103 protein-coding genes and 1 pseudogene (2 of these 104 only partly in view) are annotated in these 113,480 nt (G+C 73.4%); 47 read left to right on the plus strand and 57 right to left on the minus strand.

What is annotated here, in order from left to right; genetic code table 11:
* Together ACN20G_RS07965 and ACN20G_RS07970 are read right to left on the minus strand one after the other, a co-directional pair.
* Positions 1-215: the 5' portion of a hypothetical protein gene (locus ACN20G_RS07965; RefSeq protein ID WP_424212031.1), read on the minus strand. The gene continues 595 nt to the left of window position 1, outside the view; only the first 215 of its 810 coding nucleotides appear in the window; the start codon lies at positions 213-215; its stop codon lies off the left edge, out of view.
* 86 nt (positions 216-301) lie between these two features.
* Positions 302-1,729 (minus strand): AI-2E family transporter, encoded by a 1,428-nt coding sequence (locus ACN20G_RS07970; RefSeq protein ID WP_424212032.1) that lies wholly within the window; start codon positions 1,727-1,729, stop codon positions 302-304.
* Between the two features lie 366 nt (positions 1,730-2,095).
* Here ACN20G_RS07970 and ACN20G_RS07975 point away from each other — a divergent pair, with 366 nt between their 5' ends.
* On the plus strand, positions 2,096-2,932 hold the full coding sequence (locus ACN20G_RS07975) for a hypothetical protein (RefSeq protein ID WP_424212033.1): 837 nt from the start codon (positions 2,096-2,098) through the stop codon (positions 2,930-2,932).
* A gap of 93 nt (positions 2,933-3,025) precedes the next feature.
* Here ACN20G_RS07975 and ACN20G_RS07980 read toward each other — a convergent pair whose 3' ends face one another.
* The 3 genes from ACN20G_RS07980 to ACN20G_RS07990 form a co-directional block, all read right to left on the minus strand.
* Positions 3,026-3,754 (minus strand): transglycosylase SLT domain-containing protein, encoded by a 729-nt coding sequence (locus tag ACN20G_RS07980; RefSeq protein WP_424212034.1) that lies wholly within the window; start codon positions 3,752-3,754, stop codon positions 3,026-3,028.
* Between the two features lie 521 nt (positions 3,755-4,275).
* Positions 4,276-5,592: a PhoH family protein gene (locus ACN20G_RS07985; RefSeq protein WP_424212035.1), complete on the minus strand. Its 1,317-nt coding sequence runs from the start codon at positions 5,590-5,592 to the stop codon at positions 4,276-4,278.
* Positions 5,593-5,910: 318 nt separating this feature from the next.
* The gene (locus tag ACN20G_RS07990) at positions 5,911-6,672 is read right to left on the minus strand and encodes an isoprenyl transferase (protein WP_424212036.1); all 762 of its coding nucleotides are present in this window, start codon (positions 6,670-6,672) and stop codon (positions 5,911-5,913) included.
* A gap of 124 nt (positions 6,673-6,796) precedes the next feature.
* Here ACN20G_RS07990 and mgrA point away from each other — a divergent pair, with 124 nt between their 5' ends.
* Positions 6,797-7,834 carry an L-glyceraldehyde 3-phosphate reductase gene (gene mgrA / locus ACN20G_RS07995; RefSeq protein ID WP_424212037.1) on the plus strand — a complete coding sequence of 346 codons (1,038 nt, stop codon included), beginning with the start codon at positions 6,797-6,799 and terminating at the stop codon, positions 7,832-7,834.
* A 404-nt stretch (positions 7,835-8,238) separates the two neighbouring features.
* Here mgrA and ACN20G_RS08000 read toward each other — a convergent pair whose 3' ends face one another.
* A complete protein-coding gene (locus ACN20G_RS08000) occupies positions 8,239-9,024 on the minus strand; it encodes a prepilin peptidase (RefSeq protein ID WP_424212038.1) in 786 nt (261 codons plus the stop codon).
* Positions 9,025-9,161: 137 nt separating this feature from the next.
* On the opposite strand from ACN20G_RS08000, the gene ACN20G_RS08005 reads away from it, so the two are divergent.
* The 3 genes from ACN20G_RS08005 to ACN20G_RS08015 all read left to right on the plus strand — a co-directional run bounded on the left by ACN20G_RS08005 (position 9,162) and on the right by ACN20G_RS08015 (position 11,910).
* Entirely contained in the window at positions 9,162-9,539 is a 378-nt protein-coding gene (locus ACN20G_RS08005) for a DUF192 domain-containing protein (RefSeq protein ID WP_424215421.1), read from the plus strand.
* A 138-nt stretch (positions 9,540-9,677) separates the two neighbouring features.
* The gene (locus tag ACN20G_RS08010; RefSeq protein WP_424212039.1) at positions 9,678-10,295 is read left to right on the plus strand and encodes an SMI1/KNR4 family protein; all 618 of its coding nucleotides are present in this window, start codon (positions 9,678-9,680) and stop codon (positions 10,293-10,295) included.
* Between the two features lie 331 nt (positions 10,296-10,626).
* On the plus strand, positions 10,627-11,910 hold the full coding sequence (locus ACN20G_RS08015; protein ID WP_424212040.1) for an extracellular solute-binding protein: 1,284 nt from the start codon (positions 10,627-10,629) through the stop codon (positions 11,908-11,910).
* 148 nt (positions 11,911-12,058) lie between these two features.
* Here ACN20G_RS08015 and ACN20G_RS08020 read toward each other — a convergent pair whose 3' ends face one another.
* The 4 genes from ACN20G_RS08020 to ACN20G_RS08035 all read right to left on the minus strand — a co-directional run bounded on the left by ACN20G_RS08020 (position 12,059) and on the right by ACN20G_RS08035 (position 17,536).
* Positions 12,059-12,694: a hypothetical protein gene (locus ACN20G_RS08020; RefSeq protein ID WP_424212041.1), complete on the minus strand. Its 636-nt coding sequence runs from the start codon at positions 12,692-12,694 to the stop codon at positions 12,059-12,061.
* A 103-nt stretch (positions 12,695-12,797) separates the two neighbouring features.
* On the minus strand, positions 12,798-13,124 hold the full coding sequence (locus ACN20G_RS08025; RefSeq protein WP_424212042.1) for a nuclear transport factor 2 family protein: 327 nt from the start codon (positions 13,122-13,124) through the stop codon (positions 12,798-12,800).
* Positions 13,125-13,324: 200 nt separating this feature from the next.
* Positions 13,325-14,218 carry a polysaccharide deacetylase family protein gene (locus ACN20G_RS08030; RefSeq protein WP_424212043.1) on the minus strand — a complete coding sequence of 298 codons (894 nt, stop codon included), beginning with the start codon at positions 14,216-14,218 and terminating at the stop codon, positions 13,325-13,327.
* A gap of 1,701 nt (positions 14,219-15,919) precedes the next feature.
* Positions 15,920-17,536, minus strand: a complete 1,617-nt coding sequence (locus ACN20G_RS08035) for an MDR family MFS transporter (RefSeq protein ID WP_424212044.1) — start codon at positions 17,534-17,536, stop codon at positions 15,920-15,922.
* Between the two features lie 137 nt (positions 17,537-17,673).
* Here ACN20G_RS08035 and ACN20G_RS08040 point away from each other — a divergent pair, with 137 nt between their 5' ends.
* From ACN20G_RS08040 to ACN20G_RS08050, 3 genes are all read left to right on the plus strand, one after another.
* Positions 17,674-18,285, plus strand: a complete 612-nt coding sequence (locus ACN20G_RS08040; protein ID WP_424212045.1) for a TetR/AcrR family transcriptional regulator — start codon at positions 17,674-17,676, stop codon at positions 18,283-18,285.
* 386 nt (positions 18,286-18,671) lie between these two features.
* Positions 18,672-19,850 carry an SGNH/GDSL hydrolase family protein gene (locus ACN20G_RS08045; protein ID WP_424212046.1) on the plus strand — a complete coding sequence of 393 codons (1,179 nt, stop codon included), beginning with the start codon at positions 18,672-18,674 and terminating at the stop codon, positions 19,848-19,850.
* A gap of 1 nt (position 19,851) precedes the next feature.
* Positions 19,852-20,106 (plus strand): hypothetical protein, encoded by a 255-nt coding sequence (locus ACN20G_RS08050; RefSeq protein ID WP_424212047.1) that lies wholly within the window; start codon positions 19,852-19,854, stop codon positions 20,104-20,106.
* 71 nt (positions 20,107-20,177) lie between these two features.
* On the opposite strand, the gene ACN20G_RS08055 is transcribed toward ACN20G_RS08050, so the two are convergent.
* The 14 genes and pseudogenes from ACN20G_RS08055 to ACN20G_RS08120 form a co-directional block, all read right to left on the minus strand.
* Complete coding sequence (locus tag ACN20G_RS08055) at positions 20,178-20,822, minus strand: OmpA family protein (RefSeq protein ID WP_424212048.1); 645 nt, start codon at positions 20,820-20,822, stop codon at positions 20,178-20,180.
* A gap of 4 nt (positions 20,823-20,826) precedes the next feature.
* On the minus strand, positions 20,827-21,126 hold the full coding sequence (locus tag ACN20G_RS08060) for a hypothetical protein (RefSeq protein ID WP_424212049.1): 300 nt from the start codon (positions 21,124-21,126) through the stop codon (positions 20,827-20,829).
* A 305-nt stretch (positions 21,127-21,431) separates the two neighbouring features.
* Positions 21,432-22,094, minus strand: coding sequence for a pilus assembly protein TadG-related protein (locus tag ACN20G_RS08065; RefSeq protein ID WP_424212050.1), 663 nt, complete (start codon positions 22,092-22,094; stop codon positions 21,432-21,434).
* Complete coding sequence (locus ACN20G_RS08070; protein WP_424212051.1) at positions 22,091-22,321, minus strand: hypothetical protein; 231 nt, start codon at positions 22,319-22,321, stop codon at positions 22,091-22,093. The genes ACN20G_RS08065 and ACN20G_RS08070 overlap by 4 nt, the downstream gene beginning before the upstream one ends.
* A gap of 101 nt (positions 22,322-22,422) precedes the next feature.
* Positions 22,423-23,088, minus strand: coding sequence for a response regulator (locus ACN20G_RS08075; protein WP_424212052.1), 666 nt, complete (start codon positions 23,086-23,088; stop codon positions 22,423-22,425).
* Positions 23,085-24,305 (minus strand): sensor histidine kinase, encoded by a 1,221-nt coding sequence (locus ACN20G_RS08080; RefSeq protein ID WP_424212053.1) that lies wholly within the window; start codon positions 24,303-24,305, stop codon positions 23,085-23,087. Before ACN20G_RS08080 ends, ACN20G_RS08075 begins: the two co-directional genes overlap by 4 nt.
* A gap of 1,061 nt (positions 24,306-25,366) precedes the next feature.
* Positions 25,367-26,257, minus strand: a complete 891-nt coding sequence (locus ACN20G_RS08085; protein ID WP_424215422.1) for a DUF5936 domain-containing protein — start codon at positions 26,255-26,257, stop codon at positions 25,367-25,369.
* 148 nt (positions 26,258-26,405) lie between these two features.
* Positions 26,406-27,341, minus strand: a complete 936-nt coding sequence (locus ACN20G_RS08090) for a type II secretion system F family protein (RefSeq protein WP_424212054.1) — start codon at positions 27,339-27,341, stop codon at positions 26,406-26,408.
* Between the two features lie 338 nt (positions 27,342-27,679).
* Positions 27,680-28,978 (minus strand): annotated as a pseudogene (locus tag ACN20G_RS08095) (CpaF family protein); the annotation flags it as partial.
* A gap of 11 nt (positions 28,979-28,989) precedes the next feature.
* Entirely contained in the window at positions 28,990-29,352 is a 363-nt protein-coding gene (locus ACN20G_RS08100) for a TadE/TadG family type IV pilus assembly protein (RefSeq protein WP_424212055.1), read from the minus strand.
* On the minus strand, positions 29,349-29,759 hold the full coding sequence (locus tag ACN20G_RS08105; protein ID WP_424212056.1) for a TadE/TadG family type IV pilus assembly protein: 411 nt from the start codon (positions 29,757-29,759) through the stop codon (positions 29,349-29,351). Before ACN20G_RS08105 ends, ACN20G_RS08100 begins: the two co-directional genes overlap by 4 nt.
* Positions 29,760-29,836: 77 nt before the next feature.
* On the minus strand, positions 29,837-31,189 hold the full coding sequence (locus ACN20G_RS08110; protein ID WP_424212057.1) for an AAA family ATPase: 1,353 nt from the start codon (positions 31,187-31,189) through the stop codon (positions 29,837-29,839).
* 7 nt (positions 31,190-31,196) lie between these two features.
* Positions 31,197-31,895, minus strand: a complete 699-nt coding sequence (gene cpaB, locus ACN20G_RS08115) for a Flp pilus assembly protein CpaB (RefSeq protein WP_424212058.1) — start codon at positions 31,893-31,895, stop codon at positions 31,197-31,199.
* A gap of 42 nt (positions 31,896-31,937) precedes the next feature.
* Positions 31,938-33,053, minus strand: a complete 1,116-nt coding sequence (locus tag ACN20G_RS08120; RefSeq protein ID WP_424215423.1) for a hypothetical protein — start codon at positions 33,051-33,053, stop codon at positions 31,938-31,940.
* Between the two features lie 451 nt (positions 33,054-33,504).
* Here ACN20G_RS08120 and ACN20G_RS08125 point away from each other — a divergent pair, with 451 nt between their 5' ends.
* Together ACN20G_RS08125 and ACN20G_RS08130 are read left to right on the plus strand one after the other, a co-directional pair.
* Positions 33,505-35,202, plus strand: a complete 1,698-nt coding sequence (locus ACN20G_RS08125) for a chitinase (protein WP_424212059.1) — start codon at positions 33,505-33,507, stop codon at positions 35,200-35,202.
* Between the two features lie 106 nt (positions 35,203-35,308).
* Complete coding sequence (locus tag ACN20G_RS08130; RefSeq protein WP_424212060.1) at positions 35,309-36,643, plus strand: M14 family metallopeptidase; 1,335 nt, start codon at positions 35,309-35,311, stop codon at positions 36,641-36,643.
* An 88-nt stretch (positions 36,644-36,731) separates the two neighbouring features.
* On the opposite strand, the gene ACN20G_RS08135 is transcribed toward ACN20G_RS08130, so the two are convergent.
* The 3 genes from ACN20G_RS08135 to ACN20G_RS08145 form a co-directional block, all read right to left on the minus strand.
* Positions 36,732-37,061 carry a putative quinol monooxygenase gene (locus ACN20G_RS08135; RefSeq protein ID WP_424212061.1) on the minus strand — a complete coding sequence of 110 codons (330 nt, stop codon included), beginning with the start codon at positions 37,059-37,061 and terminating at the stop codon, positions 36,732-36,734.
* A gap of 69 nt (positions 37,062-37,130) precedes the next feature.
* The gene (locus ACN20G_RS08140) at positions 37,131-37,544 is read right to left on the minus strand and encodes a RidA family protein (protein ID WP_424212062.1); all 414 of its coding nucleotides are present in this window, start codon (positions 37,542-37,544) and stop codon (positions 37,131-37,133) included.
* Complete coding sequence (locus ACN20G_RS08145; RefSeq protein WP_424212063.1) at positions 37,541-38,320, minus strand: IclR family transcriptional regulator; 780 nt, start codon at positions 38,318-38,320, stop codon at positions 37,541-37,543. Before ACN20G_RS08145 ends, ACN20G_RS08140 begins: the two co-directional genes overlap by 4 nt.
* 118 nt (positions 38,321-38,438) lie before the next feature.
* Here ACN20G_RS08145 and ACN20G_RS08150 point away from each other — a divergent pair, with 118 nt between their 5' ends.
* From ACN20G_RS08150 to ACN20G_RS08160, 3 genes are all read left to right on the plus strand, one after another.
* Entirely contained in the window at positions 38,439-39,806 is a 1,368-nt protein-coding gene (locus tag ACN20G_RS08150) for an alanine racemase (protein ID WP_424212064.1), read from the plus strand.
* 34 nt (positions 39,807-39,840) lie between these two features.
* A complete protein-coding gene (locus ACN20G_RS08155) occupies positions 39,841-41,418 on the plus strand; it encodes an N-acyl-D-amino-acid deacylase family protein (protein WP_424212065.1) in 1,578 nt (525 codons plus the stop codon).
* A gap of 97 nt (positions 41,419-41,515) precedes the next feature.
* The gene (locus ACN20G_RS08160; protein WP_424212066.1) at positions 41,516-42,538 is read left to right on the plus strand and encodes a YdcF family protein; all 1,023 of its coding nucleotides are present in this window, start codon (positions 41,516-41,518) and stop codon (positions 42,536-42,538) included.
* A 79-nt stretch (positions 42,539-42,617) separates the two neighbouring features.
* On the opposite strand, the gene ACN20G_RS08165 is transcribed toward ACN20G_RS08160, so the two are convergent.
* Positions 42,618-44,000, minus strand: a complete 1,383-nt coding sequence (locus ACN20G_RS08165; protein WP_424212067.1) for a carbohydrate-binding protein — start codon at positions 43,998-44,000, stop codon at positions 42,618-42,620.
* 236 nt (positions 44,001-44,236) lie between these two features.
* Between ACN20G_RS08165 and ACN20G_RS08170 the strand changes: the two genes are divergently transcribed.
* Both ACN20G_RS08170 and ACN20G_RS08175 read left to right on the plus strand, forming a co-directional pair.
* On the plus strand, positions 44,237-44,431 hold the full coding sequence (locus ACN20G_RS08170; protein ID WP_424212068.1) for a hypothetical protein: 195 nt from the start codon (positions 44,237-44,239) through the stop codon (positions 44,429-44,431).
* 178 nt (positions 44,432-44,609) lie between these two features.
* The gene (locus ACN20G_RS08175) at positions 44,610-45,107 is read left to right on the plus strand and encodes a peptidylprolyl isomerase (protein WP_424212069.1); all 498 of its coding nucleotides are present in this window, start codon (positions 44,610-44,612) and stop codon (positions 45,105-45,107) included.
* An 11-nt stretch (positions 45,108-45,118) separates the two neighbouring features.
* On the opposite strand, the gene ACN20G_RS08180 is transcribed toward ACN20G_RS08175, so the two are convergent.
* Both ACN20G_RS08180 and ACN20G_RS08185 read right to left on the minus strand, forming a co-directional pair.
* The gene (locus ACN20G_RS08180; RefSeq protein ID WP_424212070.1) at positions 45,119-46,096 is read right to left on the minus strand and encodes a LysR family transcriptional regulator; all 978 of its coding nucleotides are present in this window, start codon (positions 46,094-46,096) and stop codon (positions 45,119-45,121) included.
* A gap of 102 nt (positions 46,097-46,198) precedes the next feature.
* Positions 46,199-47,131 carry an AraC family transcriptional regulator gene (locus ACN20G_RS08185; protein WP_424212071.1) on the minus strand — a complete coding sequence of 311 codons (933 nt, stop codon included), beginning with the start codon at positions 47,129-47,131 and terminating at the stop codon, positions 46,199-46,201.
* Positions 47,132-47,483: 352 nt separating this feature from the next.
* Between ACN20G_RS08185 and ACN20G_RS08190 the strand changes: the two genes are divergently transcribed.
* Both ACN20G_RS08190 and ACN20G_RS08195 read left to right on the plus strand, forming a co-directional pair.
* On the plus strand, positions 47,484-48,695 hold the full coding sequence (locus ACN20G_RS08190; RefSeq protein WP_424212072.1) for a pyridoxal phosphate-dependent aminotransferase: 1,212 nt from the start codon (positions 47,484-47,486) through the stop codon (positions 48,693-48,695).
* Between the two features lie 211 nt (positions 48,696-48,906).
* A complete protein-coding gene (locus tag ACN20G_RS08195) occupies positions 48,907-49,314 on the plus strand; it encodes a hypothetical protein (RefSeq protein ID WP_424212073.1) in 408 nt (135 codons plus the stop codon).
* A gap of 76 nt (positions 49,315-49,390) precedes the next feature.
* Here ACN20G_RS08195 and ACN20G_RS08200 read toward each other — a convergent pair whose 3' ends face one another.
* Positions 49,391-49,900, minus strand: a complete 510-nt coding sequence (locus tag ACN20G_RS08200; RefSeq protein WP_424212074.1) for a hypothetical protein — start codon at positions 49,898-49,900, stop codon at positions 49,391-49,393.
* Positions 49,901-50,025: 125 nt separating this feature from the next.
* Here ACN20G_RS08200 and ACN20G_RS08205 point away from each other — a divergent pair, with 125 nt between their 5' ends.
* The 5 genes from ACN20G_RS08205 to ACN20G_RS08225 are packed head-to-tail and all read left to right on the plus strand — an operon-like array spanning position 50,026 to position 55,588.
* Positions 50,026-51,135, plus strand: a complete 1,110-nt coding sequence (locus ACN20G_RS08205; protein ID WP_424212075.1) for a hypothetical protein — start codon at positions 50,026-50,028, stop codon at positions 51,133-51,135.
* A complete protein-coding gene (locus tag ACN20G_RS08210; protein WP_424212076.1) occupies positions 51,132-52,361 on the plus strand; it encodes a toxic anion resistance protein in 1,230 nt (409 codons plus the stop codon). The genes ACN20G_RS08205 and ACN20G_RS08210 overlap by 4 nt, the downstream gene beginning before the upstream one ends.
* Entirely contained in the window at positions 52,358-54,055 is a 1,698-nt protein-coding gene (locus ACN20G_RS08215) for a substrate-binding and vWA domain-containing protein (protein ID WP_424212077.1), read from the plus strand. Before ACN20G_RS08210 ends, ACN20G_RS08215 begins: the two co-directional genes overlap by 4 nt.
* Complete coding sequence (locus ACN20G_RS08220) at positions 54,042-54,665, plus strand: hypothetical protein (RefSeq protein WP_424212078.1); 624 nt, start codon at positions 54,042-54,044, stop codon at positions 54,663-54,665. Before ACN20G_RS08215 ends, ACN20G_RS08220 begins: the two co-directional genes overlap by 14 nt.
* A gap of 11 nt (positions 54,666-54,676) precedes the next feature.
* Positions 54,677-55,588, plus strand: a complete 912-nt coding sequence (locus ACN20G_RS08225) for a poly-gamma-glutamate hydrolase family protein (protein ID WP_424212079.1) — start codon at positions 54,677-54,679, stop codon at positions 55,586-55,588.
* 125 nt (positions 55,589-55,713) lie between these two features.
* Here ACN20G_RS08225 and ACN20G_RS08230 read toward each other — a convergent pair whose 3' ends face one another.
* Positions 55,714-57,552 carry a phosphoenolpyruvate carboxykinase (GTP) gene (locus ACN20G_RS08230; protein ID WP_424212080.1) on the minus strand — a complete coding sequence of 613 codons (1,839 nt, stop codon included), beginning with the start codon at positions 57,550-57,552 and terminating at the stop codon, positions 55,714-55,716.
* 469 nt (positions 57,553-58,021) lie between these two features.
* Here ACN20G_RS08230 and ACN20G_RS08235 point away from each other — a divergent pair, with 469 nt between their 5' ends.
* The 3 genes from ACN20G_RS08235 to trhA are packed head-to-tail and all read left to right on the plus strand — an operon-like array spanning position 58,022 to position 59,455.
* On the plus strand, positions 58,022-58,504 hold the full coding sequence (locus ACN20G_RS08235) for a DUF2975 domain-containing protein (protein ID WP_424212081.1): 483 nt from the start codon (positions 58,022-58,024) through the stop codon (positions 58,502-58,504).
* The gene (locus ACN20G_RS08240) at positions 58,504-58,749 is read left to right on the plus strand and encodes a helix-turn-helix domain-containing protein (protein ID WP_424212082.1); all 246 of its coding nucleotides are present in this window, start codon (positions 58,504-58,506) and stop codon (positions 58,747-58,749) included. Before ACN20G_RS08235 ends, ACN20G_RS08240 begins: the two co-directional genes overlap by 1 nt.
* A gap of 13 nt (positions 58,750-58,762) precedes the next feature.
* Entirely contained in the window at positions 58,763-59,455 is a 693-nt protein-coding gene (gene trhA, locus ACN20G_RS08245; protein ID WP_424212083.1) for a PAQR family membrane homeostasis protein TrhA, read from the plus strand.
* A 95-nt stretch (positions 59,456-59,550) separates the two neighbouring features.
* Here the strand turns inward: trhA and ACN20G_RS08250 are convergent, their stop codons facing one another.
* Both ACN20G_RS08250 and ACN20G_RS08255 read right to left on the minus strand, forming a co-directional pair.
* Complete coding sequence (locus tag ACN20G_RS08250) at positions 59,551-61,593, minus strand: thioredoxin domain-containing protein (protein ID WP_424212084.1); 2,043 nt, start codon at positions 61,591-61,593, stop codon at positions 59,551-59,553.
* A 160-nt stretch (positions 61,594-61,753) separates the two neighbouring features.
* On the minus strand, positions 61,754-63,892 hold the full coding sequence (locus ACN20G_RS08255; protein WP_424212085.1) for a GmrSD restriction endonuclease domain-containing protein: 2,139 nt from the start codon (positions 63,890-63,892) through the stop codon (positions 61,754-61,756).
* Positions 63,893-64,254: 362 nt separating this feature from the next.
* On the opposite strand from ACN20G_RS08255, the gene ACN20G_RS08260 reads away from it, so the two are divergent.
* Positions 64,255-67,770: a tetratricopeptide repeat protein gene (locus ACN20G_RS08260; RefSeq protein WP_424212086.1), complete on the plus strand. Its 3,516-nt coding sequence runs from the start codon at positions 64,255-64,257 to the stop codon at positions 67,768-67,770.
* Between the two features lie 490 nt (positions 67,771-68,260).
* Here ACN20G_RS08260 and ACN20G_RS08265 read toward each other — a convergent pair whose 3' ends face one another.
* A complete protein-coding gene (locus ACN20G_RS08265; RefSeq protein WP_424212087.1) occupies positions 68,261-68,503 on the minus strand; it encodes a hypothetical protein in 243 nt (80 codons plus the stop codon).
* Complete coding sequence (gene mca, locus ACN20G_RS08270; protein ID WP_424212088.1) at positions 68,500-69,387, minus strand: mycothiol conjugate amidase Mca; 888 nt, start codon at positions 69,385-69,387, stop codon at positions 68,500-68,502. The genes ACN20G_RS08265 and mca overlap by 4 nt, the downstream gene beginning before the upstream one ends.
* 178 nt (positions 69,388-69,565) lie before the next feature.
* On the opposite strand from mca, the gene ACN20G_RS08275 reads away from it, so the two are divergent.
* Positions 69,566-69,967 (plus strand): DUF4307 domain-containing protein, encoded by a 402-nt coding sequence (locus tag ACN20G_RS08275; RefSeq protein WP_424212089.1) that lies wholly within the window; start codon positions 69,566-69,568, stop codon positions 69,965-69,967.
* A gap of 281 nt (positions 69,968-70,248) precedes the next feature.
* Positions 70,249-70,746: a transcription elongation factor GreA gene (gene greA, locus ACN20G_RS08280; RefSeq protein WP_424212090.1), complete on the plus strand. Its 498-nt coding sequence runs from the start codon at positions 70,249-70,251 to the stop codon at positions 70,744-70,746.
* Positions 70,747-70,861: 115 nt separating this feature from the next.
* Here greA and ACN20G_RS08285 read toward each other — a convergent pair whose 3' ends face one another.
* From ACN20G_RS08285 to ilvA, 3 genes are all read right to left on the minus strand, one after another.
* Positions 70,862-71,722 carry an ABC transporter permease gene (locus ACN20G_RS08285; protein ID WP_424212091.1) on the minus strand — a complete coding sequence of 287 codons (861 nt, stop codon included), beginning with the start codon at positions 71,720-71,722 and terminating at the stop codon, positions 70,862-70,864.
* Complete coding sequence (locus ACN20G_RS08290) at positions 71,719-72,759, minus strand: ATP-binding cassette domain-containing protein (protein WP_424212092.1); 1,041 nt, start codon at positions 72,757-72,759, stop codon at positions 71,719-71,721. The genes ACN20G_RS08285 and ACN20G_RS08290 overlap by 4 nt, the downstream gene beginning before the upstream one ends.
* Positions 72,760-73,055: 296 nt before the next feature.
* Positions 73,056-74,288 carry a threonine ammonia-lyase gene (gene ilvA, locus ACN20G_RS08295; RefSeq protein WP_424212093.1) on the minus strand — a complete coding sequence of 411 codons (1,233 nt, stop codon included), beginning with the start codon at positions 74,286-74,288 and terminating at the stop codon, positions 73,056-73,058.
* A gap of 227 nt (positions 74,289-74,515) precedes the next feature.
* Here ilvA and ACN20G_RS08300 point away from each other — a divergent pair, with 227 nt between their 5' ends.
* From ACN20G_RS08300 to ACN20G_RS08310, 3 genes are read left to right on the plus strand one after another with little or no spacing between them, the layout of a single operon-like run.
* Entirely contained in the window at positions 74,516-75,043 is a 528-nt protein-coding gene (locus ACN20G_RS08300; protein WP_424212094.1) for a MarR family winged helix-turn-helix transcriptional regulator, read from the plus strand.
* Between the two features lie 34 nt (positions 75,044-75,077).
* Positions 75,078-75,539, plus strand: a complete 462-nt coding sequence (locus tag ACN20G_RS08305; RefSeq protein WP_424212095.1) for a sigma factor-like helix-turn-helix DNA-binding protein — start codon at positions 75,078-75,080, stop codon at positions 75,537-75,539.
* Positions 75,536-75,787 (plus strand): hypothetical protein, encoded by a 252-nt coding sequence (locus ACN20G_RS08310; RefSeq protein ID WP_424212096.1) that lies wholly within the window; start codon positions 75,536-75,538, stop codon positions 75,785-75,787. Before ACN20G_RS08305 ends, ACN20G_RS08310 begins: the two co-directional genes overlap by 4 nt.
* Positions 75,788-75,821: 34 nt before the next feature.
* On the opposite strand, the gene ACN20G_RS08315 is transcribed toward ACN20G_RS08310, so the two are convergent.
* Positions 75,822-76,979, minus strand: coding sequence for a cystathionine gamma-synthase (locus tag ACN20G_RS08315; protein WP_424212097.1), 1,158 nt, complete (start codon positions 76,977-76,979; stop codon positions 75,822-75,824).
* Between the two features lie 169 nt (positions 76,980-77,148).
* Here ACN20G_RS08315 and ACN20G_RS08320 point away from each other — a divergent pair, with 169 nt between their 5' ends.
* Both ACN20G_RS08320 and msrA read left to right on the plus strand, forming a co-directional pair.
* Positions 77,149-78,258 carry a hypothetical protein gene (locus ACN20G_RS08320; RefSeq protein WP_424212098.1) on the plus strand — a complete coding sequence of 370 codons (1,110 nt, stop codon included), beginning with the start codon at positions 77,149-77,151 and terminating at the stop codon, positions 78,256-78,258.
* A gap of 147 nt (positions 78,259-78,405) precedes the next feature.
* The gene (msrA, locus tag ACN20G_RS08325; RefSeq protein WP_424212099.1) at positions 78,406-79,077 is read left to right on the plus strand and encodes a peptide-methionine (S)-S-oxide reductase MsrA; all 672 of its coding nucleotides are present in this window, start codon (positions 78,406-78,408) and stop codon (positions 79,075-79,077) included.
* An 81-nt stretch (positions 79,078-79,158) separates the two neighbouring features.
* Here the strand turns inward: msrA and ACN20G_RS08330 are convergent, their stop codons facing one another.
* Together ACN20G_RS08330 and ACN20G_RS08335 are read right to left on the minus strand one after the other, a co-directional pair.
* Entirely contained in the window at positions 79,159-80,421 is a 1,263-nt protein-coding gene (locus tag ACN20G_RS08330; protein WP_424212100.1) for a L,D-transpeptidase, read from the minus strand.
* Positions 80,422-80,604: 183 nt separating this feature from the next.
* The gene (locus ACN20G_RS08335; RefSeq protein ID WP_424212101.1) at positions 80,605-81,024 is read right to left on the minus strand and encodes a hypothetical protein; all 420 of its coding nucleotides are present in this window, start codon (positions 81,022-81,024) and stop codon (positions 80,605-80,607) included.
* A 113-nt stretch (positions 81,025-81,137) separates the two neighbouring features.
* Between ACN20G_RS08335 and ACN20G_RS08340 the strand changes: the two genes are divergently transcribed.
* Positions 81,138-81,455, plus strand: a complete 318-nt coding sequence (locus ACN20G_RS08340) for an LAETG motif-containing sortase-dependent surface protein (RefSeq protein WP_424212102.1) — start codon at positions 81,138-81,140, stop codon at positions 81,453-81,455.
* A 76-nt stretch (positions 81,456-81,531) separates the two neighbouring features.
* On the opposite strand, the gene hutH is transcribed toward ACN20G_RS08340, so the two are convergent.
* The 5 genes from hutH to ACN20G_RS08365 form a co-directional block, all read right to left on the minus strand.
* Positions 81,532-83,082: a histidine ammonia-lyase gene (hutH, locus tag ACN20G_RS08345; protein ID WP_424215424.1), complete on the minus strand. Its 1,551-nt coding sequence runs from the start codon at positions 83,080-83,082 to the stop codon at positions 81,532-81,534.
* 1,288 nt (positions 83,083-84,370) lie between these two features.
* Positions 84,371-85,483 (minus strand): diguanylate cyclase domain-containing protein, encoded by a 1,113-nt coding sequence (locus ACN20G_RS08350; protein WP_424212103.1) that lies wholly within the window; start codon positions 85,481-85,483, stop codon positions 84,371-84,373.
* A gap of 915 nt (positions 85,484-86,398) precedes the next feature.
* Positions 86,399-87,283 (minus strand): enoyl-CoA hydratase/isomerase family protein, encoded by an 885-nt coding sequence (locus ACN20G_RS08355; RefSeq protein ID WP_424212104.1) that lies wholly within the window; start codon positions 87,281-87,283, stop codon positions 86,399-86,401.
* Positions 87,284-87,347: 64 nt separating this feature from the next.
* Positions 87,348-88,514 (minus strand): adenylate/guanylate cyclase domain-containing protein, encoded by a 1,167-nt coding sequence (locus tag ACN20G_RS08360; RefSeq protein ID WP_424212105.1) that lies wholly within the window; start codon positions 88,512-88,514, stop codon positions 87,348-87,350.
* Positions 88,515-88,789: 275 nt separating this feature from the next.
* Entirely contained in the window at positions 88,790-89,653 is an 864-nt protein-coding gene (locus ACN20G_RS08365; protein WP_424212106.1) for a biotin--[acetyl-CoA-carboxylase] ligase, read from the minus strand.
* Between the two features lie 107 nt (positions 89,654-89,760).
* On the opposite strand from ACN20G_RS08365, the gene ACN20G_RS08370 reads away from it, so the two are divergent.
* The 5 genes from ACN20G_RS08370 to ACN20G_RS08390 all read left to right on the plus strand — a co-directional run bounded on the left by ACN20G_RS08370 (position 89,761) and on the right by ACN20G_RS08390 (position 94,204).
* The gene (locus ACN20G_RS08370) at positions 89,761-90,972 is read left to right on the plus strand and encodes an RNA-guided endonuclease InsQ/TnpB family protein (protein WP_424212107.1); all 1,212 of its coding nucleotides are present in this window, start codon (positions 89,761-89,763) and stop codon (positions 90,970-90,972) included.
* 175 nt (positions 90,973-91,147) lie between these two features.
* Positions 91,148-92,743 (plus strand): acyl-CoA carboxylase subunit beta, encoded by a 1,596-nt coding sequence (locus ACN20G_RS08375; protein WP_424212108.1) that lies wholly within the window; start codon positions 91,148-91,150, stop codon positions 92,741-92,743.
* 58 nt (positions 92,744-92,801) lie between these two features.
* Entirely contained in the window at positions 92,802-93,020 is a 219-nt protein-coding gene (locus ACN20G_RS08380; RefSeq protein ID WP_424212109.1) for an acyl-CoA carboxylase epsilon subunit, read from the plus strand.
* A gap of 338 nt (positions 93,021-93,358) precedes the next feature.
* Positions 93,359-93,487: a morphogenic membrane protein MmpB gene (mmpB, locus tag ACN20G_RS08385; RefSeq protein WP_424212110.1), complete on the plus strand. Its 129-nt coding sequence runs from the start codon at positions 93,359-93,361 to the stop codon at positions 93,485-93,487.
* Positions 93,488-93,598: 111 nt separating this feature from the next.
* A complete protein-coding gene (locus ACN20G_RS08390; protein ID WP_424212111.1) occupies positions 93,599-94,204 on the plus strand; it encodes a nucleoside triphosphate pyrophosphatase in 606 nt (201 codons plus the stop codon).
* On the opposite strand, the gene ACN20G_RS08395 is transcribed toward ACN20G_RS08390, so the two are convergent.
* Entirely contained in the window at positions 94,185-94,601 is a 417-nt protein-coding gene (locus ACN20G_RS08395) for a hypothetical protein (protein ID WP_424212112.1), read from the minus strand. The two genes, ACN20G_RS08390 and ACN20G_RS08395, sit on opposite strands and share 20 nt — an antisense overlap.
* A 369-nt stretch (positions 94,602-94,970) precedes the next feature.
* Between ACN20G_RS08395 and ACN20G_RS08400 the strand changes: the two genes are divergently transcribed.
* Positions 94,971-96,743 (plus strand): acetyl/propionyl/methylcrotonyl-CoA carboxylase subunit alpha, encoded by a 1,773-nt coding sequence (locus ACN20G_RS08400; RefSeq protein ID WP_424212113.1) that lies wholly within the window; start codon positions 94,971-94,973, stop codon positions 96,741-96,743.
* 162 nt (positions 96,744-96,905) lie between these two features.
* Here the strand turns inward: ACN20G_RS08400 and ACN20G_RS08405 are convergent, their stop codons facing one another.
* Both ACN20G_RS08405 and ACN20G_RS08410 read right to left on the minus strand, forming a co-directional pair.
* Positions 96,906-97,880, minus strand: a complete 975-nt coding sequence (locus ACN20G_RS08405; protein ID WP_424212114.1) for a DeoR/GlpR family DNA-binding transcription regulator — start codon at positions 97,878-97,880, stop codon at positions 96,906-96,908.
* Positions 97,881-98,057: 177 nt separating this feature from the next.
* The gene (locus tag ACN20G_RS08410; RefSeq protein WP_424212115.1) at positions 98,058-99,497 is read right to left on the minus strand and encodes an NAD(P)H-quinone dehydrogenase; all 1,440 of its coding nucleotides are present in this window, start codon (positions 99,495-99,497) and stop codon (positions 98,058-98,060) included.
* 260 nt (positions 99,498-99,757) lie between these two features.
* On the opposite strand from ACN20G_RS08410, the gene ACN20G_RS08415 reads away from it, so the two are divergent.
* The 3 genes from ACN20G_RS08415 to ACN20G_RS08425 all read left to right on the plus strand — a co-directional run bounded on the left by ACN20G_RS08415 (position 99,758) and on the right by ACN20G_RS08425 (position 102,870).
* Complete coding sequence (locus tag ACN20G_RS08415; RefSeq protein ID WP_424212116.1) at positions 99,758-100,195, plus strand: gamma-glutamylcyclotransferase; 438 nt, start codon at positions 99,758-99,760, stop codon at positions 100,193-100,195.
* A gap of 102 nt (positions 100,196-100,297) precedes the next feature.
* Positions 100,298-101,104: a purine-nucleoside phosphorylase gene (locus tag ACN20G_RS08420; RefSeq protein ID WP_424212117.1), complete on the plus strand. Its 807-nt coding sequence runs from the start codon at positions 100,298-100,300 to the stop codon at positions 101,102-101,104.
* A gap of 107 nt (positions 101,105-101,211) precedes the next feature.
* Complete coding sequence (locus ACN20G_RS08425) at positions 101,212-102,870, plus strand: phospho-sugar mutase (RefSeq protein ID WP_424215425.1); 1,659 nt, start codon at positions 101,212-101,214, stop codon at positions 102,868-102,870.
* 73 nt (positions 102,871-102,943) lie between these two features.
* On the opposite strand, the gene ACN20G_RS08430 is transcribed toward ACN20G_RS08425, so the two are convergent.
* The 3 genes from ACN20G_RS08430 to ACN20G_RS08440 are packed head-to-tail and all read right to left on the minus strand — an operon-like array spanning position 102,944 to position 106,063.
* Positions 102,944-103,753 carry a hypothetical protein gene (locus ACN20G_RS08430; protein ID WP_424212118.1) on the minus strand — a complete coding sequence of 270 codons (810 nt, stop codon included), beginning with the start codon at positions 103,751-103,753 and terminating at the stop codon, positions 102,944-102,946.
* Entirely contained in the window at positions 103,740-105,389 is a 1,650-nt protein-coding gene (locus ACN20G_RS08435) for a sensor histidine kinase (RefSeq protein ID WP_424212119.1), read from the minus strand. The genes ACN20G_RS08430 and ACN20G_RS08435 overlap by 14 nt, the downstream gene beginning before the upstream one ends.
* Positions 105,386-106,063: a response regulator gene (locus ACN20G_RS08440; protein WP_424212120.1), complete on the minus strand. Its 678-nt coding sequence runs from the start codon at positions 106,061-106,063 to the stop codon at positions 105,386-105,388. Before ACN20G_RS08440 ends, ACN20G_RS08435 begins: the two co-directional genes overlap by 4 nt.
* Before the next feature lie 195 nt (positions 106,064-106,258).
* On the opposite strand from ACN20G_RS08440, the gene ACN20G_RS08445 reads away from it, so the two are divergent.
* Entirely contained in the window at positions 106,259-106,981 is a 723-nt protein-coding gene (locus ACN20G_RS08445) for a SigE family RNA polymerase sigma factor (protein WP_424212121.1), read from the plus strand.
* A 166-nt stretch (positions 106,982-107,147) separates the two neighbouring features.
* Here ACN20G_RS08445 and ACN20G_RS08450 read toward each other — a convergent pair whose 3' ends face one another.
* On the minus strand, positions 107,148-107,861 hold the full coding sequence (locus ACN20G_RS08450) for a uridine kinase family protein (RefSeq protein WP_424212122.1): 714 nt from the start codon (positions 107,859-107,861) through the stop codon (positions 107,148-107,150).
* A gap of 141 nt (positions 107,862-108,002) precedes the next feature.
* Between ACN20G_RS08450 and ACN20G_RS08455 the strand changes: the two genes are divergently transcribed.
* Complete coding sequence (locus tag ACN20G_RS08455; protein ID WP_424212123.1) at positions 108,003-108,401, plus strand: hypothetical protein; 399 nt, start codon at positions 108,003-108,005, stop codon at positions 108,399-108,401.
* Positions 108,402-108,475: 74 nt separating this feature from the next.
* Here the strand turns inward: ACN20G_RS08455 and ACN20G_RS08460 are convergent, their stop codons facing one another.
* From ACN20G_RS08460 to deoC, 3 genes are read right to left on the minus strand one after another with little or no spacing between them, the layout of a single operon-like run.
* Positions 108,476-109,369 carry an aldehyde dehydrogenase family protein gene (locus ACN20G_RS08460; protein WP_424212124.1) on the minus strand — a complete coding sequence of 298 codons (894 nt, stop codon included), beginning with the start codon at positions 109,367-109,369 and terminating at the stop codon, positions 108,476-108,478.
* Positions 109,362-110,798 (minus strand): aldehyde dehydrogenase family protein, encoded by a 1,437-nt coding sequence (locus ACN20G_RS08465; RefSeq protein WP_424212125.1) that lies wholly within the window; start codon positions 110,796-110,798, stop codon positions 109,362-109,364. Before ACN20G_RS08465 ends, ACN20G_RS08460 begins: the two co-directional genes overlap by 8 nt.
* Before the next feature lie 5 nt (positions 110,799-110,803).
* Positions 110,804-111,766 (minus strand): deoxyribose-phosphate aldolase, encoded by a 963-nt coding sequence (gene deoC / locus ACN20G_RS08470; RefSeq protein ID WP_424215426.1) that lies wholly within the window; start codon positions 111,764-111,766, stop codon positions 110,804-110,806.
* A gap of 201 nt (positions 111,767-111,967) precedes the next feature.
* Here deoC and ACN20G_RS08475 point away from each other — a divergent pair, with 201 nt between their 5' ends.
* Together ACN20G_RS08475 and ACN20G_RS08480 are read left to right on the plus strand one after the other, a co-directional pair.
* Entirely contained in the window at positions 111,968-112,639 is a 672-nt protein-coding gene (locus ACN20G_RS08475; protein ID WP_424212126.1) for a PH domain-containing protein, read from the plus strand.
* A gap of 158 nt (positions 112,640-112,797) precedes the next feature.
* On the plus strand, positions 112,798-113,480 hold the 5' portion of the coding sequence (locus tag ACN20G_RS08480; RefSeq protein ID WP_424212127.1) for a VanZ family protein. The gene runs 46 nt beyond the window's last position; only the first 683 of its 729 coding nucleotides appear in the window; the start codon lies at positions 112,798-112,800; its stop codon lies beyond the right edge, outside the window.

Genomic DNA, 113,480 nt, shown 5'->3' on the forward strand with positions numbered 1-113,480 from the left:
CGCTCCTGCGAGCGCGAGACCAGGAACACGGCGAGCACGACGGCCGCCGCGACCCCGAGCGCCCCGAGCGCGATCAACGCCCCCCGGAGCCGCTCCCGCCGGGTGCCGCGCTCCCGCCGCGGGTCCTCGTTCTCGACCATCGGGTTCCCCCAACCCGTGCCCGGCCCGTGCCCGCCGCCGTCACCGCCGCCGTCGTCCTGGAGATCGTCGATCATCCCCGTGCCCCTCCCCCCGAAACGCGCGGGACCCCGCGCCACTGCCGGTGATCATGACAGTGGGGCGGGGTCCGCCACCAGGGTTCTCAGCGCTCGGACGCCGGCGGTGGGGGTGTCGGGGAGGGCGTCGGGGACGGCACGGGGTCCTCGCCCAGGGCCGTGGCCCCGTGCGGTCCCGGCCCGGCCGCGCCCTCCGGTTGCTCGCCCGCCAGCCGACGTTCCGTCGAATACGCCTTCAGGTAGCCGACCACGGTGTTCGTCACGGCGACCAGCGGCACCGCCACCACCGCCCCGCCGATGCCCGCGATCATGCCGCCGGCCGCGACCGCGAGGACCACCGCCAAGGGGTGCACGCGCACCGCCCGGCCCAGGATGAACGGCTGGAGCACGTGCCCCTCGATCTGCTGCACCGCCAGCACGACCACCAGCACCATCAGCGCCGTGAACACGCCCTGCGTGACCAGCGCGACCACCACCGCCAACGCTCCCGAGACCACCGCGCCCACGAGCGGGATGAACGCGAAGAGGAAGATGAACACGGCCAGCGGGACCGCCATCGGCACGTCGAGGAAGTAGATCCCCAACCCGATGAAGATCGCGTCGATGAGGGCCACGATGACCGTGCCGCGCACGTACGCCGTCAACGTGCGCCACGCGCGCGGACCCGCGCCCGCCACGCCCTCGCGCGCCGCCGCCGGCACCAGGCCCAGCACCCAGCCCCAGATCTTCCGGCCGTCGTAGAGCAGGAAGAGGGTGGAGAACATCGCGAGCAGGATTCCGGTCAGCAGCTCCACCATGACCGTGACGCCCTGCAACCCGGCCGAGGTGATCTCGTCGGTGTTGGAGCCGATGGTCTCGGTGAGGTTCTTGGCGATGTCGTTGATCTGCTTCTCGGTGACGTGGAACGGGCTGTCCAGCGCCCACACCTTCAGCTCGTTGATGCCGTCCTTCACGCGGTCGGACAGATCGTCGAGGTTGTCCATCACCTGCCAGACCACGAACCAGCCGACCAGGCCGATCGCCACGAAGCCGAGGATCGCGGTCAACGCGGTCGCCAGGCCGCGGGGCAGCCCGGCCCTTCGCAGGCGCACCACCAGGGGCTGGAGCAGGGCCGTGACGAGCAGGGCCGCCGCGAACGCCAGCACCACCAGCCGCACCTCGCTGATCACCCGCATCAGCACCCACAGCATCCCCGCGAGCAGCAACAGCCGCCAGCTCACCTCGGCCGCGACCCGCATGCCCCACGGCACCACGGTCACCGGCTCGGGCCGGCCCGGCGGCACGGTCACGGCGGGGGTGACGACGACGGGGACCGGCGCGGGAGGCTGCGCCGCCCCGACCGGTCCCTGCCCCGGGGGGCCGACGGTGTTCGGGGGAGCGTCCTCGGGCGGACCGTCACCGAGCACGGTCTCCGCCGTCCCGGCCTCCACCTCCGCCCGACGGTGCGCCAGCCGCTCCTCCACCCGGTTCAATCGGGCGGCCAAGCGCCCCGCCCAGCCCGTCGTCCTCGCCATGTCCTCTGTTCCCTCTCCCCCACCCTGCTCCGTGCGGCGCCCTTCGGTCCCTCGGGCGCCCCGTCGACCGTACACGCGTGCCGGCCACGCCCCGTAGGACGAGCCGGCGACCGCGAGGGTTGAGCACGGGTCGCCCCAGGCGTCTGCCCCGCCCGGCCCCCGCCATTCCCGCGCGGAGCCCCCGGACCACACGTGCGAGCGTCCGCCGACCGGACGCCGAACGCACGCCGAGCACGCGCCGGTCGCGTGCCGACCCCGGGGCCGGACCCCGCCCGAGGCCCGGCCCGCGCGGTCGCCGATGATGGGGCACCGCCACCGCGTCACCGGCCCCGCACGGCCCGTGACCCCGCCCGCAGGGAGTCCCCCGTGCCGCCGTCCGCACCACCCCCGCCGCCCGAACCGGCGGACGAACGCCCGCCCGGACCCCTGTCCACCGGCTGGACCGTCCTCCTCGTGCTCGACGTGCTCGCCACCATCCCCGCGTTCGGCATCGGCGTGTGGGTGGCGGCGGCCCTGGCCGCCTGGCTGTGGCCGGGCGGCCCGGAGGACGTCCCCTGGGACGGGCCGCTGCCCGGGGTGCCCGCGTGGCTCGTCTTCGGGGCCCTCCTGATCGGCGGCGTGTTCGCCACCCACCTCACGGCCGCCCGCGCCCGCACCGCGCGGGTGCGTCGGATCGCCCTGGGCTTCGTGGTGGCCCGGTTGTCCCTGTACGGGGTCGCGGCGGTGGTCCTCGCGTTCGGCATGGTGCGCGCCATGTCGGATCCGTACGGGTCGGCGGCGCCCCCGCCGGCCGGGGTCCGGGTGGACGGGGACCGGATCACCGTCCGCAGCCCGGTCTGCGCGCAGTACCCGCCGCTGCGGATCGAGGTGTGGGACCGCGACGGCTCCGCCGAGGACGCCCTCTGGCAGGCCGACGATCCCGTCACGGCCGGGGCCAGGACCGGCGCCCTCCCGCTGTGGACCCCGACCGCGTACGGCACCGCCCCGTCCGGCGCCGCGCCGGACCCGCTGCCCGAGCACCTGCGGGCCGAGGTGGTCACGTACTTCCGGGAGAAGCGCGAGCCGCTCGGCGCCGTCGAGTTCTCCGTCGACGAGGTGCGCGCCATGAAGCTCGGCCCGGACCGCTGGTGGACCGAGGCCGGACCCGTGACGGGCGCGCAGATCGACGCCGGCCGCGTCTGCCCCGAGCCGAACGCCCCGTAGCCCGCCGACGCCCGGCCCCCGAAACGCGCGACGGCGCCCGCGGCCCCCGAGGGGGTGCGGACGCCGTTCACGAGCCGGGTACGACCGGTACGGCTAGTACCAGTTGTTGGCCTGCCAGAAGCTCCACGCGTCGCACGGGCTGCCGTAGCGCTCGTTCATGTAGTTCAGGCCCCACTTGATCTGGGTGGCCGGGTTGGTGCGCCAGTCGGCACCGGCCGAGGCCATCTTCGTGCCCGGCAGCGCCTGCACCAGGCCGTAGGCGCCGGAGGAGGCGTTGACGGCCTTGTAGTTCCACGTGGACTCGTGGTCCACGATGTTGGAGAAGCACTGGAACTGGCCCGAGGGCACGATCTGCCGCGCTATGGCCTGCACCTCGGCGACGCTGTACGAGGACTGCTCCGGGAAGGAGCCGGCGTCGCGGGATGCCGACCGGCTGGCGACCTCCTCGTCCTTCTCCTTCTCGCGTTCCTCCTCGGCCTTCTTCTTGGCCTCGGCGTCCGCCTTCTCCTTCTCCTCGACCGCCGCGGCCTTCTTGTCCTTGGCGTCCTGGGCCGCCTGGACGCGCGCGGCCTCGGCGACGGAACGGCGCTGGTCTGCGTCCGCGCGGGAGGCGATGGAGTCGGCCTGCTGCGTCAGCGAGGAGTTCTGCACGCCGACCTGGCCGCCGACCGGGAGATCCGCCAGCAGCGTGGCACCGGATGCCGTCGCCTGGAGGTCGTCCGCGTTCTGGGGGTCGCCCGTGGCGACACCGACGACGGCTCCGACAGTGGTGACCGCGGTGGCAGATGCCACGGCGAGCCCCCGGACCGAGATCCGGCTCACACGGTGTCCTTCCAGCAGCGTCAGCGGCGGTGACCTCGCCGGCGCGAGAGTGCCCCTGTCAACGCTGGCCTCCCCCACGCGTCGCGCGGGTCACGGAAGGCACGGGCCCGTGGGCGACCCCCGACGAACGGGAGTGCCGCGTGGTGCTGAACGGGCGGCATACGGCGAACGACTGTGCAGTTGTGGGTACGACTGTGCCGTATGCGGGGCCTGACGGAGAACAGACTCTAGCCGGACCTCGACGCCGCACGGCAATTCCCCGTTGCGTGGGAAAGCTCACAGCAGCGCGGAAGCCGTTGTTCCACGCGAAACCCTGTGCAAGGGAACGCCGCCCGGCTAGGCTTGCCCGCCTTGCCCGGACGGCGTCCAACTTCCTCCCCTTACGCCCCTCTTGGGGACCAAGGGCCGGGACCGACGGCACGGCCCCCGGGACCGAGGGCCGTGCCCGGCGCGGGGACGGGACCGCCGCCCCCGCACCGCGACACGCGCCCGCGCGCGCCGACCGGCCCGCGCTCAATGCCTCACAGCGTCTCCAGCATCTCCGTCACCAGCGCCGCGATCGGCGAGCGCTCCGAGCGGGTCAGCGTGACGTGCGCGAACAGCGGATGGCCCTTCAGCTTCTCGACCACGGCCACCACCCCGTCGTACCGACCGACCCGCAGGTTGTCCCGCTGCGCCACGTCGTGGGTGAGCACGACCCGGCTGTTGGACCCGATCCGGGACAGCACGGTCAGCAGCACGTTCCGCTCCAGCGACTGCGCCTCGTCCACGATGACGAACGCGTCGTGCAGGGACCGGCCCCGGATGTGCGTCAGCGGCAGCACCTCCAACATGCCCCGCCCCAGCACCTCCTCGATGACCTCCCGACCGGCCACCGACGAGAGGGTGTCGAACACGGCCTGCGCCCACGGGCCCATCTTCTCGGCCTCGGTGCCCGGCAGGTAGCCGAGCTCCTGCCCGCCGACCGCGTACAGGGGACGGAACACCATCACCTTCTGGTGCTGACGGCGCTCCAGCACCGCCTCCAGGCCCGCGCACAGGGCCAGCGCCGACTTGCCGGTGCCCGCCCGGCCGCCCATGGACACGATCCCGACCTCCTGGTCGAGGAGGATGTCCAGGGCGATCCGCTGCTCGGCGCTGCGCCCGTGCAGGCCGAACGCCTCGCGGTCGCCGCGCACCAGCCGGACGTTGCCGTCGGCGGTGACCCGGCCCAGCGCCTTGCCGCGCTCGGACTGGATGACGAGCCCGGTGTGCACGGGCAGTTCCGCCGCCTCCGGCACGTACAGCCGCTCCTGCGAGTACAGCAGGTCGACCTGTTCCCCGGAGAGGGCCAACTCGCTCATGCCGGTCCAGCCGGCCTCGGTGATGGCGAGTTCCGCGCGGTACTCCTCGGCCAACAGGCCCACCGAGGACGCCTTGATGCGCAGGGGAAGGTCCTTCGAGACCACCGTGACGTCGTAGCCCTCGGCCTGCAGGTTCCGGGCGACCGCGAGGATCCGCGAGTCGTTGTCCCCGAGCCGGAAGCCGGCGGGCAGGATGCCCGGGTCCGAGTGGTTGAGTTCGACCCGCAGGGTCCCGCCGAGATCGCCGATGGGGATCGGGGCGTCGAGGCGACCGAACCGGACCCGGAAGTCGTCCAGCTGCCGCAGGGCCTGCCGGGCGAAGTAGCCGAGTTCGGGATGGTGCCGCTTGGCCTCCAGCTCGGTGATCACCACGATCGGGAGCACGACCTCGTGCTCGTCGAACCGCGAGATCGCCGAAGGATCGGCCAGCAGGACACTGGTGTCGAGGACGTAGGTCCGCCTGTCGGGCAGGCGGCGCTTTGTGCTGGTCACCACGGAAGGACGTACCCCCTCGGAAGAGGTCGGGCCATGAAGACCGGACCGGTCATCGACCCCATGCCAGGGCCGTGTACCGGCCCTCCACTGAACTCCGCCTGTACCGCACGAGCGTCCTGGTGGTGCAAAGGGCCTCCCGGGCGGACGACCCTGTGTCGTCCGCTGAGATGCGACACCCGTGGTTCGGGCATCGACCTGCTTGGGGTATGCCCTCGAACATCCAAAGCCATGCCGGGGCATCGGACGCACGCCGGGTGAATCCCGGATGGCCGGTCGCCGGCCGAGGGGGAACCGCCGAGGGGAGCGGGTCCGAGGGGCTCAGCTGCCGTAGCGGCGGTGCCGGGCGGCGTAGTCGCGCAACGCCCGCAGGAAGTCGACCTTGCGGAAGGCCGGCCAGAACACCTCGCAGAAGTAGAACTCCGTGTGCGCGGTCTGCCAGAGCATGAACCCGGACAGCCGCTGCTCGCCGCTGGTGCGGATCACGAGGTCGGGGTCGGGCTGGCCGCGCGTGTACAGGTGCTCGGCGATGTGCTCGATGTCGAGGGTGTCGGCCAGTTCCTCGAAGGAGGTGCCCTTCTCGGCGTGTTCCAGGAGCAGCGAGCGGACGGCGTCCGCGATCTCCTGCCGGCCGCCGTAGCCGACCGCGACGTTCACGAGTATCCCGGTGCGGTCCAAGGTGGCCTCCTCGGCCTCCTTGAGCACCGTCTGGGTGTGCGAGGGCAGGATGTCGAGGTTGCCCACGTGGTGCACGCGCCACCGGCCGTCGGCGGCGAGGCCGCGCACGGTGTCCTCGATGATCGCCAGCAGCGGGGTCAGTTCCTTCTCGGGCCGGTCGAGGTTGTCCGTGGAGAGCATCCACAGGGTGACGACGCGGACGTCGGTCTCGTCGCACCAGCCGAGCATCTCGTGGATCTTGGCGGCACCCGCCTGGTGCCCCTGCACCGTGGTCCCGCCCGACGCCTTGGCCCACCGTCGGTTTCCGTCGAGGATGACGCCGATGTGGCGGGGAACCGCGGCGTGGTCCAGGCGACCCTCCACCCGGCGTGCGTACAGCCTGTACACCAGGTCACGCAGCTTCACGATCTTCCAGCCCCTCCGGCAATGGCCCTGTACGTTCTGCGATCCCCCGAGTCCGTCACATTACTGCGCCTTGCGCGGCGGTACCCAACTCGGTCTGTCACAAGTCCGTGATAGGGAGGACAACGTGACTGATAACAATCCCTATCGGGCGGCCGACACCCGATACGACGCGATGGAGTACCGGCGCACCGGGCGCAGCGGGCTGAAGCTGCCGGCGATCTCGCTGGGCCTGTGGCACAACTTCGGCGACGACCGGGCGTTGGACTCGCAGCGCGCGATCCTGCGCCGGGCCTTCGACCTGGGCGTGACCCACTTCGACCTGGCGAACAACTACGGGCCGCCGCCCGGTTCGGCCGAGACGAACTTCGGGAAACTGCTCGCGAGCGACTTCGCGCCCTACCGCGAGGAACTGGTCATCTCCACGAAGGCCGGTTACCTGATGCACCCGGGCCCTTACGGGGAGTGGGGAAGCCGGAAATACCTGCTCGGTTCCCTCGACAATTCCCTGAAGCGGATGGGGCTCGACTACGTCGACGTCTTCTATTCGCACCGCTTCGACCCGGAGACTCCGCTGGAGGAGACGATGGGCGCCCTGGCGTCCGCCGTACAACAGGGCAAGGCGCTGTACGTGGGGGTGTCCTCGTACACGGCGGAGCAGACCGCCGAGGCCGTGCGGATCCTCACCGACATGGGCGTGCGCCCGCTGATCCACCAGCCCTCCTACTCCATGATCAACCGCTGGACGGAGGAGGACGGGCTGCTCGACACCCTGGAGGCGGCGGGCATGGGCTGCATCGCCTTCGTGCCGCTGGCGCAGGGGCTGCTGACCGGCAAGTACCTCCAGGGCATCCCGGAGGGCTCGCGGGCCACGCAGGGCAAGTCCCTCGACCCGGACCTGCTGTCGGAGGAGGTGCTGCGCCGGCTGCGCGGCCTGAACGAGATCGCGGCGCGGCGCGGGCAGTCGCTGGCGCAGCTCGCGCTCAGCTGGGTGCTGCGCGACCCGCGGATGACCTCGGCGCTGATCGGCGCGTCCAGCGTGCGACAGGTCGAGGAGAACGTGGCCGCGCTGGGCGCGGAGCCGCTGACGGAGGCGGAGCTGAAGGAGATCGACTCCTTCGCCGTGTCCACGCCCGGCACCAACATCTGGGCCCAGCGGGGCTGATTCCGAGCGGTCCCGGCCGGGGCTCGACGTCGAGCCCCGGTCACGTCCCGGTCCGGATCGGGCAAAAAGATCGCGGCGCGGGGCGGGCGCGTCCCGGATCGGGTCCGTTCGTGACGGGTGCGGTCCGGGACGTGACGGCCCGTGACGGGCGGGCGGGGTGCGTGCGGGGGCTCGCAGGGAGTGGCGCGGGGGCTCGTGCGCGGCCCCGGACCGCGCTCGGGACGGCGTCCTCACGAGGGGCCCGTCCCTGACCTGCGCGTTCGTCCGCTGAGTGGGACGGGGGGCCGGGCCGGCGCGGGGAAAGGAAAAACGGGCCGGTCCGTGGGGGGGATACGGACCGGCCCGAGGGGGGGGTTCCACCATAACCCTTCGTAAAGCGTGCCGCGCGCACCCGCGCGGCGTGTTCAGCTCGCGAGTGCGCCGAGGAGCACCCCGGTGAGGGCGCCGGCGACCATGAAGGGGCCGAAGGCGAAGGCGGTCCGCCGGCCCGCGCGACCCCGTGTGACCAGGGAAAGCCCGTATCCGGCCCCGTAGAGGAAGCCCAGGAAGCCCCCCAGGGCCCATACCCCCCACCCGTACCACCCAAGAGCGACCCCGAGGGGGAGCGCCAATTTGACGTCGCCGAAGCCCAGTCCCGCCGGGTTGACGACGTGCAACAGCAGGTAGCCGGCGGCGAGCGCGAGACCGCCCAGCAGGGCCCCGCTCCAGGCCCCGGCGGCGGCCGGGAGGGGGGCGGCGAGGCCGAGCAGGAGCAGCAGCGCGGCGGCGAGGGGGAGGGTGAGCAGATCGGGCAGCCGGCGCACGGCCCGGTCCACGAGGGTGAGCAGGACGAGCACGGGGGCGAGCGTGACGTAGGCGAGGAGTTCGGGGCGGGGGCCGATCGCGGCGGCCAGGAGGGCGCAGAGCAGGGCGGTGCCGAGGGCGGTGCGGACCGGGGCGGGGCCGTAGCGGGCGCGGTCCCGGGGGCAGGCGGGGCAGCGGGCGCGGCCGAACCAGCCGGCGGCGGGGCCGGTGAGGGGGTGGCCGGCGGGGCAGTCGGCGCGCCAGGGGGTCTCGGGTTCCACGGCGAGCCGGTGGGCCGCGCGGGGCACGAGGAGCAGACCGGCGAGCGCCCCGTAGGCGCCGGCCGCGAGGACCGCCCCGAGGCCGGGCAGGGGATCGGGGACGGCGAGGGGGATGAACGGCGGCATGGGCAGACCGTAGGCTGCGCCGATCGACGCGGTCATGGGCCCGGGGGCCCAAGGGCGGGTCGACCGGGCCGGCGGGACCGGTTCGGGCCGGCCGCCGGCCCGGGGGTCGTGGACGCGTGGGGATCGGGGTGGTCGCGGTGGGACGGGCGTGGCGGGACGGGCGGGGCGTGTTGTGGGTGCCGGGGGCGGACGGCGGGCCGGGGGTCCGGGTGCCGCTGGAGATCGCGGCCTCGTACCGGGCGCGGACCCGGGGACTGTTGGGGCGCACGGGGATCGAGGGGGCGATGGTGTTGACCCCGGCCGGCAGCGTGCACACCTTCGGGATGGGCTTCGCGCTGGACGTGGCCTATCTGGACCGCGGGCTGCGGGTGCTGGCGGTGCGGACGATGGTGCCGGGGCGGCTGGGGCTGCCGAGGCCCCGGTCGCGGCACGTGCTGGAGGCGGCGGCGGGGGCGATGGCGGGCTGGGGGTTGCGGTCGGGGGTCACGGTGGCCCTGGAGCCGGACCCGGGGTGAGTCGGGCGCGCGTCGGGTGCGTCGGGGTGCGTCGGGCGGCCTCGGCTCTTCGGGGCCCGCCGGAGAGGGAGTAGGTTGGTGCGGTTGGGCGCCCGGACGGTCGGCGGGCGCGGGTCGAGTGAGCGGCGGGGGTGCGGGATGTCGCAGGACGTGCGGGTCACGGCGTTGGAGCGGCTCGTGCCGGCGGTGCACGGGGCCGACGAGGCCGTGGACTGGGAGCGGGTGGCGAGGGTCTGGGGGACCCGGCTGCCGGCGGACTACGTGGCCTTCATGGGCCGCTGGGGCGGGGGCACGATCAACGGGGAGGCGACGGTGCTGGTGCCGTTGCCCACGCAGGGCCTCCAGTGGGACCCGGCGGACATGGTGGAGGAGACGGCGAACGCGCGGGCCCGCTGGGAGGGGCTGGGCGGCCGGGCGGCCCTGGACGTGGACCCGGAGTCGATCCTGGCCTGGGGGGTGACGAGCGCGGCGGACGTGCTGTGCTGGCTGACCACCGACCCCGACCCGGACCGGTGGCCGGTTCTGGTCTGTGGGCGGGAGGCCGCGGACGGGTTCGCGGTGTACCCCTACGGGATGGTGGAGTTCCTGCGGCGACTGTGCGCGGACGAGTTCGACGTGAGCCCGGTGGGGCTGACCTTCTGGGACGAGGGGCCGTCGGTGTTCGTGCACTGGCGGACCGCCCAGCGGCGGTGGCGGGAGGGGCTGAACCCGGAGACCGGCGAGCCGGACCCGTACGCGGGCGAGTTCACGGGCTGAGGCCGCCGAGGGGGTGATTTCGGCCCCCGGGGCGGTCGGGGCCGCGCGGGCCGGCCGGCACGACGTCCGACGGGTGGACGATCTTGAACCTCCGACATGTGCCCAACAATCGGGCATTCCTCGCTTCTACGCGCGTCCACTGTGGAACGCTCATATCGGAAGACACCACTGCGAATAACCGCGCTTGGATCATTGCCCACAAGTGTGCCGGCACCGGAATCAATCACCCCTTTTTCGGGAGAGAATTTCGGCCGGCGGCTCGAACCCGGGACAGTACGAGCCCCCCGAGGAACCACCCGACATCGGGTTTCGACGAAACACTGGGGAAGCTGTGCGACACAAATTCTTCGGACCGACCGCCGGCGCGGTCGTCCTCGGCCTGCTGATTCCGCTCGCCGGCTGTTCCGGCGAGAGCGAGCAGACCGGGGACGCGACGCTGCGACTCGTGGCCGCCGAATACGGGGACACGCCGGCCACCAGTTCCAAGGCTTTCTGGGACAAGGTCACGGGCGAGTTCACCAAGGCCAATCCGGGGATCAAGGTCGAGGTGAAACTCGTGCCGTGGGCGGATGTGGACCGCACCGTGACCGCCATGGTGAAGAAGGGGGAATCCCCGGACATGGCCCTCATGGGCAGTTACTCGGACTTCGCCGGCGACGGCCTGCTCTACTCGTCCGAGGAACTCCTGTCGGTGACCGCGGAGGCGAACTTCCTCGCCCCGCTCGCCGAGGCCGGCACCATCGACAACCATCTGTACGGGCTGCCTTTCGTGGCGAGCAGCCGACTGCTTTTCTACAACGAGGACCTGTTCACGAAGGCCGGTATCGCCGCGCCGAAGACCTGGTCGGCGTTGAAGGCGGCGGCCGCGGCGCTGAAGGAGAAGGGCGTCACCTACCCGTACGCGCTGCCGCTGGGGCCCGAGGAGGCGCACGCGGAGGCGATGATCTGGGAGCTCAGCAACGGCGGCGGGTACGTGGACGGGGCGGGCAACTACAGCCTGGCCTCCGAGCAGAACGTGGACACGTTCACGTGGATCCGCGACAACCTCGTCAAGCCGGGCCTGGTCGGCCCGACCCCGCCCGCGGAACTCAACCGCAAGGACGCGTTCGCGGCGTTCCTGCGGGGCGAGGTCGGCATGGTCAACGGCTACCCGTCACTGGCCTACGCGGCCCAGCAGAAGGGCATCAAGGTCGGCACGGTCGAGATGCCGGTCTCCGACGCGATGGCGGGCCAGAAGGCGCCGACCGTGGGCGTGGCCGACTGGATGATGGCCTTCAAGGCCAACGGGCACCGCGAGCAAATCGGCGGGTTCCTCGACTTCCTGTACCAGGACAAGAACCTCTCGGACTTCGCGGGCCGCTACCACCTGCTGCCGTCCACGACCTCCGCGTCCCGCTCGGGGCCGGGGGGCAACACGACGCAGACCGCCACCGACGAGCAGTTCCTGACCGCGCTGCGGGGCGCGCAGCTGTACCCCGTGAACGACCCGTCGTGGGTGACCGTCAGCGACACCCTCAAGCGGAACATCGGGCGGGCGGTGGCCCCGACGGGCAACCCGAAGGCGGTGCTGGAGGAGATCGCCGCGAAGGCGCGCGGCGAGGCCGCGGCGAACTGAGCGGACGGGGGCGGACGGGGGCCGGGCCCGAGGGGGCGCGGCCGGGGCGCGGCCGGGGCCGGGAGGGGCGTGCGTCGCCCGTCCCGGCCCCGTGCGCGTGAACGGGCCGTGCGCGTGAACGGGCCCGCGGGGCCCGGCCGGCCCCGGTTCAGCCGACCTTGACCTTGCCGGTGTCGGGGGAGAACGCGATCCGGTGGTTCTCGCAGCTCGCGTTCCACCGCAGGGAGCCGCCCACCGAGGTGTAGCCGGTGCGGGTCACCTTCCATTCCACGGTGTACTCGCCGGAGTCGCAGGCCACCTTCTTGCCGCCGGGCAGCCGCAGCTTGCCGGTCGCGGCCCGGTTCTCGGCCCGGTCGGTGACGGTGGCGGCGGTCTTGCCGTCGGGGCCGCGCAGGGCCGCCCACAGCACGATGGGGTGCCCGTCGGTCTTGGTGGTGACGGCCTTCTTCAGCACGGCGGAGTCGGACACGGCCCAGCCGAACTCGAACTCGGGCATCCAGGCGAGGGTCTTGGGGTCGGCCTTGCGGGTCTCGAACTCGGGGGCGCCGGCAGGGCCCTTGGCGGGCACCGTCTTGTACGTGATGGCGGGGTGGAAGCGGAGCCGGCCCTCGACCTTGTGGGCGTCGTCCTCGGTCCAGACGCTCCGCATCTGCTTCTCGTCACCGGCCGGGTCCTGGAGGAAGTGGGCGCCCTCGGCCGCCCCGGCCGTGCCGAGCGTGGCCGGGCACAGCAGGGCCGAGGCCGTCAGAAGGGCGAGGGCGGCGATGCGCGGGGTGCGGTTCATGCCGGGACCAACGGGACCCCGCACCCCGCCGGAACGAGCCGGCCGGCGCGTTCACTCGTACGGGGCGCGCCGCTCCCGGCCGGTGGGCGGGGCCGGGCGGCCCTCATGCCTGGCCGGTCTCGAACCGTTCGACGAGGCCCTGCGGGGTGACGTGGAACCGCCAGGCGGTACGCATCGAACCCCAGGTGTCGTTGCGGTAGTCGACGACGAGGGTGCGGCCGGCGTCGCCCTCGGAGACCACGTCCATGTGCCCGCCGACCCCGAACACCTCCCGGTCCACCCACTGGAGCAGATCGCGCTCGGAGCCGTCGTCGGACATGGTCGCGTCGGGGGTCAGCAGGCCCAGGAACCCGGGCTTGTCCTGGGCGTTGACGGCCGCGACGAAGGCGCGGACGGCGGGGTCGGAGAGCTGGTCGGCGGGGATGGGCACGGGGGCCTCCGGGGCGGGGCGGGGGTGGGCCCGGCGCGCGGAGGGGCCGACGCCGGGGCCACGGCCGAGGGCCACGACGGGCCGCGGCGCGTGACGTCGTGCCCAGCGAACACCGTGCCGGGGCCGCCCGCCCCGACCCTCACCCGGACGGGTGAGGGCGGGCGTGTCGGACGGCGCCGGGAGGCGGTGGCGGCGCGGGCTCAGGGGGCCGGTTCGGGGGCGGTGACGATCGGAAGGCCGGTGGGGCGGCCGGTCTCCTTCAACCAGTCCAGGATCTGCGCGAGGGCGGCGACGGTCTGGGTGCGGTCGCCGCCGCCGTCGTGGAACAGGATCGTGGGCCCGTTGCCGATCTCGCCCTTGACGGTGGAGACGATCTTGGCGGTGCCGGGCTTGGTGAAGTCCTTGCTGTCGACGTTCCAGCCCAGCGGGCGCATCCCGGCGATCGCGGCGATCCGCCGGCTGTCGGGCGTGAACGCGCCGCCCGGGGCCCGGTAGTACAGCACCTTGGTGCCGCCGGCGGCCTCCTCGATCAACTTCTGCGCGTCGAGTATCTGGCTGCGCTGGTAGTCCACGGGCTTCTTGTCCATGCCGGTGTCGTGGGACATGGAGTGGTCGCAGAGCCGGTGCCCCTCGGCCACGATCCGCTTCACGATCTGCGGGTGCGCCTTGGCGGCCGGACCCACCATGCAGAACACGGCCTTGACGCCGCGCGCCTTGAGGATGTCGAGCATGGGCGGGGTGTAGCGGGGGTCGGGGCCGTCGTCGATGGTGATGGCCACGCTGTTGCCGCCCTCCTCGGTGAGGTGGGCGATGGTCACGGGGACCTTCGGTTCGGCGGACGCCTCGGGGGACTTCGCGGCGCCGGACCGGTTGGGGCGGGCCTCGGCGGCGGGGTCGGCGCGGCCGGTGCCGTCCGTGTCCGATATCCCGGTCACGGCCCACGCGACGAGGGCCAGGGCGAGCGCGGCCGCCACGACGGCGATCCGCCCCCGGGCCCCCGAGAACGGCCCGGGCCGCGGGGCCGGCTCCACCGCGCCGAACGGCCTGCCGGCCGGCGCCGGCGGCACGGGCGGCCCGGCGGGCGGCACGGCCACGACGGCGCCCCCTTCGGGCGCGGGACGAGCAGGGGGCACGACGGGCCTGCCGGGAGCGGCTGCGGGGCGAGCGGCACCCTCGGCGCCGGAACGCGCGGGGGGCACCACGGGCTCACCGTGCACACCGGGCGACGCGGCGGACCCGCCCGGCTTGCCCGGGGCGGCGGTGGGACGCGCGACGGGCTCGGACGCCGAGGCGACCGCGGGCGTGCCGTCGTCCGACGCCCCGGGGCCGGCGGATGGGGACACCGACGGCCGGTTCGCGCGGGGCGCGGTCGGCGAGGCGGAACGGACCACGGGCCCGGCCGGCCCCGCATCCGGCCCGATCTCGGACCCGGCGGAGCGGGGTGCGGGTACGACCGGTGCGCCGGGCTCGGAGCCGACCGACCGAGGTGCCGGCACGACCGGTTCGCCGGTCTCGGACCCGGCGGAGCGGGGTGCGGGTACGACCGGTTCGCCGGGCTCGGAGCCAGCGGAGCGAGGCGCCGGCACGACCGGTGCGCCGGGGTGGGCGCCGGCCGATCGCGGCACGGGCATCACCGGGTCGCCGGGCTCGGAGTTGGCCGACCGGGGTGCCGGTACGGCCGGTTTGCCGGTCTCGGAGTCGGCGGAGCGGGGTGCGGGTACGACCGGGTGGCTGGTCCCGGAGTCGGCCGATCGCGGCGCGGGCACTGCCGGTTCGCCGGAGTCGGAGCCGGCCGGCCGGGGTGCGGGTACGGCCGGTCGTGAGGGGTCGCGGCGGGCGGTGGGGGGCTCGGGCGCGGCCTCGGGTCGGGGCTCGGGTATGACGGGCGGCGCCTGAGGCTCATCCGGCCGGCCCGGCAGTGATTCGGCGGGAACGTCGCGCGGGCCGGTGGCGCCCGCAGCCGGTCGTATACCGCCGTCACCGTCGGCGGCGCCCTTGCCGAGCCGGACGTGGCTCTCGGTGGCACGCGCGGGCGCGTCGCCGGTTCCGGGGCGCGGGGAGGCGGTGGGTTTCGCTTCCGGGTCGGGGCGGCGGTCGGCGAGGGCGGCGCGGAAGACCCGTGTGACCTCGTCCAGGGATCCGGCGTCACCGCCGGCCCGGGGGGTCCGGTCGGCCGGAAGCGGGCCCTCCCGCTCCTCCGCGTCCTGCCGTCGTCGCGCGGCGGCCTCGCGGACGGCCGGGTCGACGCGGAACACCCGCGTCGCCTCGTCCTCGCCCACGCCCTCACCCTCGCGCGCCGTCCCGTCCGACTCGGGGTCGGTCCCGGCGCCGGCCCGCGGCGCCTCTCCCCCACCGGACGGCCGCCGCGGCTCCCGTGCCGGTTCCGTGTCCGCGGCCGGTCCGAAGACCCCGGCCGGCGTCCCGGCCGCCTCGTCCGGCGCCGGTCCGTCCGGTCGCCACGACTCGGGCACCGACCCGTCGTTGCGTTCCGTCCCCGCGTCCCGCCCCATGACCTCTCCCCTCATCCCCCGGCCGTCGTCCCGTTACCAGGACGCCTCGACCGTGCGAGGAGGTTCCCGGCGCGCCGCCCCGGCACGCGCCGGGGAGGAATCGGACGTGTGACCCCATATGACTGGCACATATTGCCGGCTGACAGGGCGTTCGGAAACCGACTTCCGCAGGTCGCGACCGGTCCGTGACCCGACGCGGAAACGCGTCGCCCCCCGTCGGTCGGAGGAGGACCGGCGGGGGGCGACGCGGGGAAGGGGGGCGCGACCTCGGGGGCGCGGGCCGTCTCAGACCTCGACGGGCGGCTTCGGGCCGCCGGCGCCACGCAGCGGCACCTCCTTGACGAACCACGCCGCCAGGAAGCCGAGGACCGCGACGCACGCGCCGAGCAGGAACGCGGAGTGGGTGCCGGAGGCCACCGCGTGCTGGTACGCCTCGCGCACCGCGTCGGGGAGCTTGGCCAGGCTCGCGGCGTCGAGCTGCGCGCCGGCGCCGGTGGCCTTGCCGCCCGCGTCGCCGAGCCGCTCCGTCATCGCGTCCTGCACCCGGGAGGTGAACAGGGAGCCCATCAGCGCGACGCCGAAGGAGCCGCCGAGGGTGCGGAACAGGGTGGCGGAGGAGGAGGCGACGCCCATGTCCTTCATCTCCACGCTGTTCTGGGCGACCAGCATGGTGATCTGCATCAGGAAGCCCAGGCCGGCGCCGAGGATCGCCATGTAGACGCCGGAGGTGAGGCGGCTGGTGCCGGTGTCCATCTGCGCGAGGAGGAACAGGCCGACCACCATCAGCGCGCCGCCGACGATCGGGAAGACCTTGTACTTGCCGCTGCTGGTGGTGATCCGGCCCGCGATCAGCGAGACGACCATCATCGAGAGCAGCATCGGCAGGAGCAGCAGGCCGGAGTTGGTGGCGGAGGCGCCCTGCACGGACTGCTGGAACAGCGGGAGGTAGAGCACCCCGCCGAACATCGCGAAGCCGACCAGGAAGCCGATCACGGACATGAGCGTGAAGTTCCGGCTGCGGAAGATGTGCAGCGGCATGATCGGCTCGGCGGCGCGGGTCTGGGACCAGATGAACGCGACGGTGGAGACGACGCCGACGGCGATCAGGCCGAGGATCTCGGCGGAGCCCCAGGCGTACTCGGTGCCGCCCCAGGTGGTGAGGAGGACGGTCGAGGTGATCGCGACGGTGAGGAGGCCGGCGCCGAGGTAGTCGATGGAGCCGCGGGCCCGCTTCTTGGGCAGGTGCAGCACGGCGGTGACCATGGCGAGGGCCACGGCGCCGAGCGGCAGGTTGATGTAGAAGGACCAGCGCCAGCCGAGGTGGTCGGTGATGGTGCCGCCGACGAGGGGGCCGCCGATCATGGCGAGGGCCATCACGCCGGCCATCATGCCCTGGTACTTGCCGCGCTCACGGGGCGGGATGAGGTCGCCGATGATCGCCATCACGCCGACCATGAGGCCGCCGGCGCCGAGGCCCTGGAGGGCGCGGAAGCCGATGAGCTGGCCCATGTCCTGGGCCATGCCGCTGGTCGCGGAGCCGATCAGGAAGATGACGATGGAGGTGAGGAAGGCGCCCTTGCGCCCGTACATGTCGCCGATCTTGCCCCAGATGGGGGTGGAGGCGGCGGTGGCGAGGGTGTAGGCGGTGACGACCCAGGAGAGGTGCTCCAGGCCGCCCAGCTCGCCGACGATCGTGGGCATCGCGGTGCCGATGATCATGTTGTCGAGCATCGCGAGCAACATCGCGATCATGAGCGCGAGGAGTACCACGCGCACGTTTCGGGGCGCCGGGGCGATCTCCGCCGCGGGCCCTCCGGTCTCGGGGGTCCCGGTCGGCGCGGTGCGCGCGCCGGGCCGGGACCCGCCCTTCACGTCGTCGACCTGCTCTGATGTGCCTGCCATGATCGCCCTGCCCCTGCCTCGCCCTGTACCGTGTGCCACCGGCGCGGAACTTACTTGCCGCCCGGCTAGTTCATTACACTGGGGAAGGTAGACCCCTTACTAGCCGGCCGTCAAGCAAGCAACCTTCCGGGAGAGACATGTCCAGCTCCAGCAGCAGCCCACACCCCACCCCCGCGGGCACCACGGGCCGCCGGGGCGACACGCGGCAACGGATCCAGGACGTGGCCCTCGACCTCTTCGCGGAACAGGGCTACGAGAAGACCTCCCTGCGCGAGATCTCGGAACGGCTCGGCGTCACGAAGGCCGCGCTGTACTACCACTTCAAGACGAAGGAAGAGATCCTGATCGGCGTCTTCGACGACCAGACGCGCCCGATCGACGACCTCATCCGCTGGGCCGAACAGCAGCCCCGGACCCTGGAGACCAAGCAGGAGATCCTGCGCCGCTACAGCGAGGCGATGGGCTCGGGACGCCGCCTGTACCGCTTCATGCAGGAGAACCAGGCCACGGTCCGCGACCTCAGCATCGGCGACACCATCAAGAAGCGGCTGTTCACGATGGTGGAACTGCTGCGGGTCGACGACGCGCCGGCAGTGGACCAAGTGCGCTGCGTGAGCGCCCTGTTCACCCTGCACGCGGGGATGATGTTCCTCCAGCACATCGAGGGCTCCGACCCCGAGGAGGCCCGCCAGGCCGCGCTGGAGGTCGCCACCGACCTGATCACGCGCGCCCACCACGGCGCCGCCTGACCCAGGCACCCCGGCACCCCGGCACCCCGGCACCCCGGCACCCGGACGAACGGGGCCCACCCACGGGCCCCTGCCGCAGAGGCACCGGAACGCACGCCCACCCGAACACCCCACCACGCCACGCCACACCACCACCCGACCACCCGACCGCGCCACCGCGCCACCGCGCCACCGCGCCACCGCGCCACCGCGCCACCGCGCCACCGCGCCACCGCGCCACCGCGCCACCGCGCCGAAAAGGATCACCGGGGTCACCCCCACTCCCCCCACATCACCCGTTCCGGCGGTTTCCGCCCCCGAATCATCACTCTCCGTAATCGGCTCGGCTAGTTTTGGGACACCGCGCCGGGCAGGACAGGTCCGGCGCCCTCCCGAGAGGCCCCGCCGTGCACGCGACCCCCCACCCCGCCCGTCCCACCACCACCTCCAACACGTCCAGCACCTCCACCACCCCCGGCACCCACGAGGCCCCCGACTCTCGCGGCACCCGTTCGAGCTCGACCCCCCGCATCCGCCTCCCCGCCAGGCTCCGCGCGGGCCTGCGCCGCGCGGCACTCGTCACCCTCGGCACGCTGACGGCCCTCACCGGCCTCACCGCCCCCGCCTCCTCCTCTCCGCCCACCGCCCGACCCGCCGACCCACCACCGCTCTACGTCGCCCTCGGCGACTCCTACAGCGCGGGATCCTTCATCAGGCCCTGGGAAATCGACGGTTGTGGTCGCTCTTTTCACAACTACCCGAGCCAGGCGGCCCGTCGACTCCACCTCCGACTGACGGATGTCACGTGCTCGGGAGCGGAGGCACGCGCGGGAATCCTGGCCCCCCTCCCCTCCCCGGCGGGCCCCCCGTCCGCCCCTCCGGCCTCGGGCTGGGCCCCCAGACCTGCGCAGATCGACTCGGTGGCCGCGGACGCGGCATGGGTGAGCGTGGGCATCGGCGGCAACTCCATCGGCTTCGCGGACATCGTCCGTCGCTGTGTCGAGAGCGGGCTGCGCTCCCTCGGCTCCGGCAGCCCGTGCACGATGTACTACGACCGCGGCGCGCCCCGGACCGACCTCGACGCCCGCTTCACGACCCTCGGCACCGACCTCGGCACGATCATCGACCGTGTCCGCGCTCGGGCACCCCGCGCGAAGGTGCTCGTGGTGGGCTACCCGGCGATCGTCCCCGACGCCAAGGGCTGCGCCTGGGGCGACTGGAGCCGCATGGGCACGATCACCACCGGTGACCTGCCCTGGCTCGACCGCCAGGAACGCCGCCTCAACACCCTGCTGCGCGACACGGCCGCCGCCGGTGGCGCCACATACGTCGACACGTACACGGGCAGCACCGCCCACGGGGTGTGCGCACCCGACACGGACCGCTGGATGTACGGCATCAAGGACCGCCTCACGGGCACCGGAGACCAGACCGACCCACCCACCGACCAGTGCTCGCTCGTCTCCCACCCCGACGAGACCTGCACGTTCATCCACCCGAACCTGCGCGGCGCGACCCACCAGGCCGACACCGTGACGACGGCATTGACGGGGCTCGGCGCGCGACCGAACCCGGGAGGGGCATGACATGACCGACATCGTCTGGGAGTACGACTTCCGGGGCGAGGGCGCGGGCCGGTACCGGATGTCCTTCGACGAACACGGCAACACCTACCTCGACGTACAACCCGAGGACCCCCCGGGCACCGAACCCCGCACCGCCCCCGACGGGCCGGACGCCGACCCGGCCCCGGAACCGCCCGGCCCGCGCCCCCGCCTCCGCGTCATCGGAGGCACCGACACCACCACCCGCCCCCATCCCCACCGCCGACGCCACCCCTGACCCGCCGACGACACGGCGACGCCCCCGTCACCCTGCCGGGACGGGGGCGGCACGCCCGAGAACCCACCCGCTCAGCCGGACCCGCGCGGGAAGGTGATCTCCACCCGCCGGTTCTTCTTCCGGCCCTCCTCGGTCCGGTTGTCGGCGATCGGATAGTCCTCGCTGTACCCGCGCACGTCGAACACGACCCCGCCGTCGGTCACGGTCTTCGCCAACTCCACCTGCACGGAGTCCGCGCGCTTCTTCGACAGCTCCTTGCCGTGCTCGTAACTCCCCTGGTCGTCGGTGAACCCGAACACCCGCACCCGGGTCGCCTTCGACTTGTTGATCTCCTGCCCGATGGCCTGAATACGGGCGGACGCCTGCGCGTTCAACACCGAACTGTCCTCGGGGAACAACACCTCGGCCTGGAGTGCCATCATCACGGTCTGATTGGTCTCCTGCCGCCGCTGCTCACCCCCGAGATCCTCGACGACCTCGGCGATGTCCAACACCTTGGGCGGCGCGAGCGTCCCGCCCTGCGGGATCTTCAACCCGGGCGCGTTGGAGTCGATGGCCACGGGCGGCGCCGCGGACGCCTCGGTCCCGGGCGGCACCGACACCCCGGGCACAGGCTCATCCGCAGCGGCCACCCCCACCCCCACAACCTGCACCCCGAACACCACAAGCCCCCCCACAACCACCCCGACCAACCCCCGCGTCACCTTCACACTCATGACATCACCCGGAGATCTTCACGGTGGCAGTGGCAAAAGTAGGCAACGAAAACTCCACCTCACCGGTAGTGGCCGGCGGCGCAGGAAACTGAGCAAAGAACGGCAGGGTTTGCCCTGCATCAACGCTCACAAGCCCTGAGGTGCACAGACACCGCTGCTCGGTGTCACGCAACACGTAATACCGCTTCTTCCCGACCTTGTCCACGAGAGTCGCCCCTGCTACGGAGCTTCCGCCTGCCATCTTTTCGTCACCTCGCCACGCGGCCACCTTGTAATATTTACCCGCGCCGGAATTCTTGATCACCCCGGCGATCGTAATGAAACCCGAGGAGTCCCGCTTCGCGGAATTCACAGACAAGGTCAGCCCTGACTCGCCTTGGGCAACCGCCAGCGTCACCGCCGGTTCAGGCTCTGGCGCAACCTGCTCCGTCTTGCCAGGCTTCCCTCCCTGCGAGACGCCCCCTTTGCCTTCAGGTTCCGGCTTGGGGTCACTCCCGTTACCGCACCCAGAAGCCAAAAGAATCACCGCGCAGGCGACGGCAAACCCTGCCGTGGATCGCCGAATCATCCCAGACTTTTGACGCACCTAAGGCACCTCCGAAACGAACGTCACCGAGTCAACCGAACTTCAAAAAGCAGCCCTGCAAGTCGATCCCACGGCATAGGGTTCAATGGGTCGAAATCGACTTCTGGAACATCACCCCGACATGAGAACTTAACGAGCCCGCCCTCTGGTTCTCCTTTCGGCGCCTCTGTGGTACTTGGCGATGGCGCCGGTGTCGGTTCCGGGTTTTGAGTCGGCGGCGGCCCTTGAACCAAAGAGCACCTCGGATCGATCTCGGCTGTCGCATGACCAACCGAATATTTTCCGGACGTCCCAGGGACCACTGAAGCCCCTACCGGTGAACTTGTCCTAACTTCGACACTGAAGGTCATTCGGGAGGTGGTGCACGAGAGGAGTTCCGCCGAATTATCGCCGGCCAGTTCGCGCGCCCCCGCACACGCACTCATCGCGTCGATCAAATTTCCTGAAGCCAAATCTCGCCATTGATCCGACGTGAGTGTGGAGAAATCCAACCCCAGGGGGGTTTCTCTCGCACGAGTGGCGGCGCCCAGAGCAGCGGCGTCGGCAGCCCCTTGCGCGTCACTGCGGAGCAATGCTGCACGACCCACCACGAAGACCGCGATGGCCGCGAACAGGACAAGGGCAAGCATCCCGATATAGAGCGGAAATGCTTGCCCATCCTCACTCGAGGGCCTCCGAGAAATCACCCGGCGGAGATGTTGTCCACCGCTTCCGTGATCTTCGCGGTGATCGCTGTTCCAATACCCGAGCCGACGATCGCTCCGATGATTACCACTACCACCAGGATGATGCCCAGGTACTCGAACGCGGTTTGGCCGCGGTCCGAGGTTCGGGGGGTGAGGGCGGTTTTGGTCCAGTGGCTCGCTCGGAGTTGGGCCTTGGCGGCGAACTGCAACACCTTGCTCTGGGACATGGGGTCCTCCCCGGTCGGTGGCGGTGGTGGTGTGCGGAACGTTAGGGGCGGGGCGGGGCGGGGCCCAGGGTCCGGGGGCCCAAACGGAGGCCCAGGGTCGGTCAGGCATGGGTCCGTCCCGGGTGGGTGGTGCCGAGCCAGCGGGCTATCGCCTCGCTCCGGGTGCTGCTGTGGAGTTTCGCGAAGATGCGGTTGATGTGGTTCTTGACCGTTTTCTCGCTGATGAAGCAGGTCGCGGCGATCTGTTGGTTGCTCATGCCGGACGCGATCAGATCCATGACCTCCACCTCCCGCGAGCTGAGCCCGAAGTCCTCTCCCGAGGGTGTCACAACTCGTTGGGGCGGTGGAGGGGTTGAGTGGAATTGGGCGAGCAGGGTGGTGGCGGGGGTGGAGGTGAAGTGGGCGCGGCCGGCGTGGACGTCGCGGACGGCCGTGAGGAGTTGTTCGGCGCCGAACTCGCCGTGCACCAGGTAGCCGGCGGCGCCGAGGCGGAGGGTTTCGCGGACGACCTCCGCCTCGCTGCCGTACGTGAGCATCAGGACGGGGGCGAGGCCGGCGAGGTGGGGCAGGGCGGAGATGCCGTCGACGCCGGGCATCCGGACGTCCAGGAGGATGACGTCGGGGCGGTGCCGGCGGGCGAGGCTGAGGGCTTCGCGGCCGTCGGCGGCCTCGGCGGCGACCCGGATGTCGTCGGTGGTGGTCAGGAGCGCGGTCAGGCCGGCCCGGACCACCGGGTTGTCGTCCACGATCAGCAGCCGCAGGGTCATGGGGCGGTCTCCTCTCGGAGCGGGAGGGTGAGGCGGACCTCGGTGCCCGGTGCGGCGGGGCGGGGGCCGACGTGCAGGTGGGCGCCGATGTGCGCGGCGCGTTCGGCCATGCCCAACAGGCCGTGGCGCGCGGCGCCGGCCGCGGACGCGGGTGGGGGCGGGGGCAGGCCGCGACCGGTGTCCGTGACGGTGAGGGTCAGGGTCGGGGCCGGGGCGGCGGGGGGTCCGGTGAGGGTGACGGTGAGGGTGGCGGTGGGGGCGTGCGCGTGGCGGTGCACGTTCTCCAGGGCCTCCGCCACGATCGCCGTGAGTTCGGTGACGGTGGCCGCGGGCAGGGTCAGCCGGGCGAGGTCGGGGGCCGGGGGGAGGTGGGTGGTGACGGGGAGGCCGGTGCGGGTGCCGAACGTGGCGGTGAGGGCGTGGAGTTCGGCGTGCAGGGGCCCGGGGGTGGGCGGGGTCCGCAGGTCGGTGAGGAGGGTGCGGGATTCGCCGGCGGCCTGGCGGGCGGCGGCGGCGAGTTGGTCGGCACGGGCGCGGACCCCGGCGGGGTCGAGGCGGTCGACGCCGGCGGCGAGGGCGTCGGCGCCGAGGGCGAGGCCGTGGAGGGTCTTGGCGACGGAGTCGTGCATCTCGCGGGCGAGGCGGGCGCGTTCCTCGGCGGCGGCGAGGCGGGCACGGGTGTCGAGGAGTGCGCGGTTGGCGGCGTCGACGCGGAAGAGGAGCGCGCGCAGGCAGACGCCGACGGCGCCGGCGAGGACGCACATGCCGGGCAGCACGATGAGACCGAGACCGGTTCCGAGGCCGGTGTCGGGGGTGTGCGGGAGGGCGGTGACCACGACGACCTGGAGGCCGGCGTGGACGGCGGCGGGGCGCAGGCCGTGCAGGAGGCCGGAGAGGAGGGGGACGGTGGCGGCGACGAGGCCGAGGGGGGATTCGGGGCCGGTCGCGGCGAGGAGGGGGACGGCGAGCAGCAGGTCGAGGGTGGGGATCCAGGGGCGGGTGGGGAGGAGGGGACCGATGCGTTCCCAGTCGCGGAAGCAGGCGTAGGCGGTGACGAAGGTGACGAGGACGACGCCGGCGACGAGCCAGGTGTGGGCGGGGGTGCCGGCGCGGCCGAGGGCGACGGGGGCGCAAAGGGCGATCATCGCCATGCGGAAGGCGAACACGTGCCGGGCGAGGGCGTGCACGGCCCGGGCCGCCTGCCCGCTGTCCCCCACGGGGCCCACACCGGGCCGCGCGCTGCCGTCCGCACACGGGTGAGCAGGCGCGAGCGCCGGTGCGGGCGCCCGCACCGGCCCCGAGGCAGAGGTGGGCACGAGGTCGGGGCCGGGGGCGGGTCCGGGCGCGGGCATGAGTCCCAAACCAGGAGCGTGCGCGGGTGCGGGACCCGGAGCGGGCGCGGGGGCGGCCGTGAGCCGCGGGGCGGGCGCGGGTGCGAGCGCCGTGGACGGGGCACAGGCGGGGGCCGGGGCCATGGACGAGGGCAAGGCGGATGCCTGAACCGAGTCCTGCACCGGGTCCGGGTCCGGGTCCGGGGCGGGGGCGGACCGGGGGACGGCGGACGGGGCCGGCGCCGACGTCGGGGTGGGAGTGGGTGCGAGCGCCGAGGCCGGAGCGGGCCCGGGGGGTGAGACCGAAGCGAGGGCGAGAGCACGCGGCGAAACATGGATCGGGGAAGGCGCGGGCGCCGAGGCCGGGGCGATCCCTGGGACGGGCACCGGGGCCAAGGCGAGGGCAGGCGCCGGCGCCGGCGCCGAGGAGGGGGCCGGGACAGGGGTCGGGGTGAGCGTTGGGGCCGGGGCGAGCCGTGGGACAGAGGTCTCGGCCGGAGCGGGCACGGGTCCCTCGGCCGGGGCCGGGGCGGAAGCGCACGCCGAGGCCAGGGCTGGGGCAGGCGTGGGCGCCGAGGCCGGGCTGAGGGCCGAGATGGGGGCAGGGGTGGGTGTCGGGGCCAGGGTTTGAGACGGCGTTGGGGCCGGAGCCGGCGTGGAAGCGCGAGGCGCGCTCGGCGTGGGTGCGGGTGCGGGTGCGGGTGCGAGCTCCGGGGCCTGGGCGGGTGTGAGCGCGGGGGCTGCTGCCGAGGCGGACGTGGGCGCCGGGGCCTGGGCGGACGTGGGTACGGGCGCCGAGACCGGGGCGGGTGCGGGTGCCGACTTCCGGGCCGGGGCCGGGGCCGGGGTCGACGCCGGAGACGACGGCCGGGTGGCTGCCGAGGAGGGGGTTCGGGCCATGAGGGCCGGTGGGTCGGCCGGGGGTGGGGGGGTGGTGGGGGGCATGGTCAGTTGCCGCCCAGGAGGGCGCCGAAGTCCACGTCCGCGCCGAAGACGAAGCCCGTGACCAGGAGGATCATCGTGCCGGGCAGCATGAAGAGGGTGACCGCGAAGGTGGCCTTCGGGACGGCGCGGGCGGCGCGGCGGCGGGCGTTCTGCGCGTCGGTGCGGCGCATGTCCTCGGCGATCGCGATGAGGGTGTCGACGATCGGCGAGCCGAGTTCCTCGCCCTGTTGGAGCGCGGCGACGAACTGGGCGACCTGTTCGCTGTCGTTGCGCCGGCGCAGTTCGTCGAATGCCTGGCGGCGGGTGACGCCCATGTCCATTTGTTGGAGGGTCACGCGGATCTCGTCGGACCAGGGCCCCGGGTACTTGGCGGCGACGCGTTCGAGGGCGGGCCGGAAGGAGAGGCCGGCGCTGACGACGACGGCGAGCACGTCGAGGAAGTCGGGCAGGATGCGTTCGATGTGGTCGCGGCGGACGCGGATCGCCGACCACAGGCCGACCTCGATCCAGAACAGTCCGAAGGCCACCATCACCAGGGCGAGGACGAGTTGGCCGTTCAGGAGCATCGCGAACGCGCCGAGGGCGCCGAGGATGCCGTAGACGGCGCGCCGGGCGGCGTAGCGGTCGATGGTGAGGCCGGCGGGGTTGCCGGCCGAGTCGATCTGGCGGCGTTTGCGCGAGACGCGGGTCGGGCCCATCCAGCGCAGGACGAGGGGGGCCCAGCGCATCCCGAGACGGTCGACGGCGGAGCCGACGGCGGTGGTGCGGGTGGCACCGATCTCCAGGGCGAGGGCGAGGTCGTCGGGGAGTTTGGTGTCGGCGCGGTAGGTCCGCAGGCCCAGGAACGCGCCGCAGACGCCGGCCCCGAACAGGAGGGCGAGGATCAGCGGCAGGTAGGGGTGGAGGGTGCTCGCCAGGTCCGCGGCGAGCAGTTCCCCGGCGGCCCGAGTCGATGCGGATGCCGGTACGGGCGCGGGCACGGGTACCGGTACGGGTGCGGCCAGGGGGGTGGGTGTCGTCGTCACGGGTGCCGGGTCTCCCTCACACGTCGATCTTCGAGAGGCGGCGGATCAGCAGGAACCCGAGGGTGAACAGTCCGATCGCGATGAGCACGGCGGCCTGCCCGTAGAAGGCCCCCGTCATGCGGTCGAGCGCGCCGGGCATCATCGCGTCCACGAGGAGCAGGGAGCCGAGGCCGATCACGGGCACCAGGTAGGCGGTGACGGTGACCTGGGAGAGCTGGGTGCGGACCTCCCGCCGGGTCTCCTTGCGCTGTTCGAGGGTGACGGTGAGGTTGCGCAGGCTGCCGACGATCGCGCCGCCGGCCCGCGCGGACAGCACGAGGGTGGAGACGAGCACGGCGAGTTCCCGGGAGGGGAGCCGGTCGGCGAGTTCGCCGAGGGCCTCGTCCATGGAGTGGCCGAGGGCGAGGCGGTCGGCGACCCGGGAGAGTTCCTCGCCGGCGGGGGCCTCCAGCTCTTCGGCGGCCATGGAGATCGCCGTGCGCAGGGCGAGGCCCGCCTGGGTGGCGTTGGCGAGGATGCGGGTGAGTTCGGGCAGTTGGTTGATGAAGCGTTCGGTGCGGCGGGCGCGCTGCCAGCCGAGGAAGGCGTGGCCGGTCCACAGGCCGATGAGTCCGGCGACGGGGCCGAAGAACGGGGCGAGCAGGGCGGCGGCCAGGGCCCAGACGGCGGCGACGGCGGCGAGGGCGTAGGCGGCGAACTCGCCGGGGGTGAGGTCGACGCCGCCGGCCGCGAGCCGGTGTTCGAGGCGGCGGCCGTAGTCGGTGCGGCGCAGTCTGCGGTCGAGGCCGACGAAGCGGCGCCGGCGGCCGGAGCCGGAGGTCGGTTCGGCGCTGAGGCGGGCCACGAGTTCGGCCTGTTGGGCGCGGCCGTCGGCCCAGACCCGCAGGCCGACGACGACGAGCACGCAGGCGAGGGCGCTCGCGCCGAGGGTGATGAGGACGAGGTTGTTCACGGCGCGGTCCGGGGGGTCGGCGGATGCTGCGGGGTACGGGTTCCGGTGGGGTCGGCGGCGGTACCGGCGTCACCGGCCGTGGGCTGCGCGGGCACGGCGGGGTGCTGCGCGCCGCCGTACGCCCCGCCGTACCCGGCCGGGGGCGTGGTGTACGGGCCCGGCGGGGGCGGGGCGTACGGCGCGTGCGGCACGTACGGGGCGTCGTGGCCCGGTGGGAGGGGCACGGGGCCGGTGGGCCGGGCGCCGAACGGCCCGGTGAGGGGGGCCGTGAGCGGGTCGGCCTCGACCCCGGGTCCGTAACCCGTCCCGTGGGCGGCGGGCGGGGGCTGGGTGGGCATCGCGACGCCGAATGCCTGGGGGACGGGCTGGTTGTGCATGTGCAGGCGTTCGGCGACGGCGCGGGGCAGCGGGTGGTGGGTGAAGTGTCCGTGGACGAGTCCGTCGGCGCTCATCGGCCGGGCCACGAACCGGGCGACGGGCACGATCCGGAACGGTTCGCGGCCGTGCGATTCGAGGATGGCGACCTCGGTGATGCGGCGTGCGCCGTCGCCGAAACGGGTGAGCTGCACGATGACGTTGACCGCGCTGTTGATCTGGTCCTGGAGCGCCTCGAACGGCACCTCGACCTCGGACATGGAGGCGAGGGTCTGGAGGCGCATGAGGGCGTCCTCGGCGTTGTTGGCGTGGACGGTGGCGAGGGAACCGTCGTGGCCGGTGGACATGGCCTGGAGCATGTCGAGGGTCTCGCCGCCGCGGACCTCGCCGACGATGATGCGGTCGGGACGCATGCGGAGGGAGTTGCGGACGAGGTCGCGGATGGTGATGCGGCCGTTGCCCTCGACGTTGGGCGGACGGGACTCCAGCCGGATCACGTGGTGTTGCTGGAGTTGCAGTTCGGCCGAGTCCTCGATGGTGATGATGCGTTCGCCCTCGGGGATGAGGCCGGAGAGGGCGTTGAGGAGGGTGGTCTTGCCGGTGCCGGTGGCGCCGGAGACGATCACGTTGAACTTGGCCTGCACGAGCCCGGCGAGCAGGAGCAGCATCTGCTCGTCGAGGGAGCCGAGGCCGATCATCTCGTGCAGGGTGAAGGCGCGGGGGAAGCGCCGGATGGTGAGGGTGGCGCCGGTCAGGGCGAGCGGCGGGATGATCACGTTGACGCGTTCGCCGCTGGGCAGGCGGGCGTCGACCATGGGGTTGGCCTCGTCCACGCGCCGGTTGACGGTGGAGACGATGCGCTCGATGGTCTGCATGAGCTGCTCGTGCGAGGCGAAGCGCAGGGGGAGGCGTTCGACGCGGCCGCCGCGCTCCACGAAGATCTGGTCGGGCCCGTTGACCATGATCTCGGAGATGGAGGCGTCCTCCAGCAGGGGTTCGAGGACGCCGAGGCCGAGGGCCTCGTCCACGACGCGCCGGATGAGCTGGGTGCGCTCGGCGGTGGACAGGACGGGACCCTCGCGGCTGATGATGTGCCCGAGGACCCGTTCGAGACGGGCGCGCCGCTCGGCGGGGGCGAGGGCGGACATCTCGGCGAGGTCGATCTCCTCCAGCAGCTTGGCGCGGTAGCCGGAGACGAGCCGACCGTCCTCGCGGGGGCTGTGTCGGTCGTCGGGGGTGTTGACCCGGGAACGCAGGCTCATGGTCGGTCGGGTCACCTTTCCCCGTCGGCGGGCATGCTGGCGGTACGGCGGGCTTCGAGCCCGTCGAGACCCGGGATGACACTCTTGATGCGGATCGTCGCGGTCGCGGTGACGACGTCTCCGCCGCCCACGACGATCCGGGCATCGAGGTTCGAGCGGATCGCCGCTTGGCCGGCCGGCTCACCCCTGCCCTGTCCCGGGTACTGCGCCTCCACGCGGGCCGCCGTGCGGGCGGCGGTGTCGGCCTGTTCGTAGACGTAGGCCACCCAGCCGAGTTGGATCGCGGCGAGGGCCACGAGCAACAGGATCGGCGTCCAGACGATGAACTCGATCGCGACCTGACCCCGGTCACGACGGGCGCGTATGCCGGTCACGGGGCCTCCCCCTCCCAGGCCGCGCCGCCGGTGCCCCGGATTTCAAGAATGTTGAAACCGGGCACGAGCAGGGGCACTTTCAGGGTGACGGTCGACTTCACGATGTCCCCTTCGCGGGGGCAGGCGGCGGTCACCGGCCACGACACGTTGCGCCGCGCCGCCGCCTCGCAGTCCCCCTCCACCGCCGCCGCGCGGGCCGCGCGGTCGGCGGCGTTGCCGGCCAAAGAGAAGCCGTAGCCGATGAGGACGGCCTGCCAGACGGCCAGGATCAGCAGCATGATCAGCGGCATCATGCCCGCGAACTCCAGCGCGACCTGGCCCGTGTCGCGCCGCGCGCCGAAGCGCCGGGCCGCGCCGGCGCGTCCGGCCACGGCGGCCCGTCGGGCCGTGTCGGCCACGCGGGTCACGCGGCCCGCACCGCCCGCGCGGGCCGCGTCGGCACGCCCGCCCGCGCCGCCCGTTCGGGTTTGTCTCGGGGCGGGGGTCATGGCCGGGCCTCCCCACCTCGTCGTCGCCAGGGCGCCGCCGCGCCGCGGTCGCCGCCGGAGCGCATGCGGGCGAGGCGGCCGGGTGGGCGGACGGCGACGGTGCCGCCCGGCCCGGGTCCCGTCGTGCCGCCGCCGGCGAGGGCGGCGGGTTCGCCGGGGCGGGGGGCGGGGGCGGGTTTGGCGAGGAGGCCGAGTTCGCCGGCGAGGGTCCACAGGGCCTGGCGGACGGTGGACTTGGCGTCTAGGTCCTGGAGTCGGCCGGCGTCGACGACGCCTTGGAGTTCCTTGAACGCGGCGGGCACGGGGGTGCGGGTGGGGCGGGTCTTGGTGATGCGTTCCATGAGCGCGGGCTGGATCTCGGAGGCCCGGGCGAGGCGGTTGACGACGAGGGTGGTCTCGGTGGCCTTGCGGACCTGGAGGCGTTCCCAGAGTCGGACGAGGCGTTTGGCGGCGCGGACGCACACCACGTCGGGGGTGGCGACGAGGACGGCGGTGTCGGCGAGTTCGACGGCCGCGGCGTTCGCCGAGGTGAGGTGGGTGCCGCAGTCGACGACGACGACCTCGTAGCGGCTGCGGAGGGCGCCGAGGACCTGGCGGGCGGTGCGTTCGTCGACTTCCTCGCCGCGTTCGCCGTCGGCGGGGGCGGGGAGGAGGGCGAGGCCGCTGTCGTGGTCGAAGACGGCGTCGGCGAGGACGCGGGGGGTGATGTCGGTGATGCCGACGAGGTCGACGACGGAGCGGCGGAACTGCACGTCGAGGTAGTTGCCCACGTCCCCGGCCTGGAGGTCGAGGTCGAGGAGGACGGTGCGGCGGCCGGCGGCCGCGGCGGCGAGGGCGAGGTGGACGGCGGTGAGGGTGGTGCCGACGCCGCCCTTGGCGCCGGCGACGGTGACGATGGTGCCGCCGGGGCCGTGGAGGAGTTCGGCGGGCCCGGCCCCGAGGTGGCGGCGGACGCCGACGGCCCAGCCGGCGGCGGCCTGTACGCGGGCGGAGACCTCGTCGTAGGAGAGCGGCAGGGGGATGACGCCGCGGGCGCCGGAGTCCATGGCGGCGGCGAACGCGGCCGGGCCGGAGTCGGCGCTGACGAGGACGACGCCGACGGCGGGGAAGCGGAGGGCGACCTCGCGGATCAGGTCGAGGGCGGGGACGGGGCCGATGCGTTCGTGGACGAGGACGACCTCGGGGAGTTCGTCGAGGGCTTCGGCGGCCTGTCGGGCGAGGGTGTCGAGGAGGGCGGTGGAGTCGGTGACGGGCGGCGCGGGTTCGGCGTCGGGGAGTTGGCCGAGGAGGGCTCCGACGGCGCGGGCGGCGTCCGGGTCTCCGACGGCGGGAAGGATTCGGGTGATCATCCGGGCCTCACTTGTCGCCGTCGAGGGTGTACGTGCGGTCGCTCGGGGAGACGGTGGAGTCGGTGCCGGGGGCCACGAGCGCGAGGCGGACGTGTTCGGCGAAGGACTCGGAGTAGGCGACGCGCTGGGCGTCCTTGACGGTGAGGGCGAAGGTGATCGGGACGGCCTCGGTGGGGCCGATCCGGTCGCTCTTCTTCTCGATGGGGGTGAGCTTGCCGACGTTGACGACGCGGGCGTTGGCGACGATGACCACGGAGGTGTCGGGGGCCTTGTCCTTGCCCTTGAAGGTGGCGAGCACGTTGACCTTCGCCCCGGGGGTGATCTTGCCGGCGACGCCGGTGGCCGCGTCGATCATGATCGCGACCTCCTGTTCCCCGGCGCGGAGTTGGGGTTTGTCCACGAACATGTCGCGTTGGAGGAGGGAGCCGGCGCGCAGGGTGGTGACGGCGATGCTGTCGCCGAGCACGTCGAGGTCGGTGACGGCGGTGCCGGGCAGCCAGCGCTTGGGCATCTTCACCCGTTCGAACTGGCCCGGGGTGAGGGCGGTGTACGGCGGGATGTCCTTCTTCACCTCGTAGGCGACGACCTCGGGGCCCACCTTGGAGTTGACGTTGCCGATCAGCAGCAGCACGCCGGCGAAGGCGCCGAGGGCGCACAGGACCGACAGGACCAGCAGGATGACGCCGCGGCGCTGGCGTGAGTTCATGAGCCGTACTACCTCGTCGTTCGTCGGTCGGCGGAGCGGCGGTCAGGGTCTGGGGGTCCGGGGGTCGGGCACGTCCGGGGCCGGGGCCGGCGGCGCGGCGGGCACGGTGACCCGGGGGTCCGGTGCGGCGGGCGCGGAGGGGCCGACGGGCGGGTAGCGGCCCTCGGGGCGGTCGGCGGCGCCCGTCGGGCCGGGGCCGCGGCCGCCGTGCGTGCCGTACCCGCCGCCCTGGCCCTCGCGCTCGGGCGGGCCGGCGGCGCAGAACCCGCAGCGGTCGCCGATGAGTTCCAGTCCGCACCAGTGGCAGCGGTCGCGGCGGACCGAGGCGACGAGTTGGTAGAGGACGGGCAGGTCGGGGATGGCGGCGGCGAACTCGACGAGTTTGCCCGTGCCCCACCAGCGGGCCGAGTCGGCGGGCAGCGGGTTCTCCATGACCCCGCGCACGTCCCAGGCGGGGGCGAGGTCGGCGGCCACCCAGTCGCCGGCGAGGTTGCCGCGGGCGAAGGTGAGGTGGGTGGGGAACTCTGGTCCGGGCGGCAGGGTGTTGGGGGGCGAGGCCGTTCCGCGCGCGCCGCGTCCGCCCTGCGCGTGCCGCCGCGTGCCCTTTCGGCCGGGGCCGCCGGCCGGGGCCTTGGCGGGGGCCTGGCCGGGGAGCAGGCGGGCGAGGTGGGGGACGGGGTGGGCGAGGACGACGAAGCGGGCGTTCGGGGACCAGGAGCGGGCGTGGGTGCGCAGGCTCACGGGGACCCGGTCGAGCCGGGCGACGGAGCCGAGGAGGGCGCCGGCGTGGATGTAGTGGGTGAGGAGGCGCGCGGCGGAGGCGAGGACGCCGGGGCTGAGGTCGCTGACGGTGAGCTGTCTCAACTGGCGGGCCAGGAGGGCCGTGCCGAGCGGCGGGAGGTCGGTGGGGACCAGCGCGATCCGGTCGGATTCGAGGATGGCGCGTACGGCGTGCAGTCGGCGGGTGGTTTCGGCCGGCAGCCAGGTGGGGGCGAGGACGACGAGGTGGCCGTGGGCGTCGAGGTGCGCGGCGGTCTCGGTGAGGGCGCGGTCCAGGTCCCAGGTGCCGGGGGGTTCGAGGACGAGTCCGGCGGGGGTGTGCCGGTCGGGCGCGGGCAGCAGCAGATCGGCGCTGGTGACAGCGATGGCGGTCGGCATCCGCATCCCCCCGTTCCCCGGTGCGCCGGGGCCGCCGTTTCTCCCCCGGCTCCCCGCGCGCGGTTCTGCGCGACCGCAAACGGTCGACGCGTGTCCCTCCTGCCTCAGCACCATATCCACGGAAGGTGACGCGGGGCAGGGCCTTGCCGAATCCCGTGCGGTCGGGCTCGGGCACGGGTTCGGCGAAACCCGGACATCGGGGATTCACGTGGCGTCGGTTTCCGGCCAAGCGCCGCACACCCTTGACAGATGGATTGGTCTGGACCAACTTGGGTCCAGGCTCGCTCCCCGCCCCGCCGCCGACCCCGGCCCCCACCCGGGACGGCTTCGCCACGCCCTGCTCAACGCCTGTTCTGCAACCTCCCACGTCACAGCAGTCACACGCGTCACTCCTGTCATTGGATTCACAGATTCCCCTTCGCGTATTCCCTCTCCCCCCACGGAGCCCCTCGTGAATCGCTTGAGATCCCTCGCCCTCCTCGGCGTCGGCACCCTGACCGCCTCCGGTCTGACCCTGCTGGCCGGCGGCACCGCCCAGGCCGCCGACATCAACGTCGTCCGCAACGGCGGCTTCGAATCGGGCCTGTCCAACTGGAGTTGTTCCGCCGGCAGCGGCGCGAACGTCTCCTCCCCCGTGTACGCGGGGTCCGGCGCCCTCAAGGCCACCCCCGCCGGTTCCGACAACGCCCGCTGTTCCCAGGTCGTCACGGTCAAGCCGAACTCGACGTACACGATCAGCGCCCAGGTCCAGGGCAGCTACGTGTACCTCGGGGCCACCGGCACCGGCACCCAGGACGTCTCCACCTGGACCCCCGGCAGCGGGGCCGGCTGGCAGAAGCTGTCCACCACCTTCACCACCGGCGCGAACACCACCCAGGTGACCGTCTACACCAACGGCTGGTACGGCCAGCCCGCCTACCTCGTGGACGAGTTCAGCGTGTTCGGCCCCGACGGGGGCGGCGGCACCGACCCCGGTCCCTCGATCCCGGGCGCCCCGGCGGGCCTCGCGGTTTCCGGCCAGGATTCCACCGGGCTCACCCTTTCGTGGAACGCGGTCAACGGCGCGACCACCTACCACGTCTACCAGGACGGGGTCCGGGTGCAGAGCGTGAGCGGCACCCAGACCCGGATCGGCTCGCTCTCCCCCAAGACCTCGTACTCCTTCCAGGTCAGCGCCGCCAACCAGGCCGGCGAGGGTCCCAAGAGCGCCCCGTTCACCGGCACCACCACCGACGGCGGCACCAACCCGAACCCCAACCCGAACGTGCCCAAGCACGCGGTGACGGGCTACTGGCAGAACTTCAACAACGGCGCCACCGTCCAGAAGCTCTCCGACGTGCCCTCCCAGTACGACATCATCGCCGTCTCCTTCGCCGACGCCACGAGCACGCCCGGCGCCATCACCTTCAACCTCGACTCGGCCGGGCTGAACGGGTACACCGTGCCCCAGTTCAAGGCCGACATCGCCGCGAAGAAGGCCGCCGGCAAGTCCGTGATCCTCTCGATCGGCGGCGAGAAGGGCACCATCTCCGTAAACGACTCGACCTCCGCGAACAACCTCGCGAACTCGGCCTGGTCGCTGATGCAGGAGTACGGGTTCAACGGCATCGACATCGACCTGGAGAACGGGCTCAACCCGACCTACATGACCCAGGCCATGCGGGCGCTGTCGGCGAAGGCCGGTCCGTCCATGGTGCTGACGATGGCCCCGCAGACCATCGACATGCAGTCGACGAGCGGCGGGTACTTCAAGACGGCGCTGAATCTGAAGGACATCCTCACCGTCGTCAACATGCAGTACTACAACAGCGGCTCCATGCTCGGCTGCGACGGCAAGGTCTACTCGCAGGGCTCGGTGGACTTCCTGACCGCCCTGGCCTGCATCCAGCTGGAGGGCGGGCTCGACCCGAGCCAGGTGGGCATCGGCGTGCCGGCCTCCACCAGCGGCGCGGGCAGCGGCTACGTGTCGCCGGCCATCGTGAACAACGCGCTGGACTGCCTGACCCGGGGCACCTCCTGCGGGTCCTTCAAGCCCTCGAAGACCTACCCCTCGCTGCGCGGCGCGATGACCTGGTCCACGAACTGGGACGCGAAGTCCGGCAACGCGTGGTCGAACGCGGTGGGTCCGTACGTGCACAACCTGCCGTAGCCGGGAGGGTGTGGGGGTGGCCGGATCGCGGTCTTGACCGGGACATGCCACACAAGCAGGCTGTGCCCCGTCGCACGACCACCCCCACTCCCACCCAGGAGATCGCATGCGGCTCCCCACCCGTCGAAGGGCGGCCCTCACGGCCGCCCTTCTCGCGTTGGCCCTCGGCGCACCCGCCTACGGCATGACCGCCACGGCCTCGCCCACCCCCGCTCCGCCCACCGTCGCGCAGGACGAGAGCATCACCCAGTACCGGATCCACGGCCCCTCCACCCCGGCCGAACGCACCGCGCTGCTGCGCACCGGGGTCTCCGTGGACGAGGTCTCCGACCACGAGGTCGTCGTCAGCGCCGACCCCGCCCAGGCCCGCGCCCTGCGCGGCCTCGGGCACAAGCTCACCCCCCTGCCCGGCCCCCCGAACCGCTCCCTGCCCGGGGTCGCCGCCGGCCCCGCCGACTTCCCCTCCGCCGACGCCAAGTACCACAACTACGCGGAGATGAGCGCCGAGATCGACCAGCGGATCGCCGCGTACCCCGGCATCATGAGCAAGAAGGTGATCGGGAAGTCCGTCCAGGGCCGCGACATCGTCGCCGTCAAGATCAGCGACAACGTGGGCACCGACGAGGCCGAACCCGAGGTCCTCTTCACCCACCACCAGCACGCCCGCGAGCACCTCACCGTCGAGATGGCCCTGTACCTGATGAAGGAACTCGGCTCCAAGTACGGCACCGACAGTCGCGTCACCAACGTGGTGAACAACCGCGAGATCTGGATCGTGCCGGACCTCAACCCCGACGGCGGCGAGTACGACATCGCCACCGGCTCCTACCGCTCCTGGCGCAAGAACCGCCAGCCCAACACCGGCTCCTCCTACGTCGGCACCGACCTGAACCGGAACTGGGACTACAAATGGGGCTGCTGCGGCGGCTCCAGCTCCTCCAAGAGCTCCGACACCTACCGCGGCGCCGCCCCCGAGTCCGCCCCCGAGGTCAAGGTGGTCGCCGACTTCGTGCGCGGCCGGGTCGTCGGCGGCAAGCAGCAGATCAAGGCCGCCATCGACTTCCACACCTACAGCGAACTCGTGCTCTGGCCCTACGGCTGGACCTACGACGACACCGCGCCCGGCCTGACCGCCGACGACGCCGCCGCGTTCAAGGCCGTCGGCACCTCCATGGCCCGCAGCAACGGCTACACCCCCGAGCAGTCCAGCGACCTGTACATCACCGACGGCAGCATCGACGACTGGCTGTGGGGCACGCAGAAGATCTTCGGCTACACCTTCGAGATGTACCCGACCGGCTCCGGGGGCGGCGGCTTCTACCCGCCCGACGAGGTCATCGACCGCGAGACCACCCGCAACCGGGACGCCGTCCTCCAGCTCCTGGAGAACGCCGACTGCATGTACCGCTCCATCGGCAAGGCCCAGCAGTACTGCGCCTGACCCGCGGCGACCACCGGAGCACGGACGGCCGGGTCGCGCCGGCGGGGCACACCCCGTCGACGCGGCCCGGCCGCACCCGGTCCCGCGCTCAGTCCTGCGGGGTCAGCTCCGCCATCGGGTTCCAGTCCGCCTGCTCCGGCAGGTCCGCGTACACGATCTGCGGGGTCTCGGCGATCGCCGGGGCCATCGCCGCCAGCCCCGCCGCGAAGTGCGGGGCCTTGACGTGCACGGCCCCCGCCTCGGAGTCCCGGAAGCCCTCCACGAGGGTGAACCGGTTCGGGTGCTCCAGGTCCCGGGACCAGTCGAAGAACAGGTTGCCCGGCTCCGCGCGGGTGGCGGCGGTGAACTCGGCGACCCGCTCGGGCCAGCCGTCCACGTGCTCGGGCTTCACGACGAAACGAACGCTGATGAAGATCATGCCGCCAGCCTGCCGGCCCGGACCCCGCCGTCGCCAACCCGCGCGGGCCCGGGCCCGCGCGGAGCCGGCTCAGCCCAGCACGGCCAGCGCGTCGATCTCCACGAGCAGCCCGGCCGGCAGCCCCACGTACACGGTGGTGCGCGCCGCCGGGGCCTCCTTGATGCCCTGCTCCTCGAAGTACGCGTTGTAGATCTCGTTCATCTCGGCGAAGTGCGCGGTGTCGGTGAGGTACACGCGGATCATGATCGCGTCCTCCCAGCCCGAGCCCCCGGCCTCCAGCACGCTGCGCACGTTCTCCAGGGTCCGCACGGTCTGCTCTCGCAGCCCCGGGCCCACCACGGTCGGGGCCTGGCCCTCGACGGCCGGGCCGAAGCCGACCTGCCCGGCCACCTGGAGCAGGTTGCCCTTGCGGACCCCGTGCGAGAACCGGGCCGGCGGGGCGGTGTGGGTGGGCGGGGTGACGGCGACCTTCTCGGTGCTCACGGGGTGTCCTCCAAGGATTCGGGATGGTCGACCGGCGCGGTCCCGGAGTGGTCCCGGCCGATCAGGTCCGCGGTGCGGCGCACCGACGGAAGCAGGTCCAGGAGCCGGTCGCCGGGCACCAGCGCGGCCGGCGCCGAGACGGACACGGCGGCCAGCACCCGCCCGTCCCCGCCGCGCACGGGCGCGCCCACGCAGTGCACGGCCTCCTCGTGCCCACCGAGGTCGCAGGCCCAGCCGCGGTCGCGGACCTCGGCCAGTTCGCGCAGCCAGGACTCGGCGTCGGGGGTGGAGCGGGCGGTGTAGGCGGGGTACTCCAGGCGGTGGGCGAGGGCCACGCGTTCGGCCTCGGGCAGGTCGGCGAAGAGGACCTTGGCGACGGCGGCCACGGTCACGGGCACCGGCCGGCCGATCCGCGACCACATGCGCACGGGGCTGCGGGCCTCGACCTTGTCCACGTACACGACCTCGTCGTCCTGGCGCAGCGCGAGGTGCACGGTGTGGCCGGTCTCGGCGCCGAGGGCCAGGAGGTGCGGGCGGGCGATCTCGCGGACGTCGAGGTTCTCCAGGGCGGCCGCCGCGAGGGTGAACAGGCGGGCCCCGAGGCGGTAGCGGCCGTCGGGCAGGCGGTGGGCGTAGCCGTGTTCGGCGAGGGTGCGCAGCAGCCGCAGGGCGGTGCTCTTGTGCACGTCGAGGGCGTCGGCGACGGCGCCGAGGCCGGCGGGGCCCTCGGCGAGCACGGGCAGCACGGCCAGGGCCCGCTCCACGCTCTGGCTCATCGGCTCCCCTGTCCCGTGCGTCGGCGCCGGGCCGTCGTTGACCGGGCGTCACCGGGGATGTTAGACAGCACGGAGCACTGCCCGCAACGCCCGTTGCGTGGAGTGCAACAAGTTTGCCATGTGCGCGCCACACCGTCGCCGCACTCGCCGACCCGGCCCCGGGAGGACCCCCTTGTCCAGCGACGCCGCAGACCGCCTCGACCAGGCAGCGCTCGACCGGACCGTGCTCGACCACCGCTTCAAGGGCTTCCCGCCGGACGCGGCGGAGGCCGGGCTGACGGTGGGCGGGCTGGTGGCGGAGCGCCGGTCGCTGTTCGAGGGCGGGTTCACCACCCCGGTGCTCACCCTGGACGCGGCGGCGCTGGAGCACAACATCTCGGTGCTCGGCGCGTACACGGAGCGGCACGGGCTGGCCTTCGCGCCGCACGGCAAGACGTGCATGGCCCCGCAGTTGTTCGCGCGGCAGCTCGCGGCCGGGGCCTGGGGGATCACGGCGGCGGTGCCGCACCAGGCGCGGGTGTACCGGGCCTTCGGCATCGACCGGATCTTCCTGGCGAACGAGCTGGTGGACGCGGCGGCGCTGCGGTGGGTGGCGCGGGAGCTGGCGGCCGATCCGGCCTTCGAGTTCGTCTGTTACGTGGACTCGGTGCGCGGGGTGGAGCTGATGGACCGCGCGCTGGCGGGCTCGGCCGGGGCCGCGGGGGCCCGTCGGGTGGACGTGGTGGTGGAGCTCGGCGGCGGGGTCGGGGGGCGGACCGGGGCGCGCACGGAGGAGGAGTGCCGGGCGGTCGCGGACGCGGTGGCGGCCTCGTCCTCGCTGCGGCTGGTGGGCGTGGCGGGGTACGAGGCGGAGGTGCCGGACGCGGACGCGGAGCGGGTCGCGGCGTGGTTGCGGCGGCTGACGGCGTTGGTGGTGGAGTTCGACGGGGCGGGCCGGTTCGGGCCGGACGTGGCGGAGATCGTGCTGAGCGCGGGCGGTTCGGCGTGGTTCGACGCGGTGGCGGCGGAGTTCGGGGCGCTGCCGAAGCTGTCGCGGCCGGTGTTGCGGCTGTTGCGGTCGGGGGCGTACGTGTCGCACGACCACGGGCACTACCAGCGGATCACGCCGTTCGCGGAGCGGGTGCCGGCGGAGGGCGGGTTGCGGCCGGCGTTCCGCCTGTGGGCGCAGGTGGTCTCGCGGCCGTCCCCGACGCAGGCATTCGTGAACGCGGGCAAGCGGGACGTGGCCTATGACCTGGGGCTGCCGGTGGCGGAGCTGGTGCGGGACCCGTGGGAGGGCACGGAGCGGCCGGCGACGGGGGTGCGGGTGGTGAAGCTGTCGGACCAGCACGCGTGGTTGGAGACGGACACGGCGGACGCCCTGCGGGTGGGCGACTGGGTGGCGCTCGGCATGTCGCACCCGTGCACGATCTTCGAGAAGTGGCCGCTGATCCCGGTGGTGGAGGCGGACGGCACGGTCTCGGACGCGGTGCGGACCTTCTTCTAGGAGCGGCGGGAACGGGCGGGCGGGAGGGTGTGACGTGGATCTGGTGATCCGGGGCGTGCGGGTGGTGGACGGCACGGGCGGTCCCTCGTACCGCGCGGACGTGGCGGTGCACGAGGGGCGGATCGCGGAGATCGGCCGGGTCGCGGGCGGCGGGCGGGAGACGCTGGACGGGGCCGGGCTGGTGTTGGCGCCGGGGTTCGTGGACATGCACGCGCACAGCGATCTGGCCCTGCTGCGGGATCCGGAGCACGTGGCGAAGGTGGCCCAGGGGGTGACCCTGGAGGTGCTGGGGCAGGACGGGCTCAGTTACGCGCCGGCGGACGAGCGGACCCTGGAGGGGGTGCGGGCGGCGATCGCGGGGTGGAACGGTTCGGGCGAGGACATGCCGGGCGGTTTCGACTGGCGGTCGGTGGGCGGGTACCTGGACCGGCTGGACCGGGGGGTGGCGGTGAACGCGGCCTACCTGGTGCCGCAGGGCACGGTGCGGGCCGGGGTGGTGGGCTGGTCGGACCGGCCGGCCACGGCGGCGGAGCTGGACCGGATGCGGGAACTGGTCGCGGAGGGCCTGGCGCAGGGGGCGGTGGGGATGTCCTCGGGGCTGACGTACACGCCGGGAATGTACGCGTCGGACGCGGAGTTGACGGAGTTGTGCCGGGTGGTGGCCTCCTTCGGGGGCTACTACTGCCCGCACCACCGCAGTTACGGGCGGGACGCGTTGGGGGCGTACGCGGAGATGGTGGCGTTGGCGCGGGAGTCGGGGTGCGCCCTGCACCTGGCGCACGCGACGATGAACTTCGGGGAGAACGCGGGCCGGGCCGGGGAGTTGTTGGCCCTGTTGGACGAGGCGGCGGACTCGGGGGTGGACCTGAGCCTGGACAGCTACCCGTACACCCCGGGGTGCACGACGTTGGTGGCCCTGTTGCCGAGTTGGGCGAACGAGGGCGGTCCGGCGGCGACGCTGGGGCGGTTGGCGGATCCGGTGGTGGCGGAGCGGATCCGGGCGGACCTGGAGGAGGTCGGCTCGGACGGCTGCCACGGGGTGCCGGTGGACTGGTCGACGATCGAGATCTCCGGGGTCGGGGACGCGGCGGCGCACGGGCATCTGGTGGGGACGCGGGTGTCGGGCTGGGAGCAGGCGCGGGCGTTGCTGTCGGCGGACCGGCTGCGGCCGTCGATCCTGCAGCACGTGGGGCACGAGGAGAACGTGCGGGCGATCATGCGGCACCGGGCGCACACGGGCGGTTCGGACGGGATCCTGGTGGGCGCGAAACCGCATCCGCGGGCGTACGGCACCTTCCCGCACTACCTGGGGCACTACGTGCGGGAGTTGGGGGTGCTGTCGTTGGAGGAGTGCGTGGCGCACCTGTCGGGGCGGCCGGCGGCGCGGTTGCGGCTGCCGGACCGGGGGCTGGTGCGGGTGGGGTACCGGGCGGACCTGGTGTTGTTCGATCCGGGGACGGTGGCGGCGGGGGCGACGTTCGAGGCGCCGCGGACCCTGCCGACGGGGATCGAGCACGTGCTGGTGGACGGGCGGTTCGCGTGGCGGTCGGGGCGGCGCACGCAGGTGTTGGCGGGGCGTTCGGTGCGGCGCACGCCGACGGCGCGCGGCTGAGCGGGGCGCGGGCGGGCGTGCGCTCGGGGACGGGTCGGGGGCGGGGTCATCCGATGGTCGGACGAGCGGCCCGGGCGGGGCACCTACGATGGCGGCCATGCTCGCCTTCGCCCCTGCCGGGTTCTTCCTTCTGCTGTTCTGCGCGAGTGCGTGGCGCGACCGGCGGCGGTTCCGCAACGCCGTGCTGTTCGGACTGACCCTGATCGCGCTGTCCTTGGGCCTGCTGGCGCAGGCCCGGCACCTGACCCCGCTGTGGGCGGTGGTCGTCGTGGCCGGGGTGTTCCTGGTGCCGATCGTGGGGGCCCTGTACGGGGCGGCGCTGTTGATCGCCAACGGGTTGACGATGATCCGCAAGGAGGGGCGCCGGCCCGCGAACCTGCTGTCGTTGCTGGCGGGGCTCGCGGTGTACGCGCTGGCGGTGATGGTGGTGACGGCGGGCACGTTCCGGGTCTCGCCGGGGTACGCGGCGTTCGTGGCGGCGGCGGTGCTGGTGGCCCTGTACGTGTCGTTCCTGTTCCTGTGCTTCCTGGGCTACGCGTGGCTGTACGGGCGGATCGCGGTGCGCGGGGACGTGGACCACGTGGTGATGCTGGGCTCGGGGCTGCTCGGCGGTGAGCGGGTGCCGCCGCTGCTGGCCTCGCGGCTGCGCAAGGGCCTGGAGATCCACGACGCGCAGGTGGCACGGGGTGGGCCGGCGCCGCTGTTGTTGGTCTCGGGCGGTCAGGGGCCGGACGAGAAGCTGGCCGAGGCGACGGCGATGGCGGCGTGGCTGGTGGAGAACGGGGCGCCGGCGGAGCGGATCGTGGTGGAGGACCGCTCGCGGACCACGGACGAGAACCTGGCGTTCAGTCGGGAGCTCATGGCGGCGGCGCGGCCGGACTACGCGTGCGTGGTGGTGACGAACAACTTCCACGCGTTCCGGGCGGCGATGATCGCGCGGCGGGCCGGGGTGAACGGGCAGGTGCTGGGCTCGCCGACGGCCCGGTACTTCTGGCCGAGCGCGACGATCCGGGAGTTCGTGGCGGTGTTCTGGGAGCACCGGTTCGCGAACCTGGCGATCTGCGCGGCCCTGGCGGGCCTGGGCGTGCTGTCGGTGTACCTGGGCCGCGCGCTGATCTGACGCGCCCGGGCCCGGGTCGGTGGTCGTCCCCCTCGCACGACGACCACCGCCCGGACCCGTCCGCTCGTGTCCCGGTGGCTCAGGCGCGCTGCCAGAGCGCGGGCACGTTGGGGGGTTCCCAGCCGGTCTGGGCCTGGTGGCCCTGGAGGCACACGTAGGTGGAGCCGCCGTAGGTGACCTTGGCGCCGGTGGCGTAGACCGTGCCGGCCTTCCAGGTGCCGCCGGGCTCGGGGTCGCCGGGGCCGGGGCCCGGGCCGGGGTCCTCGCCGCCGCCGACGGTCTTCAGGGTGAGGCCGTAGGTGGAGAGGATCGGGTTGAGGGGCTGGAAGAAGGTGGTGCCGCCGCTGGAGCAGTTCCCGGAACCGCCGGAGGTGACGCCCTGGGCCTGGGTGCCGGAGATGTAGGAGCCGCCGGAGTCCCCGGGTTCGGCGCAGACGGTGGTGCGGGTGACCCCGGAGATGGTGCCCTCGGGGTAGGTGACGCTGGTGTTGTGCTGCTGGATGGTGCCGCAGTGCCAGCCGGTGGTGGAGCCGGAACGGCACACGGAGGCGCCGACGGCCTGCAGCACGGAGCCGGTGACCTGCGTGTTCGCGCCGCCGGAGCCCTTGACGTACGGGGTGGCCGTCCACTGGGAGTTGGCCGCGACCCAGGCCATGTCGTTGCCGGGGAAGATCGATGCCTGGAAGGAGCCCTGGGCGACCTGGTTGAAGCCGGAGGTGCTGGTGCCGGCCCGGCCGCAGTGTCCGGCGGTGGCGAAGCCCTGGGTCGTGCCCTTGGTGATCGGGAAGCCCACGGAGCAGCGCCCGCTGCCGTTCATGTAGTACGCGTCCCCGCCCCTCAGGTCGTACAGGGGGCGCGGGGCCCGCTCGGTGCGCACGACGGTGACCAGGGCGGTGTCGGTGCCGGTGGCCGCGAGGAGTTTCGCGGCGGCGCCGGGGGCGGTCTCCTCGACCACGATCCGGTTGGTGCGCACGTCCACGTAGCGGACCGGGGTGGCGGCGGTCGCGGACCGGTCCAGGGCGTTCTTGGCGGCGTCGAGGCCGGCGAGGGCGTGCGGGACGACGACGGCGCGGGCGCCGGCCGCGCGGATGGCGGCGGCGTCGGCGGCGCGGGTGGTGGCGACGCTGAGGCGGGCGGCGTCGGCGCCGTCGACCCAGGCGCCGGCGAAGCGCGCGCCGAGCCGTTCGCGCAGCCGGGCCGCGTCGGCGCCGGCCTCGGCCTCGTTGACGAGGCGGGCACGGGCCTGGGCGGGGGTGAGGCGGAGGTCGCGGACCATCGCGGCGAGCAGTTCGGCGGGGGCCTCGCCCGTGCGCAGGGTCTGCGCGGCGGAGGCGGGGGCGACGGCGGCCGACGGGGCCGCGGCGCGGGCCGGGGCGGCCTGGACCTGGGCGACGGCCGCGCCGAACAGCAGGCCGGCGGCGGCCAGGGCGGTACACGCCGCGCGGGCGTGTCGCTGGGGCATGGGGGATCTCCTCGGGAACCGGGGCGTGGCGGAGTGGGGGGCGGTGCGGGTCCGTGGGGGGACGGGGTCACCGTAGGGAGGGGCCGGGCGGCTCCGGGAGCTGTCGGCCGGCCCCTCCCCCGGCGTTATGGCCCCCGTCCGGTCCCGAGGTGCGGGTCCGGGCCGGGGGCCGGACGATATGGGGACAGGACCGACGTGACATACGCCCGGGAGCGGGCAGCGGAGGCAGTGGACCGATGAGCAGTGATCCCGAGAAGGACTCCGGGGCGGCCGACGCGCCCCGGAAGCTGTGGACCGGCAGCGAGCGCGCGTACGACCCGGAGGACCTGGTGATGGCGCGCGGTCAGGACCCGACCCCCGAACGCGTCGCGAAGGCCAGGGAATTGATCGAGAAGGAGGGCGCGAGCGTGATCGAGCGCTACCTGCCCTGAACCCTCGCTCCCCCGACGCACCGGCGCCGGCCCGTCGACCGCCCTCGACCGGGCCGGCGCCGGTGTGTCGGGGGCCGGGCGGGGGACGGCGCGGGGGCGGGCGGGGGTGGAATCCGGCAGTGGCTGACAGGTCTGCGAAGCTGGGTCTTTGGCACCCCCGGGAAGGGAACAGACAGCGATGCCCCAGGTCAGGCTGACCACCAACCACGGCGCTCTCGTGCTCGACCTCGACGAGGCGGCGGCGCCGAGGACCGTCGGGAACTTCCTCGGGTACGTGGACGCCGGGCACTACGAGGGCTCGGTCTTCCACCGGGTGATCCCCGGGTTCATGATCCAGGGCGGCGGGTTCACGGCGGATCTGCGGCAGAAGCCGGTGGGGCCGCCGGTGCCGAACGAGGCGGACAACGGGCTGCGCAACCTGCGGTACGCGGTGGCCATGGCCCGTACCAGCGACCCGCATTCGGCGACCGCGCAGTTCTTCGTGAACACCGTCGACAACCCGGCCCTGGACCACAGCGCGCCCACCCCGGCGGGCTGGGGGTACGCGGTGTTCGGATCGGTGGTGGAGGGGCGGGGGACGGTGGACGCGATCGCGGGGGTGGCCACGGGGCGCGCCGGCGGGCACGCGGACGTGCCGAAGGAAGCCGTGGTGATCGAGCGCGCCGAACGCCTCTGACCCAGGCTCGCTCAGGGGTGCGCGACGCCGCCGGCGGGGGTGGGCAGGCGGTGGGCGGCGCGGGTCGCGGGGGGTCCGCCCAGGGCGCGGGCCAGGGCCTCGGCGTGGGCGGCTCGGGTATGGGCCAGGACGGCGGGGGCGCGGTCGACGGTGCGGCCGCGGGGGTGCCAGCCGAGCAGGTGGCGCCAGATCAGCGGGTCGCCGACCAGGGGTCTGGTGACCAGGCCGGGGGTGGGCGGGAAGGTGGCCCGGCACAGTCCGACGGCGCGGCCGACCTGCACGAGGTGCACGCAGGAGGCGGTGTCGGTCTCGTACACGCAGGCCGGGGTGAAGCCGGCGCGGACGCAGGCGGCGGCGAAGCAGTCGCCGAAGCAGCCGTCCCCGGGGACGTCGGTCCATGCCTCGGCGGCGAGTTCGGCGAGTTCGATGACGGTGCGGCCGGCGAGGGGGTGGTCGGCGGCGAGCATGACGTGGACGGGGTCGCGGGCGACCTCGGCCCAGGCCAGCCGGCCGGGTTCGGGCGGTCCGGCCTCGCCGCAGACCCCGACGAGGGCGAAGTCGATGCGTTCGGCCGCGACGGCGGCGGCGATCTCGCGTTCGGACCAGGAGGCGTGGGTGGTGACGGGCGCGCCGGGGTCCTCGGCGGCGAGGCGGTCGAGGAGGATGCCGAGCAGGGGGCCGTGGGTGGCGCCGAGTCGGAATCCGGCGGGGCGGCGGCCCTGGCGGGCGAAGCGGACGGCGTCCTCGCGGAGTTCGTCGACGGCCGGGAGCACCACGCGGGCGCGTTCCAGCACGAGTTCGCCGAGCGGGGTGGGCCGCACCCCGTCCCGGCCGCGTTCGAAGAGGGTGCCGCCCAGGGTCCGTTCGATCCGTTTGAGCTGGGTGGACAGGGCGGGTTGGGCCAGGCCGAGCGCGGTGGCGGCCCGGGTCAGGCTCCCGGCCTCGGCGATGGCCCTGACCGCTTTGAGGTGCCTCAACTCCAGATCCATGACCTGAGCTTGACCCTCCGGGGGGAGCCCGACAAGGACCAGGTCCAGACCACTGTGGTCGTTTTCCGGCCGGCGTCCGTTCGGGCTCCCCACCCCGTTCGTTCAGCGTTCCACGGGGATCCACAGCTCGGTGGACGCGGTCGCGCCCTCGGGCAGCGGTCCGTCCGGGGTCGGTTCGACGCCGGCGGGGAACTCCAGGCGGGTGCGCAGGATCTCCGGGCCGGGCCGGAACCGGTAGGGCTGGGCGGGGAACCACTGGGTGTGGACGTCCCGCCACAGGTTCTGGAGCGAGGCCGGGAAGGGGCCCTCGTCGGTGAAGACGGCCCAGGTGCCGGCCGGCACGTCGAGCACGGTCCAGTCCGCCTCGGGGGCGGGGGTGCCGGCGGGGGCGGCGAACCCGTGGTGGTAGTCGAGTTCGGTGCCCTCGGCCCGTCCGGGGTCCACGTTGACGGTGACGGCGAGGAGGCCCTCGGGCTCGCCGGGGTGGGCCTCGGCCAGTGTTCCGAGCCTGCCCAGGGTCTCGCGGCCCAGGCCCCGCAGGAAGCGGGCGATGTGCGGGTTGACCCCTTCGAAGACGAGGGGGACGCGGGTGGCGGGTCCGATCACGACGAACTCCTCCTTCTCCACGACGCGGTACCTCATGGTGGTGCTCCCTTCGACGACCAGGCGGAAGGAGAGTCGGGGTTGGGCCCGCAGGGGCGCGCCGGTGCGGCGGGCCTCGCCGGGACCGATCCCGTGCACGGCGCGGAAAGCGCGGGCGAATGCCTCGCCCGAGCCCCAGCCGTGCCGGACGGCGATCTCCAGCAGGGTGTCGGTGCCGTGCAGCACGTCCGCCCCCGCCACCGTGAGCCGGCGCCGTCGCACGTACTCCGACAGCGGCATCCCCGCGAGCGCCGAGAACAGCCGGCGCAGGTGGTACTCGGTGGTCAGGGCCTCGCGGGCGAGGGCCGCGGCGTCCACCGGCGCACCGGTCCCCACCGCCTCCTCGATCCGTTCCAGCAACCGGGTCAGTTCCCTGTCGATCCCCGTGGCCACGCCCGGTCCCCTTCCTCGTTGACGTCTCCACCCTGGCGGGCGGCGCCCTTCGCGCACCCGATCTTCCGTGCCCGTTCGGGTCGGGTGCGCGCGGCCGGGTCGGCGCGCCCCGATTCGTCCCGGGACCGCCCGGGACGGCCCCCGGGGTGACGAGCGCAACACCCGGGCCGCGCCGGGGGGCCGTCGTCGGGCATTCCGCAGGCGTCGCGGGGAAGGCACCACGGGTTTCCAAGGGCGTGGGCCCGCCGCACCGGCCGTTTACGCGAAATGGGACATATCGTCGGCGGTTCTTGACCACCGGACCGGCCGAACAGTCGAGCCGGCGGCCCGCTCCGGCCCGTAAGCTCCCGTCATGCAGGTGATCCAGTCAACGAAGCTCTCCAATGTCTGCTACGAGATCCGCGGCCCCGTGCTCGAAGAGGCCATGCGGCTCGAAGCGGCAGGTCATCGCATCCTCAAGTTGAACACCGGGAACCCCGCGGCCTTCGGGTTCGAGTGCCCCCCGGAGATCCTTGAGGACATGCTCCGCAACCTGGGCACGGCCCACGGCTACGGGGACGCGAAGGGGCTGCTGAGCGCACGTCGCGCGGTGATGCAGCACTACCAGACCAAGGGCATCGCACTGGACGTCGAGGACGTGTACCTCGGCAACGGCGTCTCCGAGCTGATCCAGATGTCCATGCAGGCGCTGTTGGACGACGGCGACGAGGTGCTGGTCCCGGCCCCCGACTACCCGCTGTGGACGGCGTCGGTCTCGCTGGCGGGCGGCACGGCCGTGCACTACCGCTGCGACGAGCAGTCCGACTGGATGCCGGACCTCGCCGACATCGAGCGCAAGGTGACGGACCACACCAAGGCGATCGTCATCATCAACCCGAACAACCCCACCGGCGCCGTCTACGACGACGAGATGCTGCGCGGGCTCACCGACATCGCGCGCCGGCACAACCTGGTGGTCTGCTCCGACGAGATCTACGACCGGATCCTCTACGACGGCGCCACCCACACCAACACCGCCGCGATCGCCCCCGACCTGCTCTGCCTGACCTTCAACGGGCTGTCGAAGAACTACCGGGTGGCCGGCTACCGCACCGGGTGGATGGCGGTGTGCGGGCCGAAGAAGCACGCGGCCTCGTACATCGAGGGCCTCACCATCCTGGCGAACATGCGGCTGTGCGCGAACATGCCCGCGCAGCACGCGGTGGCCACCGCGCTCGGCGGCCGGCAGTCCATCGAGGACCTGGTCAAGCCGGGCGGGCGGCTGCTGGAGCAGCGGGACACGGCCTACGAGCTGCTCACGTCCATCCCCGGGGTGAGCTGCGTCAAGCCCAAGGGCGCCCTGTACCTCTTCCCGCGCCTGGACCCGGCCGTGTACAAGATCAAGGACGACCGGCAGATGGTCCTGGACCTGCTGCGGGCCGAGAAGATCATGGTGGTGCACGGCACCGGCTTCAACTGGCACGAGCCCGACCACTTCCGGATCGTCACGCTGCCCAACGCCACCGACCTGGCCGACGCGGTCACCCGCATCGGCAACTTCCTGGACGGCTACGGCCAGCACTGACCCGATCCCGCGAGGCCACCGCGCCCCGGTCGCCCGGCATCCCGCCGGTGGCCGGGGCGTCCTCGTGCCCCCTTCGAACGGTCCCCGAGCCCCGGCGAGCAGGCTCCGCGTCGGAGACCACGCGCCGTGTACCCCGCCAAGTTCAAGATTCAGCTCAACTTTAGAACCGATCCAATGTAGGATGGTCTCCTCACCTGCCAGGAGGCCCCCGATGTACGAGCCGACCCGCACCAAGTCGGTGCACCGCCCCAGCGGCGGGCCCGGCTCCCCCACCCACCGCGCCGACTACCCGCACCGCAGCCGCGGCGAGGAACTCGACGCCCAGCTCGCCACCCACCTCGGCGCGCTCCTCACGGTCACCGACGAACTCGGCCTGACCGAGGCCGCCGACGTGCTCGCCGAACGCATCGACCGCGTCCGCGGCGCCCGCCCCAGCCGGCTGCCGGCCCACCAGGCCCCCACCGGCGAGACCGCCCGCGCCCTGCACCGCCGCGCCCACGACCTCGCGGGCCGCGCCCTCGTCGTGGCCGCCTCCCGCGCCGACACCGCCTCCGCGATCCTCGCGGCCACGCGGATGGACGCGCACGCCGCCGCCCTCGACCTCGCGGGCGCCCACTGACGGCCCCGGTCCGGGGCCGCGGAGGCTCCGGACCGGGTGCCACACACCCCGCGCCCACCGGGCGCGAACCGCTCCCTCAGCGTCCCGGCCCCGCCGCCGCGCCCCCGACCGGGGCCGAGGGACCGGAGCCCGCGCCCTCGCGGAACTCCGCCGCCGCCACCGCGCACCACGGCACCACCTCGCGCGGCCACACCGGCCCCACCGCCTCGCCGTGCTCCTCCCGCCCCGGCTCCACCCCCGGCACCTCCACCAGGGCCCGGCTCTCCGCCCCGTCCTCGCCCCGCCGGAACCGCACCGTCACCACGTAACGCCCGGTGTCCGCGCCCGGGTTGGCCACCGTGACCTCCGCCGTCACCCGCCGGCTCGACGGATCGATTCGGCAGGCCGAGACCGTGACCTCCTCCACCGGCCGGCGCGGCTCGGGCCGGTGGTCGTCCCCGCCCGCCCACAGGTAGAGCGCGAGCGGCGCGAACACCAACAGCCCGGCCACCAGCACCAGTCCGAGGGCCCACCCCGGCCGGTTCACGCCGGAGCCGCCCCCGTCCCCGCCCGAACCCGCGCCCGCTTCGGCGTCAACCTCGTCCATGGGCACCATCCTTCCCTCCCGCACCCCGTCCGGGGGCGGGTTCCGGACCGAAACGGGACCGCCTCGCCACCGCCCGTTCACCGGACCCCGCGCGGAATGTGGGTTTCCGCGAGCACGCTCCCCCCGTGAGACGCATCCTCGGAATCGTCCTGGCGGTGCTGCTGATCGGCGGTGTGGTCGCGGCCATCATCGCGGGCGGCGGCGGGCGGAAGCCGGACGACACGGCAACGAAGACCGTGCGCGGAGTCATCGGGTCGGAGAAGGCGGAGTTCTTCGACGACCCCGAGGTCCGCCAGGCCCTGGCCGCCCAGGGCTACGACGTGAAGATCGAGACCTCCGGGTCCTGGGCCATGGACAAACTGCCGCTGGCCGACTACGACTTCGCCTTCCCCGGCAGCGACGAGCCCGCCAAGGAGATCGCGGCGAAGGCCGGGGTCAAGGGCGCGCAGAGCACCACGCCCTTCTCCTCCCCCCTCGTGGTCCTGGCCCGCCCGCCGGCCGCCAAGGCCCTGGCCGGGGCCGGGCTCGCCTCGCTCACCGGCCCGCACACCGGCGTGCTGCGCATGGAGCCCTTCCTGAAGGCCGCCGGCGAGGGCGCGACCTGGCAGCGGATCACCGAGGGCAAGGCCCCGCCCGAACTCGCGGGCGCCCTCTACGTGCGCACCGCGAACCCCGAGACCTCCAACTCCGGGGCGCTGTTCGCCGGCGCGGTCGGCTACGTGGCGGCGGGCGGGGCGATGGTCGCCGACGACGCCGCCGTGGCTCGGGTGAAACCGCTGGTCAAGCGCCTGAACGACGCGCAGGGCAGCCAGTCCGACGGCTCCGACGAACCCTTCCGGGCCCTGGTCAGCGGCGGCGGCGAACCACTCACCCTCGCCTACGAGGCCCAGGTCGCGGCCCTCCTCGCCGGCCCCGACGGCGCCAAGGCGGGCGGGACCGCGGACGGTCTCGTGGTCCTCTACCCGGACACCACCGTCAACGCCGTGCACACCTTCGTCCCCCTCAAGCCCGGGGCCGCGGCCCTGGGCACCCTGCTCACCGAGGACCCGAAGCTGCGGGCGCTGGCCCTGCGGCACGGCTTCCGCCCCACCCGGGGCGCCGCCGAGTTCGCCAAGGCCGCCGCCCCCTTCACCGCCTGGCTGAACCCGGGCCTGACCGGGATCCGGCAGGTGGGCAGCCCCACCGTGCCGATCCTGAAGAAGCTGACCGCCCGCACCGACGGAGTGAGCCCGTGACCCTGACCCCGCCCGAGGGGCCGGCCCCGGCCCCGCTCGTGCTGACCCCGCCGGAGCCGGTGGCCGCCGTGCCCCGCACGGCGGCGACCGAGCTCGTGCCGCTGCCCGAGGAGACCCGCGCGGCCCTGGCCCGCCGGGCCGAGGAGTTCACCGCCGGCCTCGCCGGACTCGACGCCCGCTCCCCCGAGTTCGCGCGCCGGATCGCCGAGATCGACGAGCTCGGCGGCGAGGAGATCCGCCGCGCGGCCGGCTCCTCCAACCGGATGCTGGAACGCGCCGTCCGTTCCCTGGACGGCCCCGCCTCCCGCCCGAGCGCCGGCGGCGGTCCGCGCGGCCCCGTGGACTCCGGCTCCCGGGTCGCCGACGCCCTCGTGGAACTGCGCCGCACGATCACCGACCTCGAACCGGGCGAGGGCGCCCCGCGCGGCGCCCTCACCCGGCTGCTGTCCCGACTGCCCGGCGGCAACCGGGCCCGCGACCACCTCGCCCGGTACGCCTCCTCCTCCGCCACCCTCGACCGGATCGTCACCTCGCTGCGCGGCGGCCAGGACGAACTGCGGCGCGACAACGCCGTGTTGGCGGGCGAACGGACCGCGCTGTGGGAGACCCTGGGCCGGCTCCAGGAGTGCGCGGCGCTCACCGAGGCCCTGGACGCGGCCGTGGCCGGGCACGTCGCGGACCTCGAACGGCGGGCGCCCGAGCAGGCCGAGGCCCTGCGCGCGGACCTGCTCTTCCCGATCCGCCGCAAGCACCAGGACCTGCTCACCCAGCTCGCGGTCGGCGCCCAGGGCTACCTGGCGATGGACGTGGTGCGGCGCGGCAACGACGAGCTGATCAAGGGGGTGGACCGGGCGGCGACCACCACCGTGTCCGCGCTGCGGATCGCCGTGCTGCTGGCCTCCGCCCTGGACCGGCAGCGGGCCGTGATCGCGCAGGTGGACGCGTTGCGCGGGACCACCGACGAGCTGATCCGGGGCAACGCGCGGATGCTGGACGAGCGGAGCGCGGACGTGGCGCGGATCGCGGCCGACCCGGCGGTGGGCGAGGCGGCGCTGCGGGAGGCGTTCGCGTCGATCCGCACCACCCTCGACACCATCGACGGATTCCGGGCGCGGGCCACGGAGAACATGGCGGAGACCGTCGCGAACCTCTCCGAGGAGCTGCGGGCCACCTCCGCGCACCTGGAGCGGACCCGCGCGGCCGACGAGCTCGGGGGCGGACGATGAGACGTGGTCCGGCGCGACGCCGGCGGGGCGCGCGCGTGCGACGGGCGTTGCCGGTGTGGCTGGTGGTGGGCGTGTTGTGGGCGTTGGCGGGCTGCGACGGCTCCGCGCCCGGCCCGACCCCGCCGACCGGGGCGTCCGGGAGCTCCGGGGCTTCCGGGAGCACGACGGCCGGGGCCCTCGACCCCTCGAAGCCGCCCGCCCCCTACCGGGAGGGCCGGCTGCGGATCCTGGCGTCGAGCGAACTGGCCGACGTGGAACCGCTGCTCCGGCAGGCGGAGAAGAGCACCGGGGTGGCCGTGGACCTGACCTGGGCGGGGACCCGGGAGATCGTGGAGCAGGTGGCCTCGGGCAAGGCCGACCGGGGGTTCGACGCCGTGTGGCCGGCCTCGGACGCCGAGCTGCGGCTGCGTCCGGAGGCGGCGGGCCGGCTGTCCTCGGCGACGCCGGTGATGTCCTCGCCGGTGGCGATCGGGGGGCGGCCGGCGGCCCTGGCCCGGCTGGGGTGGAAGCCGCAGGAGGTGACCTGGTCGGCGGTGTACGACGCGGTCGCGGCCGGGAAGCTGGGCTACGGCATGACGGACCCGGTGCGTTCGAACTCGGGTTTCTCGGCGCTGGTGGCGGTGGCCTCGGCGCTGTCGGGGGCGCAGTCGGCGCTGACCGAGGCCGATGTGGCGAAGGCCGGGCCGCGGCTGCGGACCTTCTTCTCGGGGCAGAAGCTGACCTCGGGGTCCTCGGGCTGGTTGGCGACGGCGTACGCGCGGCGCGGGGACGTGGACGCGCTGGTGAACTACGAGTCGGTGCTGTTGTCCCTGAACCGGGACGCGGGCACGGACCTGACCGTGATCCGGCCCCGGGACGGGGTGATCACGGCCTCGTACCCGCTGACCCTGTTGACGGCCGCGCCGGCCGGGGCCCGCGAGTCGGGCCGGCGGCTCACCGAGTGGCTGCGCTCGACGGAGGGGCAGCGGCTGATCGCGGAACGGACCCTGCGCCGGCCGGTGGTGGCGGGGGTCGCGTCGAAGACGGATCCCTCGCCGCGCCGCGAGCTGCCGTTCCCGGGCGGCCGGGCGGTCGCGGACCGGCTGCTGGCCGGGTACGAGAACGAGCTGCGGCGGCCCTCGCGGACCGTGTACGTGCTGGACACCTCGGGGTCGATGGCGGCGGACGGGCGGATCGACCGGCTGCGGTCGGCGCTGACGGAGCTGACCGGCACCGGCTCGGCGGGCCCCGGGGAGCGGTTCCGGGACCGGGAGGAGGTCACGCTGATGCCCTTCGGCAGCGGGGTGAAGGAGGTCCGCCGGCACGTGGTGGAGCCGGGGGCCGGGGCGGGCGGGTCGCTGGACGCGATCCGCGCGGACGTGGCCCGGCTGAGCCCGTCGGGGGGCACGGCGGTGTACACGAGCCTGCGGGCGGCGTACGAGGAGCTGGGCCGGGACGGCGGGAAGGACGCGTTCACCTCGGTGGTGCTGATGACGGACGGGGAGAGCGGGGACGAGGCGCGGATCTTCGAGGAGTTCCACGCGGCCCTGCCGGCGGAGCGGCGGCACACGCCGGTGTTCGCCGTACTCTTCGGGGACGGGGACCGGGCGGAGCTGACCCGGATCACCGAGCTGACCGGGGGCCGGTTGTTCGACGCGACGGCGGGCGAGGGCTCGCTGGCGGGGGCCTTCGAGGAGATCCGTGGCTACCAGTAGAGCGGCCGGTCGGGCCGTGACGGCGTGGTTGGAGTCCCGCAAGAACCTGGCGGGCTGCGCGTGCGGGGTGGCCGGGGTCGGGTTGACCCTGGCGGGTGTGGCGGGGGCGTACTGGCCGGTGGTGGTGGGCGGGCTGTACGCGGTGGGGGCGCTGCTGGCGCCGCCCGAGCGGCCCGTGACCCCGGCGTTCCCGGACCGGGCGGAGCGGTTGGAGGCGGTGCGGGAGGACTTCGACCGGCTGCGGGAGTACCTGGCGGAGGTGGAGCTGCCGCCGGCGGCGGGCGGGAAGCTCGCGGAGCTGTTGGAGTGGTACGCGACGTTGCTGGACCCGGGGTGGGTGGCGCAGGTCTCGGCCTCGGGCCCGGAGGCGGTGCACGCGTTGGCGCGGGCGATCCGGGAGGACCTGCCGGAGTCCGTGGACACCTACAACCGGACCCGCTGGTGGAGCAGGTTGCAGCCGGGCACGCAGTCGCCGGAGCGGCATCTGGAGCGGCAGTTGGCGGCGTTGTTCGACGAGGCGGAGGGCTTGGCGCGAGGCATCCGGGAGGCGGAGGACCGCCGCCGCGACGCCCACACCCGCTACCTGGAGGGCCGCGGCGGCGGAACGTAGGGTTCCTGATCATGAACATCTTCGAACAACCGTCCGTTCCTTCCGCCCGTCGTCGCACCGTGTTGACGGCGGCCCTGGGGGTGTCGGCCGTCACGGCGACCGGCACCGCGTCCGCCGCCGTCGCCGCCCCGGCTCCCGCCCCGGCCGTGCGAGCCGACGTCGAGTACCCGTCGAACACTGCCCTCTACCGGGACCCCTCGGTCGTGGAGGGCACCGACTACGGGCGCCGGCACCGGCGGCACGCGCACGCGGACGGGTCCTTCGCGCCGGTCGCGGGGCCGTCGTTCGGGCGGACCGTGATCCTGGCCCTGCACGGCGGCGGGATCGAGATGGGCACCTCGGAGCTGTGTCTGGGCATCGCGGGCTACGACCCGGCCGATCCGGCGAAGGTCCTGCTGGACGGCGCCTTGTACGACCACTGGCTGTTCGAGGGCCTGCGCGGCTCGGACAACAAGGCGCTGCACGTCACCTCCCGCAACTGCGACGACCAGGTGGCCCGTTCGCTGGCGGCCGGCGCGCAGTCCACGCTGAGCCTGCACGGGTGCACGGCGGCCCAGGTGGGGCTGACCGGCACGGGCGCGGACCCGGCGGCGGTGGTCGTGGGCGGTCGGGACGCCCTCGCGCGGGCGGAGGTGCTGCGGGAGTTGCGGGCGGCGGGTTTCCAGGCGATCGACGCGTTCGACCCGGTGTGGTTCGAGCGGCTGCGGCAGCTCAACGGGGACCACGTGGACAACATATGCAACGGCACCCTGCTGGGCGGGGGAGTGCAGCTGGAGATCACGACGGAGCTGCGGCGTTCGCTCTTCGACGACTTCGGCAGCCGGGGCGGCCGGGCGCGGAGCTGGAACGCCCGCTTCCGGGCGTTCCGGGACGCGTGCCGGAACGGGATCGCGCGCGCGGAGGCGGCCCGTCCGATTCTCTGAGCGCCGCGCCTCCGGGCACCCTCCGAGCTCGGGGCGGGCGCGCCCGCGCCCCGGGCCGGGGGTGCCGGTCCGGGGCGCGGGGCGCGGAATGCCCTCCGCTGAAACGATCTTTCTGGGGTCGGCGGTCAGCCGAGGCGTTCGACCAGCGCGTGGTACTGGTCCCACAGTTCCTTGGGGGTGTGGGAGCCGAAGGTGTCCAGGTGCGCGGGGACCAGGGCGGCCTCCTCGCGCCAGACCTCCTTGTCGACCGAGAGCAGGAACTCCAGGTCGGCGGTGGGCAGGTCCAGGCCGTCGGTGTCGAGGGAGGCCAGGGTCGGCAGGACGCCGATCGGGGTCTCGACGCCTTCGGCGGCGCCGTCGAGGCGTTCGACGATCCACTTCAGGACGCGGCTGTTCTCGCCGAAGCCGGGCCACACGAACTCGCCGCGGTCGTTCTTGCGGAACCAGTTCACGTAGTAGATCTTGGGCAGCTTGGCCTGGTCCCGGTCGGCGCCGACCTTGACCCAGTGGGCCATGTAGTCGCCCATGTTGTAGCCGCAGAACGGCAGCATGGCGAAGGGGTCGCGGCGCAGTTCGCCGACCTTGCCCTCGGCGGCGGCGGTCTTCTCGGAGGCCACGTTGGCGCCGATGAACACGCCGTGGTTCCAGTCGAAGGACTCGGTGACCAGGGGCACGGCGGAGGCGCGCCGGCCGCCGAAGAGGATCGCGGAGATCGGGACCCCGCGCGGGTCCTCCCACTCGGGGGCGATGGTCGGGCACTGGCCGGCGGGCACGGTGAACCGGGCGTTGGGGTGCGCGGCGGGGGTGCCGGACTCCGGGGTCCAGTCGTTGCCCTTCCAGTCGGTGAGGTGGGCGGGGGTCTCCTCGGTCATGCCCTCCCACCACACGTCGCCGTCGTCGGTGAGGGCCACGTTGGTGAAGACGGAGTTGCCCCAGAGGGTCTTCATGGCGTTGGCGTTGGTGTGCTCGCCGGTGCCGGGGGCGACGCCGAAGAACCCGGCCTCGGGGTTGATCGCGTACAGCCGGCCGTCCTCGCCGAAGCGCATCCAGGCGATGTCGTCGCCGATGGTCTCCACGGTCCAGCCGGGGATGGTGGGCTCCAGCATGGCCAGGTTGGTCTTGCCGCAGGCGCTCGGGAAGGCGGCGGCGACGTACTTGGCCTCGCCCTGCGGCGGGGTGAGCTTGAGGATCAGCATGTGCTCGGCGAGCCAGCCCTCGTCGCGCGCCATGACGGAGGCGATGCGCAGGGCGTAGCACTTCTTGCCGAGCAGGGCGTTGCCGCCGTAGCCGGAGCCGTAGGACCAGATCTCGCGGGTCTCGGGGAAGTGCGAGATGTACTTGGTGGGGTTGCAGGGCCAGGGCACGTCGGCCTCGCCGGCGGCGAGCGGGGCGCCGAGGGTGTGGACGGCCTTGACGAAGGCGCCGTCGGTGCCGAGCTCGTCGAGGACGGCGGTGCCCATGCGGGTCATGGTGCGCATGGAGACGGCGACGTAGGCGGAGTCGGTGATCTCGACGCCCATCGCGGACAGCGGGGAGCCGAGCGGGCCCATGCAGAAGGGCACGACGTACATGGTGCGCCCGCGCATGGCGCCGCGGAACAGGCCGCCCTCGGCGCCGGGGGCGGAGCCGGTGAACAGCTCCTTCATCGCGGCCGGGGCCATCCAGTGGTTGGTGGGGCCGGCGTCCTCCTCGCGCTCGGAGCAGATGAAGGTCCGGTCCTCGACGCGCGCGACGTCGGTGGGGTCGGAGGCGGCGTGGTACGAGTTCGGCCGGAGCGTGGGGTCGAGCCTCGTGAACGTGCCCTTCGCGACGAGCTCCTCGCACAGGCGCTCGTACTCGGCCTCGGAGCCGTCGCACCAGACCACGCGGTCCGGCTCGGTGAGGGCCGCGATCTCGTCGACCCAGGCGATCAGCTCGCGGTGGGTGGTGGGGGTGGAGGTGGGAGCCGCGTTCTCGCGCGCCACGATTGCTCCTTGATGAGGGGTTTTGTTTGGTGTTGGCCCCGTGGGGGCTGCGACCCGGACGCTTCGCGCTCCGCTCATCCGGTGTCGACCGCACTCATCTGATCATCCGGTGCGGGTGCGCATATGTCCAGAGGGCCTCTCACGTGAGCATCGCCACTCGCATCAATCTTCGGCAAAGCGGGCGCAAAGCCCGCAGTACGACGCCGAACGGGTCGCGCCACCACAGATTCCTCGGTGCGGCCCGTTTCACACCCCCCGGCCGGGAGTGCACCCGGATCCCCCACACCGGGGGCGCACGCCGGCCCGAAACCCCGGCGCGCGCACCGACCGGACGTCGACCACGCGCCGACCGGATCCGCGCGGGATCACCTGACGGGGCCCGACGGGAACACCCGCGCCCTCTTGCCGTCACCTATCGTTTCTCGATAGATTCCGATCGTCACACGAGAGATCGAGAAGGGAAGGGGCCATGGAGAAGATCACCGTGCGCGCACTGCGCGCCGTGCTCGTGGCACTGTTCGCCGGCTCCCTGGCCGCCCAGGGACTGCTCATCGGCTCGACGGCCTTCGACCTGCTGTCGACGGGCCCGGACCACGACATCGCGCCCCGCCCCCTGATGGTGACCGCGATCATCGTCCTCGGCCTGCTCGCCCTCCAGGTGATCCTGGTGTGCGTGTGGCGCCTGGTGACGATGGTGCGCCGGGACACCGTCTTCTCCCCCGCCGCCTTCCGCCCCGTGCACACCGTCCTCGGCGCGCTCGCCGCCGCCGGGGTCCTCACCTTCGCCCTCGGCCTCATCCTGGCCCCCGGCGAGGCCGTGCCCCCCGGGATCGTGCTGCTCATCGGCGTGGCCGGCCTGACCATCCTCTGCGCCGCCCTCGTCGTCCTCGTCCTGCGCGTGCTCCTGGCCCGCGCGGGCTCCATGCGCAGCGAACTGGAGAGCGTGATCTGATGCCGATCCTCGTCGAGATCGACGTGCTCCTCGCCCGCCGCAAGATGTCGGTGGGCGAACTCGCCGAACGCGTCGGCATCACCCCCGCCAACCTCGCCGTCCTCAAGAACGACCGCGCCAAGGCCGTCCGCTTCGCCACCCTCGCCGCCCTCTGCGAGGCCCTCGACTGCCAGCCCGGCGACCTGCTGCGCTGGGTCCCGGACGAACCGGCCGACCCGCCCGCGCCGAAACCTACGGAACCGTAGGTAGCATGGCCGCATGACTGCCGACGCCGCGGCCGGCGCGCCGCTCCCCTCCCCGACGCCGACCCTCGACGCCGGCAAGCCACTGCTGCGCGGCTGGCTGCACGCCGGCATGTTCCCCGCCGTGATCATCGCCGGCGTGGCCCTGATGACCTTCACCGACTCCACCCGCGCCCGCGTCGCGTGCGGGGTCTACGTGCTCACCGCCTGCCTGCTCTTCGGCATCAGCGCGCTGTACCACCGCGGCACCTGGGGCCCGCGCGGCGAGGCCATCCTGCGCCGCCTCGACCACGCCAACATCTTCCTCATCATCGCCGGCACCTACACCCCCCTCACCGTGCTCCTGCTGCCCGACTCCACCGGCAGCACCCTGCTGTGGGCCGTGTGGATCGCCGCCGCCGCCGGCATCGCCTTCCGCGTCTTCTGGGTCGGCGCCCCCCGCTGGCTCTACACCCCCTGCTACATCGCCATGGGCTGGGCCGCCGTCTTCTTCCTGCCCGACTTCCTGCGCAGCGGCGGCATCGCCGTCCTCGTCCTGGTCGTCGTCGGCGGCCTGCTCTACAGCGTCGGCGGGGTCATCTACGGCATCAAGCGCCCCAACCCCTCCCCCCGCTTCTTCGGCTTCCACGAGGTCTTCCACGCCCTCACCCTGGCCGCCTTCGTCGCCCACTACGTGAGCATCTCCCTGGCCGCCTACCAGCACGCCTGACCGGCCCGCACACCACCGGCACGCACGAGGACCCCGGAGCGCACGCCGCCCCGGGGTCCTCGTGTGTCACGGCCGGTCCGGTACCCGCCCCGGCCTCAGGCGAGACGCTCGGCCAACTCCTCCGGATCGGCCGTCGGCCGCTCGCACACGAAGTGCCGGCACACGTACGCCGTCGGCCGACCCCCCTCCGGCACCCGCCCCCGCAGCAACGGGAACTCCGCCCCCGCCGCCTCCGTCGGCTCCGGCCCCACCGCCAGCACCGCCCCCGGCGTCGGCGCGGCCAGCGCCACCGCCCGCAGCGCCGCCGTCGCCGGATCCGCCGGATCGCCCACGACCGCGATCTCCCGCGGCCCGTCCAGCAGCGCCTCCGCCACCGACAGCCCGTGCCCGATGAACCGCGGCACCCGCGGCCCCAGCGCCTTCACCACGCCCAGCGCCCGCTCGGCCGCCGCCCGGTGCGGCACCGAGCCCGTGTGCGCGGAGTACGACAACAGCGCGCCGGCCGCTGCCGTCCACCCCGAGGGCGCCGCGTTGTCCGTCGGGTCCTGCGGGCGCCGGATCAGGGGCTCCGCGTCGTGCGCCGTGTCGTACAGGGTGCCGTCGTCACCCACGAAGCGGGCCAGGATCAGGTCGCAGAGGAATCCCGCGAACTCCAGCCACACCCCCTCGCCGGTCACCGAGGCCAACGTCAGGAAGCCCTCGGCCACGTCCCCGTAGTCCTCCAGCACCCCCGCGCTCGACCCGACCCGCCCGTCCCGGCTGGTCCGCGCGAGCCGCGCCCGCGGATCGAGGTGCACGCGCACCAGCAGGTCCGCCGCCTCCGTGGCCCGCTCCACCAGGTCCGGGCGGTCGAACAGGGCCCCGCACTCGGCGAGCGCGCCGATCGCCAGCCCGTTCCAGGCCGCCACCACCTTGTCGTCCCGCCCCGGCGCCGGCCGCTCCGCACGCGCCGCGAACAACCGCGCCCGCACCCTCTCGGCCCGCTCCGCGTCCTCGGGCGCCGGATCCGCGAGCAGCCGCAGCACGGAGGCCCCGTGCTCGAACGTGCCCTCCTCGGTCACCCCGTACAGGGCCGCCGCGAACGCGCCGTCCGCCTCGCCCAGCACCTCCGTCAACCGCTCGGGCGTCCACACGTAGAACGCGCCCTCCACCGAGGCGCCCGTGGCCGGGTCCACCGAGTCGGCGTCCAACGCGGACGCGAACCCGCCCTCCGGCGTGCGCAGCTCCCGCACGATGAAATCGGCCGTGTCCAGGGCCACCCGCCGCGCGAGCTCCGACCCGGTGGACCGCCACAGGTGCGCGTACGCCCGGCACAGCAGGGCGTTGTCGTACAGCATCTTCTCGAAGTGCGGCACGATCCACTCCCGGTCCACGGAGTACCGCGCGAACCCGCCGCCGAGCTGATCGTGGATCCCGCCCCGCGCCATCGCCTCACAGGTCCCCTCGACCATGTCGAGCGCGCCCTGCGACCCGGTCCGCGCGTGGTGGCGCAGCAGGAACTCCAACACCATGGACGGCGGGAACTTGGGCGCGCCCGCGAACCCGCCACGCACCTCGTCGTACTCGGTGGTCAACCCGAGCAGCGCCCGCGCCGACTCCTCCGGCCCGGGCACCCCCGACTCGGCGTGCGCGGCCACGGACCGCCCGTTCAGATCGGCCACCACCTTGGCGGCGACCTCGGCGACCTCCTCGGGCTTGCCCACCCACGCGGTCCGCACCCCTTCGAGGACCTGCATGAAGGAGGGCATCCGGTGCCGGGGCTCGGGCGGGAAGTAGGTCCCGAAGTAGAACGGCGCGGCGTCGGGCGTCAGGAACACGGTCATCGGCCACCCGCCCTGCCCGGTGGCGGCCTGCACGGCCTCCATGTACACGGCGTCCACATCGGGCCGCTCCTCGCGGTCCACCTTGACGTTGACGAAGTGCTCGTTCATGTACGCGGCGGTCAACTCGTCCTCGAAGGACTCGTGCGCCATCACATGACACCAGTGACAGGCGGCGTACCCCACGGACAACAACACGGGCACCCCCCGCCGCCGAGCCTCCTCGAACGCCTCGGGCGCCCAGGGCCACCAGTCGACGGGATTCTCGGCATGCTGCAACAGATAGGGCGAGGTCTCGTCCCCGAGTCGATTAACCATCCCCCCAACCTATGCCCCGACCCCTGCCCATCGCCTCCGGCCCACCGAACCCATCCTGAACCCGGCAGACCAGAACACTCCATGCCATACCCACAGGAACTCTGCTGACCATCAACCCGGCGGACACTCACTCTGCACGGAGTTGCGCATCACCGGGACATCATTCTGCGACCGCCCCTCCCCTCGGCTTCGGAAAGAAATCGAATCCCAGCAAACCACAATCTTCTCCTTCAGCACCTTCCAGTCGTTGCTCCACCAGAGTCGTCAATCCTCTGGCATCGACGCTGTACTTCCCATGAGCCTTGTCGTTCACTCCGAACAGGATCCCTTCACTCATCAGGCGACTCATCTGCTCTTCCGGATCACTCAGGCCTTTAGACAGCCTCGCCGGAAGCGATCCGTCGCTTTTGAGGACTCGATGACTGTTGGGCAAGTCGTAGTCGGCCAGCCATTTGCTCACAGATTTTCGATTCGTCCCGGCAGCTTGCGCGAGGGTCTGATAATTTGTCCAGCGCCCCGCAGGGATCTCACTCAGGACTTGACGCAGGATTGCCACTTTAGGGTTCGTCAAAGTGTCCGGCGGAGAGCCATCCGGCCCGGGCCAGATCTCGATAGCCAATTCTGCAAGAAATTCCCCCCGTTCTTTGATCTGCGCAATCCCCCAACGCGACTCTCGCGAAATCTGGACATTCATGAACAAACCGCTATTGGCCAGGATTTCCCGCTTCTCTTCAAACTTTTTATTCGACAGAGTTCCATTGTAGGCCGAAAGGGTAAGGTTTCCGATCGTGTGAACAAATTGGGCGTGCAGCTCTGCCGGCGAGAGGGCTTCTTCTGCGCACTCACCAGATTGAGCACACTCGGCCAACACTGCCTCCCAATCCAGGGTCGTGGACTGAGGCATTACGTGCTCGATCGTGACCTTGGAGTTCTCGAAATCAATCACCTCGCCCCTGGCACTCGCCTCCTCCAGACAGCGCAGAATAAACAGCTTATGCCACTCCTTCCCTCGCCAATAGAAGGGCTGCTCCAACATTGCCTGCCTAAGGTCTGAGTCCGTGGGGAACCTGTTGCGTTGACGACTGAGGATCCTGGTCACAGTCTCGGCGTTGAATTCTTCGTCACTGAGCGATCCAATAAGGTCACTCATCATGACGTTATTTCCGGCTCGCCTCACCCCGACAATCAACTGTCGAACAAGATAGCTTTCAACAACACGCAAGATCGCACTCGCCTCGCGCGAATTAATCCGACGAGCGTCAAACGCCATAAGCGTCTTCACACAGATCGGGTAAACAACGTTCGACCTCCAACGAAGGAGCCGATCAAGAGCCTTGCGAACCAGGACGTCGGATTCAAGCGACGGCTTAAGCACTCGACGGAAAATCCGCGCCAAGCCATGGAGGCGAACCACCCATTCACCCACCTCATCTTCCGTCTCAAATTTGCTCAAATATCGCTGCTGATCTTGATAAATCGAATGCTGGGTAGCACGCCTTCCGTCCCTCAAGAGAACATCGAGCCAAATTAGATTGACCAGCTGCGTATCACTCAGCATCCTCTGAATGGGCAACCAATGATGAGTGTAGATTTTCTCGGCGGAACGTGGCAGCCTCATGAATACATAGTTCCGGAGCAGGTCAGCCTGCGTCAGCTTCATTCCGGTATTGTTCAGAGATTCGAAAATCCGATAAACATTATCGTCGGGATGGGCTGAGATTTCAACAAAATTAAGGCGACTGGCAACTGCCTGTTCAAGTTTCTGATATTGGCCTTCGAGATCGTCCGCATCTGGATCGATCAGCCCTTCTAGGCATCCCTTGAAAAACCTGTACGCATCACCGACTCCATCTTCGCCGCCGGCTTCAGGAGATTTTTCAAGGATATTCACCCAGGAAGCGCGATCCGCCTGAGTCGGCAACAGCGTATAGCGCTCGGAACTCTCGGCAAATTCGTTCATCAGGTACTGAACGTTGATCTTCCGAGCCAGCGTGGGAAGCTTCAGTTCACAGTGGTCTCGAATCGCACAGAGCAGAATGCTCAGGGTCGTAACCCTCTGCTGTCCGTCCACGACGAGCCAGCACTGCACGCCTGAAGCCGATCGCTGCGGACTCGGAGCAAGCACAATGGATCCGAGGAAATGACCGTCTTGTTCTTCTGAATCGAGCACGCGGAGAATATCGACCCACAGCCTGTTCAGGTTTTCACGCCTCCAGCTGTACGCCCTTTGGTACAGCGGCACAAGGTATTGCCTGTCACCTTGCAGCAAGGCCTTGAGGACGGTCTCCGTGGCACGCACATGCACTCCTTCACGCATTTAACACAAGCGCTCCGTACGCTAGCGGATAGTTCTGGTGCGCAGCCAGAGCAAGTCGCTTTCGATTAATTTTCGAAAACTTCACCGCATCCTCTTTTCAATTATCGCCGCATTCATATGCCGATACGACTGAACACATTCCGTAGCGCCAACCCCATAGCTGTAACTCATTACCGGTGCCGGCCATCCCCACAGCTCGAACCGCGCACGTATCGGTGCCGCCTTCGGAGGAAACGGCTTCTGGGCTCTCAACCACCCAATCTGCAACGCCCGTTGGGTCGCGCTGGAGTGGGGTTGCGGCGGAGACTGGGGTGTCGGGTCCGGGTCGGGTGAGGGGGAGGCTGATGCGGGAGAGTCATCGTGGCGCCGCCGACGGGGTGTTGGTGCGGGCCGTGGACGAGGAGGTGCGGCGGGGCGGGGTCTCGTCGGGGGAGCGGGACGCGTTGTTGGCGCGGGGGCGGGCCGCGTTGGACTCGCTCGCGGCGACGGCCGCCGTCGAGTACGACGCGTACGTCGCCGCCCTCGACGGCGCCGCCGCGCGGGTGCCGGACGGGGACGGGCGGCGGCGGAGCGCCTCCGCCGCGTTGCTCGCGACCGGGGTGTCGGCGGTCGCCGCGTTCGGGGCGGATCTCGCGCTGGACGTGCCGGCGGGGACGGCCGTGACCGTCGGGGTGATCACGGCGGTGGCGGGGGCCGCCGCGACCGTGGCCAAGGTGACCGTCGGGCAGTTGCCGGCGGCGCATCGCCGGGCCGGGGAGCTGGGCCGGCCCGGGGGGCCGGAGACGTTGCGGTTGCAGTGGTTGTCGGCGTTGGAGGTGCGGGGGATCCGGCCGTTCCTGGAGCGGCAGCGGCCCCGGGCCGGCGCCGGCACCAAGGTCGGCGGCGAGTCCGATACCGGGGCCGCGCCGAGCGGGGCCGCCGGGCGGCCGGCGCCGACCGCCGCGATCGCCGCCGAGGCCGGCCCGCCGCGCCCCCGGCCCGCCGGGAACGGCGCGCCGACGGCCCTGCCCCTGCGGGGCGCGGACCGCAGCGCCGAGGCCCGCCGGCGCACCGCCCTGGATCAGTCGTTCCGGCACCTGCCGCCGCCCGGGGAGCGGTTCGGGGGCCGACGGGCGGAGCTGACGCGGATCGCGCAGTGGGTGGCGGCCGCGCGCGCCGGCACCGAGACCCGGCCGGTGGTCGTCGTGCTGCACGGCGAGCCGGGGGTGGGTCGCACGAGTCTGGCCCTGGCGGCCGCGCACGCCCTGCGGGACCAGTACCGGGGGGCGTGCGTGGTGGACCTGCGCGGCGGTTCCCCGGACTCGGGGGTGGGGGCGGCGCCGCTGACGGCGCGGGACGGGCTGTTGCACGTGCTCAACCGGCTCGGGGCGCCCCGGGACCAGTTGTTGTTCCGGGACCGTTCGGGCGCGCAGGCGCAGACCCGGCGGTTGGCGGACCTGTACGACCGGCATCTGCGGGACACCGCCGTGACGCTGATCCTGGACGACGCGGTGGACGCGGCGCAGGTGCGGCCGTTGGTGCCGGAGCGGTCCGATTCGCTGGTGTTGGTGACCGCCCGGCATCCGTTGGCGCTGCCGGACGATCTGGTGGCGTGGGTGCACCACCTGCCGGTGGCCCGGCTCGCCGAGGCCGACGCCGCGGCCCTGCTGGCCGGGGACGGGCCCCGGCCCGACGCGGAGCTCGCGGCGGTCGCGGAGCGGGCGGGCGGGTTGCCGTTGGCGTTGCGGGTGCTGGCGGGGGCGTCCGAGAGCGTGCGGGCGGCCGGTGGCGCGCTGCCGGAGGTGCCGCAGGCGGAGCCGCTGGGGTGGGCCTTGGCCTTGGCGTACCGGACGCTGCCGGAGGAGCACCGGCGGTTGCTGCGCCGGCTGTCGTTGGCGGGGCGGGCCTCGCTGGGCGCGGAGGCGGCGGCGGCGCTCGTGGACACCGACCGGGCGACGGCGGGCCGGCTGCTGGGGGCGCTGGCCGGGGCGGGGTTGTTGGACCTCGTGCGCGGGGAGCGGTACCGGATGCACGACGCGGTGCGGGCCTTCGCGGCGGCCCGGCTGGCGGCGGAGGAGGACCGGGCGGGGGCGTCGGCGGCGCACGGGCGGTTGATTCGCACGTACGCGCAGCTCGCGGACGCCGTGATCCGCTTGGTGGACGGCAAGATGTCCACCCGCACCAGCAGTTTCGACGGGCACGGTTTCGGCTCCCTGGACGCGGCGCTGCGCTGGCTGGAGGACGAGTCGAGCTTCATCACGGCGGCGCTGCGGCGGCCGGAGGCGATGGCGGACGTGGACCAGCGGGCGGTGCTGGACCTGCTGGGCGCGTTGTGCGACTTCTGTCTGCTGCGGGGCGATCTGTACCGGCTCGGGGAGCTGAACGAGCTGACGCAGGTGTACACGGCGGCGGTGGGGAACGCGGTCGGCGGCGGGATCGGCGTGGACGTGGGCCCCGGGCCCGGCGTCGGCGGCGGCGGGGCGGCCGTGCTCGTGGCCGGGGTGCCCGAGTCCGGGGCGGGTCCGGGTCCGGATCCGGTGGGCACGCCGGCGGAGCCGGGCCCCGATCCGGCGGCGGTTCCGCCGCCGCGCCGGTTGATGCGGTCCTCGGTGGCCTGGCGCACGGGCATCGCGGCCCGGCAGCTCGGCGACCTCGACACGGCCCGCACCACCCTGGCCGGCGTCGTGGACCAGTACCGCGAGAGCCGGTACGAGCCGGGTGCGGCCCGGGCCCTGGTCTCGCTGGGCATCACCCTGCACCACCAGGGGCACCTGGCCGAGGCGGCTGCCCGGATCGAGGAGGCCATCGGGCTCCAGCGGGCACCGGAGCTGGCCGGGGACCGGGCGTGGGCGCTGCACGCGCTGGCCGCCGTGCAGCGGGACCGGGCGCGGTTGGCGGAGGCGGTGGAGCTGCTGGGCACCTCGCTGGCGCTGCACCGGGAGAACGAGAGCGTGCACGGGGAGGCGTGGGCGCACTTCCAGCTGGGGCAGGTGTGGCTGCGGGTGAACGACGTGCCGCGCGCGGAGGAGGAGCTGCGGGCGGCCCTGGAGCTGTACGGGCGGACGCGGGACGCGCGCGGGGAGGCGTGGGCGTTGACGCAGCTCGGGCGGGCCCGGGTGGTGGACGGGGATCCGCGGACGGCCGTGCCGGCGCTGCGGGAGGCCCTGGAGCGGCACCGGGACGCGGAGGACGCGCGCGGGGAGGCGTGGACCCGCTACCACCTGGGGCAGGCGTTGGAGGACGCGGGCGAGCCGGAGGAGGCGGTGCGGGAGCTGGAGCGGGCGCGCACGATGTTCTCGCGGATGCGGGATCTGTACGGGCTGGCGGGGGCGCGGCACCAGTCGGGCCGGCTGTCGCGGGACCTGCGGGCCGCGCAGACCGGGAACCTGCGCAATTCGGGTTTCGCCCGACAGTTGCTCACGGACTCGCGCACGGACTTCCGGCGGGTGGGTCTGCCGCACGGGGAGGCGTGGACCTGCCTGGAGCTGGCCGTGATCGACGCGGGCAACGGGCGGATCCCGCAGGCCCTGGGGCTGTGCGAGGAGGCGATCGGGCTGTTCGGTTCGTACGGGGACCGGCGCGGGGAGGACTGGGCGCGGTTCCTGCGCTGCACGCTGTTGCCGTACGCGGTGCCGGGCGACGCGGCGGAGGCGCGGGCCGACCTGACCCGGCTGGCGGCGACCCCGCATCCGGCGCGGGACGAGCGGCTGGCGGAGTGCGTGGAGGCGTACGGGCTGATCCTGACGCGCGGGGTGGACCCGACGGAGGAGTGGCCGGCGTGGCGCCTGGGCATGACCCCGGGCCGGTACGCCCGCGAGACGATCGGCGTCCCGAGCCCCGTCACGCCCCCGGACCCGGGCCCGGCCGGCGACGAGGACTGACCCGGGCCACGGCACGCGCCCCCCGCCCGGGCCCGCCCGCGCCCGGGCCCGCCCCGGCTCGCCCGCGACCGGGCCGCCCGGGGCGGGCCCGGTCTCGGGCGACGACGGGGGGGCGGCGACAAGTCGCGCGGGCGGGCTCCGCCGGCCCGCGCCCTCGTGGCACGGGCCTCAGCGGCCCGCCGTCGCGGCACGGGCGTCAGCGGGCGTCAGCGGCCGGAGGCCGGGGCACGGGGCGTCCGGCGGGCGGGGCGGCGGGGTCGAGCCCCGCGCACCGCACCCGCACCCACGCCCGGGCTCGCGCCCGGGCCCGTCGGGGGGGGGCGAACCCCGCACGCCACACCCGCACCCGCACCCACGCCCGGGCCCGTCGCGAGGGTCGAACCCCGCACGCCACACCCGCACCCACGCCTGGGCTCGCGCCCGGGCCCGTCGCGGGGGTCGAGCCCCGCGCGCCGCGCCCGCAGTCGCGTCCGCGTCCGGGCCCGTCGTGTCACGCCGTCTTCTTCGTGCCCTTCGCCCGGGGCGTGCCCGCGCCGGCGACCGCCGGTTCGGGGGCCTCCTCGAAGTTCACCTTGCCCATGTGCCGGCTCATCGACTTCATCAGGCCCCACACGCCCAGGGCGAGGAGGGCGAAGACGACGAAGCCGAGCAGGCCCGGGGTCACCTTGTTCTTGTCGAAGGTGTCCGCGGCCAGCGGGAGGAGCTGGGTCACTGCTGCGTGAGTAGCGCTCATGACCGGTCATTCTCCCGGATGCCCGCGAAGAGGTCGGACTCGGGGATGGTCGAGTCGACGAGGGACTTCGCCAGCTCGTACTCCTCCGTGGGCCAGACCTCCTTCTGGATCTCCATCGGGACCCGGAACCAGCCGCCGTCGGGGTCGATCTGGGTGGCGTGCGCGATCAGGGCCTTGTCGCGGATCTCGAAGAACTCGGCGCACGGGATGTGCGTGGTGAGGGTGCGTTCCTTGCGCTCGAATTCCTTCCAGCGCTCCAGCCACTCGCCGTAGGGGGATTCCAGGCCGCGCGAGAGCAGCGCCTCGTGGAGGGCGATGGTGCGCGGCTTGTTGAAGCCCTGGTTGTAGTAGAGCTTGAGCGGCTGGTAGGCGGGGCCGAATTCGGCCTCGGGGTACTTCTCGGTGTCGGCGGCGCCGTCGAACGCGACCATCGTGATCTTGTGGGTCATGATGTGGTCGGGGTGCGGGTAGCCGCCGTTCTCGTCGTAGGTGGTGATCACCTGCGGGCGGAACGCGCGGATCTTGCGGACCAGCCGGCCGGCGGCCTCGTCCACGTCGGCGAGGGCGAAGCAGCCCTCGGGGAGCGGGGGCAGCGGGTCGCCCTCGGGGAGGCCGGAGTCCACGTAGCCGAGCCATTCCTGGTCGACGCCGAGGATGTCGCGGGCCTCGTCCATCTCCTTGCGGCGGACCTCGTGGATGTTCTCCTCGATGTAGGGGTCCCCCTGGAGCTTGGGGTTGAGGACCGAGCCGCGCTCGCCGCCCGTGCAGGTCACGACGAGGACCGGCACCCCCTCGGAGACGTACTTGGCCATGGTGGCCGCGCCCTTGCTCGACTCGTCGTCGGGGTGGGCGTGCACGGCCATGAGTCGAAGCTGCTCGGTCAAGACAGGATCCTCTGGTGAAATCGGACGCCGTTCGAAGATCTCGCCCGGGATCTGGCCGGGCGGTGATGTGCCGGGGCGGCGGTCGGGTGACGATCTGGCGGCTTCTATAGTGACCGAAACGGGGGACGGAAAATTCCTCGGGTGGCATCACCCGGCCCGCACGAGAGGAACCCACGCGATGAGCGCGGTACGCGAAGGACTGCCCGAGGGTCGCTACGGCCGGTCGGCGGACGAACGCGCGGACCGCCGCCTGAAGGTGGTGGGCTCGGTGCTGGGCGTGGTGCTGCTGGGCGTGGTGGGCTGGATCGGCTGGGACTACATCGCCGGGCAGCGGGTCAGCGCCGAGGTGATCAAGTACGACGTGGTCTCGGACTCCGAGGTGCGGGCGCACCTGGAGGTGCGCAAGGACGCGGGCACGGCCGGGGTGTGCACCCTGATCTCGCAGGACAAGGACCACGCCGAGGTGGGTCGCGCCGACTACACCTTCGACGCGGCGGACACGCGGGTGGACGAGATGGTCACGCTGCGCACGACGGCGCGGGCCACGATGATCGAGCTGGTGGGCTGCCGGGCGGTCTGACCGGGCCCCGCGCACGCGAACCCGCGCCGCCCGCACCCACACCCACCCGCACCCGGCACCCGCACCCGCCCGGATCCGCCGGCACCCGCCCGAACCGGTCCGTCACCGTCCGGAACCGATCGGAACCAGCCGTTCCGATCGTCCCCGGCCGATCGACTTCGACGCATTTCACCCACCTCGCGTCCTCCCCGTTCGGCCTTCCAATTGTTAGGCTCGTGGTTTCGCCACGCCGAGAGCGGCTATGTGGCTGTGAGAGATCCCTGTACCGACGAGGAGCACCTGTGACCCAGACGAGCGAGAGCGTCACCTGGCTGACCCAGGAGGCGTACGACCAGCTCAAGGCCGAGCTGGAGTACCTGTCTGGTCCCGCCCGTGCGGAGATCACCGCCAAGATCGCCGCGGCCCGCGAGGAGGGCGACCTCCGCGAGAACGGCGGGTACCACGCGGCCAAGGAAGAGCAGGGCAAGCAGGAGCTGCGCGTGCGTCAGCTCACCCAGCTCCTGGAGACCGCGAAGGTCGGCACGGCCAACGCCGCGGAGGGCGAGGTCGCCCCGGGCACCGTCGTGACCATCGCCTTCGACGGCGACCCGGACGACACCCTGTCCTTCCTCCTGGCCTCGCGCGAATACGCCTCCAGCGAGTTCGAGACCTACTCCCCGCAGTCCCCGCTGGGCTCGGGCGTCAACGGGCGCCGGGTCGGTGACGACGCGGAGTACGAGCTGCCCAACGGCCGCAAGGCCATGGTGCGGATCCTGGACGTCAAGCCCTTCACCGGCTGACCGACCGGCCGCCCCGACCCGCGGGACGCCACGAGGGCCCGCGCGGACGCACCGTCCGCGCGGGCCCTCGCGCCGTCCCGACCCGCGACCTCCCGCCCCGCGACCTCCCGCCGCGCTAGGCCGAGGCCGAGCGGTACTTGCGGACGGCGAGGGTCCGGAACACCGCGATGATCACGACGGACCACAGCACCGAGGCCAGGATCGGGTGCTGCATCGGCCACGCGGCCGGGGCCTCGTAGCCGGGCGGCAGGTTCCCGAACAGCTGCCGGGCGGCCTGCACGGTGGCGCTGAACGGGTTCCACTCGGCGATGTGCCGCAGGAACGTCGGCAGGTGGTTGGAGTCCACGAACGCATTGGAGATGAACGTGAGCGGGAACAACCAGATCAACCCGCCCGAGGTCGCCGCCTCCGGGGTCCGCACGGACAGTCCGATCAGCGCCCCGATCCACGAGAACGCGTAGCCGAGCAGGAGCAGCAGCACGAAGCCCAGCAGCACCTTGCCGAGGTTCTCGTGCGTGCGCCAGCCGACCAGCAGGGCGACCACCGCGAGCACGACCACCGTCAGCGCGGTCTGCACCAGGTCGGCCAGGGTGCGGCCGGTGAGCACGGCGCCGCGCGCCATCGGCAGCGACCGGAACCGGTCGATGAGCCCCTTGTGCATGTCGTCGGCGATGCCGGCGCCCGCGCCGGCGGTCGCGAAGGTGACCGTCTGCGCGAAGATGCCGGCCATCAGGAACTCGCGGTACGCGGCGGGCGAGGTGCTGCCGCCGACCGCGATCGACCCGCCGAACACGTAGCTGAACAACACGACGAACATGACCGGCTGCACGAGCCCGAAGATCACCATCTCGGGGATCCGCTTCATGCGCAGCAGGTTGCGCTGGGTCATCACCAGCGAGTCGCGCACGGACTGCCCGAGGCCGCCCGAGCCGCGCGGGGCCGGGGGTGCGACGGGGGTGGTGCTCACGGCGCTCATGCGGACTCCTTCTTCGCGTTCCTCGCCCGACCGCGCCCCGCGCCCGCGCCGCCCCCGCTCCCGTTCTCGTCCCCGCCCTCGCCGCCCTCGCCGCCGATCTCGGCCGCGTGCCCGGTCAGCGACAGGAACACGTCGTCCAGGGTGGGCCTGCGCAGGCCGATGTCGTCGATCTCCACGCCCCGCCCGTCGAGTTCGCGGATCACCTCGGCGAGCAGCTTGGCCCCGCCGGCGACCGGCACGGTGAGCCTGCGGGTGTGGCCCTCCACGGCGACCTCACCCTTGCCGAAACCGCGCAACACCCCCTCGGCGAGGTCGAGGTGCTCGCGTTCGCGGACCACGACCTCCACCCGCTCCCCGCCGGTACGGGCCTTGAGCTGGTCGGAGGTGCCCCGGGCGATGACCCGGCCGTGGTCCACGACGGCGATGTCGTGGGCGAGGTGGTCGGCCTCCTCCAGGTACTGGGTGGTCAGCAGCAGGGTGGTGCCGCCGGCCACCAACTCCTGGATCACGTCCCACAGTTGCTGCCGGTTGCGCGGGTCGAGGCCGGTGGTGGGCTCGTCCATGAACATGACGGGCGGGCGCACGACGAGGGCGGCGGCCAGGTCGAGCCGGCGGCGCATGCCGCCGGAGTAGGTCTTGGCGGGCCGGTCGGCGGCGTCGGTGAGGTGGAAACGTTCGAGCAGTTCCACCGCCCGCGCCTTGGCCGCGGGTCCGCGCATCTGGTAGAGCCGGCCGACCATGACGAGGTTCTCGCGGCCGGTGAGGTACTCGTCGACGGCCGCGAACTGGCCGGACAGGCCGATCAGCCGGCGGACCTCGTTGGGGTGCTTGAGGACGTCGACGCCCGCGACGGTCGCGGTGCCGCGGTCGGGCCGCAGCAGCGTGGTCAGCACGCGCACGGTGGTGGTCTTGCCGGCCCCGTTCGGGCCGAGCAGGCCGAGGACGGTGCCCTCGGGGACGTCGAGGTCGACACCGTCCAAGGCCCGGACGTCGCCGAAGGACTTCACGAGCCCCTCGGCGTGAATGGCGCCTGGCATAGGGGATTCTCCCTGTGCTGATCGAGTGGCGGAACGGATCACGAAACGCGTGGTGCGACGGAACGGGCGTGACGGCCGGCGAACCGGCGGGACGAACCGGTTGTTTCCTGTACGAATCCTAGGTTCGGCCGGGCCGACGCGCTCGGCCGAACGGGCGATGCCGGCACCCTATCGCGTTGTATCGCGTCCCGCCACGCAATAAACCCACACACCAAACCCGCCCCCACACGAAGCAGCCCCGCGCCCGCCCGAAGGCCGACGCGGGGCTTCCCGGCGCCCGAGGGCGCCCGCTCCGCTCAGGTCGCGACCGTGTACCCGGCCGCGTGCAGGGTCCGCGCCACCGCCGCGCAGTGCTCGGGCCCCTTCGTCTCCAGGTGCAGCTCCACCTCGACCTCCGTCAGCCCCAGCCGCGGATCGGTCCGCACGTGGCTGACGTCGATCACGTTCGCGTCCGCCGTCGACAGCACGCCGAGCATCCCGGCCAGCGCCCCCGGCCGGTCCGCCAGCCGCACCCGCAGCGAGAGGTAGCGGCCCGAGGAGGCCATGCCGTGCCGCAGGATCCGCTGGAGCAGCAGCGGGTCCACGTTCCCGCCCGAGAGCACCGCGACCACCGGCCCGCGCCCGTACCGCTCCGGCTCGCTCATCAGCGCCGCCACCGGACTGCACCCCGCCGGCTCCACGACCAGCTTGGCCCGCTCCAGGCACAGCAGGAGCGCGCTGGACAGGGCGTCCTCGGAGACCGTCCGCACCTCGTCGACCAGCTCCGCGATGATCCGGAACGGCACGTCGCCGGGCCGGCCCACCTTGATGCCGTCGGCCATCGTGTTCGGGTGGTCCACCGAGATCGGGTGTCCGGCCGCCAACGAGGGCGGGTACGCGGCCGCGCCCGCCGCCTGCACGCCCACGATCCGCACGTCCGGCCGCAGCGCCTTCACCGCCACCGCCACCCCGGCCGCGAGCCCGCCGCCGCCGATCCCGACCACGATGGTGTCGACCTCGGGGCACTGCTCCAGGATCTCCAGGCCCACCGTGCCCTGACCGGCGATGATGTCGCGGTGGTCGAAGGGGTGGATGAACACCGCGCCGGTGCTCTCCGCGTACTCCTGCGCCGCCGCAAGGGTCTCGTCCACCACCTGCCCGTGCAGCCGCACCTCCGCCCCGTAGTCCCGGGTGGCCGCGACCTTCGGCAGCGGGGCGCCCATCGGCATGAACACGGTGGAGCGCACGCCGAGCAGCGAGGAGGCCAGCGCCACGCCCTGCGCGTGGTTGCCGGCGCTCGCCGCGACCACCCCGGCCGCCCGCTGCTCCGGCCGCAACCCGGCGATCCGCACGTAGGCGCCGCGCAGCTTGAACGAACCGGTGCGCTGGAGGTTCTCGCACTTGAGGTGGACCGGGGACCCGGTGAGCGCGGTCAGGTGCCGGCTCCCCTCCAACGCGGTCTGCCGCGAGACCCCGGACAGCATCTTCTGGGCGCCCCGGACGTCGTCGAGGATGACCTCCGGCAGTGCCTGGGGCACAAGGTGATTCATGTGATCAGTGTGGCACCACCGGGTTCGGGGGGTGGGGGGCGGGAGGGCCCGGGACGGGGGGCAGGAGGTCCGTGGACGGGGCGGCCGGCGCCGGGTACCGGAGAGCGGACGGCGGGGTCCGCAGAGCGGGCCCGCGGGACCGGTTCGCGCACGACCCGTACGGCTTCCGGCCCGTGCGCGTACGCTGTCCCCCAACCCTGTCGGCCCACGCGAAAGAGACCGCGGCCATGCCCACCACCTCTGCCGGCACCGATCTGCCGGCGCCCTCGGCGGCCGGGGAGGCCGGCCTCCTCGACCTGCTCCAGCACCAGGTGGCCCTGTTCGCTCGGCGCGCCGAGCAGACCCGCCTCGGCGGCGTCGGCCAGGCCCGCAACTCCATGGACCGGGCCGCGTACCTGCTGCTCAACCGGCTGGACCTGGAAGGCCCCATGGGCGTCAAGGCCCTGGCCTGCGGGATGGGCATCGACTCCTCCACCGTGACCCGTCAGGTGGCCCCGCTCGTGGACGGCGGGCTCGTGGACCGCGCCTCGCACCCCGAGGACGGCCGTGCCGTGGTGCTCGGGCTCTCCGCGCGCGGGCTCGAACGCCTGGAGGAGGTCCGCTCCTCGCGCCGCGAGCTGATGGCCCGGGTCACCGACGGCTGGTCCGAGGAGGAACGCGAGGCGTTCACCACCCTCCTCACCCGTTTCAACCTCTCCCTGTCGGAGCTGATGGGAGCGGTCGGCACGGCCACGGAGGCCGGTCCCACCTCTTGACCCGCCCCGGGCGCCCGGCCGCACCATGGACGGTGTGGACCGGTTGTCCTTGCCCACGCTCCACCGGGAGTTCGAGGCCTTCGTCGCGGGCGCGGCGGGCCGGCTCCTGCACGTCGCGACCCTGCTGACCGCCGAGCCCCCCGACGCCGCGCCGGCCGCCCGTGACCTGCTCGCCGGCGCGCTGGCCCGCACCTGGGTGCGCTGGGCCCGGCTGCGCGACGACGACCCGTACGCGCACACCCGCGCCGAGCTCTGCGCCGGCTTCGCCCGCTCCGCCTGGCGGCACCAGCGCGACCGGGGCGGGGTGCTGGGCCGGCTCGCCCCCGCCGAACGCCTGGCGGTGGTGCTGGTGGTGCACGAGGGGCTGGTGGAGGAGCAGGTGGCGGCCCTGCTCGGACTGTCCGCCGACCGGGTCCGGCAGCTCGTGAACCGCGCCGGGACCGCCCTGCGCGCCCCGCGACCGGGCCCGGCGCCCGCGGCCGGCGGTGTCCGGTGAGCCTCTCGGAACGCCGCGCCGCCGAACTCCGGGTGCTGCTGGAGGGCCCGTACCCGCGCGTGCCCCCGGACCTGGCCGCCACCGCCGCCGGACGCGGCGCCCGCATGCTGCGCCGCCGGGCCGCCCTGCGCCGGACCGGGTGGTCCCTGCTGTGGATGGCGGCGGTCGCGTTCGCGGTGTGGGCGGTGCTCACCCGCCCCTGGGAGGTGCAGCCGGGCTCGGTCGCGCCGCCCCTGGAGGGCTGGTGACCGACCCGGCCCGCGTCCGGCCCGGAGAGAGGGCCTAGCCCAGCGCCTGCGTGAGGTCCGCGAGCAGGTCGGAGACGTTCTCGATGCCCACCGACAGGCGCACCAGGTCCGCCGGGACCTCCAGCGCGGAGCCCGCCGCCGACGCGTGCGTCATCCGGCCCGGGTGCTCGATCAGCGACTCCACGCCGCCCAGCGACTCGCCGAGCGTGAACAGCTTCGCCCGGTTGCAGACCTCGACCGCCGCCTCCTCGCCGCCCGCGACGCGGAAGGAGATCATGCCGCCGAAGCCGCGCATCTGCTTGACCGCGATCTCGTGCCCCGGGTGCTCGGGCAGACCCGGGTAGAGGACCTGGGTGACCTTCGGGTGCGCGAGGAGCATGTCGGCGATCCGGGCCGCGTTCTCCCCGTGCCGGTCCATGCGGACCGCGAGGGTCTTGATGCCGCGCAGCACGATCCACGAGTCGAAGGGACCGGCGACGGCGCCCATCGCGTTCTGGTGGTAGGCGAGTTCCTCGCCCAGCGCCGCGTCGGCCGTCACCAGCGCGCCGCCGACCACGTCGGAGTGCCCGCCCATGTACTTGGTCAGCGAGTGCACGACCACGTCCGCGCCGAGCGCGAGCGGCTGCTGGAGGTAGGGGGACGCGAAGGTGTTGTCCACGACGAGCTTCGCGCCGGCCTCGTGGGCGATCCCGGCGACCAGCTCGATGTCGGTGATGCCGAGCAGCGGGTTGGAGGGGGTCTCCACCCAGATCACCTTGGTGTTCGGGCGGAGTTCGGCGCGCAGCGCGGCCGGGTCCGAGGTGTCGGCGACGGACCACTCCACGCCCCAGCGGGAGACGACCTTCGCGAACAGGCGGAAGGTGCCGCCGTACGCGTCGTTGGGGATGACCACGTGGTCGCCGGGCGAGAGCAGGGTCCGCAGCAGGCAGTCCTCGGCGGCCAGCCCGGAGGCGAAGGCGAGACCGCGGGTGCCGCCTTCGAGGGCCGCGAGGTTCTCCTCCAGGGCGGTGCGGGTCGGGTTGGCGCTGCGGCTGTACTCGTAGCCGCCGCGCAGGCCGCCGACGCCGTCCTGCTTGTAGGTGGAGACCTGGTAGATCGGGGGGACGACCGCGCCGGTCAGCGGGTCGGCCGTGTTGCCCGCGTGGATGGCGCGGGTCTCGAAGTTGGAGTGCTCGTGGCTGTCGTCGCTCATGGGCAGAGCCTATGCCCCGGAAGCGGACGTTCCGCTTGGATCCGGGCCGCGCGGGCCGCCCCGACACACCCCCGAAACGATCCCCGCACGGGTCCGGCGCGGGCACGGCGCGGGGGCGCTCGCGCGGCCTCATTCGCGCTCCCCGCGTCCCGTCTGGTTCGCTGGAGGCATGGAGATTGTGTTCGCGCTGTGCACGGGCGTGCTGCTGGCGCTCATCATCGGTTCGTTCGTCCGACGCAGGTCGGGCGGCGGACTGCGCCTGGTCCACCCCGGCGCCGCCGACGCCGCCGACCCGGCGGACTACGGCTTCGTCCGCCAGGAGCTGCTCGACATCCGGGTCCCCGGCCCGGACGAGGACCTGATGGACGCCCTGCGGGCCGTCCAGGAGTCGGGCACCTGGCAGGCCGCCTCGTACCTGCTGGCCGGCACCCCGAAGGAGGGCGAGCTGCGCTGGCAGCGGGTGCAGGCGTTCGCGGGCGCGGCGGCCCTGGACCAGGCGATGCGGCCCGAGGAGGGCGGGGCCTGGCTGCGGCGCTGGGTGCTGGAGGCCGGGAAGGACGCGGGGTGCGCGCAGGTGCACGCCGAGTTCCTCGTGCAGAAGGCGTGGCGGTCCTCGGAGGGCGTGGGCTCCACCGAGCACCGGATCATGCTGGAGGAGGCGCTGAAGGCCACCGAGAAGGCCGCGCTGCTCTCCCCCGGCGACCCCGTGCCGTACATCGTGCAACTGACGATCGCGCGCGGGCTGGGCTGGACCGGCCCCGAGTTCGACGCGGTGTGGGCCAAGGTCATCGACCGGGCCCCGACCCACATGGGAGCCCACCTGAACGCGCTCCAGTACTGGTGCGCGAAGTGGCACGGCTCCCCCGAGCAGGCCGACGCCTTCGCCCACACGGCGGCGGCCCGCGCCCCGCGGGGCTCGCTGCTGGCGGCGCTGCCGCTGTTCGCGGTGCAGGCGCACCTGCCGGAGGTGGTGCTGGTGGGCGACTTCTGGCGCACGCAGGTGGTGACGCGGGCCGTGGAGGGCGCGATGTTCGCCGTGCGCCAGTCCCGGCCGGAGGACCCGATGGCGGCGCACGTGCGGCACCTGCTGCTGTGGTTCCTGGTGAACGGGGAACGGTGGGCCGAGGCGATGGAGCAGGTGCGGCACGTGGACGGGTACGTGGGCGCGCTGCCCTGGTCGCACGAGCCGGACCCGGCGGGCGCTTACGCGGTGTACCGGGCGCTGGCGGTGGCCGGGTACGAGGCGAACGGCGGCTCCCCGGCGACGCTCCCGCACTGACGGGCGGGGCCCGCGACGGGACCGTACGGAGGTGCGGGTCGGGCGCGGGGTCGGGAGCGGGGGTCGGGAGCGAAGGTCCGGGGGTCGGCGGAATGTCCGCCGGCCCCCGACTGTTGTGCTCGTAGACGACTCTCAGGAGGCCAGGCCATGTTCTCGTTCCGCCGTTCCCCCGAGCTGCCCGCCCGCGAGGAGGCCCTGACCGGCCGGGCGGAACCTCTGTTCGCCCTCCCGGACCGGCACACGGTGCTGGACCACCCGCTCGCGGGCCCCTACCCGGCCGGCCTGGAGGTCGCCGACTTCGGCCTCGGCTGCTTCTGGGGCGCCGAGCGGATCTTCTGGCGGCTGCCGGGCGTGTGGACCACGCTGGTGGGCTACCAGGGCGGATACACGGAGAACCCGACGTACGAGGAGGTGTGCTCGGGGCTGACGGGGCACACCGAGGTGGTGCGGGTGGTCTTCGACCCGGCGCTGATCTCGTACGAGACCCTGCTGAAGACGTTCTGGGAGGCGCACGACCCGACCCAGGGCTTCCGCCAGGGCAACGACGTGGGCACCCAGTACCGCTCGGCCGTGTACACGCACTCCGAGGCGCAGCAGGCCGCGGCCGAGTCCTCCCGGGACACCTACCAGCGCTCCCTCCAGGCCGGTGGCCACCGCGGCACGATCACCACGACGGTGCTGCCGGCGGCGGACCGCCCGTTCTGGAACGCCGAGGAGTACCACCAGCAGTACCTCGACAAGAACCCGGCCGGCTACTGCGGCATCGGCGGCACGGGCGTGAGCTGCCCGATCGGCACGGGCACCCCGGCCGCCGGCTGAGCCCGCCCACGCACGACGGCGCCCGTCCCCTCCGCGGTCGGAGGGGGCGGGCGCCGTCGTGCGTGCGCGGGCGGGGCGGGGTCAGACGGCGGAGCCGGCCTTCCACTCGGCCCAGCTCATGTTCCAGCCGTTCAGGCCGTTGTCCGGCTTGATCGTCTTGTCCGGGGAGTTGGTGACGGTCACGACGTCGCCGATGAGGGAGTTGTCGTAGAACCAGGCACCGTCCTGGCCCGGGTCCCCGGCGCCCTGGGCGTCGTTGAGGCCCACGCAGCCGTGGCTGGTGTTGACGCTGCCGAAGATGGAGTCGGAGCCCCAGTAGTTGCCGTGGATGAAGGTGCCCGAGGTGGACAGGCGCATCGCGTGCGGCACGTCCTTGATGTCGTACTCGCCGCCGAAGCCCACGGTGGCGCCGTTCATCCGGGTCTCCTTGTACTTCTCGGAGATCACCATCTGCCCGTTGTACGTCGGGTTGTCGGCGGAGCCGGCGGAGATCGGGATGGTCTTGAGGACCGCGCCGTCCCGCTTGACCGTCATCTCCTTGGTCTTCACGTCCACGATGGAGACCTGCGCGCGGCCGATGGTGAAGGTCGCGGTGCGGTCCTGGACGCCGACGACGCCCGGGGCGCCCTCGACGCCGTCGAGCTTCATCTTGAGGGTGACGGTGGAGCCGGCCTTCCAGTACTCCTCGGGGCGGAAGTCCAGCCGCTGCGAGTTGAACCAGTGGCCGACGATCTCCTGGCCGCCGGTGCTGCTGACCTCGATGGCCGTCTGCACGGCCTTGCGGTCCTTGATCGGCTTGTTGAAGGTGATCGAGACCGGCATGCCGACGCCGACCTTCTGGCCGTCCTCCGGGGTGAACGAGCCGATGAAGCTGTTCTCGGGGGAGACGGTGGTGAAGGAGGCGTTCTCGTGCGCCTCCTTGCCGTTCGCGTCCTTGGCGGTGGCCGTGACGGTGTACTTGGTGGAGCGCTTGAGGGCCGCGTCCGGCTTCCAGCTCTTGCCGTCGGCGGAGACCTTGCCGGCGACGGCCGCGCCCTCGGCGGACTTCATCTCGACCTTGACGAGGGTGCCCTCGGTGACGGTCACGGAGGCGTCGTTGTTGATGCCGACGTTGGTGGCGCCGTCCTTGGGGGCGATCGCTATTCGGGCCTGCGACGCGTCCTTCTTCGCCGCCGCGTCCACGTCGGCCTGGGTGGTGCCGCCGTCGCCCTTGCCGCCGCCGCCCGCCTTGTCGCCGTCGTCCCCGCTGCACCCGGAGAGCACGAGCACCCCGCCGAGCAGGGCCGAAGCCACCGCCAGGGTCCGCCTGCGCCGCTTGCTGTCCGTCCTCACACGCCACTCCATCGTTGCCGAAACCGAGGGAACCGCCGGACCCGTCGGTGACACTCCCCGTCACCGCTCGGCCCGCGCGCGTGGATGCGCACCCCCCGCCACCTCCACAACGCCGGTGCCCACCCGTTCGGTTCCCTCGTGCGGCCCGGTGTGGGAAATCCCACGGCGGGCGCGCTCGCGGTCCGGCGGGCGGTCTCAGTCGGCGCGGCGGTCGGGAAGGGGCCCGCGGTCCGCGCCCGGCTCCTCGTCCACTTCTTCTGGTTCGTCTTGTTCGTCTTGTTCATCAGCTTCCGCTTCGTCCCACCCATCTTCCTCCTCGACGTCCCAGAGCGGGTCGGCGGGGTCGTGATCGACGTCCTCGGTGCTCCATGACGCGTGCGTCGGCTCGGTCCCGGGCAGGTCGAGGACGAGTTCGGTGGGGTCCACGAGGTAGGCCAGGGCCTCGGCCGGGTCGGCGGCGACGGCGGCCCGCGCCTGGTTCCGCTCCTCGGCCGGCATGAGGTGGTCGGAGTCCATGCGCAGGAGCGCGGCGTCGATGAGGGCACGGGCATCCGTGACCTCCAGCACCAGGTCGACGCGAAGCCGCAGATGTCGTGACGTGTCCTGTTCGCTCATGCCAGGAGGGTACGACCGGGTGCGCCCCCGCCTTTCCCGCGACCCGCCCCTTTCACTAGCATCGGCCACGCACAACACGGCCAATTCACTGCTTCCACAAGGGGGATCGCACCGTGTCCGCACGACGACCGCTTGTCACCGCCGTCGGGGCGACCGCGCTGCTGGGCGCCCTCTGGTTCGTCCCCTCCGCGAACGCCGGCGCGCCCGCGTCGCACGAGCTGCGGGCCGCCGCCGCGCCGGTCGGGGCCGCCCGCCCGGACGTGCGCGCCGCCGACCGTCCCGCCGAGCGCGAACCGGCGATGCTGGCCGCGACGGGCGGCGTGGACACCACCCCGTACCTGTGGGGCGGTTCGGCGTTCCTGGTGGTGGGGGCGGGCTTCGTGGTGTTCTCGGCCCGCCGCTCCCGCGCGGCCGGCGAGACCGACGCCTGAACCCCGCGAAGGCCGGGCCGCCTCCCCTCGACGAGGAAGCGGCCCGGCCTTCACGTGCGCCGTGTGCGACGGGGGATCAGCCGAGCGGGCCGGTGACCTTCTCGACCGCCGTGATCAGATCGCCGGAGCGGACCAGGGCCTCGGCGGCGGCGAGGTCGGGGGCCAGGAAGCGGTCCGGGCCCGGGCCCTCGACACCGGCCGCGCGGGTGGCCTCGATCGCGGCGCGGGAGGCCGGGGCCGGGCTCAGGCCGGTGCGCAGCTCCAGGCCGCGGGTCGCGGCGTACAGCTCGACGGCGAGGACGCGCCCCAGGTTCTCCACGGCGGTGCGCAGCTTGCGGGCCGCCGACCAGCCCATGGAGACGTGGTCCTCCTGCATCGCGGAGGACGGGATGGAGTCGGCGGAGGCCGGCACGGCCAGTCGCTTCAGCTCCGAGACCAGCGCGGCCTGGGTGTACTGGGCGATCATCAGCCCCGAGTCCACACCGGCGTCGTCGGCGAGGAACGGCGGCAGGCCGTGGCTGCGGTTCTTGTCCAGCAGGCGGTCGGTGCGGCGCTCGGCGATGGAGGCGAGGTCGGCGACGGCGATGGCCAGGAAGTCCAGCACGTAGGCGACGGGCGCGCCGTGGAAGTTGCCGTTGGACTCGACGCGGCCGTCCTCGGGCAGCACCACCGGGTTGTCGACGGCGGCGGCCAGCTCGCGCGAGGCGACGAGGGCGGCGTGCGCGAGGGTGTCCCGCCCCGCGCCGGCGACCTGCGGGGCGCAGCGCACGGAGTACGCGTCCTGCACCCGGGGCGCCTCGCCGGCGACCCCGGAGTGCCGCCCCGTCAGCCCGGAGCCCTTGAGCACGGCGGCCATGTTCGCGGCGGCCACGGCCTGGCCCGGGTGCGGCCGGATGGCGTGCAGCTCGGGGGCGAGGACCCGCTCGGTGCCGAGGAGGGCCTCCAGGGTCAGGGCGGCGGTGATGTCGGCGGTGGTGTAGAGCCGGCGCAGGTCGTCGAGGGCCATGCAGAGCATGCCGAGCATGCCGTCGGTGCCGTTGAGGAGGGCCAGGCCCTCCTTCTCGCGGAGCTCGACGGGCGCGATGCCGGCCTCGGCGAGCAACTCGGCGGCGGGGCGGACCGTGCCGTCGGGGCCCTCGGCGTCACCCTCGCCCATGAGGGTCAGGGCGCAGTGCGAGAGCGGCGCGAGGTCGCCGGAGCAACCGAGCGAGCCGTACTCGTGCACCACGGGGGTGATCCCGGCGTTCAGCACGTCGGCCATCGTCCGCGCGACCGAGGGCCGGACGCCGGTGTGCCCGGAGGCGACGGTCTTCAGCCGCAGGAACATCAACGCGCGGACCACCTCGCGCTCGACGCGCGGCCCCATCCCGGCGGCGTGCGAGCGCACGATGTTGCGCTGCAACTGGGCGCGGAGCTCCGGGGAGATGTGCCGGCTGGCGAGCGCGCCGAACCCGGTGGAGACGCCGTAGACCGGTTCGGGCTTGGCGGCCAAGGCGTCCACGATCTCCCGCGCCCGGGCGAGCGCGACCAGCGCCTCCTCGGACAGCTCGACCCGCGCCCCGAACCGGGCCACGGCGATGACGTCCTCGGCGGTGGTCCCGGACGTCCCCACCACGACAGTGTGCATATCCATATTCAGCACCCTACGGATTGAATCCCCATCTGTCACCAGTCAGTTCCCGCGCCCGGGGGGTGGGGCGGGGGCGGGGGGCCGGGGCTGGGGCGCACGGCCACCTGCGGGCGGCTGGACAGCCGGGGCGGCAGGGCAAGGTCCGGAGCCAGGACGCGTCGCCGCCTGCGGGCGGACACGTGGCGGCCGCGGCCGCCTGCCGGCGGCGGGCAGGTCAAAGGCGTTTCCCGGCGGCGGCCGGGGAGGGGTCCGGGGTGGGGGCGCGCCGCCGTCAGCGGGTCGGTTCGGGGCGGGCGTGGCCGCCTGCCGGCGGCGGGTAGGTCAAAGGCGTTTCCCGGTGGCGGCGGGGAGGGGTCCGGGGGCGGGGTGCGTTGCCGTCTGCGGCCCGGTTCGTGGCCGGGGTGGCCGCCTGCCGGCGGCGGGCAGGTCAAAAGCCTTTCCCAGGGGCGGCGGAGGGGGCCGGGGGTCCGAGTCCGTAGCCGTCCGCAGGCCCGCACGCGGCCAGGGCAGGTCCCCAGCACACAAGAGCCCCGGGAAGCCGATCGCCGATCCGTTCCACGAACCCGGACCGTGCGTGGCCACGCCCTCCACCGCACCAACCCACCATCACGTGCGCCTGCGGCCCGAAACGTCCCGGGTCACCCGACACTCGGGCCCGGCCCGACCCCGACCGGGGGCCCGTCGGGCCCACACCACGAACCCACCGGCACCCGGCCACGCACCGCACCCCTGCACCCCTCCCGGCCGCCGCCGGGAACGCCTTTGACCCACCCGCCGCCGCCAGGCGGCCACCCCGGCCACGAACGGGCCCGCACCCGGCCACGCACCGCACCCCAGGCCCCTCCCCGGCCGCCGCCGGGAAACGCTTTTGACCTACCCGCCGCCGTCAGGCGGCCACCCCCGCCACGACCCCACCCGCACCCGGGCACGCACGGCACCCCGGGTCTGCTCCCAGCCGCCGCTGGGAAACGCTGTTGACCTGCCCGCCGCCGCCAGGCGGCCACCCCCGCCCCGAACAGACCCGCACCCGGGTACGCACCGCACCCCGGACCCCCTCCCGGCCGCCGCCGGGAAACGCTGTTGACCTACCCGCCGCCGCCAGGCGGCCACCCCCGCCACGACCCCACCCGCACCCGGGTACGCGCCGCACCTCGGGCCCCCTCCCGGCCGCCGCCGGGAAACGCTGTTGACCTACCCGCCGCCGGCAGGCGGCCACCCTGGCCACGACCGTGCCCGCACCCGGCCGCCCACCACACCCCGGGCTCACCCACGCCCCCCACCCCCCTCAGCTTCGGCCGCCTCGGAAGCGGCGGCGGTCGCTCGTGGGGGCCGGGGTGTCCGCGAGGCGGATGACCGCCGTGTCGCGGCCCGCGACGACCGGGCGGGGGGCACGCGCCGCCTTCGCCTTGTACTGGGCCGCGTCCGCGAGGCGGAACAGGCGGCGCGAGGACCGCACCGCGCCGATGGGGTCACCCGTGGACGCGACCCCGCACGCCGCGCCCTCGCCCCATTCGAGCGCGGCGGCCCGCACGCAGACCTCCTCCGCCGCCGCGACCACCGCGTCGGCCGGTGGTCCGACCGTGACCACGCAGAACTCGTCCCCGCCCAGCCGCGCCACCAGCGCGCCCGGCAGGCTCGCGGCGCACAGGCTGAGCACCGAGCCGAATCGTTCCAGCAGGCGGTCGCCGACCGCGTGCCCCAGCGTGTCGTTGACCTTCTTCAGCCCGTTCAGGTCGCACACCACCAGGCTCACGACGGCCCCCGAGTCGCGGTGCGCCTCCAGCGCCTCGTCCAAGCGCGCGTCCACCGCGCGCCGGTTGGCCAGACCCGTCAGCGGGTCGGTGAAGGCGAGCCGGTGCGCCTCCTCCAGCCGCTCGGTCTGCGCCAGCCCCGCCGCGACGACCGCCGCCAGCACCCCCGCGAACTCCGCGTCGTCCGCGTCGAAGGGGGTGGCCCCGGCCTCCCGGGCCACGTACAGCTCGCCCCAGGCCCGGCCGCTCAGCACGATCGGCGCCACCACGCAGCTGCTCCGGCCGCGCCGTCGCAGCGCGGCCGCGCGGTGTCCGGGCGCGGCGCCGTCGGCGTGCTCGACCCAGGCGTGCGGTCCGCCGCCCACGGCCCACCGTTCGTGCAGGAACTCGGCGATCTCGGGGAAGTCGTGCACGGGGTAGGACTCGTCCTCGGGGAACTCGACCTCGTCCGGTTCCCGCTCCCCCTCGTTGACCAGCACGCGCAGCCGGCCCCGTTCCCGCTCCCACGCCGAGATCGCCGCGAAGGAGCCGTCCAGGGCCCGTCGGGCCCCGAGCGCGGCCGCCCGCGCGCTCTCTCGCGGCGTGTGCGCCGCCGCCATGGCCTGGGCCAACGTCACCACGGCCCGCAACCGCCCGTCGATCCCCATCACCACAGCCTAGGGAGTTTTGCCCGATTCGGCGGTTTCGGGGGGCCGTGCGGACCCACCGTGACGAGGAGAAGCAGAATCCGCCGCCGGGGTGAACGGAACGTGACGAACAAGGGCACGACGAGCCGCGACAGGCACGACGGCGCGGCCCAGCTCGCGGGCACGACGGCACGGGCACGACGGCATGGGCGCAGCCCAGCACGCAGGATCGGTGGCGCGAGCGCGACGGGCGCGGCAGGCGCGACGGCGCGGGCAGGCCCAAGCGCGCGGGCAGGACCGCGCGGGCGCGGCGAGCCGCGGTGGGAACGACGGCGAGGGCTCGACCCAGCACGCGGGGACGGCGACGCGGGCGCGGCGAGACGCGGTGGCACGACGGCGAGGGCACCACGGCAACGACCCGGCCCAGCTTGCGGACACGGCGGCACGAGCGCGACGAGGCGCGACAGGCACGCCGGCGCGGGCGCAACCCAACTCGCGGGAACGGCGGCGCGGGCGCGGCGGGGTGGCTGCGGGGGCGGACGCGGCGGGACGCCCGTATCAGGCGGGCACGGCGGGACGCTCGTGCCGGGTCAACGCGACGGGCAGGGTGGACGCGGTGGACGGCCAGGGTGGCCGGGGTGGCCAGGACTGCCGGGGGGGGGCCAGGACTGCCGGGGGGCCGGGACGGCCGGGACGGCCGGGGATGGCTGGGGCGGCCAGGGGTGCCCGGGGCAGCGAGGGTGGCCAGAACGGCCGGGGTGACCGGGGTGGTGGTGTGGGCGCCGGGGGGGGCGGGGTCGCGCCATGCCACGCACCGCAGATGCCCGCCCCGACCCCGCCCCGGGCCCGGGCCCGGGCCGCGCCCCCACCCCCCGGCGCCCCCACCCCCGGCGCTCACGCGCCTCGGCGCTCACGCGCTCCCGGAACCGGCGGTCGTCACTCCCCCGGCCAGTTCGGGCGGCGTTTGTCGTTGAACGCCGCCACGCCCTCGGCCCGGTCCCCGGAGAAGGCGACCGAGCGCCATGCCGCGTCCTCCACGTCCAGGCCGGCCGCCAGGTCCAGGCCGTGGCCCAGCCGCAGGGCCCGCTTGGCGGCCCGCAGGCCGACCGGGGAGTTCTCCGCGATCCGCGCCGCCAGTGCCAGCGCCTCCTCGCGGGCGGTGCCGTCGGCGACGACGCGGTCCACGAGCCCCAGCTCGCCCGCCTCCGCCGCCTCGACCCGGCGCGCCGTGAACACCAGCTCCGCCGCCCGCGCCGCGCCCACCCGGCGCGGGAGCAGTTGGGTGCCGCCGCCGCCCGGGATGACGCCCACCGACACCTCCGGCAGGCCCACCACGGCCGTGGTGTCGGCCACGATCAGGTCGCAGGACAGGGCCAGCTCGAAGCCGCCGCCGAGCGCGAACCCGCGCACCGCCGCGATCGTCGGCATCGGCAGGGCCAGCACCCCGCCGTAGGCGCCCCGGGTCACCGGGCGCTGTCGGACGAGTTCGAGGTCGGTGAAGGTGTTGCGCTCCTTGAGGTCGGCGCCCACGCAGAACGCGCGGTCGTGGCTGGAGCTCAGCACCACCACCCGCGTGCCCGCGTCGGCGGCCAGCGCCGCGCACGCCTCGCCCAGGGCCCGCGCCATCGCCGTGGAGACCGCGTTCATGGCCTTGGGCCGGTCCAGCACCAGCTCCGCCACGACCCCCTCGGGGCCGTGCCGGCGGACCGCCACGAACTCCCCGTACCGCGCGCTCTCGACCCCCCGCTCGACCCCCCGCTCGCCCCCCTGCTCGCGCTCCTGCTCCTGCTCGTGCTCCCGCCCCTGCCCCTGCCCGCTCATCCGCGCACACCCTCCGGTCGACGACCTCGGTTAACGACCGTTACCGTCACGGCCACCGGGCAGCCTACGACTCCCGTCGGGTCAACAACCAGGGTTCGATCACGCCGAGGCCGCGCACCGGCCGCTGCCACATCGGCTGGAGGGCGAAGCGGTACGCGACCCCCTCCTCCAGGTTCTTCTCCTCCACCGGCGCGTCCTTCGTGCGCCCCAGCTCCACCGCGAGCGCCGGATCGACCAGCACCGCGTTCTTCGGGGCTATGGAGGTGAGCCGCGAGGCGAGGTTGACGGTGGTCCCGAACACGTCGCCCATCCGCGTGGTCACCGTGCCGAACGCGATCCCGACCCGCAGCTCGGGCATGGTCGGGTCGGCCTCCATCGTCTCGATCAGCCGCAGCGCTATCTCGGCCGCCGTCCCCGCGTCGTCCGCCGCGAACAGCACCTCGTCGCCGAGGGTCTTGATCAGCCGGCCGCCGTGCGCCGCGACCAGGTCGGCCGCCGTGGTCTCGAAGGACTCGACCAGTTCGCCGAGCTCCTCCTCCTCCAGCCGCCGCGTCAGCCGTGTGAAGCCCACGAGGTCGGCGAAGCCCACCGCCAACCGGCGGTCCACCATCTCCTCGTCGTCGGCCACCTGCACCACCCGCCCGGTGGCCGCCGCCAACTGCCGGCGCCACACGTAGACGAGGAACTCCTCCAGCTCCGGCAGCAGCAGTTCCACGAGCGGATACGTCACCTCGGTGCGGGTCATGCCCGGCTCCGGCGGCTCCGTCAGCCCCTCCAGGAAGGAATCGATCTGCCATTCGGCCAAACGGGCCGTGGTCTGCCCCGTGGACCGGGCGACCTGCACGGCCATCGGCTCGCTCAGCAGGCCCGCCTCCACCAGACCGGCCAGCCGCCGCAGCGCCAGCACGTCGGCCTCGGTCAGGGCCCGCGCCTGCCCGATGTCCGCGAAGCCCATGGCCCGCCAGAACCGGCTGGCGAGCTCCATGGACACGCCGGCGCTGCGCGCGGCCTGGAAGGGGGTGTAGCGGCGCTCGGCGCCCAGGATGAGCTGCTCCAGCCGGATGGCCAGCGGATCGGCGGTGGGCTGCACGGTGTGGTCGACCTCGTGGTGCGGCGGATGACGGTCCCGCCCGATGGGCGTACCGGGACCGGCGGCCGACTCGCCGGAGTCCCCGCCGGCGGCGGACTCTCCGGCTCCGGACGCGCGGGGAGCGGAGTCGTCGACGGACAAGGGCCGCCTCCTGTCATTCCGTGCGCACTGCCCTGCCGACCTCGGCGAACAGCTCGGGACCGGGGTCGCCTAAACCATACGGCAGGTGTGCCGTAGCTCACTCGCCTCGGTACCGAGCCGAACCCACTCGACACCGATCCGCCATCCGGACGACACGTCCGCCGCGCCCCGACCCCGCCCCGGAACCTCACGAAAGCTCACGAAACCTCCCGATACGCGCGGTGGCCGGGCCGAAGGGCCGGGGCGACACGGGGACGGGCCGCCCCGGCCGGCGGTCAGTCCGCGGCCGGACGCAGGTGGATCACGTCGCCCGCGCCCACCACCCTGCGCTCCCCGGACTCCGCGCGCACCACGAGCCCGCCGTCGGAGTCCACGGCCTCCGCCGTGCCCCGCCACTGCGTCCCGCCCGGCAAATCGGCCCGCACCTCGCGCCCGAGGGTCGCGCACACGGCCGTGTACGCCTCCATCAGCCCGCTGTCGATCGGGTCCCCGGCGGCCTCGCGCCACCGCCCGTACCACCGCTCCAGCGACCGCAGCAGCGACCGCAGCAGCGGGTCCCGGTCCGTCACCTCGGCCTTCGCCAGCAGCAGCGACCCGGCCCCGGGGACGGGCAGCTCGGCCGCCGACAGGGACACGTTGATCCCCAGCCCCAGCACCACGCCGTCCACCGTGCGCTCGGCGAGGATCCCGCCGAGCTTGCGCTCCTCGCCCTCCACGTCCACCAGCAGGTCGTTCGGCCACTTCAACGCGACCGCCACGCCCGCCGTCCGCGACAGCGCCTCCGAGGCCGCCACCCCGGCCAGCAGCGTCAGCCACGCCCACCGCTCCTCGGGCACCGCCGCCCCCGGCTTGAGCAGCACGGACACGAAGATCCCGGACCGCGCCGGCGCCGTCCACGCCCGGTCCAACCGCCCCCGTCCCGCGTTCTGCTCCTCGGCCACGAGCACGGCCCCCTCGGGCAGCTCGGGCCCGGCGGCGGCGAGGTCGGTGTTCGTGGACCCGGTGGACTGCACGACCCGCACGGAGCTCCAGAGCCCCCCGGGCGTCACCAACCCCCGTTCCAGTGCCCCACCCGCCAACGGCGGCCGCTCCAGGTCCGACCAACGACCAGGACTGTTTGCTGCATCGGATGTCGTCATGCGTGCTCCATTCGTTGACGCGCCCTCGGCACGGAGGTACCGGCGGACCGCTGCGAAATCGCCGAAACGGCCCCGCCCGATCGGTGTCGACTCGTACGGTGATCACCGTGACGAAGTCGACGGCGGCCACTGCGCGGCCCGCCCGTTACACCTACCGGCTGCGCGCCTCGCGCACCGCGCTCGCCGCCCTCGAACGGGAGTGGTCGCGATGTCGATGGGTGTGGAATGAATGCGTGGCGCTGTCCGGCAGAGTGCACGAGCACAACGGTGCCACGGGCGGGTCGACGACTTGCGGCTTTGTCGGCCTGAGCGCGGCGTTGACCAGAGCCCGCGCGGCGACGCCGTGGCTGCGCGAGGGCGCGTGCGTCCCCCAGCAGCAGACCGTCCGGGACTTCGCGAACGCCCGCGCCAAGGCTCTCAAGGACATCCGCGACGGCCTGCCACACCACCTCCGGGCCGGAATGCCGAAGCCGCGCAAGAAACGTCGGACCGAGCCCACGTTCGAGTACACCCGGCGGGGGTTTCGGCTGCGGGACGGCCGCTTGCACCTGGCCGGCGGCATCGCGGTCACCGTGGTCCGGTCCCGGCCCCTGCCCTCCGAACCGAGCTCCGTGCGCGTGTACCGGGACGGTCTCGGACACTGGTACGCCTCGTTCGTCGTCCTCGTCGAAACCGAACCCCTGCCGAGCACCGGAGCGGTGATCGGCGTCGACTGGGGAGTTCGGCAGATCGCCACCACCACCAGCGACGCCCACGACCTGCCGCACCCCGAGCACGGAAAGGCCGCCGCGCGCCGTCTCGCCCACTATCAGCGCATGATGTCCCGCCGCGCCACGCCGAGGGGCCGCCCGTCCACCGCCGGTTACCGCAAGGCCCGGGCCCGGGCCGCGAAAGCACACCGGAAGATCGCGCGGCAGCGCCTGGACACGGCCCGGAAATGGGCGGCATCCGTGGTCCGCGACTTCGACGCGCTCGCGATCGAGGACTTCCGCCCGGGATTCCTCGCGAAGACGCCGATGGCCCGCAAGGCCGCGGACGGTGTCATCGGCACGACCAAGCGGATCCTGATCGAGCAGGCCCACAAGCACGGTCGGACCGTCCACCTCGTCCACCCGGCGCACACCACCAGGGACTGCGCCCACTGCGGAGCGAGAGCCAAGCACGCGGTGCCTCTTTCGAACAGAACCCACGCGTGCGCCGCGTGCGGGTTCACGTCCCCTCGGGACAAGAACTCCGCTCGCGTCATGCTCGTCCGGGCAGGTCTCGTCCCGGTTGGTGTCGATCTCGGCCCGGGCTCTTCGGAGAGCCCGGCGGAGTGAGCCGCGGATCCCCCTTCACCAGGGGGAGGAGTCAAGCAACCCACACCAGGTGTGGGAAACGCCGCACTGACGGTCGCCATGCGCGCCACTACGCTACGTGCGAGTAGCCATCAGGTTGACGTAGTTCGCACCGTGTTCTCGACCCCGAACCGACCAGGCAGGGAGCCGCGCCCCGATGTCAGAACCCGCAGAGCCGATCGACATCCACACCACCGCCGGGAAGATCGCCGATCTGCGCCGCCGCGTGGACGAGGCGGTGCACGCCGGGTCCGCCCGCGCCGTCGAGAAGCAGCACGCCAAGGGCAAGCTGACGGCCCGCGAGCGGGTGGAACTGCTGCTGGACGAGGGCTCCTTCGTGGAGCTCGACGAGTTCGCCCGGCACCGGTCCACCAATTTCGGCATCGAGGCCAACCGCCCCTACGGCGACGGGGTGGTCACCGGCTACGGCACCGTCGACGGCCGGCCGATCTGCGTGTACTCCCAGGACTTCACGATCTTCGGCGGCTCGCTCGGCGAGGTGTACGGCGAGAAGATCGTCAAGGTGATGGACCTGGCCCTGAAGACGGGCTGCCCGATCGTCGGCATCAACGACGGCGGCGGCGCCCGGATCCAGGAGGGCGTGGTGGCGCTCGGCCTGTTCGCCGAGATCTTCCGCCGCAACGTGCACGCCTCCGGCGTGATCCCGCAGATCTCGCTGATCGTCGGCCCCTGCGCGGGCGGCGCCGTGTACTCCCCCGCGATCACGGACTTCACGGTGATGGTGGACCAGACCTCGCACATGTTCATCACCGGCCCCGACGTGATCAAGACCGTCACCGGCGAGGACGTGGGCTTCGAGGAGCTGGGCGGGGCCCGCACCCACAACACGACCTCGGGCGTGGCCCACCACCTCGCGGGCGACGAGAAGGACGCGATCGAGTACGTCAAGGCGCTGCTGTCGCACCTGCCGTCGAACAACCTCGCCGAGGCCCCGATCTTCCCGGAGGAGGCCGATCTCGCGGTCTCCGACACGGACCTCGAACTGGACGCGCTGATCCCGGACAGCGCGAACCAGCCGTACGACATGCACACCGTGATCGAGCACGTCCTCGACGACGGCGAGTTCCTGGAGACCCAGGCCCTGTTCGCGCCGAACATCGTCACCGGCTTCGGACGGGTCGAGGGCCGGCCGGTGGGCGTGGTCGCCAACCAGCCGCTCCAGTTCGCGGGCTGCCTGGACATCAACGCCTCCGAGAAGGCCGCGCGGTTCGTGCGGACCTGCGACGCGTTCAACGTGCCGGTGCTGACCTTCGTGGACGTGCCCGGGTTCCTGCCCGGCACCGACCAGGAGTACAACGGCATCATCCGGCGCGGCGCGAAGCTGATCTACGCCTACGCCGAGGCCACCGTCCCGCTGATCACCGTGATCACGCGCAAGGCGTTCGGCGGGGCGTACGACGTGATGGGCTCCAAGCACCTGGGCGCGGACCTGAACCTGGCCTGGCCCACCGCGCAGATCGCCGTCATGGGCGCGCAGGGCGCCGTGAACATCCTGCACCGGCGCGCGATCACGGCGATCGAGGACCCGGAGGAGGCGGAGGCCACCCGGGCCCGGCTGATCGGCGAGTACGAGGACACCCTCCTCAACCCCTACATCGCGGCCGAGCGCGGGTACGTCGACGCCGTCGTGTTGCCGAGCGAGACGCGCGGGCACATCGTCAAGGGACTGCGGCAGCTCGCGTCCAAGCGCGAGTCCCTGCCGCCGAAGAAGCACGGCAACATCCCGCTGTGAGGACGCGCAGGACGCGCACGCCGAGGACGCACACGCGGGGGACGCACACGAGGAGGTCGTGGTGATCAAGGTCGTCAGGGGAAATCCGACCCCGGAGGAGCTGGCCGCCGCACTGGCGGTGGTCAGGGCCCGCGCGGCGGCGTCGGCGGCGGCCGCGCCCGCCGCGCGGGGTTCGGCCGGCCGGGACGCCTGGTCCGATCCGGCCCGCGCGGCGCTGCGGCGGCCGCTGCGGCCCGGCCCGGGGGCCTGGGGCCGCAGCTTCCTGCCGGGCGGCTGAGCGGCCGGGCGGCTGAGCGGCTGAGGGCCGGGCAGCTGAGTGGCTGAGCGGCCGGGCACGGGGCCGCACGGGCACAGGACCGCACGGGCACGCCGCGCACGGGGCGGGTTCGGGCCGGGACGACCGGCGCGGGCCCGCCCCCGCACGTCCGGCCCGGGCCCGGGTCCGCGCGTCCGGCCCGGGCCCGGGTCCCGCGCTCGGCCCGGGCCCAGTCCCGCGCTCGGCCCGGGCCCGCGTTCGGCCTCGGGAGTCGCCCGCGTCGTCGCCAGGTGGCTTTGGTTCCGGTTTGAGTACCCGTACTCAGGCGGGTTCCGGGGCCGCCGGGGCAGGATCGGGGCATGCTCTGGTCCGACCCCGAGAACGAACCGCCGCGGGACATGCGCGAGGCGCAGACGATGGTCCGCCGCCTGACGCTGGTGCTGACGATCGCGATGGTGGTGATCGTGTGGGTGCTGGGGATCCGCTGAGCCCGCCCCGCCGATCCCGCGCCGCCGATCCCGCCGCCCGTCGCACCACCCGTCCCGCCGCCCGTCCCGCCGTCGATCCCCCGCCCCGCGCCGCACCCCTACGATGACCCCATGACCGCACAGACCCGCACCCTGGTCCTCGCCTCCGCCTCCCCCGCCCGCCTGGGGCTGCTCCGCCAGGCCGGGTTCGCGCCGCACGTGATCGTCAGCGGCTTCGACGAGGACTCGGTGGTCGCCGACTCCCCCGCCGAGCTGGCGCTCGCGCTGGCCGAGGCGAAGGCCGGCGTGGTGGCCGCGCTGCCGGAGGCGGCCGGGGCCCTGGTGATCGGCTGCGATTCGGTGCTGGAGCTGGACGGCGAGGCCCTGGGCAAGCCGGCCGACGCCGCCGAGGCCACGGCCCGGTGGAAGGCGATGCGGGGGCGGGCCGGGGTGCTGCGCACCGGGCACTGCGTGGTGGACGCGGCGAGCGGCCGGCGGGTGTCGGCGACGGCGTCCACGACGGTCCGGTTCGGGGAGCCCACGGACGAGGAGGTCGCGGCGTACGTGGCGAGCGGGGAACCGCTGCACGTGGCGGGCGCGTTCACCCTCGACGGCCGGTCGGCGCCGTTCGTGGAGGGCATCGAGGGGGATCACGGGAACGTGATCGGTCTGTCGCTGCCGTTGCTGCGCCGGCTGCTCGGCGAACTCGGCGTCTCGGTCACGGAGCTGTGGACCTGAGCTCCTCGCCCGCCGGATAGAGCGTCAACAGCAGCACCAGCAGGCACAGCACTCCCATGAGTGCCCCGAACGCGATCCAGCCCACCAGCGCGGCGGCCAGTACCCCGAGCACGAGGTGGGTGAGGACGAGAGCGATCAGCAGCACCCGGGGGAACGCGCCGGGCGGCCGGTCGCGCACGGCGATCGCGGCCGTGACCACCGTGCCGATGAGCAGGAACCCGGCGAGTCCGGCGCCGAGCGCGTAGGCGCCGGTGGCCATGAGGGTGGGGTCGAGGCCGGCCACGGACATGGACTGGCTCGCGGTGGTGCGGCCGAGGACGAGGTGGACGAAGGCCAGCACCACCGCCTCGATCGCGAGGACCGGCGCGGTGAGCGCGGCGACGAGTCGGCGTGACATGACGGATCCCACCCCTCTTCACCCGGGTCGGGCGGGTCGGCGGTCGGCCCGCGGACCCGGACCGGCAGGAGGCTACTAACGGGTAATGCCCGGGACAAGAGTTCGCGCACGGGCAAAGGGATCGAAGGCCGTTCGTAGACTCCCCACAAAGATTCGGCCGGGCCCGCTGCACTTGCTGACAGAGACCGGGGGTGGTCCACAGGGTTACTGTGCAGTCGGGAAAAGCCCCGACCCGGTGTGCCATGTGGGTTTTCGGGGGTCGGGACATCCCCGCGTCACCCTCCGTGTGGGCAAGCTCACCTTTGGGGATGGGTCGAAAGGCCGTGTTGGCTGTCCCTAAACTCAGCTTGTTCCAAGGAGGGAGCCATCGTGCGCAAGGTGCTCATCGCCAATCGTGGCGAAATCGCTGTTCGTGTTGCCCGGGCCTGTCGGGACGCCGGTATCGCCAGTGTCGCGGTCTACGCCGACCCCGACCGCGACGCGCTGCACGTCCGCGCGGCCGACGAGGCCTTCGCGCTGGGCGGTGACACCCCCGCGGCCAGCTACCTCGACTTCGGCAAGGTGCTCCAGGCCGCCGCGGACTCGGGGGCCGACGCCGTCCACCCCGGTTACGGCTTCCTGTCGGAGAACGCCGAGTTCGCCCAGGCCGTCATCGACGCGGGTCTGACCTGGATCGGCCCGCCGCCGCAGGCCATCCGCGACCTCGGCGACAAGGTGGCGGCCCGTCACATCGCCCAGCGCGCGGGCGCCCCGCTCGTCGCCGGCACCCCGGACCCGGTCTCGGGCTCCGACGAGGTCGTCGCCTTCGCGTCCGAGCACGGCCTGCCGATCGCGATCAAGGCGGCCTTCGGCGGCGGCGGTCGCGGTCTGAAGGTGGCCCGCACGCTGGAGGAGATCCCGGAGCTGTACGACTCGGCGGTCCGCGAGGCCGTCGCCGCGTTCGGTCGCGGCGAGTGCTTCGTCGAGCGCTACCTCGACCGCCCCCGGCACGTCGAGACCCAGTGCCTGGCCGACTCCCACGGCAACGTGGTCGTCGTCTCCACCCGTGACTGCTCCCTCCAGCGCCGGCACCAGAAGCTGGTCGAGGAGGCCCCCGCGCCGTTCCTGAGCGAGGCCCAGAACGCCGAGCTGTACGCCGCGTCCAAGGCCATCCTCAAGGAGGCGGGCTACGTCGGCGCCGGCACCGTCGAGTTCCTCGTCGGCAACGACGGCACCATCTCCTTCCTCGAGGTCAACACCCGCCTCCAGGTGGAGCACCCGGTCACCGAGGAGGTCGCCGGCATCGACCTCGTGCGCGAGATGTTCCGCATCGCCGACGGCGAGGAACTCGGCTACGGGGACCCCGCGCTGCGCGGCCACTCCTTCGAGTTCCGCATCAACGGCGAGGACCCGGGCCGCGGCTTCCTGCCCGCCCCCGGCACCGTCACCGCCTTCGACGCGCCCACCGGCCCCGGTGTCCGCCTCGACACCGGCGTCGAGGCCGGCAGTGTCATCGGCCCCGCCTGGGACTCCCTCCTCGCGAAGCTGATCGTCACCGGCGCCACCCGCGAGCAGGCCCTCCAGCGCGCCGCCCGCGCCCTGGCCGAGTTCAACATCGAGGGCATGGCCACCGCCATCCCCTTCCACCGCGCCGTGGTCGCCGACCCCGCGTTCGCGCCCACCGACGGCGGCCCGTTCCACGTCCACACCCGGTGGATCGAGACCGAGTTCGTCAACGAGATCCCGCCCTTCGCCCCCACCGGCGCGAGCGAGGACGCCGACGACGAGGCCGGCCGCGAGACCGTGGTGGTCGAGGTCGGCGGCAAGCGCCTGGAGGTCTCCCTCCCCGCGTCCCTCGGCATGACCCTGGCCCGCACCGGCCTGGCCGCGGGCGCCAAGCCCAAGCGCCGCGCCGCGAAGAAGTCCGGCCCGGCCGCGTCCGGCGACACCCTGGCCTCCCCCATGCAGGGCACCATCGTCAAGGTGGCCGTCGAGGAGGGCCAGCAGGTCAACGAGGGCGACCTGATCGTCGTCCTGGAGGCCATGAAGATGGAGCAGCCGCTGAACGCGCACCGCTCCGGCACGATCGTCGGCCTCACAGCCGAGGTCGGCGCCTCCCTCACCTCCGGCGCCCCGATCTGCCAGATCAAGGAATCCGCCTGAGGCAGGACCCCTCCCGAACCCGCCGAGCCCGCCACACCCCGGTCCCCGTGACCGGGCGTACGGCGGGCGCGCGGTGACGGGTCACGACGGCGCCCCGCGCACCGACCCCACCGGGGCCGGCGCGCGGGGCGCCGTCGTCTCCGCGTCCTCGCGGCCCGCGGGTCAGCGCCGGCGCAGGTCCGCGACCCGGCCCCGGGGGCCCTCGGGCGCGGACTCCAGCAGGGTGCCGGGCCCCCCGCGCAGCACGGCGGCCCCGGCGGCCGCGACCTGTCCGCCGCGCCGCTGCACGGGCAGTCCGGCCTCGCGGCGGGCCCGGCGGCCGGCCATGCCCTCGGCCTGTCCGGTGCCGCCGGCGCCCACGCTCGCGACCGTGATCTGCACGCCCTGGTCGGCGAGGGCCTGCAACTCGGTGGCGGCGCGGTCGTCGTGGCCCGGGGGCTCGTCGGTGACGAGGCGGGTGATCAGGTCGGTGGGCACGGTCTGGAACATGGTGTCCGTGCCGAGCTTGGTGTGGTCGGCGAGGACCACGACCTCGCCGGCGGCCTCGACCAGGGCCCGGTCCACGCTCGCGGAGAGCATGTTGGACGTGGACAGGCCCCGGTCGGCGGTCAGTCCGCTGCCCGAGAGGAAGGCCCGCGAGACCCGCAGCCCCTGGAGGGACTGTTCGGCCCCGCTGCCCACGAGCGCGTAGTTGGTGCCGCGCAGGGTGCCGCCGGTCATGACGACCTCGACCCGGTTGGCGTGCGCGAGGGCCTGGGCCACGAGCAGGGAGTTGGTGACGACGGTCAGCCCCGGCACGCGGGCCAGCCGGCGGGCCAGTTCCTGCGTGGTGGTGCCGGCGCCGACCACGATGGCCTCGCCCTCGCCGACGAGCCCGGCGGCCACGTCGGCGATCGCGGTCTTCTCGGCCGCGGACAGCTGGGACTTCTGCGGGTACCCGGATTCCCGGGTGAACCCGCCGGGGAGCACGGCGCCGCCGTGGCGGCGGTCGAGGAGTCCTTCTGCCTCCAGTGCCCGCACGTCCCGCCGTACGGTCACTTCGGAGGTCTGGACGACGCGGGCGAGTTCACGGAGCGACACCGCTCCGTTGGCACGCACCATTTCGAGGATCAATTGGCGACGTTCTGCAGCGAACACGAAACTGACAGTAACCCGGGCGACCATCTGCTTTCAGCTCTTTGCGCCGGAATACCGAAGTTGTTCGCACCGGGTGCCTTCGGGTGGTATACGCGACCCCCGGAGCGCGTCGCTCCGGGGGTCGGGTGCCGGTACGTTTCGCCAACGCCCCTTGTGAGGTGGGACGCTGCGCGCGGATCAGGCCCCGCCGTCCGCCTTCCGGCTCTGCAACTGGCGTGCCACCTCGGCGATCGAACCCGACAGCGAGGGGTACACGGTGAACGCGTTTGCGATCTGTTCCACCGTCAGGTTGTTGTCCACGGCGATGGAGATGGGGTGGATCAGCTCGCTGGCGCGCGGGGAGACCACGACGCCGCCGACCACGATGCCGGTGCCGGGGCGGCAGAACATCTTCACGAAGCCGTCGCGGATGCCCTGCATCTTCGCGCGCGGGTTGCGCAGCAGCGGCAGCTTCACCACGCGGGCGTCGATCCGGCCCGCGTCCACGTCGGCCTGGGTGTAGCCGACGGTCGCGATCTCCGGGTCGGTGAACACGTTGGAGGAGACCGTCTTGAGGTTGAGCGGGGCCACCGGCTCCCCGAGGAAGTGGTACATGGCGATGCGGCCCTGCATCGCCGCCACGGAGGCCAGCGCGAACACGCCCGTCACGTCGCCGGCCGCGTACACGCCGGGCGAGGAGGTGCGCGAGACCTTGTCGGTCCAGATGTGACCCGATTCGGTCAGCCGGATCCCGGACTCCTCCAGGTTCATGTTCCGGGTGTTCGGGATCGCGCCGACCGCCATCAGGCAGTGCGAGCCGGAGATCACCCGCCCGTCCGAGAGGGTCACCTCCACCCGGTCGCCGACCCGCTTGGCGGACTCGGCGCGCGAACGGCCCACGACGTTCATGCCGCGCCGCCGGAACACGTCCTCCAGCACCGCCGCCGCGTCCGGGTCCTCGCCGGGCAGCACCCGGTCGCGCGAGGAGACCAGCGTGACCCGCGAGCCGAGAGCCTGGTAGGCGCCCGCGAACTCGGCGCCGGTGACGCCGGAGCCGACCACGATCAGTTCCTCGGGCAGCTCGTCGAGGTCGTAGACCTGGGTCCAGTTCAGGATCCGCTCGCCGTCGGGCAGCGCGTCGGGGATCTCGCGCGGGGTGCCGCCGGTCGCGATCAGCACGGCGTCGGCGGTGAGGATGGTCTCGGTGCCGTCGGCGGCCTCCACGATCACGTCGCGGGTGCCGTCGATGCCCTGCGGGCCGCCCAGCTTGGCCCGGCCGCGCAGCACGCGCGCGCCGGCCCGGGTCACCGAGGCCGTGATGTCGTGCGACTGGGCCAGCGCCAGGCGCTTGACCCGTCGGTTGACCTTGCCGAGGTCCACCCCCGTCACCCGGGCCGGCGCCACCAGCGGCGGGGTGTCGTCGGCCACGATGATGCCCAGCTCCTCGTAGGAGGAGTCGAAGGTGGTCATCACCTCGGCCGTCGCGATGAGCGTCTTGGACGGCACGCAGTCGGTCAGCACCGAGGCGCCGCCCAGACCGTCGCAGTCCACGACGGTCACCTCCGCGCCGAGCTGGGCCCCCACCAGCGCCGCCTCATACCCGCCGGGTCCGCCACCGATGATCACGATCCGGGTCACGAAAAGTCCGCCTCACGTCTTCCCGGTCGGCTGCGGCCCGGCCGGTGGTCCGGGGGGTCGCCCCGGGGGTGATTGCTGCCGGGCCCCATTGTCCCGCACGCTTCAAAATGATTCTCGCCCGGTCCCGCCTTCGTCGACGCGCCGCGAAATCACCCGTGCGGGGACGAACCCCGGCGCTCCGGGCATCCCGGTCCCCGCCGGCGGGCGTCCGGGGGACGGGGAGGGGAAACCGGCCACCGCCCTCCCGTACCCTCGACCTCATGTCGCTCTACGCCGCGTACGCCGGCAACCTCGATCCGCGGCTGATGTCCCGCCGCGCCCCCCATTCCCCGCTGCGCGGCACGGGCTGGATCAACGATTGGCGGCTCACCTTCGGCGGCGAGCAGATGGGCTGGGAGGGCGCCCTGGCCACGATCGTCGAGGCCCCGCGCAAGCAGGTCTTCGTGGCCCTCTACGATATCGCCCCGCTGGACGAGGACTCCATGGACCGCTGGGAGGGCGTCGGGCTCGACATCTACCGGCGCATGCGGATCCGCGTGCACACCCTCGACGGCGAGGAGGGGGCCTGGGTGTACGTGCTCAACGGCTACGAGGGCGGCCTGCCCTCCGCCCGCTACCTGGGCGAACTCGCCGACGCCGCCGAGTCCGCCGGCGCCCCCCACGACTACGTGATGGAACTGCGCAAGCGCCCCTGCTGAGGGGCGAACACGCCCATTGGTGGAAAACGACAAGGCAACGATCCGAACACCGTGAGCTGTGCCATCTACGCGCGTAGGACCGGAGCGGCTACCCTCGTCCGCGTGAACGCATCTGCAACCGACCCCCACGCCGCCGCCGACGCCGCCGCGGCGCGCCTGCGGGAACTGACCGGCGTCGAATCCCACGACGTCGCCCTGGTGATGGGCTCCGGATGGGCCCCTGCCGCCGAGGCCCTGGGCGTCCCCGAGGCCGAATTCCCGGTCACCGAGCTCCCCGGCTTCCCGCCGCCCGCCGTCGAAGGCCACGGCGGCAAGATCCGCTCGTACAAGATCGGCGACAAGCGCGCGCTGCTCTTCCTCGGCCGGACCCACTACTACGAGGGCCGCGGCGTCGCCGCCGTCGCCCACGGCGTCCGCACCGCCGTCGCCGCGGGCTGCAAGACCATCGTCCTCACCAACGGCTGCGGCGGGCTGCGCCAGGGCATGCGCCCGGGCCAGGCGGTCCTCATCAGCGACCACCTGAACCTGACCGCGACCTCCCCGATCATCGGCGCGAACTTCGTCGACCTGACGGACCTGTACTCGCCGCGCCTGCGCGCGATGTGCCAGGAGATCGACCCCACCCTCGAAGAGGGCGTGTACGTCCAGTTCCCCGGCCCGCACTACGAGACCCCCGCCGAGATCAACATGATCCGCGTGATGGGCGCCGACCTCGTGGGCATGTCCACCGTGCTGGAGGCCATCGCGGCCCGCGAGGCGGGCGCCGAGGTCCTCGGCATCTCGCTGGTGACGAACCTGGCGGCCGGCCTCACCGGCGAGCCGCTCAACCACGAGGAGGTGCTCCAGGCCGGCCGTGACTCCGCGGCCCGCATGGGCGAACTCCTGACCCGGGTGCTGGCCCGGATCTGAGCAGTTCGGCGGCGGCCCCGTGGCGGGCCGCCGCCGGCGGTACCGGCGGGTCCGCGGGCGCGCCGGCACGATCGGCAGTGACGACGCGGAAGGCAGTGGCAGTGGCAGTGCAGGAACAGCGGGACGACGTGATCACCCGGGCTCGGGCCTGGCTGGCGGAGGACCCCGACCCCGAGACGGCCGCCGAACTGGCCGCGCTCCTCGACGCGGACGCGACCGAGGAGCTCGCCGACCGGTTCGCCGGCACCCTCCAGTTCGGCACCGCGGGGCTGCGCGGCGAGCTGGGCGCGGGCCCGATGCGGATGAACCGCGCCGTGGTGATCCGCGCGGCGGCGGGCCTGGCGGCCTGGCTGACGGCGCAGGGGCACGGCGGCGGCCTGGTCGTCGTCGGGTACGACGCCCGGCACAAGTCGGAGGACTTCGCGCGGGACACGGCCGCGGTGATGATCGGGGCCGGGATGCGCGCGGCGGTGCTGCCGCGGCCGCTGCCGACGCCGGTCCTCGCGTTCGCCATAAGGCACCTGGGCGCCGTGGCCGGCGTCGAGGTGACCGCGAGCCACAACCCTCCGCGCGACAACGGCTACAAGGTGTACCTGGGCGACGGCTCGCAGATCGTCTCGCCGGCGGACGCCGGGATCGCGGCGGAGATCGCCGCGGTCGGCGCGCTGGCCTCCGTGCCGCGTCCGGAGTCGGGCTGGGAGGTCCTGGGCGACGAGGTGCTGAACGCGTACCTGGAGCGCACGGACGCGGTCCTGACGCCGGGCTCGGCGCGCGGGGTGCGCACGGTGTACACGGCGATGCACGGCGTGGGCCGCACGGTGCTGGAGGCGGCGTTCGCGCGGGCCGGGTTCCCGGCGCCGGTCGCGGTCGCGGCGCAGGCCGACCCGGACCCGGAGTTCCCGACCGTCGCGTTCCCGAACCCGGAGGAGCCGGGCGCGATGGACCTGGCGTTCGCGACGGCCGCCGAGGTGGACCCCGACATCGTGATCGCGAACGACCCGGACGCGGACCGCTGCGCCGTGGCCGTGCCGGACGCCTCGGCTCCGGCCGGTTGGCGGATGCTGCGGGGCGACGAGGTGGGCGCGCTGCTGGGCGCGCACCTGGTGCACAAGGGCGCGCGCGGGGTGTTCGCGGAGTCGATCGTGTCCTCGTCGCTGCTGGGCCGGATCGCGGAGGCGGCCGGGGTGGGCTACGAGGAGACCCTGACGGGCTTCAAGTGGATCTCCCGGGTGGAGGGCCTGCGGTACGGCTACGAGGAGGCCCTGGGGTACTGCGTGGACCCGGACGGGGTGCGCGACAAGGACGGCATCACGGCGGCGCTGCTGGTGGCCGAGCTGGCCTCGGAGCTGAAGGAGCGCGGCCGGACCCTGGTGGACCTGCTGGACGACCTGGCGATCGAGCACGGTCTGCACGCCACGGACCAGCTGTCGGTGCGGGTGAGTGACCTGTCGGTGATCGCGGACGCGATGGCGCGGCTGCGCGAGGAGCCGCCGACGGTGCTGGCGGGGCTGCGGGTGGTGTCGGCGGAGGACCTGACGAAGGGCACGGCCACGCTGCCGCCCACCGACGGCCTGCGCTACCACCTGGACGGCGAGCACAGGGCGCGGGTGATCGTGCGCCCGTCGGGCACGGAGCCGAAGCTGAAGTGCTACCTGGAGGTCGTGGTGCCGGTCGCGGACGCCTCGGACCTGGCGGCGGCGCGGGAGCGCGGCACGAACGTGCTGGACGCCCTCAAGAAGGACCTGTCGGCGGCGGCGGGCATCTGACCCCACCCCACCCCCCGAAGGGCCCCCACCCCGGCGTCACACCCGAGGCGGGGGCCCTTCGCCGTCTCCGGGGTCAGGCGCCGGTGCTCGGGGTCGGCGGCGGTGCCGGGGTGGTGGGCGGGGCGCTGGGGGTGGGGGGTTTGGGGTCTTGGGGTGGGGTGGGGGGCGGGGTGGTGCCGGGGGGTGTGGAGGGGGAGGGTTCGGGGGTCGGGGCGGAGGCGCTCGCGGAGGCGGGCGGGGTGGTGCGGACCACGTCGCCGAGGGTCTGGACGGAGTTGGGGCGGGTCCGCAGGGCGTCGGTGCAGGCGAAGCGGCGGGGCGGGTCCCGGTCGGGGCCGCCGAGGACCACGGGGCCGCCGGACTCGCTGCCGGCGAGGGTGCAGACGATCTGGGCGAGGGCGGGCGGCGGCAGGTCCTCGGGTTTGCGGCTGAGCCGGACGGCGCCGGCGGGGTCGCCGGGGCGGGGCGCGGAGGCGGTGAGGGCGGGCGGGACCTCGGTGCTGAAGCCGTTGTCGCGTTCCTGGGAGCTCGGGTCGCGTTTGAGGGCGTCCAGGAGGGCCTGGGTGACCACGACGGCGGGCGGTTCGGCGTGTTTCTCGGTGAGCGGGACCAGGCGTTGGACGCCGACGAGCTGGGAGCCGCACAGGAGCTCGACGGTGGCCTTGAAGCCGGTGCCGGCGTCGCCGCCGACGGCGTCGACGGAGTCGCAGGAGACGCGGGAGGGGGCGGGGCCGGCGTCGACGGGGACGACGGTGGCGCGGATCCCGCAGCCGGTGAGGGTCGTGAGGGCGGCGAGCAGGAGGGCGCCGGCGGCGAGCGGGCGGCGGGCGTTTCGGGGGGCCGGCGGGGGCGGGCCGGGGCGGGCGGGGTCAGGGCCGCGCATCGCACGTTCCTTCCTCGGGGCAGCCGGCCCCGCCCACGTCGGTGGGCAGGCGGAGGGTGAAGAGGGCGCCGCCGGCGGGGTCGTTGGCGGCGGTGATGGTGCCGCCGTGGATGTGGGCGTTCTCCAGGGCGATGGACAGGCCCAGGCCGCTGCCGTCGGAGCGGGGGCGGGAGGCGCTGGCCTTGTAGAAGCGGTCGAAGACGTGCGGGAGGACCTCTTCGGGGATGCCGGGCCCGTTGTCCTTGACGGCGACGACGAGCCACGCGTCCTCGATCCGGACGGAGACGCGGACGGGGGAGCCGCCGTGCTTGAGGGCGTTGCCGATGAGGTTGGCGAGGACCACGTCGAGCCGGCGGGGGTCGAGGCGGACGACGATGCCGCGTTCGGCGTCCAGTTCCACCGCGTCGAGCCAGGCGCGGGCGTCGATGCAGGCGGTGACCTGGTCGGCGACGTCCACGTCGTCGAGGACGAGGCGGGCGGTGCCGGCGTCGAAGCGGGTGACCTCCATGAGGTTCTCGACGAGGTTGTTGAGCCGGCGGGTCTCGCTGACGACGAGGGTGACGGCGGGGGCGATCATCGGGTCGAGCCCGTCGATCTCCTCTTCGAGGACCTCGGTGACGGCGGTGAGCGCGGTGAGCGGGGTGCGCAGTTCGTGCGACATGTCGGCGACGAAGCGGCGGCTGGACTCCTCGCGGGCGCTCATGTCGGCGACCTTGCGTTCGAGGGCCTCGGCGGTGCTGTTGAAGGTGCGGGAGAGTTCGGCGAGTTCGTCGGTGCCGGACACGTCGAGGCGGGTGTCGAGGCGGCCCTCGCCGAGGCTGCGGGCGGCGTCGCCGAGGCGTTGCACGGGGCGCAGGACGGTGCGGGCGGCGGCCTGGGCGAGGAGGGCGGAGCCGAGCAGGGCGAGGCCGGTGGCCACGCACAGGGACCAGGCCAGGGCGTTGAGGTCGGTGCGTTCGTTGGCGAGGGACTTGCGCATGTAGCCGGTCGGTCCGCCGCCGACGATGCGGGTGCCGCCGACGAGGTAGGGGTCGCCGCCGGGGGTGGTGCGCTGCCAGTAGACGTTGCTGCGCTGTTCGTCCTCGACGGCGTGGCGGAGGGTGGCGGGCACGTCGTCGAGGCTGAAGCCGTCGGGGCCGCCGGCGCCGAAGAAGGTCTTGCCGTCGGTGCCGCGCTGGACGAGGAGGACGCTGTAGCCGGGGCTGGAGCCGGCCATGCGTTCGGCGACGCGTTGGAGTTCCTCGGGGGTGGGGTCGGGGGGCAGGGCGGCCGCGCGGTTCTGCATCTCCTGGCGGAAGTCGCCGAGGGCGGCGTCCTGGACGCGGGTGAGGACGGCCTCGCGGTTGAGCCAGTAGGCGATGCCGGAGGCGGTGACGGCGGCCACGAGGGCCACGAGCGCGAAGACGACGAGCAGCCGCATCCGCAGTCCGGCCCAGGCGGGCGCGGGCCGGCCGGCGGCCCCGGGGCCCGCGCCGGAACCGGAACCGGAATCGGATCCGGAACCGGCTCCGGACCCGGCCCCCGCGTCGGAACCGGCCCCTTCGGACCCGCCCCCCGCGGCGGGGGGCCGGGGGCCGGGCGCGGGGGTGGTCTCGGGTGTGGTCTCGGCGTCGGCGTGGGCGGTGGGGCCGGTCACTGGGGACTGTCCAGGCGGTAGCCGACGCCGCGCACGGTGCGGATCAGGGTGGGCGAGGAGGGCACGTCCTCGACCTTGGCGCGCAGGCGCTGCACGCAGGCGTCCACGAGCCGGGAGTCGCCGAGGTAGTCGTGCTCCCACACCAGCCGCAGGAGTTGCTGGCGGGAGAGGGCCTGGCCGGGGCGGCGGCTGAGTTCGAGGAGCAGCCGCAGCTCGGTGGGGGTGAGCTGGAGGTCCTCGCCGTTCTTGGTGACGGTCATGGCGGCCCGGTCGATGACGAGGGTGCCGAACACGGCGGAGTCGCTGGCCTCGCGTTCGCCCCGGCGGAGCACGGCGCGGATGCGGGCGTCGAGGACGCGGCCCTGGACGGGCTTGACCACGTAGTCGTCGGCGCCGGACTCCAGGCCGACGACGACGTCGATGTCGTCGCTGCGGGCGGTGAGCAGGATGATCGGCAGCTGGTCGGTGCGGCGGATCCGGCGGCACACCTCGAAGCCGTCGATGCCGGGCAGCATCACGTCGAGGACGATCAGGTCGGGTCGGTGTTCGCGCAGCATGCGCAGCCCGTCCTCACCGGTCGCCGCGGTGGCCACCCGGTGTCCCTGTCGTGACAGGGAGAACTCCAGGGCGGTGCGGATGGCGTCGTCGTCCTCGATCAGCAACAGGAAGGGCACGGGCTCATTCTGACCCATGACCTGCGGCGGGATCGACCGGTGCGCGGGCCGGATTCGGGGCGGGTCGGGGGCGGGTTCGGGGCGTGCGGAGCCGCTGTGACAGCCCTGTGACAGTCGACGGACACCCCGGTTAAGTCGGGGGGGCATCGTTTTGGACAACGGACCGAAGCTTGACTCCACGACGGGGGGCGCGAGATGAACACGCTGCACGGCACCACGAACGGCGCGGCGGTCGTCACGCGGCTGCACGATGTGAACCGGCGGGCGGGTGGCCGTCCCGGCGGGACCACCGTGCGGCGTCCGGCGCATTCCACAGCCATTGACGCGAACACCTACCGCCCGGTTCCCGCGCGGCGCGAGGAGGCCGTTTTCGGCCGGCCCTCGGAGCGTTCGGCGGCGGAGGCGGAGTTCACGGCGTACGTCCGGGAGCGGCGCGCGGCCCTGTTCGCGACGGCGTTCCACCTCACCGGTGACCGGTACGAGGCGGAGGACCTGCTGCAGAGCGCGTTGTTCTCCACCTTCCGGGCCTGGGACCGGATCAGCGACAAGGCGGCCCTGGGCGGCTACCTGCGTCGCACCATGACCAATCTGCACATCAGCGCGTGGCGTCGGCGGAAGCTGAACGAGTACCCGACCGAGGAGCTGCCGGAGACGGTGGGCGACACGGACGCGATGCGGGGCACGGAGCTGCGGGCGGTGCTGTGGCAGGCGCTGTCGCGGCTGCCGGAGACCCAGCGCACGATGCTGGTGCTGCGCTACTACGAGGGCCGCACGGACCCGGAGATCGCCGAGATCCTCGGCATCAGCGTGGGCACGGTCAAGTCGAGCATCTGGCGTTCGCTGCGTCGGATGCGCGAGGACCACGCGCTGAGCTTCGGCGGGGACGAGGCGGAGTCCTTCGAGGAGCTCGTCGCCTGATCCTCGGGTGACGTACGGGGGACCAGGGCTCCGGGGGGTGTTCCGCGGGGGCGGGACGGGAGCCATGGGGGGGGCCGGGGAGACCCGGACACGGGAGCGGGATCAGACGGCCGGGGGTCCGACTGATCCCGCTTCCGCGTGTCCGGGGCCGGATGCGCGCGGGTGGTCAGCCGGCGGCGGGCACGGGGCGGGCGCCGCGGTGCCGGCCGGCGGCGGCGTTCGCGAGTCGGCCCAGGGCCTCGTCGCGGGCGCAGGCGTGGGCGCCGAGGGCCACGTGCCGGGCGACGATGCCGCGTTCGGCGCGCATCAGGCGCCAGCCGCGGCGCAGCAGCATCGGCAGGGACTTGCGGCCCTCGCGCAGGTCGCGGGCGAGCCGGCGGCGGAAGGTGGTGCCGGGGCGGCCGCGCAGGCAGATGGCGTCGGCGAGCAGGCCGAGTTCCTGGCAGCGGGCGGCGATGTCGGCGGCGAAGATGCCCTCGGCGATGAACAGCGGGGTGTCCTCGGGGAGGGCGAGGGTCTCGACGCCGGTGCGGGAGCTGGTGCCGATGTCGTAGACGGGGACCTCGGTGCGGCCGGCGGCGCACAGCCGGGCGACGGCCTCGACGGCCACGTCGGCGTCCCAGGACTGGGGGGAGTCCCAGTCCACGTCGGAGCTGCCGGGGACCCGGGGCAGGGTGGGATCGTCGGCTTCCTTGTAGAAGTCGTCGAGACGCAGCACCGGCAGGCCCGAGCGGGCGGCCAGGGAGGACTTTCCGGAACCGGAGGGACCGGTCAGCAACACGACACGGACGGGAAGCGGGGATGAACAGCTCACGGAACACCAGTGTGAGGCATTACCCCGCGTAGGGGACCCCCGAGGGCGGTCGTTGGTAGCCGGCATCACACCCCCACTACGCTGGGTGTCGCGCCGAACACGTCGCGGGGTCGTCCGCGGCCTCGGCGCCGACCACGACGACGGCTCCCGCCCCGGGCCCGCGCGCTCCGGGGCCGGTGGCCACGAGCACAGGCGGGATCCCACCCCATGGCACGTCACGCGGCCCCTCAGCCCCCTTCCGGCACTCCTTCCACCCCGTCCTCGGCCCCGCGCCGGGCCCTGCGCAACGCGGGGCTGACCGTCACGATGGCCGGCGCGGCCCTGGGCCTGGCGTCCGGGGCGGCGCAGGCCGGCGAGCTGTCGGTGCCGGCGGCGGTGGCGGGGGTGACGGACCCGGTGGCGAACCTGAAGGTGAACCCGCTGGCGAACACCGGGGTGGACCCCTTGGACAACGGGTTGGCGACGCAGGTCGCGGACTTCCCGTCGGTGGGCACGACGATGGTGACGGGGATCCTCACGCAGGGCCCGTCGGTGCGGGAGCTGCCGGCGGCCACGACGGGCTCGCTGCTGGGCCCGCTGACGGGCGGCGGCACGGCGGCCCGCTAGCGCACGCGCACGGCCCCGCCCCCGGTCCGCGAGGAACGGGACCGGGGGCGGGGCCGTGACAAAGGCGGGGGTGGCTAGTAGGAGGAGCCGCCGGCGCCGAGGGAGCCGGTGGGGTGCCAGACCGTCTTGGTCTCCAGGAACGCCGTCATCCGGTCGGTGCCGGGGTCGGCGGTCCAGTCGACGCCGGTGCGCGGGCGCAGCACCCGCTTGAGGTTGTCGGCGGCCGCGATCTCCAGGTCGCGGGCGGTGTCGCCCTCCGCGCCGGCCAGGTCGATGGCGTTGACGTCCTGGTGGGCCGCGAGGTGCGGGCCCATCTCGGCGACCTTGCCGGAGAGCACGTTGACGACGCCGCCGGGCACGTCGGAGGTGGCCAGCACCTCGCCGAGGGAGAGCGCGGGCAGCGGGGCCCGCTCGCTCGCGATGACCACGACGGTGTTGCCGCAGGCGATCACCGGGGCGATCACCGAGACCAGGCCGAGGAACGAGGAGTCCTGCGGGGCGACGACCGTGACCACGCCGGTGGGCTCGGGGGTCGACAGGTTGAAGTACGGGCCGGCGACCGGGTTGGCCCCGCCGACGACCTGGGCGATCTTGTCGGTCCAGCCCGCGTACCAGACCCAGCGGTCGATGGCCGCGTCCACGACGGCCGCCGCCTTGGACTTGGACAGGCCCTCGGCCTCGGCGACCTCGCGCGTGAACTGCTCGCGCCGGCCCTCCAGCATCTCGGCGACGCGGTAGAGGACCTGGCCCCGGTTGTAGGCGGTGGCGCCGGACCAGCCGCCGAACGCCTTGCGGGCGGCGACGACCGCGTCACGCGCGTCCTTGCGCGACGACAGCGGCGCGTTGGCCAGCCACTTGCCCTTCGTGTCCGTCACCTCGTACACCCGGCCGCTCTCGGAGCGGGGGAACTTGCCCCCGACGTACAGCTTGTAGGTCTTGAAGACGCTCAGACGGTTCTGCTCAGACATCGAGGTACGCCTCCAGGCCGTGGCGACCGCCCTCGCGGCCGAATCCCGATTCCTTGTAGCCGCCGAAGGGCGAGGTCGGGTCGAACTTGTTGAACGTGTTGGCCCAGACGACGCCCGCGCGCAGCTTGTTCGCGACGGCGAGGATCCGGGAGCCCTTCTCGGACCAGATGCCGGCCGACAGCCCGTAGGCCGAGTTGTTGGCCTTGGCCACGGCCTCGTCGGGGGTGCGGAAGGTGAGGACCGACAGGACCGGGCCGAAGATCTCGTCGCGGGCCACGGTGTGGGCCTGGGTGACGCCGGTGAACAGGGTCGGCGCGAACCAGAAGCCCGACTCGGGCAGCTCGCAGGCCGGGGACCAGCGCTCGGCGCCCTCGGCCTCGCCCGTCTCCACGAGGGAGGTGATCCGGGCGAGCTGCTCGGCGGAGTTGATCGCGCCGATGTCGGTGTTCTTGTCGAGCGGGTCGCCCAGGCGCAGCGTGGACAGCCGGCGCTTGAGGGAGTCGAGCAGCTCGTCGTGGATCGACTCCTGGACCAGGAGGCGGGAGCCCGCGCAGCAGACCTGGCCCTGGTTGAAGAAGATGCCGCTGACGATGCCCTCGACGGCCTGGTCGATCGGCGCGTCGTCGAAGACGATGTTGGCGCCCTTGCCGCCGAGCTCCAGCGTGACCTTCTTGTCGGTGCCGGCGACGGTGCGGGCGATGCGCTTGCCGACCTCGGTGGAGCCGGTGAACGCGACCTTGTTCACGTCCGGGTGCTCCACGAGGGCCGCGCCCGCGTCCCCGTAGCCGGGGAGGATGTTGACGACGCCCTTGGGCAGACCGGCCTGGCGGCAGATGTCGGCGAAGAACAGGGCCGACAGCGGGGTGGTCTCGGCGGGCTTGAGGACGACCGTGTTGCCGGTGGCCAGCGCCGGGGCGATCTTCCAGGCCAGCATCAGCAGCGGGAAGTTCCACGGGATGACCTGGCCGGCCACGCCGAGGGGGCGCGGGGAGGCGCCGAAACCGGCGTGGTCGAGCTTGTCGGCCCAGCCCGCGTAGTAGAAGAAGTGCGCGGCGACCAGGGGCAGGTCGGCGTCGCGGGTCTCCTTGATCGGCTTGCCGTTGTCCAGGGTCTCCAGCACGGCCAGCTCGCGGCTGCGTTCCTGGATGATCCGGGCGATCCGGAAGAGGTACTTGGCGCGCTCGGAGCCGGGCAGCGCGGACCACTTCTCGAAGGCCCTGCGGGCGGCCTTCACGGCGCGGTCCACATCGGCGGCGCCGGCGCGGGCGACCTCGGAGAGCACCTCCTCGGTGCTCGGCGAGACGGTCTTGAAGACCTTGCCGTCGGCGGCCGGGACGAACTCGCCGTCGATGAAGAGGCCGTACGAGGAGGCGATGTCGACCACCGAGCGGGACTCGGGGGCGGGGGCGTAGTCGAAAACGGATGCCATGGGGATCAGTCCACCGTCACGTAGTCGGGACCGGAGTAGCGGCCGGTGCTGAGCTTCTGGCGCTGCATCAACAGGTCGTTGAGCAGGCTGGAGGCGCCGAAGCGGAACCATTCGTTGGTCAGCCAGTCGGCGCCGGCCGTCTCGTTGACGAGGACGAGGAACTTGATCGCGTCCTTGGTGGTGCGGATGCCGCCGGCGGGCTTCACGCCGATCTGCACACCGGTCTGCGCGCGGAAGTCGCGCACGGCCTCCAGCATCAGGAGGGTGTTGGCGGGGGTCGCGTTGACGCCGACCTTGCCGGTGGAGGTCTTGATGAAGTCCGCGCCGGCCATCATGCCGATCCAGGAGGCGCGGCGGATGTTGTCGTACGTGGACAGCTCGCCCGTCTCGAAGATCACCTTCAGTCGGGCGGCGGTGCCGTCCTCGCGCACGCAGGCTTCCTTCACGGCGCGGATCAGCTCGTAGGTCTCCAGGTAGCGGCCGGCGAGGAAGGCCCCGCGGTCGATCACCATGTCGATCTCGTCGGCGCCCGCGAGGACGGCGTCGCGGGTGTCGGCCAGCTTGACCGGCAGCGCGGCGCGACCGGCCGGGAAGGCGGTGGCGACGGAGGCGATCTTCACGTCGGCGCCGCGCAGGGCCGCCTTCGCGGTGGCCACCATGTCGGGGTAGACGCAGACGGCGGCCGTGGTGGGCGTGGTCCGGTCGGTGGGGTCGGGGTGGACGGCCTTCGCGGCGAGCGCCCGGACCTTGCCCGGGGTGTCGGCGCCTTCCAGGGTCGTCAGGTCGATCATCGAGATGGCGAGGTCGATGGCGTACGCCTTGGCCGTCGTCTTGATCGAACGGGTGCCGAGGGCCGCGGCGCGGGCCTCCAGGCCGACGGCGTCGACACCGGGCAACCCGTGCAGGAACCGGCGCAGCGCACCGTCGGACGAGGTCACGTCGGCGAATGCGGTGAGGGTGGTGGGCATGGTCACCAGATGAGCATATCTACGCGCGTAGCGGCCTGTCACCCCCCTCTCGCCCCGGATCCGACGGGGATCGGACGGGGATCGGGCCCGGATCCCGCCCGGATCCGCGTCCGGATCGGCCGGCGGCTCCCGCGGGTCGAAGCGGAATCGTCACCCCCGCGCCGACCGCGCGTTCGACCCGCGTACGGCAGAATCGGCGCCATGACGAAGCCCCCCGCCTCGCCCTCTCCCTCCCCCGCCGAGGAGCCCGCCCACGCCGACCGGGTGTACCGGTCCCCGATGGCCGTGGTCTCCGGCGTGCTGCTGCTGGCGCTGCTGCTGTGGCTGTGCGGGGACGCGGTGGTGCGCGGCGCCGGGAACACCCCGTGGTTCGGTCTCGCCGTGCTGCTGCTGGCGGCGCCGCTGGTGGTGGCGTTCACGGTGCGGCCGGCGGTGTTCGCGAACGAGGACCGGATGCGGGTGCGCAACCCGTTCCGGATCGTGGACCTGCCGTGGGCGGCGGTGGACGCCGTGCGCTCCGGGTACTCGGCGGAGGTGCTGGCCGAGGGCTCGAAGTACCAGTTGTGGTCGATCCCCGTCTCGCTGCGCGAGCGCAAGAGGGCCGGGCAGCGGCTGAGCCGGCGCGAGGCCCTGTCCGGGCGCGGCACGGCGGCCCCCAAGCGGGCCTCGGACGCGATGCGGGCGGCGGCCGAGTCGGACGAGCGCACGCGGGCGCGGGCCGACCGGCAGGTGGACGAGCTGCGCGAGCTGGCCGAGAGCTGCGCGGACCGGGCGGGGGCCGCGGGGTCGGTCTCGGTGCGCTGGGCGTACGAGATCATCGCGCCGGCGGTGGCGGGCGCGGTGCTGCTGGTGGCCCTGGTCGCGACCCGCTGACGGGGCCGCCGCCGGCGTCGTTGGGGCGCGCGGGCGCACGCCGGCGGTGCGTGGCAGGCCCGACGGGGCGAATGTGGGCGAGACCACGCGAAGGAACCGGGGGTTCCGGAACCACCCCGTTCGAGGGCGGCGTCCTGGCTCGTGTGCAGCGTCTCGTGATGAACGGCGGCAGCACCGCCATCGACCGACGGCTCCGGATCGTCTCCGGGGCCCTGCTCCTCGTCCACCTCGCGCTCGTGGGGTGGCTCACTCTGCGCCCCCTGGACGTGCCCTGGGTCTCGGCGGGCAATCTCGTGCCCTTCGCGGGCATCCGGGCCGATCTCGCGATGGGTCCGGTGTCGGCGCTGCGCCGGCTGGGCGGCGCGGTCCTGCTGCTGGCGCCGCTGGGCGTGCTGCTGCCGGTGCTGGGCGGCCGGCTGGCTCAGAGCCGGGGCCCGGCGTGGGGCTCGCTGGGCCGCACGGTGGGCACGGGAGCGATGCTCTCGCTGGGCATCGAGATGGCGCAGACGGCGGTGCCGGGGCGGGTGATGGACGTGGACTCGGTGCTGCTGGCGGCGGTGGGGGTGGCGGCGGCGCACGCGGTGACGGTGCCGGTGGTCCGTGCGCGTCTGCGGCGTGACGCCGCCGCGGGCGGTCCGGCGCGGTTCGGGACGGGTCCGGGCGGGGCGGGCCCGGACGGGCGGGTGCGGGGGGTCCGGGGGGTGCGGGCGGCGGAGCGCGTGGCGGATCCGGGTCCGGGTCGTGCGCCGGCGCTCGCGGTGTCCGGGGGGCTCGCGCCGACGGGGGTCTCGCTCCGGGGGCTGCCTCAGGGTTCCACCCCGAGAATTCCCAGGGTCGGCAT

It is taken from the genome of Streptomyces dryopteridis, assembly GCF_049606955.1.
Taxonomy (GTDB): domain Bacteria; phylum Actinomycetota; class Actinomycetes; order Streptomycetales; family Streptomycetaceae; genus Streptomyces.

Bases quoted from the DNA above. Each gene is read 5' to 3' on its own strand.
- ACN20G_RS08215 (WP_424212077.1), top strand. From the start codon at position 52,358: ATGAGACGTGGTCCGGCGCGACGCCGGCGGGGCGCGCGCGTGCGACGG.
- ACN20G_RS08445 (WP_424212121.1), top strand. From the start codon at position 106,259: ATGAACACGCTGCACGGCACCACGAACGGCGCGGCGGTCGTCACGCGG.
- ACN20G_RS08250 (WP_424212084.1), bottom strand. From the start codon at position 61,593: ATGGTTAATCGACTCGGGGACGAGACCTCGCCCTATCTGTTGCAGCAT.
- ilvA (WP_424212093.1), bottom strand. From the start codon at position 74,288: ATGAATCACCTTGTGCCCCAGGCACTGCCGGAGGTCATCCTCGACGAC.
- ACN20G_RS08330 (WP_424212100.1), bottom strand. From the start codon at position 80,421: ATGGAGTGGCGTGTGAGGACGGACAGCAAGCGGCGCAGGCGGACCCTG.
- ACN20G_RS08375 (WP_424212108.1), top strand. From the start codon at position 91,148: ATGTCAGAACCCGCAGAGCCGATCGACATCCACACCACCGCCGGGAAG.
- ACN20G_RS08170 (WP_424212068.1), top strand. From the start codon at position 44,237: ATGAGCAGTGATCCCGAGAAGGACTCCGGGGCGGCCGACGCGCCCCGG.
- hutH (WP_424215424.1), bottom strand. From the start codon at position 83,082: ATGCACACTGTCGTGGTGGGGACGTCCGGGACCACCGCCGAGGACGTC.
- ACN20G_RS08265 (WP_424212087.1), bottom strand. From the start codon at position 68,503: ATGAGCGCTACTCACGCAGCAGTGACCCAGCTCCTCCCGCTGGCCGCG.
- ACN20G_RS08050 (WP_424212047.1), top strand. From the start codon at position 19,852: ATGACCGACATCGTCTGGGAGTACGACTTCCGGGGCGAGGGCGCGGGC.
- ACN20G_RS08110 (WP_424212057.1), bottom strand. From the start codon at position 31,189: ATGATCACCCGAATCCTTCCCGCCGTCGGAGACCCGGACGCCGCCCGC.
- mmpB (WP_424212110.1), top strand. From the start codon at position 93,359: ATGCTCTGGTCCGACCCCGAGAACGAACCGCCGCGGGACATGCGCGAG.
- ACN20G_RS08150 (WP_424212064.1), top strand. From the start codon at position 38,439: ATGTGCGCGCCACACCGTCGCCGCACTCGCCGACCCGGCCCCGGGAGG.
- deoC (WP_424215426.1), bottom strand. From the start codon at position 111,766: ATGCCCACCACCCTCACCGCATTCGCCGACGTGACCTCGTCCGACGGT.
- ACN20G_RS08315 (WP_424212097.1), bottom strand. From the start codon at position 76,979: ATGAGCGACGACAGCCACGAGCACTCCAACTTCGAGACCCGCGCCATC.
- ACN20G_RS08355 (WP_424212104.1), bottom strand. From the start codon at position 87,283: ATGAGCGGGCAGGGGCAGGGGCGGGAGCACGAGCAGGAGCAGGAGCGC.
- ACN20G_RS08475 (WP_424212126.1), top strand. From the start codon at position 111,968: ATGACGAAGCCCCCCGCCTCGCCCTCTCCCTCCCCCGCCGAGGAGCCC.
- ACN20G_RS08145 (WP_424212063.1), bottom strand. From the start codon at position 38,320: ATGAGCCAGAGCGTGGAGCGGGCCCTGGCCGTGCTGCCCGTGCTCGCC.
- ACN20G_RS08320 (WP_424212098.1), top strand. From the start codon at position 77,149: ATGGAGATTGTGTTCGCGCTGTGCACGGGCGTGCTGCTGGCGCTCATC.
- ACN20G_RS08035 (WP_424212044.1), bottom strand. From the start codon at position 17,536: ATGGCAGGCACATCAGAGCAGGTCGACGACGTGAAGGGCGGGTCCCGG.
- ACN20G_RS08120 (WP_424215423.1), bottom strand. From the start codon at position 33,053: ATGCCGACCGCCATCGCTGTCACCAGCGCCGATCTGCTGCTGCCCGCG.
- ACN20G_RS08335 (WP_424212101.1), bottom strand. From the start codon at position 81,024: ATGAGCGAACAGGACACGTCACGACATCTGCGGCTTCGCGTCGACCTG.
- ACN20G_RS08010 (WP_424212039.1), top strand. From the start codon at position 9,678: ATGTCGCAGGACGTGCGGGTCACGGCGTTGGAGCGGCTCGTGCCGGCG.
- ACN20G_RS08180 (WP_424212070.1), bottom strand. From the start codon at position 46,096: ATGGATCTGGAGTTGAGGCACCTCAAAGCGGTCAGGGCCATCGCCGAG.
- ACN20G_RS08225 (WP_424212079.1), top strand. From the start codon at position 54,677: ATGAACATCTTCGAACAACCGTCCGTTCCTTCCGCCCGTCGTCGCACC.
- ACN20G_RS08240 (WP_424212082.1), top strand. From the start codon at position 58,504: ATGCCGATCCTCGTCGAGATCGACGTGCTCCTCGCCCGCCGCAAGATG.
- ACN20G_RS08000 (WP_424212038.1), bottom strand. From the start codon at position 9,024: ATGCCGCCGTTCATCCCCCTCGCCGTCCCCGATCCCCTGCCCGGCCTC.
- ACN20G_RS08465 (WP_424212125.1), bottom strand. From the start codon at position 110,798: ATGGCATCCGTTTTCGACTACGCCCCCGCCCCCGAGTCCCGCTCGGTG.
- ACN20G_RS08285 (WP_424212091.1), bottom strand. From the start codon at position 71,722: ATGAGCGCCGTGAGCACCACCCCCGTCGCACCCCCGGCCCCGCGCGGC.
- ACN20G_RS08055 (WP_424212048.1), bottom strand. From the start codon at position 20,822: ATGAGTGTGAAGGTGACGCGGGGGTTGGTCGGGGTGGTTGTGGGGGGG.
- ACN20G_RS08430 (WP_424212118.1), bottom strand. From the start codon at position 103,753: ATGCGCGGCCCTGACCCCGCCCGCCCCGGCCCGCCCCCGCCGGCCCCC.
- ACN20G_RS08260 (WP_424212086.1), top strand. From the start codon at position 64,255: ATGCGGGAGAGTCATCGTGGCGCCGCCGACGGGGTGTTGGTGCGGGCC.
- ACN20G_RS08160 (WP_424212066.1), top strand. From the start codon at position 41,516: ATGCTCGCCTTCGCCCCTGCCGGGTTCTTCCTTCTGCTGTTCTGCGCG.
- ACN20G_RS08395 (WP_424212112.1), bottom strand. From the start codon at position 94,601: ATGTCACGCCGACTCGTCGCCGCGCTCACCGCGCCGGTCCTCGCGATC.
- ACN20G_RS08390 (WP_424212111.1), top strand. From the start codon at position 93,599: ATGACCGCACAGACCCGCACCCTGGTCCTCGCCTCCGCCTCCCCCGCC.
- msrA (WP_424212099.1), top strand. From the start codon at position 78,406: ATGTTCTCGTTCCGCCGTTCCCCCGAGCTGCCCGCCCGCGAGGAGGCC.
- ACN20G_RS08275 (WP_424212089.1), top strand. From the start codon at position 69,566: ATGAGCGCGGTACGCGAAGGACTGCCCGAGGGTCGCTACGGCCGGTCG.
- ACN20G_RS08190 (WP_424212072.1), top strand. From the start codon at position 47,484: ATGCAGGTGATCCAGTCAACGAAGCTCTCCAATGTCTGCTACGAGATC.
- ACN20G_RS08130 (WP_424212060.1), top strand. From the start codon at position 35,309: ATGCGGCTCCCCACCCGTCGAAGGGCGGCCCTCACGGCCGCCCTTCTC.
- ACN20G_RS08135 (WP_424212061.1), bottom strand. From the start codon at position 37,061: ATGATCTTCATCAGCGTTCGTTTCGTCGTGAAGCCCGAGCACGTGGAC.
- ACN20G_RS08020 (WP_424212041.1), bottom strand. From the start codon at position 12,694: ATGAACCGCACCCCGCGCATCGCCGCCCTCGCCCTTCTGACGGCCTCG.
- ACN20G_RS08195 (WP_424212073.1), top strand. From the start codon at position 48,907: ATGTACGAGCCGACCCGCACCAAGTCGGTGCACCGCCCCAGCGGCGGG.
- ACN20G_RS08455 (WP_424212123.1), top strand. From the start codon at position 108,003: ATGGCACGTCACGCGGCCCCTCAGCCCCCTTCCGGCACTCCTTCCACC.
- ACN20G_RS08175 (WP_424212069.1), top strand. From the start codon at position 44,610: ATGCCCCAGGTCAGGCTGACCACCAACCACGGCGCTCTCGTGCTCGAC.
- ACN20G_RS08040 (WP_424212045.1), top strand. From the start codon at position 17,674: ATGTCCAGCTCCAGCAGCAGCCCACACCCCACCCCCGCGGGCACCACG.
- ACN20G_RS08200 (WP_424212074.1), bottom strand. From the start codon at position 49,900: ATGGACGAGGTTGACGCCGAAGCGGGCGCGGGTTCGGGCGGGGACGGG.
- ACN20G_RS08365 (WP_424212106.1), bottom strand. From the start codon at position 89,653: ATGACGACATCCGATGCAGCAAACAGTCCTGGTCGTTGGTCGGACCTG.
- ACN20G_RS08070 (WP_424212051.1), bottom strand. From the start codon at position 22,321: ATGTCCCAGAGCAAGGTGTTGCAGTTCGCCGCCAAGGCCCAACTCCGA.
- ACN20G_RS08460 (WP_424212124.1), bottom strand. From the start codon at position 109,369: ATGTCTGAGCAGAACCGTCTGAGCGTCTTCAAGACCTACAAGCTGTAC.
- ACN20G_RS08165 (WP_424212067.1), bottom strand. From the start codon at position 44,000: ATGCCCCAGCGACACGCCCGCGCGGCGTGTACCGCCCTGGCCGCCGCC.
- ACN20G_RS08350 (WP_424212103.1), bottom strand. From the start codon at position 85,483: ATGGGGATCGACGGGCGGTTGCGGGCCGTGGTGACGTTGGCCCAGGCC.
- cpaB (WP_424212058.1), bottom strand. From the start codon at position 31,895: ATGAACTCACGCCAGCGCCGCGGCGTCATCCTGCTGGTCCTGTCGGTC.
- ACN20G_RS07970 (WP_424212032.1), bottom strand. From the start codon at position 1,729: ATGGCGAGGACGACGGGCTGGGCGGGGCGCTTGGCCGCCCGATTGAAC.
- ACN20G_RS08415 (WP_424212116.1), top strand. From the start codon at position 99,758: ATGTCGCTCTACGCCGCGTACGCCGGCAACCTCGATCCGCGGCTGATG.
- ACN20G_RS08290 (WP_424212092.1), bottom strand. From the start codon at position 72,759: ATGCCAGGCGCCATTCACGCCGAGGGGCTCGTGAAGTCCTTCGGCGAC.
- trhA (WP_424212083.1), top strand. From the start codon at position 58,763: ATGACTGCCGACGCCGCGGCCGGCGCGCCGCTCCCCTCCCCGACGCCG.
- ACN20G_RS08075 (WP_424212052.1), bottom strand. From the start codon at position 23,088: ATGACCCTGCGGCTGCTGATCGTGGACGACAACCCGGTGGTCCGGGCC.
- ACN20G_RS08450 (WP_424212122.1), bottom strand. From the start codon at position 107,861: ATGCCGGCTACCAACGACCGCCCTCGGGGGTCCCCTACGCGGGGTAAT.
- ACN20G_RS08300 (WP_424212094.1), top strand. From the start codon at position 74,516: ATGCCCACCACCTCTGCCGGCACCGATCTGCCGGCGCCCTCGGCGGCC.
- ACN20G_RS08235 (WP_424212081.1), top strand. From the start codon at position 58,022: ATGGAGAAGATCACCGTGCGCGCACTGCGCGCCGTGCTCGTGGCACTG.